Below are 115,343 nucleotides of genomic sequence, written 5' to 3'. Positions count from 1 at the left end.
ATCCGTGCCGAATGACACAGGCGTGACACCTGGGCGATGCTGGGTTGTCGCGGCAAGGAGCGAGCCGTCAGGACGCCCGGACGGTCAGCCGTTCGCCGCCGGCGCGCTCAGGGCAGCGCGGGCGACACGCACGGCCGCCGCCTGCGCAGGATCGTCGAGTTGTTCGTACATCTCGATCGCCAGTTGATAGAAGTGGTCCGCCTCCTGCATGCGTGACAGCAGCATCGCCTCCCGGGCCGCCTCGACGTAGAGGGGCGCAGCCTCCCGGAGCAACCCACTGTTGTGCCAGTGCGCGGCAATGCGCGCCTTTGGAGCGCCAGCCCGGGTCAGCGCGCGTGCGGCTCCCCGGTGCAACAGGCGCCGGACAGGATCCGAAATGCCCATCAGGATGGTCTCGTAGACCAGGTCGTGGGCAAAACTGTCGCCCATCACGAGCTGGGCCGCGTACAGTTCCTCCCAATGCCCGGCCACATCAAACAGCTGCGCCCCGAGGACGTCTGAGATCAGTTCGAGATTGAAATCACTTTGCAGCACACTTGCCGCCCGGGCGGTGATCAACGCCCCTCTGGACAGTCGTTCGAGCCGGCGGTCGATGATGCGCGAGACCTTGTCCGTCACGGGAAAGCGCTCTGGTGCATGTTCGGCCGCGGTCCCGTTTTCAATCATGTTGCGGACGGTTTCGAGCAGGTACAGGGGATTGCCGCCAGCGAATTGCGCCAGCCGACGCCGCGTCTCCTGCGTCAGCGGCACCTCGAGTTCATCCAGCAGGGCGAAAATGTCCGCTTCAGCCAACGGACAGAGCGCGATCTGTGTGGCCAGGCCGTTCAGCGTCATCTGCCGGAAGACGTCCTGGGTGCTGGCGTTCAGCTCGTCACTGCGGACGGTGCACAGCATCATCGGAACGCCGCTGCCCTGTCCCAACGGGAACGCGCTGGAAATCAGCACTAGACCCGCCTCGATGGAGGCCGGGTCGGCATACTGCATGTCTTCATAGACAATCGCCTGCACGTCCTGGGTGCCCATCTGGAAGATCTCCTGAATGACCGCACTCAACGGCGCGACGTTCGGGACGTCCAGGTCGCCGTCTTCCAGCAGGTCCGGCAGCAGGGGGGCCAGGGCACGTCGCTGCCACGGTTTCAACCGGAATTCGGGGTGGGCCGCCAGGATGGTGAGGAGATTCCGGGCGGTGGTGGAATACGGCACCAGCATGTCGCCCGGCTTGGCTTCGACGCGCAGCACCTTGCCCTTGGTCGCCACAAAGTCATGCATCAGACGGGATTTGCCGACCCCTGGCGCGCCGGACAGGATGATGAACTGGCCCTGATTCCAGCCCCGCTCCATCGCCAGCCACGGATCGGTCCGGCCAATCAGGGTCGGTGGACGCCGCACCGAGAGGGGCAGCTGGACTTTGACCGGCGCGGCGCGCACATCCACGGCCCCCCGCTCGATTTCCTCGGCGAGGAGGGTCGTCACGGGCATCGGCTCCACCCCGAGCTCCCGCATCAGGACTTGCTGACAGCGCTGAAAGGTGAGCAGGGCCGCCGAACGGTCATGGTGGAGGTACTGCAGGCGCATCAGCAGGCGGTAGTGGTCCTCGGAGAGTGGATTCAGTTGCAGCAGGGTCTGCGCGACCCTGATCGCCTCCGACCACTCTTCACGTTCTTCCAGGGCGGCGGCCATCTGGTTAAGCCAGGCGGTCTGGGCGGCACCGATGTGTTCACGTTGACTCAGCAGCCAGTCGGCCAGATCCGGCATGTCGTCAAAATCAACGCCTTCCAGCAGCTCGCCGGGCTGCGGCGTCACCTCGCCCTGCGGGGTGCCGGACCCGCGAAACCATTCGGGCAACATCACCTGGACCAGCGGGCTCAGTTCCAGCGTGTCGCCCGCGGTCACAAGGTCGTCTCCGTACGTCCGCTTCATGCGCCGGAGCAACTGGACCAGGTTGTTGCGGGCGGTGCTCTCGAGGGTGTCGGGCCACAGCAGGCCAGCGAGGCGGGACCGTGACGTGGACCCCTCGACCGCCAGATAGGTCAGCACCGCCAGCGGCTTCCGGTCGCATCGTCTGGGTTCACCTGCCGGCGAAATCAGGCGAGGTTGCCCAAGCAGATGCAGTTGCCACAGCGGCGGGGTTGGCATGGAGATCAGTCTACCCAGAGCGCGCCGGAACCCACGCGCACATCACGGCCACGCTGCTACCTGTGACGGGAGACTGTCACCGGGGTGTCATGACCCGCCGCCTACTGTCAGCAGGTTCGAACCAAACCTGCCAGGAGGCCGCCATGCGTTTATCCAAGCTCTCGAGCACTCAACTTCAGTCTCCCCGCGGCATCGTTCCGTTGCTCATGGTTGCCAGCGTCCTGTTCGTGGCCTGTTCTCCAGGCCCTCCCATGGGCGCAGAGCCAGGCCCCGTGTCTACCGGCCAGGTGCTGATCAGTACGGAGCAACGGTTGTACTCGGTGAGCCTGGGTCCGGTCAGTGACGATGGACCACTCCCGCATCCTTCACCGGTGCCCAGGACCAGCTTTGTTGACCTGGCGAGGGCCGGCGGGTCGGGGGCCGTCTATGGCATCACCAACTCCTCCCTTCACGCGCTGAATGTGTTCACGGGTCGTGAAACTTTGATTGGATTGTCGGGGGTTCATGATCTGACTGCTCTGGCGTTTGACCGAACTGGGCGTCTGTTCGCCGGGAGTGCCAGTGGACACTTGTACCGACTTGATGTGGTCACGGGGGCCGCGTCGCCCGTGTTCCTGCGTTCAACGTTGGGTCCCATCAGTGGCGATCTGGCAGCGACGGCTGACGGGACCCTCTACGCGACAATGACGTCCTTTGATTCAGATGTGCTGGTGGAGATCCATGTGGATTCCGGTGTCGTTCACATCGTCGGACCGACCGGTTATGCCCACGTCTACGGCCTGACGTTCCGCGGGGAAACTCTCTACGGCGTCACGGCCGAGGGGGAGCTGCTCACGCTCGACCGACGCACCGGAGCGGCGCGGTATGTCCGGCACACGGGCCTCACCGCCGTGACCGGGATGGAGTAGGCCAGGACCGGACCCGGCTGTGGGTCCGATGTTGGCTCTCAGGAACGGTCCACACCGTTCAAACCGCCAGCCCGCTTGCTGAGGAGTCTCAGGGAACGGGTCTGGCGGGAGCGCTCGGCGAAGGCGCCCGCATGCGGCGTCACGGTCCCCCGCTCCCGCGGCGGCAGAGAGAACTGGAGCGGCAGGGACCGCTCCTGCTGGTCTACTTCCGGGAGGTGCACGTCACTCAGGTGCGGGTCGGCACGGCAGCCGCCCGAGCACAAAGGGTGCGGAGGATCTCTGCAGCGCGGGTCCACAGCAGCGCGCCTCCCTCATGCTCGAGCAGATGCAGCGTCGCGTTCGGCAGCCTGGAGGCGAGCGTCCGCCCGAAGTCCGGAGCGTGCACGGTGCTGGTGTCCCGCGCCCCGTACCACAGGTCCACGCTGGTGGTAATCTGCTCCACCGCGAACGGCCAGGGACGCAGGGCATTCACCAGGTCCCGCGCGTACCCGGACGCGCCCTGCGAGAAACCTTCCTGCAGCGCGCGGCGGTACGCGTGGTCGAAGGCCGGCTGCCGATAGAACGCGCGGTCTTCCGGGCCGCTCATGCCGAGGATCAGGTCCCACAAGCCGTCGGCGGTCGCGAAGCCCGCGAAGTGCTGCTCGAACCGCTCGGCGTCCGCGTCGATCGCGTTCAGCATGCTGTTCACGTCCGGGTGGACGTGCGGCCGCACCCGCGGGTGCGCCAGTTCGTCCTGGCCCGACACCACCGCCGTTGCAAGCGTCACGCCAGTGGCCGCGAGGGCCAGCGCGAACGGCGCGCCCTGGGAGAAACCCACCCCCACCGCCGTCTGCTGACCCAGATGATCCAGCAGCTGCCGAACGTCCTGCGTCCACGACAGAAGCGTCTTGCCTGGGTGCGCGTCCGAGCGGCCGAGGCCCGGGCGGTCCGGGGCGATCAGGCGCACGCCCACGTCCATGAGCTGCAGCACGCCAAAGCCGAGCGTGCCGCTCATCGCCGCGCCGGTGCAGAACACAGCGGGCAGGCCATCCGGCGGTCCCCACTCGCACCAGGCGAACCGTCGGCCGTCCGAAAGCTGCAGGTGATGCGGTCGGCCGGGTGTGACAAACGAATCATGCGTCATGGGTGTTCCTCCTGTCCTCTCGGATGTGCACCTGCTCACGGCGCGCCGTGAGCAGGTGCACGCGCCCGGCACGGGTCGTCCAGCCGCCCAGGACCGACCGCATCACCTGCAAGTGTTCCCCGGCCCACGCTACACCTGGGGCGCCGTGCTGACGCCCCCGATGATCAGCAGCCCTTCTGACGCCTGGAACCACCAGGGGTACGGCGTGAGCTGCTGTGCGGCGGACCGTCGAGCTGGTCGTCTCTCCACTCGGCGCGGGAGGGGTGGGGACGGCGCTGGGTTCGCCAAGGTGGCTGCCAGTGTCTGTCGCGTGGCGGCACCCAACGCCAGGCCCGACGAGCAGGGTGAAGCCCATGCCAGGCCGGTGAGCGCCGCACGGGCACGACCGGTCAGTGCGCTCACCGGCCATGCCGGGTGGGCAACCTTCTCGTCACCTCCGTTCCTCATGAGCCTGGGGGTCCCCGGTGCAACGGCCGGTCCCCACGGACCCGGTGGCCGCTTGAACCCGGATGATTCAGGGCCTTGAGCACCCTGTTCAAGGTCCCTCCTTCCTGTGAGGGCCTCCTGACGGGCACCCTCTTCCAGGCTGCCGGTGTTGTCCTTCCACCTGAGCAGGGAGTCGGGGCCGGGCTTCAGCCCCTTGAGGCGAAACGGCGCGCATGTCCCTCTGGTGCTGACCCGCGTGGAATGGAGCTGTGCGGGATTGCAGTTATACCGGCAGGTGATGATCATGGTGCGCTGCACGTCTCAACAGCTTGGGGCGATGACGGTGCCGGCGATAGACATGCTGCTGGTGGGGGTGCGGGGCTCAAAGCGCGGGCGCGCGGCAGAGTGTTAGGCGTCACGGGTGTCAGTTGTCGAGTCCTGGTGTTCATGCGGGGCTCCTCCCACCCGGACGGTATGCAACGGGGGGTGACCGCGGAGTGACGCGCTCTGCGCGGTGAATGGGCCACATGTGTGGCCTTGCCCACCCTCATGCATTTTAAGATGAAGGCATGATGAAAGCCTGCTGGATTGTGCTGCTGGGCCTGGGCATGGCGTTCGCCACCACCCCCGCACCGACCGCCGACCTCCCCTTCGGCCTCGCCCTGCAGCAGGTGCAGGAGATCGTCGGCCCCAGCCACCTGAAGCGCGTGGGAGACGACCCGTATTTCCAGCGCTTCCTCCTGAGCGTCACGCCCACCGACACCCAGCCGTTCAGTGAATTCCAACTGGATGTTGTCGGACGCAACGCCGTGTCCTGCTCCGGGAGGGCCAGCACGCCGTACATCGCCCTCAGCAGCGACTCGAGGGAAATCACGTCCGTGTTCGAAGCCGCCAGAGTGTATTTCCTGCCCTACGGCGAAGCGGCTGTGACGAGTGAAATCGCCCGGGCGGCCGACCTAGACCGCGGCCGGCTCGAGAGCTTCGTGCCCGCCGACAGCCAGGGCACCATGATCCGCCCGCCCTTCGACTGGTCGCGCGGGGACACCCCCGGTGCCGGGCTGATGTTCTACCTCATCAGCTCGCAGGCGAGTTCGAAGCACACCTACCGCGTCAACGCGATGTATCAGAGCAGCGACCCCGCCTGCCCATAGTTCACAGTGAACAGGGATGTGACACGGTCCTGGCGGCGGCCCGGCGGCCCGGCGTCCCCAGGGACCAGCGCCTCCAGCTGCGTGATCCTGCTGTCGCGGCGCAACAGGGCCAGAGGTCGATCAGACCTCCGCCGCCCCGGCGAATGCGCTGGTCTGCGCGGCCGTTATCAACCCCAGAACGGTCCGGTTTCTTCGTGACATGTCGTTGCCTCCTGTGGTGGAGAGTGTGCGTCGCCGTGTTCCTGCCGCAATCCTGCCGTCTTCGAACTGGTCAAAGACCTTGGCCCTGGCGTTCGTCATGATCTGGCGCGATTGACAGCCCTGCAGCGTCTTGCTGGGCTACAGGGTCAGGACCGCTGGCCTGGATTTGATCAACGGCATAAAGCGTGCCCAGAAGCGTGCGGAGGGCACGGTGCGTTTCATGCCTGTACATCCGACTGGATCATGGCCGGAAGGTGGGCGGCACAGGCTGAGGAGGACATCAGCTTGAGGGTGACAAGACCGTGGCGCTGGATCTCCGGATAAGCCACCTTGAGGCTGGTCGCGCCGCCTGCGTAAGGCGCAACGGAAAGGGAGGGCGCATGTGAAATGAACGTTCATATAAGGCGGTCTTGTGACCGCTCACACCATTTTTTGGTTCATTTAAAGAGGTATCTAAACACTAGGTCCAGGTTAGTTGAGTGTCCTTGGCCGGCACTCTGCTGATGGGTGCGGATCGCCCGCCTTGCCGTCCAGAGTTCCCGTGCGGCGCCGCATTTGCCCTTGAACGTGTCCGTCAACAGGATGGTCATGACGCGTTCCCCTAGGTTCTCCTGCCCAGCACGTGGGTTCCCTGGACGCGCGAGGTGATACGTGAGGTGGCTCGAGACGGTTCTTGACGAGGGGGGAACAGCGGTTGGCGGTGTCTGTCAACGAATGAATCAGGTACCGTGACAGCCTTTTCGAGGCCCCTGAACGTTCGGTGCGAGCGGAAAAGTGGGACTATTGACATTCGACCGGGACTTTTATACGCTGTGACCGTTCACAAACCGAATGCCTGGGCACGAGCAGACCCATGCTCGCACCTCTGGTGTTGCCGCTCTGCTGGAACAATCGGGCCCGCCCTGGTCCCGTTGCTCACGGCATTGTCCTTGTGCCGCCCACTGTCCACGCTCCAGGAGGAACCCATGAAGACCCGTACTGTTGTTCTGACGACTGCCGCGCTTGCCGTCACCATCGCCGCTGCCCAGGCCGCCACCGGGCTGCCCAAACTGGCGGTGAAGCCCACCTACCGGGTGTGCTTCAACCAGTCGGAAATGGACAACCCCTGGCGCCTGGCGCAGACGGCCAGCATGCAGGACCAGGCCAAGAAGCTGGGCTGGACGCTGATCTTCACCAACGCGAACGGCTCAGCGGCCAAGCAGGCCTCGGACGTCCGCAGCTGCATCGCCCAGCGCGTCGACGCCATCTTCCTGACACCGCGGGAAGAGAAGCCGCTCACCCCGGTGGTCCTGGAAGCCAAGAAAGCCAACATCCCGGTGTTCATCATCGACCGCAACGTGGACGACACCGTCGTGAAGGCCGGAACCGACTACGTGACGTTCATCGGCTCGGACTTCTACGCCGAAGGGAAACGCGCCGCGGAATGGCTGGTCAAGACCACGAACGGCAAGGCCAAGGTCATTGAGCTGCTGGGCTCCACCGGCTCCTCGCCGGCCATCGACCGCGAGAAGGGCTTCCACGACTACATCGCCAAGTACCCCGGGATTCAGGTCATCGCGGCCCAGACCGGCAACTTCACCCGCGACGAAGGCCGCAAGGTGATGGAAGCGCTGATCCAGGCGCACCCGGACGCCACCGCCGTCTACGCGCACAACGACGAGATGGCGCTCGGGGCCATCACCGCGCTGGAGGCCGCCGGCCGCAAGCCCGGCAAGGACATCACCCTGGTCAGCATCGACGGCCAGAAGTCGGCGCTCCAGGCGATTATCGACGGCAAGCTGGGCGCCACCGTGGAATGCAACCCGCGCTTCGGCGTCAAGGCCTTCCAGACCCTCAAGGACTACGCCGCCGGCAAGCCCATCGCGGCGCGCCTGATCAACCAGGACCGCTTCTTCGACGCCAGCAACGCCAAGGCGATGCTGAACAGCGCCTTCTAAGGTCCGGAATCAGCAAGGCGCGGGCGACGGGGCCAACCGGCTCCGCCGCCCTCGACCGTTCCCCATTTCGCCCCACCGGCCACCGAGGTGTCATGAACCAGCCCACCGCTGACCCGCCCCCCCTGTTGCACATGAGCCACGTCAGTAAAGCCTTCGCGGGCGTGCACGCCCTCAAGGACACGGAACTGCGTGTCGGCCCTGGCGAAGTCCACGCGCTGATCGGCCAGAACGGCGCGGGCAAATCCACGCTGCTGAAGGTGCTGACCGGCGTGTACCGGCGCGACGCCGGGCAGATCCAGTTTGCGGGCGAGGACGTGAATTTCACCTCTCCTCCCCAGGCGCAGCGCGCCGGCATCGCGACCATCTATCAGGAGGTGAACCTGGTGCGGCTGCAGACGGTCGCTGAGAACGTCATGCTGGGCCATGAGCCCAGACGGTTCGGCTTCATTGACCGCTCCGGCATGGAGCGGCGCGCCCGGGAGGTGCTGGGCGGCATGGGCCTGGAGCTCGACGTCAGGCGCCCGCTGGCGGAGTTCAGTCTGGCGGTCCAGCAGATGGTCGCCATCGCGCGCGCGCTGGCGCTGGACGCCCGGCTGGTCGTCATGGATGAGCCGACCAGCAGCCTGGATGATCAGGAGGTCGAGCGGCTCTTCGGGGTGATCCGGCAGCTGCAGGCGCGCGGGGTGGCCGTGATCTTCGTGTCGCACCGCCTCGACGAGCTGTACGCCGTGTGCAGCCACATCACCGTGATGCGCGACGGGCGCACCGTGCACCAGGGACCGCTCTCCGAGCTGAGCAAATTGCGGCTGGTCTCGGTCATGCTTGGCCGCGCGGAACAGGAGCTGATGCAGCAGGGCCAGACCGGCTTTCAGCGGACCGACGCGGACGGGACCGCCGGGCAGCCGCTTCTGGAGATCCAGGACCTGCGCCGCCCCCCGCACCTGCAGGGGGTGAGCCTGAGCGTCCGGGAAGGCGAGGTGATGGGTCTGGCCGGGCTGCTGGGCAGCGGGCGCAGCGAAACCGCGCGGGCCATCTTCGGCGCGGAGCCGGGGAGCGGCGAGGTGCGGTTGAACGGTCAGGCGGTGAGCTGGAAGTCCCCGCAGGACGCGATCAGAGACGGGCTCGCCTTCTGCGGCGAGGACCGGAAACATGACGGCATCATTCCCGAGTGGTCCGTGCGCGAGAACCTCACGCTGGCGCTGCTGCCACACCTGACGAAAGCCGGCGTGGTCAACCGCGCCGAACAACGCCGGGTGGTCGACACCTTCATCCGCCGGCTCAACGTCCGCTGCGCCGGACCGGACCAGCCGATCCGGGAACTGTCGGGCGGCAATCAGCAGAAGGTGCTGCTGGCCCGCTGGCTGTGCACCTCCCCGGAGTTACTGATCCTCGACGAACCCACCCGCGGCATCGACGTGGGCGCCAAGGCGGAAATTCAGTCGCTGATCAGCGAACTGGCCGCGGACGGCCTGGGTGTGCTGATGATCAGCAGCGACCTCGAGGAGCTGCTGGAAGGCTGCCACCGCGTCACGGTGCTGCGGGACGGCGAGTCGGTCCGCACCCTGGCGCAGGGGGAGCTGAGTGAGGAAGCGCTGCTCGGCGCCATGGCGCACGGCAGCGACACCGCCGCGCACCTCCCGGGCGACACCACCTATGGGAGCGTCTCGTGATGACCAATATTGCTGCGCCGCTGCGTCCGCGGGCGCCCTTCCCGCTGCACCGCCACGCCGCCCTGCTGGCGCTCCTGGCGCTGATCGTCTTCAATGTCGTGACCACTCCGCGGTTCCTGACGCTGGCGACCCTGAACATCAACCTCACCCAGACGGCCACCATCGTGATCGTGGGCATCGGCATGACCTTCGTGATCGCCACCCGCGGCATCGACCTGTCGGTCGGCTCGCTGATGGCGATCAGCGGTGCGATCGCCCCGCTGCTGTTCCTCAACCCCGCCCTGGCGCCCAGCATCGGGACCCCGCTGGCGTTCGTGCTGCCGGTGCTGGCCACCGGGCTGCTGGGCGCCTTCAACGGGCTGCTCGTGACGCGCTTCGCCGTGCAGCCGATCATCGCCACGCTGGTGCTGTTCATCGCCGGACGCGGCATCGCGCAGGTGATCAGTGGCGGCCAGCTGATCAATTTCACCCAGGCGAGCTTCACGGCGCTCGGAAGCGCCCGCGTGCTGGGCATCAGCGTCCAGGTGCTGATCATGCTGGTGCTGCTGGCTGCCGCGGTGTTCGTCCTGACGCGCACCCTGTTCGGCCGGTACGTCATCGCGGTCGGCGGCAACCCCGAAGCCGCGCGGCTCTCCGGCGTTCCAGTGGACCGCATCCGCATGCTGGTGTACGTCATCTCCGGCCTGCTGGCTGGCCTGGCGGGATTGATCGTGATCGCCATCAACACCAGCTCCGACAGCAACCTGGTCGGCCAGAACATGGAACTGGACGCCATCGCGGCCGTCGCGGTCGGCGGCACGGCGCTGAACGGCGGCCGCGTGACGATGGTCGGCACGCTGATCGGCGCGCTGTTCATCCAGCTGCTGCGCTACACCCTGCTCGTCAAGGGCGTGCCCGACGCCGCGGCCATCGTGATCAAGGCCGCCGTGATCATTGTGGCCGTCGCCCTGCAATACCGGAGGCGCTGAGATGACTGCCCTACCCACCCCGTCCGTCCGCCCGAATCCTCTTCACCTGTTCCGCGGCCAGGGCGCGCTGATCGCCCTGATCGCGCTTGTCGTCTTCGCCGCCGTGCGCTACGACGGCTTTTTCAGCCTGTACAACGCGGGCAGCTTCTTTCGGTACAACTCGATGTTCCTGCTGATCGGCATCGGCATGACCTTCGTGATCGTCACCGGCGGCATCGACCTGTCCGTGGGCAGCACCGCGGCCATGGGCAGCGTGCTTGCGGCGCTCGCCAGTCCACACGGCGCGGTCGCCGGGCTGCTGGCGGGCCTGCTGGGGGGCCTGGCGGTGGGCCTGGTCAACGGCCTGCTGATCACGCGGCTCCGGATCGAACCGTTCATCATCACCCTCGGCACCTTCCTGGGTGCCCGCGGTGTGGCGCAACTCGCGTCCAATCAGGCGGCCGTGTCGGTGGACAGCACCGGCCAGTTCGCTCAGCTGGGTCAGGGTGATGTGTTCGGTCTGCCGGTGCCGCTCGTGGTGCTGCTGCTGGCCCTGCTGGTCTGCGTGCCGCTGCTGCGGGCGACCCGCTTTGGACGCACGGCCCTGTCGGTGGGTGACAACGAGGACGCCGCCCGCCTGATGGGCCTGCAGGTCGACCGCACCAAGCTGGGCGTGTACGCCCTGTCCGGGCTGCTCGCCGGCCTCGCGGGCGTGATCCTCGCCGCCCAGTTCGGCGCGGGACAGCCCACCGAGGGGGTGGGGTGGGAACTCACCGCGATCGCCGGCGTGGTGGTGGGCGGGACCCTGCTGAGCGGGGGGCGCGGCTCGCTGCTCGGCACCCTGGTCGGCGTGACCCTGTTGGGCCTGGTGTTCAACGTGCTGAACTTCGAGAACGGCAAGGGCGTGATCAGCATCGACGTCTTCTGGCAGAACGTGATCCGGGGGGTGTTCCTGCTGGTGGTGGTGCTGCTGCAATCCCGCTCCGCACGCCGCACCCGGTGAGCCTCCTGCCGCAGACCGCCGGCGGGCCGGAGTACCCCACCCCCGGACGCTGACGCGGTGCGGGATGCCGCGGCACCCCCCATGCCGGCGGCGTGCTCCGGCCCGCCGCCTGACCCCGCCGTCCGCCATGCACGTGTCCACTGGAGCGAGACGAAGGGTGAGCAACCTCAGGGCGATGAGGAGCGCCGGCTCAACCGGTCGAGCGGCGAACCGGCAGATCAACAGGCCATCACTGCACGGTGCAGCGGGCACACCGGCCTGAGAAGGGAAGAGCGAGTGACTCAGGACAGCACACAGGACGCGGCGCCCGGCAGGTCCGGGCGACCCCACAGGACGTCCAGTCGCCCGGCCGCACCTGTCGCTGGAAACGACGCGGGCGCTGAGGTGACGGCCCAGCCGCTGGCGGAGGCGCCCCGCACGCCAGCGCCCACCCCCAGCCTGGGCCTCCGGACCCAGAACATGCCCACCTCTCCGTCACGGCGGCTCGGCATGCTGGTCTACGGCATGCATCAGTACGGTCCGGCGAACATCGTGCAGGCCGTCCAGCAGCGGGCACGGGCCAGGGGATACGAGGTGATCGTCTCGACCCAGAGTGAACTCGCCGTCCCCGACATCGTTCAGTCGATCCGGCAGCTCGGTCAGCTCGAGATCTGTGGGCTGATCCTGGTGATCCCGTTTCACACGGCGGAGCTGGTGCAGCACCTCGACATGACCTTCCCGGTGGTCCTGGTCAACGCGACCACCGACGTCCCGGCCACCACCGTGAGCATTGACCATCAGGAAGGCAGCGCGGCCGCGACCCGGCACCTGATCGACCTGGGGCACCGGCGCATTCTGCATATCGGTGGTCCCTCGCTGTGGATCGACGCGGAGCTGCGGCATCAGGGGTACCTGCAGGCGCTGCAGCAGTGCGGGCTGGAGGCGCTGCCGCTGTACCGCGGCGACTGGACCTCGGCTGGGGGCTTCAATGCCGCTCAATGCGCCATGCAGGCGGGCGAACTGTTCACCGCGGTCCTGGCCGGCAACGATCAGATGGCGCTCGGGGTGCTGCAGGCCCTGCGGCAGCAGGGGCGACGGGTGCCGCAGGAGGTCTCGGTGGTGGGGTTCGACAGCACGCCCGAGTCCGCCTTTTACGAGCCAGCGCTGACCAGTGTGCTGCAGGATTTCGATCTGGTCGGCAAGAAGTGCCTGGATGAGTTGCTCAGGCACATTGCCCAGCGGGACCTGTCAAGAACACCCCGGCACTTTGTCCTTGAGCCCATCCTGATCGTGCGGTCCAGCAGCGGCAGAACCGCCCCGCAGCTGTTCCCGGGTGAAGCGTCCCGGTCAGACTGACCGGCTGGGACCGGCTGGGACCGGCCCACGGGCCCCTGGAGCGGGCGACGCTGCCGATGAACGCGGCATGACGATCGCCGAGCGGTCCCGCTCCGGTTCGCCTCATCGCGGCGGTCCGGTCCCTCCTCCGCGCGTGTCCAGTTGACGTTTGCAGGAGGGCAGCGGCACGCGGCGGCTCCAGCCCTCACGGCGCCACTGCACTTCGCCGCACCATACTGAAGTCATCCACTCGGTTTTTATGGATTGAGCGAGCATTCAGAGAGCGCTACGTCTGGGGCGAAAAGGTATCAAATGGAAGTGTTTTCACAACCAGGGTGTGGTGGACAAGCCACCAGACCTGAACCACGAAAGGGTGAGCACCGATGCCACAGACGTCCAGAAGAAGCTCCAACGTAGGCATTCTTGCCGGCAGCATGCTCGGCCTCGTCACCCTGGCGCTGGCGGTGCCGCCCCCGCAGGGGGGACAGAGCGGTACCAGTCAGGCGGGGAGCCCGTCCTACACCAGCGCCCAGAGCACGTCCGGGCAGCAGGTCTACACCGCGCACTGCCAGAGTTGTCACGGTGGAGCGCTGCAGGGTGGGGCCGGCCCTGCCCTGGCCGGCACCAGTTTCACCAACAAGTGGGCCACCGGCAGCCACACCCTGCAGGACCTCTATGACGTGATTGCCCACCAGATGCCGCTCACGGCGCCGGGCAGCCTCAGCCAGAAGCAGTACCAGGACGTGACGGCGTTCGTCCTGTCCAAGAACGGGTACACGGCCGGGAAAGCGCCGCTGACGCCGCAGACCCTCAAGGTCAAGCTCACCGCGCCCAAGGCCGCGGGACAGGCCAGTGGCAATGGCGCCGGCGCGTCGAGCCCGGCCGTGCCGGTTCCGGCGAATCTGCCGCAGGTGGTGAAGAGCGGCGGCACCGCGAGCGGCACCGCACCGACCGACCAGGAACTGCTGAACCCACAGGACGGGGACTGGCTGGCCTACAACCGCGATTTCCGCGGCCAGCGCTTCTCGCCGCTGAAGAGCATCACCGCAGACAATGCCGCGCAGCTGCAGGTGAAGTGCGTGTTCCAGCTGGGTGAGGTCGGCAGCTTCCAGACCGGGCCGGTGGTGTACCAGGGCCTGATGTACATCACCTCGGTGCACAACACCTACGCGCTGAAAGCCAACACCTGCACCAAGGTGTGGGAATCCGATTACACCCCCAAGGGGCCGGAGCCGCAGCCGGCCAACCGCGGCGTGGCCCTGTACAACGGCATGGTGTTCCGCGGCACCACCGACGGCCATCTGCTGGCGCTGGACGCCAAGACCGGCAAGGTGCTGTGGGACACCTGGGTGGCCGACAGCAACAAAGGCTACTTCCTGTCGGCCGCGCCCATCGCCGCGGACGGGAAGGTCTACATCGGTGAGGCGGGCGCCGACTGGGGCGCCAACGGCCACATCTACGCCTTCGACGCCAAGTCCGGCAAGAAGGTCTGGGAATTCGGCGTGATTCCCACCGGCAAGCAGCCGGGCGCCGAGACGTGGCAGAAGGGAGCCGAGCACGGCGGCGGCTCCATCTGGACCACCCTGACGCTCGACCCAGCCAACAAGCAGCTGTACGTGTCGGTCGGCAACCCCGCTCCCGACTTCAACGGCGGCCTGCGCCCGGGCGATAACCTCTACACCGACTCGGTGGTGGTGCTCGACACCAACAGCGGCAAGCTCAACTGGTACGCGCAGCAGGTGGCGCACGACACCCACGACTGGGACACGGCGGCGGCGCCGCTGGTGTATGACGTGAACGGCGGCAAGTACATGGCGGTGGCCAACAAGGGCGGCTGGCTGTACATCTACGACCGCGCGACGCACAAGCTGGTGAGCCGGCAGGAGACCACCACCCACCTGAACGCCGAGAAGCCGGTGAGCCTCACCGGGCGCCGCGACTGCCCCGGCATTCTGGGCGGTGTGGAGTGGAACGGTCCGGCCCTGGACACCATCAACAACGCGCTGTACGTGAACAGTGTGGACTGGTGCGCCACCTACAAGATCGGTGAGACGCGCTACGTGGACGGCAGCCTGTACTTCGGCGGTGACGCGTCGTTCGACCCGGTCAAGGACGCGCGTGGTTGGACCCGCGCCTACAACGCCGCCACCGGCGCGCCAATGTGGCAGGTCAAGCAGGCCACCCCGATGATCGCGGGGGTGACGCCCACCGCCGGCGGCGTGATCTTCACCGGCGACCAGAACGGCGACTTCATGGCGATGGACGCCAAGGATGGCCGCAAGCTCTACACCTTCCGCACCGGCGGAGCCATCGGCGGCGGCGTGGTGACCTACGCGGTGGACGGCCAGCAGTACGTGGCCACCACCTCCGGCAACGCCTCGCGGAGCATCTGGAGCACCACCGGCTCGGCCACCATCTTCGTGTTCACGGTGCCCGGCAACGGAGGGAAGTAACGTGAAGCGACGCTCCCTGGCCCGGTGCGCGGGTGCCGCGCTGCTCTTCAGCTCCGGCGCGCTGGCCCTGATTTCGGCGCCGACCGCGGCGCAGCTGAGCCAGGCCGCCACCGAAGGCACCCAGCTGGCCAGTCAGCGAGAGGCGGGGTACCCGCTGCGCGCCTACACCCTGTACGCGGTGCAGGACACCCTGAAGCTGGAAGCCAAGAACGGGGCGGTGGACGCGGTGACCATCACCACGCCCTACGAACGCACCCGCTACCAGGCGTTCATCAGCGTGCTGGGCGAAGATCCGATCACACCGGCAGTGGCGCGCCAGCGTGCGGGCCTGGAGAACGGGCAGATCGGCATCATGGTGTTCGCCCACGGCGCCACGCCGTCCGACCAGAAGTTTCTGGCGGGATTCACGCCCGCCAGCCTCAAGCTGGGCAGCCAGACACTTAAGCCGGTCCGGACCGAGCGGTCCGGCGTCTCGGTGTCCCAGTATCCGAAAACCGTAGGGGAGATCGGCGTCCGGTTCGTGGGCACCGTCACCTACGTCTTCCAGGTGCCGTCCGGCCTGACGGCCGGGCGCGGCACCGTGTCGTTGAGCGACGCCACCGGCAAGTCGTACGTGGTGCCGGTGGACCTCACCCACTACCGCTGAAGCCCGGCCCGTTGAAGGGAGGAGCTGCCAATCGGCGGCCCCTCCCTTCAACGTTCTCCGACCGGCGGCCTTGAGGGGCCGCCGGTCGCAACGCTGTCCGTTCCAGGTCATGCGACTTTCGCCCCGGAGGGTCCGCACGGACTGGCCCAGCGGCCTTGCTCGGCAAGTGATGAACAGACCCGCTGAAGCCGGTGGGCCCGAGGGGGACGGTGGATCGTCTGCATGGCTTCTTCGGAAGGTGAAGACGCGCTGGCTCTGCGCTCTCAGCCAGCGGCAGTCGATCAAGATCATCCGTTCAGCTCGGTCACTCCGCCGGTCAGCACGGGCGCACGTCCGGTGCGGGCCGCACACCGTTCATGGGATTCGGCGGACCACCACTGCGCTTGACCCTGAACCATCGTCCGGCAGAAGCGGATGCCTGGATCGTGCAAGTGTGTCTCCAGCCTGCCCCGAACACCCACCGTACGAGTGCTGGGCTCCGGTTGCCCCGTGGTTGGGTTCATGTCAGCGTCGTCGGCAACTTCCGTTTCTCCGACGCGGGTGCCGTTCCTTTATGACGTGATGGCTCCGGCAGGGAAACGGCTCCGGGCTCCGCCGCCCGGACCGGTTCGTCCTTCACTCACGGGTGATCACCGGCGCGCAGGTGGGTGGAGGCCCGGCGGTTGTTGTGTTCGAGCTTCTCCACGTACATCCGCTCATCCGCCAGGCCCATCAGTTTCCACAGGTCCTGACCTTCACTCGGATACAAGGCACACCCGAAGCTTCCCGTGAGGCCGCCGTCCCTGGTTTCGACGCTGGTCAGGGCCAGCCGCAACTGGTCGATCCAGCGCGTCGCCTCCGCCTCAGTCTCCACCGGCACCACCGCCAGGAATTCGTCCCCACCCAGCCGGAAGATCTGACTGCCGGCCGGAGCGCGGGAGCGCAGCGCCTGAGCCACCTGCCGGAGCGCCTCATCACCTGCCACGTGCCCGTGGCGGTCGTTGATGCCCTTGAGGTTGTCGAGGTCGATGAACACCAGGGCGCATGGACCCGCAGTCAGCAGCGGCTGCTGGAGGCTGGCGCGGTTCAGCAGCCCGGTGAGGCTATCATGGGTGGCATTCCATTCCAGCCGCTGCTGCTCCACGATGCGGTCGCTGCAGTCGTTCTGAACCGCCAGGAAGTACGCGAGCTGGCCCTGCACGAACAGGGGCGTGAGGTGCATCTCGAACCACAGTTTCTGACCGGACCGGCTGTAGTTCAGGATCAGCTGATGGACCGGCCGTCCGGCAGCGATCGCCTCCCGCAGGGCCCGCTTGTCCTCCAGGTCCGTCTCCGGCCCCTGGAGGAAGCGGGGAGTGCGCCCCAGCACCTCCGCCGGTTCGTAGCCGGTGACGCGGCTGAACGCCGGGTTGACATACACCAGCCGCTGCTCGGCGTCCGTGATCAGGACACTGACCTCCGCCTCGTGCAGCGCCCGCGCCCGGACGTGCTCCTCCAGGACGTGCGTCTGGCGCGCCTGTTCCTGCGGGCGCCGGGGCGGGTCACCCTCCGGCTGCGGGTGGGTCATCAGTTCAACGAACAGCCGGGTGAGGTCCGGGTCGAACTGCCGGCCGGCCTGCGCCGACAGTTCCGCCAGCGCGTCCTGAGCGGCCCAGGCCGGTTTGTACGGGCGCTCGCTGATCAGCGCGTCGTACACGTCAGCCAGCGCGAAGATCCGGGCCAGCAGCGGAATCTGATTGCCGACGAGACCCGCCGGGTACCCGCTGCCGTCCCACCGCTCATGGTGGCTGTGGATCACCTCCAGCACCTCCGCGGCCAGAAAGCCCAGGGCGGCCGAGAAGCGTGCGCCTGCAACCACGTGCTCCTGCATCTCCAGGCGTTCATCAGGGGTCAGGCGGCCAGGCTTCAGCAGAATGTGGTCCGGCACCGTGATCTTCCCGATGTCGTGCAGGTACGCGCCCAGGCGCAGGGTGTCGCAGTCGTCCCGCTGCAGACCCGTGGCCTGGGCGAGGCGCAGGGCGAGTGCGGTGACCCGGTCGGTGTGCCCTTTGGTTTCCTGATCCCGGGCTTCCAGGGCCAGACCCAGCGCCCGTACGGCCGCCTCCCGCGCTGCCAGGACCTCGTGTTCGGCCAGCTTCTGATCGTGGATGTCGGTGCACGCCCCCGTCCAGACCACGTCGTGGTCCGGCTGAGGCGCGCGGACGCCGTGCGTGAGGTGCCAGCGGTACAGGCCGTCGGAGCGCCTCAGGCGGTACTCGGCGCGGTAGGGCCGGCCGGTCTGGACCGCCTCGGTCCAGCGCGTCACCGTCGCCGCCACGTCGTCCGGATGCAGGGCAGACTCAAACCCGAATCCGGGCGTGTGGCCGTCAAGGCCGGTGTACGCCGACCAGCGTGGATTGACGTGGGTCCAGACCCCATCGGCCCGTGCGGTCCACAGCATGACCGGCAGGGTTTCCAGCAGGTCGAGCGCCTTCACCTCAGGGTCTGCCGTCGGTCAGCGAGAGGCGGCGGGAGCTCATACGCCACTGTAGGCTGGGGAAGACACACCATTTCGGATCCTCAACGCATCACCAACGTCCTGTGCTCCACGACCTCCGGGTGTGGTGACGCCCTGTGCGCCCGCTCCCCGTGTCCGGAAGCTCGCCGTGCCACCACCGCTCGGGGCCACACGCTGCGCCCGTGCGGTGGGCGGTGGCGACGCGCCTGTGCAGACCACCGGGCGGTGATACCCTCAGAAGATCCTGCATGCGCCGCTTCCTGATCTTCCTGATGGCCGTCCTGGTGGTGGGCAGTGCCGGCTGGCGCTTGAGCCACCGCTCCTCTGCGCCAGGGGTTCCTCCCTCTGTGCTTGCCGCTGCACAGGCGCGGTACCGTGCGGGGCAGTTCGCTCAAGCTGAGGCCCTCGCAAGCGCGCAGCTGGCGTCGAACACGGCGGCCAGGCAGCCGGGTGACCCGGATCTGCTGGTGCTGCGTGGCCTGGCGCGCGTTCAACTGGGCGACCTGAGCCACGCTGCTGCTGACCTGATTGAAGCCACGCGGCTCAGTCCGAACAATGCGGACGCCTGGTACGGCCTGGCGCTTGCCCGGCGCGCCCAGGGGCGGCTCCCGGAGGGGGCGGCCGCCGTCGCACAGGCCCTGAAGCTCGATCCCTCCCGGCAGGAGTTCCGGCAGCTGGCCGTCACCCTGCCGGAGCACTTCGGCGCCCGCACCCACAAGCCCCGGCCTGCCGGTCTGGTGATGCCGTTCATTGCCCAGCAGGGCCACCTGCGTTTCCAGAATGGCCGGCCCATCGATGTTCGGGGCGTGAACATGGGGGTGGCCCTGCCCGGAAAGTTCCCAGCGGAATTTCCCCGCGGGGCGATCTGGGACACCTGGATGACGCAACTCGGCGCCCTGCACGCCAACGTGCTGCGCGTGTACACCATCCTGCCCCCGGACTTCTACCAGGCCCTGCTGCGCTACAACCTGGCCCACCCGCGCTCACCGCTCTACGTCATCCACGGGGTGTGGACCGAACTGCCGGCAAACAACGACTTCCGGGGGCGGTTCCAGGATGACTTCCGCGCCGAGATGGGCCGCGTGCTGGGCGTGCTGCATGGCGACGTGGACCTGCCGGCCCGCCCGGGCCACGCGTCCGGCCGGTACGACGCAGATGTCAGCCGCTACCTGCTGGCCTTCATCATCGGGCGGGAATGGGAGCCGGACAGCGTCGACGCGTTCAACCGTCTGGCCCGGAACGACACGGCCGCTGCTGGACCGTACGTCCAGGCCCACGGAGCCAGCCCGATGGAGGCCTGGCTGGCCCGCTCGATGGACTGGCTCGTGAGCGAGCAGATGCGCCGCTACCATCAGCTCACCCCGGTGGCGTTCACGAATTGGCCCACCCTGGATCCGCTGCGGCATCCGAGTGAGGCCAGCCCTCAGGAAGAAGCCGCCCTGCGCGCGGCGCGGGGAGAACCGAAGGGCGACCCGGTGCGGAAAGCGTTCGGTGAGGACGTGGTGGCGCTCGATCCGGTCCATGTGGTGGCCACCGCGAAGAATCCGGCCGGCACCTTTGCGTCGTACCACGCCTACCCGTACTACCCGGACTTCATGAACCATGATGCTGCCTACCGGACGGCACCCGGGGGCAACTATGCCGGCTACCTGAGGGCGCTGCGCGCCCACCACGGGCCCATGCCGGTCCTGATCAGTGAGTACGGCGTCCCAAGTTCGCGCAGCATTGCCCATTACCAGATGCAGGGTCAGCATCACGGTGGCCACAGCGAGGACGAGCAGGCCCGCATGGATGTGGACCTCGACCGCACCATCCGCCGGAGTGGCCTCGCGGGCGGCATCGTGTTCGCGTGGCTGGACGAATGGTTCAAGCGCAACTGGATGTACCTGGACCTGGAGCGCCCGGCGGACAGCAAGCCGCGCTGGCTGAACAGCATGGACGCCGAGGAGCATTATGGCCTGCTCGCCACCGACCCGGCGGGCGAACCGACCCTGTGCAGCGCGGCCAGCGCCACCCTGCCGCTGGTGAACGGCACAGACGGCCTGCACGCCGAGGCGACGCCGGCCGCGTTGCATCTGGCCTGGAGGACGCAGGGCACACACAGTGAGGTGCGGCTCGACGTGCATCCGGCACCGGGAGACGAGTTCCACGTGGTGCTGGACGGTACCTCCGGGCAGGTGCTCGTCAACAGCGGCTACCGTCCGTTCAAGCCGCGGCCGGTGGGCCGGCAGACGTATTACCTCTACGACCCGCACGCCCAACCCGTGCCGGGCGCCCCCTTCGTTCCGTACATCACGCTGCCGAACATTCGCCGGATTGGCCGGGATGGCGCCGTGTATCCCGCGCAGACGGATGAGCCGGGCCGGCTGCGTGGCGGGGGAAGGGAAGATCCCCGCAGCCACAACCTGACGCAGGACTTCTGCACCGTTGGGGGCTGGACGCACCTGCGGCTTCCCTGGACGCTGCTGAACGTCACCGACCCCTCCGACCACCGGGTCCAGGATGGCCGCCCCGCCGCTGGCCCCCGGGATCAGACGGTGCGCATTTCCGGCATCGGCGTGCAGCTGCGCAGCGGTACGCTCAACACGCGCGGCACCGTCACCTGGAATGACTGGCAGTTGCCAGCCTACACGCTCCGCGAGAAGCCGCTGTACCGTGCCCTGCAACTGGCCTGGGCGAACAGCGGATCCTGACAGCTTGGGAGACTGCGCTCTGGCTGACCCTCGTGACATCGCCTCCTTCGGATGCGCCACTTCATCCAAACGAGAGAACGCTATCTGAGGTGAGGATGTCCAGGACTGCGAAGTTGTCCGACGTCGCACACCATGCTGGGGTTTCGGTTCCCACGGTGAGCCGGGTGCTCCGGGGCGTGCCGAACATCGCCCCCGAACTCAAGGCCAGAGTGCAGCACTCGGTCACCACCCTGGGGTACCGGCCCAACCGCCTTGCCAAGAGCCTCCGCGAACAACGCACCAACATCATCGGGTACCTGTCCGCCGGAACCGTCGCCACATTCCAGAACATTCTCGCCCAGGGCATCCAGGACGCTGCCCTCGAACAGGGCTACGCCGTCATCACCGGACGTGGCAGCTCCGTCGAGCGCGAAATCATGGACGCCCAGGTCTTCGAGGGCTCCCGGGTGGACGGGCTGATCGTCGTGCCCTCGTCCGACACCGATCCCGACCTGGAAAGTCTCTCAACGTCCCTCCCGGTCATCGAGGTGGACCGCACCATCGGCTCGTTCAGCCGTCACGCGGTGCTGCTCGACAACCGGGGGGCCATCGCCCAGGCCGTCGATCACCTCGTGCAGCTTGGACACCGCGACCTCGGCCTCAAGGACGGGTACGGTGGCGCTGGTCGTCCGTGCCGCCACCTGAACGCCCCGGCAGGGAGAGGAGGGCGCTGCCGGTCTGCGGCGCGGACGTGATCGGGAGGGACCGCTTCACGCGGCGTGCCGAGCCCAACGATGAGCGATCTTCAGGTCGCCTTCGCGGCCGTGCTCGCGGTTGACCTCGGGCCACGACGCTGCGCGGGGTTGACCGATCAGCCGCCGCAGCGCGCCGGTTGAACCGGACATGGACCTCCACTGAGCGTTCACGGGGGCGCTCGTGGAGTGGGGGCCGCCGCGCCTTCGCGGCGATTCGGGTGCCGCCCGGTGGAGGTGAGCCAGCCTGGATCGGTGCGGGGCGGGTTCACCCTGGCCGAGCGTGGGTGTGCCGGCCTGGACCCTGTCGCCCATGCCTCTGGGGCCGGGAGCGGTGCTGCAGCTGCACGGTTCCCGGTGGAGACCTCACCATTGAGGACGGCCCCCAATCCAGGCGTGGAGCACCGCAAGACCCCTCCCTGCTGCTCAGGCCACCGCGGTGCCTGAACGCCGGGGCACACGCTCCCCTTACCGGCCCAGCACCACCCGCCAGCCGCGTTTCGCCAGGAGCACGCGGGCGCGGCGGGTGGCTTCGTGGTAGGCGGCGCCCAGCCGCGCCGGGTCGCGCAGAAGGAGCTGGGCGCTCAGGACGGCGTCCGGGACGCCTTCCAGCCCCGTCGGTGTGGGGGGGTCGCTCCGCGCTTCGCCACTGAAGATCCGGGCCAGCCCCTCGGCCAGCCAGCGGGCGAGGCCGGCGGGCTGGGCGGTATGGAACGCCTCGTGGCGGACCGTCACGCTCAGCAGGCCCCGCGCACCCAGGGCCGACAGCCGCTGGGTGTGGATCACGCGGCCCCGCGTGCTGGCCGCGATGCCCGCCGGCTCCCCGGTGCGGGCGGCAAACGTGGCCGCGCTGCTGGCCGCCTCGATACGGACGGCGGCGGGCACGCTCAGTCCGATGGCCCGCAGATCCCGGACGGCTCCCTGCCACGCGAGAAACACGGCGCTGAGCTCGGCGCGGTCACGCGTGTCGGTGTACGCGACGCTCAGGTGGCCGCGCCGAACCTCAGCGGCCGTCCCCGCCGACGGGAACGCACCCGCCAGCAGCACGAGCAGCGCCCAGCGTCTCACCTCACTGGCCCCGGTCGCGCACCGTCAGGGTCGCCGCCGCGCCGTACCCCTGCACGTCGGGGTCGTACATCAGGAACGCGCGGGTGGGCAGCGCCGTGAAGGTGCCGGGCGTCTGCGCCCGCAGGACGTAGGTCATGGTCTGCAGGCCTTCCAGAACATCGGCATACAGGTCGACGCGGTCGTCGAGCAGATCGCGGCCCGCGTACCAGGACGTCCAGCTCTCCGCGTCGTACGTGTCGGGGTCCGGCAGGCCGGCAATCGCCAGGCTGCGCTCGTCCAGCGCCTTCATGCCCGCCGGCACCGGGTCCGACACCAGCAGGTAGCGGGCGCTGTGGTGGTCCGGCTGGACCGTCAGCGTGACCAGCACCAGGTCGCCGCTCGTGACGGCCTGCAGCTGCCCGGCGTGCAGCAGCGGGGTGCGGCGGTAGGTGTAGCGGGTCTGGGCCGCGTCCCAGACCGGATCGAGCCGCTCATAGCGGCGGGTCAGCCGCAGACCATGCGACGCATCGGAGCGCAGCTGGGCGGGTTCGCGGGCATAGTGGAGCTGCGCCGCGGCCGTCAGGCCCGCCGGCGCGCCGCTGAGCGTCAGGGTGTGCGGGCCCGCTGTCAGCAGGGCGGGGGGCACATCGAGCGCCGAAGCACGGGTGCCGGTGACCGTCACGCGGCCGATCGTCCGCCCGTCGAGCGACGCAGTGACGGGCCGGGACGCGGCCGAATTCTCGGGCTTCAGGGCGAGCGCGGCGATGATGACGCTGCTGGTGTCCTGCGTGCTCACCCATTGCGGGCCGCGCCGGGTGGACAGCAGCCACTGCGACACGCCGGGAATCAGCGGGCTGCGGGGATCGAGCGTGGCGATGGCCTCCAGGGCCGCCGCCGTGACCTGAATGTTGTTGTCGTCCCAGAAGTCGTCCCAGGCACCGGCGCCCTGAGCATCCGGCGTGTCCCAGTGGACGAGTGCGCCGCCCTGCGCCGAGGTGCGCCTGGCCTTCAGGCGGTCGAGCAGGTCGCGGGCCAGCTGCGCCTGTCCGGCGGCGTGCAGCGCCAGCGCCGTTTCCGCCAGCGCGTAGGGTTCCAGGTCGCGTCGCCGGGCGAAGGCCTGCAGGTGCGTCACGGTGACGCGCCCCGCCACGGCCAGGGCGCGGTAGGCGCGGGCGCGGTCCGCCGATCGCTCCCGGGGGTCTGCGGTTCGGGCCTTCAGGTAGGTCAGCGCCTGATCGAGCATGGCGTTGTCGACCTTCACGCCCAGCGCCTTCGCGCGCAGCAACCCTTGAGTCACGTACGCGCTCATCTCCAGCGTGCTGTCGTCCCACTGCCAGAAGTTCCAGCCGCCATCGTCGTGCTGGAACAGCGCGAGACGCGCGAGCCCCGCCTCGGTGATGGCGGGCAGGTCCTTCACCACACTGGCGGGAAGCTGCGCCGCGCCCAGGTTCTCCCGGGCCAGCAGCGCGGGCAGGAAGCGGCTCATGGTCTGCTCGGTGCAGCCGTACGGGTACCCGACCAGGTACTCCAGCGCGGGCGACACCGCCGACAGCAGCGAGGGCGTCAGGGTCAGCTGCAGGCGGAGGGTCTGGGGGGTGGCGTCGGCCGGCACCGTGACGGTCAGCGGCGCGCTGCCGCTGCCCACCGCTGACCGGGTCACGTCGTACCCGCGCGCCTTGACCGGGAGCGGCAGGGTCAGCGCGTCGTTGCCTGAACTGGTCCGGGCGGTGAACGTGACGGACGCTGTGCCGACGGTACTGGCCTGAACCTGGACGTCGCTGCGGGCCCGGCCGTTCGCCTGGAGGCTCAGGGCGGCGCCGGCCGACGTCAGCGCCGCGCCACTCCGGCCGCGGAGGCCGGTGAGCTGCATTTTCGCGGTGCCGCGCGCGGCGGTGTTCAGGGTGGTGTTGACCAGCCCCGAGAGCGTCACCGTGTCGCCGCGCACCAGGAAGGGCGGGAGGCTCAGGCGGGCGACCACGTTCCTGGTGCTCACGGTGCTGGCGCTGCCCTGACCGAAGCGGGCCGCCTGGGTCTGGGCGCGGGCCGTGGCCACCCAGGTCGTCAGGTTGTCGGGGAACTTCACCGTGACGTCGGCGTGCCCGTGGGCGTCGGTCAGCAGGTTGGGGATCCACAGCATGGTGTCCTTGAAGTCCTGGCGGGGCGTGACCGGCGCCTCCGGCGCGGCGGGGGCAGCGCGGTCCTCCGCCTTGCTCTGGGCGAACGCGGCCGACGACATCGGCGCGGCGGGCCGGGCCGCCAGCGTGCCGGGTGAGAAGTAGAAGTTCAGGCTGGAGTCGGTGCCCACCACGTTGTCGCGCTCGGCGTTGAAAACCTGAAGCATCGTCGGGGCGGTGTCGCGCTGCACCAGGTAGATTGCCTGATCGACGATCCCCAGCGCGACCTCGGCCGGCACCCCCTGCCCGGCGGCGTTGCGGACCGTCACGCGAAACCGGCCCTCCTCACCGGGGGCGACGCGGGGCTTCGGCGGCGTGACGCTCACGCTCAGCTCGGCGCCCGGCCGGGGCACCTTCACCCGGGACTCGTGGCTGTAGAACTGGCCGTTCCCGAGCGAAGCGGCGGCGACGGAGATGTTCGGCGCCATGTCGGCGGTCACGGGGAAGCTGTAGGTCAACACGGCGCCCGTGCCGCGCCGCACCACGCTGCGGCGCAGGCGGTCGCCTTCCAGCGTCACCAGCACGGCCGCCCCGGGGTTTGGGTTTCCGATCAGGACGGTGGCGGTGTCGCCCGGCGCGTACCGCTTCTTGTTGAGCTGCACCGTCAGGTCGGTGCTGTTCCAGCCCCAGTCCTCGCCGGGGTTCAGGACCCACACGAAACGCTCGGAGGTGCTGACGCGTCCCTTCGCGTCCTTGACCGTGGCCCGGATCAGGAAGCCGCCGCCCCTGGACGTGCGCACCGTGGTGTTCAGCACGCCGGTGGCGTTGGTCCTGACCTGCGCCCGGCTCAGGCGCGTTTCGCTCAGCTTCCAATCCTTGCCGGACGGCTCCCAGGTCTGGCGCACCAGGTCCAGCGTGACGGCCGCCGGGCGCGGGACGCCGTCCAGGTCGCGGGTCTGCAGCGCCACCCGGATGGGCGTGCCGGCGGTGTAGATGTACCGGTCGGTGCTGGCCTCGGCGTTCAGTGCGGCCGGGAAGGCGATCACGCGCGTCTGGGCGCTGACGGTGCGGCGCGACTCGTCCTCGACCTCCGCCTCGATGCGGTAGCTGACCGGACGGCCCGAGGCGTCGCGCTCCAGCGGCAGCATCAGGTCGAGTTCGCCGTGGGCATCCAGCCGCGTTTCCTCCTGAATCACCAGGTCCGAGCCGTAGTCCAGACCGCCCAGCTGCTGATCCGGCGGCAGCGACTCGGCGTCGAAGTCAGGCGGGTAGTACGGCGCGCGGGTCACGTTGTAATTGACCCGCGCGCCACCGACCGCGCCGCCGAACAGATAGCGGGCCGAGAGGTGCACGCGCACCCGCTCGCCCTGCACCGCCCGGGCCGCGCTGGGCACCAGCGTGACGGCGTATTCCGGCTTCTGGTACGCCTGCACCTCGAACGTTCCGCCGATGTCGCTCTGCCCCTCACCCTCGGCGCCGGCGGGTTGCACGCGGAAGCGGTACTCGCCCAGCTTGGCCCCCTGGGGCAGATCCAGCCCCGCTGAGAGTGACCCGGAGGCGGTGGTGGTCAGGGTGCGGCGAAACACCTCGTCGTCGAACGGTGACAGCACGGTCACGCGCACCGAGCGGCCCGCCAGCGGCGCGAGGCTGCCGGCCGTTCGCAGCACCGCCTTGAACTCGACATGCTGGCCAGCGCGGTAGACCGGACGATCGGTGTACACGTAGCCCTTCACCAGCGGCGCCGCGTAGCTGTTCCAGCTGGCGCCGGACACCGCCCAGTCGTTGCCGTAACGGGCCAGGTACACCTCGTCGCTGCCGGCCAGGCCCTTGAACGTGGCGAGGCCGTCCTGGTCGGCCACCGTGCTGCCGCCGCCCAGCGCCCACACCCGCGCCGCGCGCGTCTGCCCGGTGGTCTGGTCGGCCGTGTACGTCAGGGCCCGCTGCTGGTCGCGCTTGACCACCAGGCCCAGGCGCGTGACCAGCAGCACCGTGCTCGCGCCGCCACTCCGGAGCACGTACACGCCGCTGGGGAGCTTCCCCAGGTGCAGGGTGTGGCCCATGCCGCGGGTCAGGCGCAGCGTCTGGAGCGTGCGCGTCGGCGCGCCCCGGGGCACCTGTGGGCTGTGCGGGTCGGTGGTGGCGGTGAACATGCCGGCCGGGTCCTGCACCCGCGCCACGGTGAAGCGGGTGTTGAGCGGCGCTTCGACGTCCACGTCGATGGCCTGCCCGGTCCGGAACATGCCGCCGTACATCGAAATCCGGCTCTGGGCGGGCGCCAGACCGATGAACAGCAGGCCCGCCAGAAGAATGCTTCGTTCCCACAGTCGCCGCTTGGGGTGTTGACGCACAGGGTCTCCTTGGAGTGGTGTGCGTTCACTGTAAAGCCTGAAGGCCCGGGTACGCAGCGCGGTGGGGGGCGCGTCACTCCAGGATCTTCCACCGGTACACGCCCACGAAATTCGGATTGCTCAGCGCCGGGTGAAACGCCGCGTCCGGGTGCCGCATCAGCGTTGCGAGCGTCACCAGCCGCACTTCCCCCCCCTCGGCCACACTCGCCCCGGTGTGATACACCACCAGCCCGCCGCCCAGGTACACCATGCTGTGATACGACGCCAGCGCCGGCCGCAGGAAGATCAGCAGGTCGCCGCGCCGCGCCCGGGCCGGGTCGCGCGACACGAACACCATCGACTCCCGGATGAGGTACTGCACCGTCGTGCGGCCCACCAGCCGGCCCATCTTCACGTCGTCCGAGCGGTACTCGCCGGGGGCCACCCGGAACACCGAGTACCGCACCAGCGGCGCGGGAAGATGGTAGGCGCGCACCGGGGGCGTATGCGGGGGCGGCAGGTAGCGGAACTTCCGGTACCACGCGGCGTCGTGCACGGCCAGCGCATTGAAGTAGGCGTAGCGCAGCAGGCCCGAGCAGTCGCGCGTGTCCGGCTTCCAGTCGGCGCTCATGCCGTAATACTGGCTCTCGGCGACGCTGGCGAACCAGTCGGCGAAGCGGGCCCGGTCCGCGCCCACCAGTTCCAGCGCGTCGGGGTAGCCGTCGTGGTCACGGTCCATGGCCGACACGGGCGGGACCGGGACCGGAAGCGCCGCGCCCAGCGCCGGGAGCGCCAGCAGCACCGCAGTCCACAGCAGCCTGACCCGCACACGCGCAGCGTTCATGTGCTCCAGTATGCGGTCCTCGCGTCCAGGCGGAGCAAGCCCGCCCGGGAGGTGCGGCACGGGGCGCAGGAACATTCAGAAGATGGACACGTGGAGGGGCTGTTCCCTCCGGGTGCCTGGGGTGATCGTGCGCGGTGCGTGGCGGACGCGCGGGGTCAGGCGCGCCCCGACCTGTCTCCCGGAATGGATACGGTTGACCGCCCCTGCATACCGCGCTATACTTTCCGACATCAAAGGCGACCTTCTTGGTCGCCTTCTTCTGTTGAGGGCACCGAGATGACCGACTTGCGTCGGTCATGCAACCCGCTCGGTGAGCTGCCTGAGGTGGAGCGGCGCGCGGACATGTGCGGGGTGAGCGCCGTGCCTACCGAGATGCGCGGCCATCCAGATCCGGCGGCGCGACTGGAGCGGGTGAACGGGTCACGGTTCCCTCTGGTGCTCGAACGGGTCTGAAAGACGCTCAAGCGGACACGACAACACAGGTCGTGCACACGGTCCTGCCGTTGCTCTATCCCTGGCCCGTGCGGTCACTCCGAGTCGCGGCGCTCCCGGGCTTTCAGGGCTGCCTCGGTGCGGTTGCGGACCTGCAGTTTCGCGAGGATGTTGTTCACGTGGTTCTTCACGGTGCTCTCGGCAATCGCAAGGCTTGCGGCGATCCGTTTGTTGCTCGCTCCGGCTGCCAGCAGGTTCAGGACCTCCAGCTCCCGCGCGGTGAGCGGCTCCTGCGGTTCGGCGGGACGTTGGGTGAGCAGCCGCAGGTACTTGGCGGCCACGGCGGGCTGGATGAAGCTCTCCCCGCGGGCGATCAGCCGGATCACGCGCGCGAGCTCGTCGGCGTCCACGTCCTTGAGCAGGTACCCGGCCGCGCCGGCACGCAGCGCGTCCAGCACGTAGTCCTCCCGGTCGAAGGTGGTGAGGATCAGCACCCGGCCTGCCAGTCCCTCGGCCGCCAGCAGCCGCGTGGCGTCCACGCCCGACAGTTCCGGCATCTGCACGTCCATCAGGACGACGTCCGGCTGCGCGGCGCGCACCAGCTCCACCGCCTGCGCGCCGGTGCCGGCCTCGGCGACGACCGTGAAGTCGTCCTCGGTCTCCAGCACGGTGCGCAGGCCCCGCCGCATGAGCGGCTGATCCTCGGCGATCAGCAGTCGAATCACTTCACGGTCCTTTCCTGCGGCTGCGGCACGCGCAGCGGCACCTGGAGCGCCACGCGTGTCCCGCCCGGGCTGCTGCTCAGCTGCAGGGTGCCACCCAGCAGCGCCGCCCGCTCGCGCATGCCGCGCACGCCATAATGCCCGTCCGGCGGGTCGGCCGGATCAAAGCCCTGCCCGTGGTCCTCCACCACGAACTGCAGCTGCCCCTCAACCTCCTGCAGCGCCAGCCGCACCCGCGTCGCGTGCGCGTGACGCGCCACGTTCTCCAACGCCTCCGCGGCGATGCGCCGCACGTCCTCCGCCGTCTGCGGCGGCACGGACACCGGCTGCAGGTCGTGCTGCAGCGCCCAGCCGTGCTGACGCGCCAGCGCCCCTGCGCGTTCCGCCAGCCAGGTGTGCAGCGGCGCGTCCCCGGTCCGGAGGTCATCCAGGGTGCTGCGCAGGTCGCGCAGCGCCTGTCGCGCCAGCGCCTGCGCGTCCTCGATCTGCCCCGGCACCCGCTCCGGCGCCCGTGTGGCGAGCCGCTTGGCCGCCTCGAGTTGCACCGTCAGGGTGCTCAGCGCGTGCCCCATCGTGTCGTGCAGGTCCCGCGCCAGCCGCTCGCGTTCCCGCAGGCGCGACAGTTCCCCCTCCTGCTCCGCCCGGCGCTCGAGCTCCAGGTTCGCCTGCTGCAGCTGCAGCGACAGCGCGTGCTGCCGGTTGATGGTGAATCCCAGATACAGCAGCCCAAACAACCCCAGGGTGTTCGACAGCGTGGAGATCGGCTGCACGACCGTACCGCGGCTGAACAGCCACACCAGGTACGCGACCAGCGGCACGCTCTGCCACACCACCCAGCGTGCCGGCAGCCGCGCGCCCAGCGTCCCGAGCGCGAACAGCGTCGGGATGGTCTCCAGGCCCCGGTACGTGAAGCTCAGGCCCGTCAGCCCCGCCACCACCAGCAGCGCCAGCCCGCCGCGTTCCAGCAGGGGCCCCGGAAACGGCCGCGCCTGCAGGCCGTACAGCGCGGCCAGCACCACACCGATCCACACCAGCGCCAGCAGGCCGCGTGGGCTCACGATCACCCGGGGGTCCGGCGTGACGAGCGGCACCACCGTCGCCAGCGCCACCACCGCCACGACGACCGAAAACCGGATGGTGGGCCGCGGCGACAGGACAGACATCCCCCTCAGCATACCGGGACGGCGCCCCACACCCTCGACACGCCCGGCAGGAAGGACATGCCGGCATGCTCACCCGCAACTGGCCCCACCGCCAGGGCCTGCCGGTCCCCCTCGCGTGGGCACAAAGTACTGCTCCTGGGTGGGAGGTGTGGGCGATGTGCCGCCACCCCCACAGCCGGCACACTGGGCCCATCAACGAGGGCAGGCCGCACAGGCCGCCCACAAGGAGACCACGATGACGACAACCGAAGCACTCCTGTTCCTGGGCCTGATGGTGTTCATGATTGTCACGCAGGTGGGCCGCAAGCCGCTGAGCCTGGTGCGGTTGCTGCGCCCGCTGCTGATCTCGCTGGGCGTCACCGCCTTCACCGTCCACGGGGTTGACTTCTCCGGTGGCGCGGGCCTGCTGATCTCGCTCGGCGTCGCCCTGGGCGCGGTGTTCGGCGTGCTCGCCGCGTCCCAGATGCGCATCGAATGGCAGGGCGACACGCCGTACAGCACCGCCGGCTGGACGTATGCGCTGGTGTGGGTCGTGTCGATGGGCGGCCGGGTGCTGTTCGGCCTGCTGGTGTCGCACCCCGGCGCGGTGCAGGACGCGGTGGTGCGCTTCAGCATGCACCACCACATCCTGGGCGCCACCGCGTGGACCACCGCCTTCATCCTGATGACCGTCACTGAAATCGGCCTGCGCACCCTGCTGGTGCTGGCCCGCTCCCGCCGCAGGGTGCCCCACCCGGCCATCGCCTGAACAGCACCCAGAGCGGCACGGTGCCGCTCCTGCGCTGCCGGTCCAGGTGCTCACACGGGCACCTGGACCCCGGCACCACGGGGCAGGATCAGATCAGGGCGTGCCCAGCCGCCGGCCGGGCCACCCACTGACCCCCGGCGGCTCACCGGGCGGCTGCACGTGAGGGAAGGGAAAGGAGCGCGAGGATGGCTCGTCGCTCATGACGGGCAGCGCTCTGAGATGAAAGGGACCAGGCGCAGGAGCCAATGGACTTGACGTCCATCCATTCCGTCCGCCAGGGAAGCGTCGCGTTCGGTCACCTCAACAGACCAAGGTTGACAGCTGGTATGGACGTGTTGATCACGGGGCACAGTCGATCACGCTGTTCGATGACCAGACACGAGAACCCCCGATCCTGAAGCGTGCCCAACAAGAACCGTGAAAGGCGATCCCGCTGAGCGCCCACCACATCTTCGCGCAGGCACCAACCCGACCCGTGCGATGACGGTCGAACGACATGCCGGACCACCTTGCGCTCGCACCGAAAGGGTCTCCATGAAATCCCTGCTGTTGTTCGTCCGGCTGCTGTCCCTCGTGGCCTGAGCCAACCTTCCTGCCGCTCCGGAGGACCAGCGAGGGCTGCGGGACGTCGCCGCCCTGCTGCAGATCCATGGCCACACCACTGCGGAGAGTTCGCAGTGCACCTCCCACAGAGCGGTGAGGCCGCGCAGCCGGTGCGTCCTGGACGTCGCGCCACGCAGGGAAGGCCCGGTCATCCGGAGGGGGCCGAATGATCGCGCCCCCCGAAAGGTCGCCCCGAGCGCCGCCAGGATGCCCGGTCAAGCGCCTCCTGGTCGCCCCTCCTCAGGGGAGTTCGCCTCCTGGTAGTCTTCAATGCGCCACTCGTCGTGCCAGTCGAGGTAGGCCATCTCCCCGTCGAAGCGCACCGGCAGCCACACGTACCCGGCACGCGACGTATCCGGCATGGCGAACACCTCCGGATCTTCCTGCTCGTACCGCCGGAAGTGCTCGCTCGGGGTGTCGCTCGCGAAGGCGGTCTCGAACATCAATGCGGCCTTCCGGGCGTCCACCGGCCGGTCGCCCAGCCAGCGGTCCGCCAGCGCGATGTACAGGTCTTTCTTGTGTGGGTGCCGGAACACCGAGCAGATCTGCGAGCGGTACGACGTGCGGCTGTCGTCGTCCGGATGTGGATCGCCCAGCACCCGCCACGGCCCGTGGTACGTCGTCGCCACCGCCACTTCCGAGGGGTTGGGGAAGTACCCGGTGGTGCCGGACGTGAACAGGTAATGCAGGTGGCCCCGCCGGAAGTACGCGGGCGCTTCCCGCACGAACGGCGGGTGCGGGTGCGGAAAGTGCGTGCTGTAGTACCCGGTGACGTTCGTGGCGTCGTCCGTGAGGTCCGCGATGATCAGTTCGCTGTGCACCCGCTCGAAGATGAAGTACGCCTTGCCGTCGCTGGGGTCGACCACCAGGTCGAAGTCCCCGGCGCTCATCCCGAGCGGCTGCAGGTTCGTCCGGACGATGCGGTACGGCCCGAGGAGCTGCTCGGCGACCAGCACGGTGGACTTCTGCGTGTCGTCCGGTTGCATCACCTTCAGCCAGCAGACGTACTGGCCGGTCTTGGGGTTGAAGATGATGTGCGGGCGGTCCATCTTCTGGGCCGGGTGCAACGGCGAGTCGGGGTCGTCCAGCACCGGGGGGATGATCACGCCGCAATCCTCCCAGTTGTACAGGTCCGACGAGCGGTAGCAGCGCACGCCCCAGTGCCACACGTCCGTGCCGCCGGTGGTGTGCTCCTTGTTCTCGCCGTACCAGTAGAAGACCCCGTCCACATGCAGGATCGATCCGCCGTGCGCCTGGATCAGCTGACCATTGGTGTCCAGCCACGGCTGGCCCGGCGTGATGGACGTGCGAAGGGGCGTGGCCGTGGGGGCCGGGCTGGGCGTGCCGGTGGTGTTCATGGTTTCCTTTCAAGCAGCGGTCCGTCCGCCGGGGGTGAGGGGTCGAGCGCCAGACGTCTGAACGACGTCACGAGCAACGGGTGACGGCACGGCAGGTCCGCGGATGATGACCCGACATGCAGGGTGTAGCGGCCCGGCTGAATCTCCCAGCCGTGAAGGGCGTCATTCCAGATGGAGAGGGGCCGCTCCGTGGAGGCCGGGTCGAGCCGCACGTGAACGCGCCGCTCCTCTCCGGCGTCCAGGGCGACCCGGGCCCACCCGACCAGCTTCACCGCCGGTGAGTCCGGGCGCTGCAGGTACACCTGCGCGACCTCTGTCCCAGCGGTTCCACCGGCGTTCCGGAGCGTGAACGCCGCCGTCAGCGACGCAGCCGGCCGCTCAGCGCCGAGGGTCAAGGCCAGGCCGCTGTACTCGAAGGTGGTGTAACTCAACCCGAACCCGAACGGGTACCGTGCGGGAAGGTTCAGTGCCGCGTGCCCGCGGTACCCGACATGGACGCCTTCGCTGTAGTGCACCTGTCCGGCCTCGCCGGGGTACTGCGCGACCGTCTGCAGCGGAGTGGACGCCGCGTCGTGCGGGAAACTCAGCGGCAGGCGTCCGGAGGGATTGACCTCACCGAGCACCACGTCCGCGACGGCATCCCCCTGAGCCTGTCCCCCGAACCACGCTTCGAGGACGGCGGGTACGCCCGCTTCCCAGGATCCGGTCTCGACCGGCCCGCCGCTCATCAGCACCACCACCGTGCGGGGATTGGCAGCACAGATCGCGCGGATCAGCGCCTCCTGCCCGTTCGGGAGCGTCAGGTCCGGTCGGTCCATCGCCTCACTCTCGAACGTCCGGGCGACCAGCACCACGGCGTCCGCGTCCCGCGCGAGGTCCCGGGCCCGCTGCATGTCGGGCGTGAGGGTGCCGTCCGGCGGGTGCCAGCCGAAGCGGACCTGCGCGTTGTACAGGAAATTCTGCTCCGGCAGGTCCGCCGCGTACTCGATGAGCACGTCGTGCCGTTCGCCTTGTGTGCAGTACCGCTCCACCGTGAAGACCGGCGCGCCGGTACCGTCCCACGTCATGCCGTCTCCCCGACCCGTCAGGAGCCCGCCTTGAGGCGGCGCTCCGTGCACCTCCAGCAGCGTGGTTTCGCCGAACACCACCCGCCCGGATCCAGCGCAGGTCAGGCTGAAGCGGTACACCCCGCTGGCGGGAACGGTGAACGTTCCCCGCCAGCGGACCGACAGGTGCGGCCCCAGGTCCCCTGGGAGCGGCTCGGTGACCGCTGGCGTGAAGCCCGGGAAGTCGAAGAACCCGCGGTTCAGCTCGACCAGCGCGTCGGTGCGCGTCACGCAGGGCGGGCCGTCGAAGGTGGGGTTCGGCCAGTACTCGGCGCGCCACCCGCTCACGCCCGGCTCGCCCACCGGCGCCATGACGCTGGACGGGACGGGCGGCAGGCCGGGGAGCAGCGCGCCCGCCCCCACGTGATCCACCCCCCGGGCGAACTGGACCTCGGCCGTGGCCCCCAGGCGCTGCTGAAAGGCCTGCAGGACGCTGGTGCCGCTGTCCGGACGCACCAGCGCACTGCCGCCTCCGGCCGCAGAGACGTTCTGCGCGTCGGCACCAATCACTGCAAGGCGCCGGATGGTGGTCCGGTCCAAGGGGAGCATTGCCGACGTGTTCTTCAGCAGCACGATGCTCTGCTGGGCGACGCGCAGGGCCACGTCCGTGCTCGCCGGGTCATTCATGGCCCGCTCGCGGGCGAGTGGAGGCAGGCCCACGGTCGGGCGCAGGATGCGGCGGACCATCTCGTCCACCGCCGCCTCGCTGACCTCGCCGCGCTGCACCGCCTGCAGCAGCTGCTCGCCCCACTTCGGGGCGAAGCTGAGTTCCCAGTCCAGCCCGGCGTGCACGCTCTCCGCCGTGTGGTGGTTCGCGCCGAAGTCGCTCACCACCCACCCGCGAAAGCCCAGGTCGCCGCGCAACACGTCCGTGAGCAGCGCGCGGTTCGCGCAGAGGAACTGCCCGTCCGCGCGGTTGTACGACGCCATGATGGACGCCACGTGCCCGAGCCGCACGGCCGCCTCGAAGGGCGGCAGGTACACCTCGCGCAGCGCCCGCTGGGAGGCCTGAACGTCGACGCTGTTGCGGGCGTGCTCCTGGTTGTTCAGCACGTAGTGCTTGAGGCTCGCCTGTACGCCGCGTCGCTGGATGGCCTGCACTTCCGGCACCACCAGGCGCGCGTGCAGCAGCGGCTCCTCCCCGAACGACTCGAAGGTCCGCCCCGCCAGGGGCGCGCGGGCAATGTCCACGGCCGGGCCCAGCAGGACGGTGTGGCCCGCCGCGGCCGCCTCTGCGCCCAGCACGTCCCCGTACGCTGCGGCGAGGTCCTCACTCCACGTCGCGGCGAGGGCGATGGGCGCCGGCAGGGCGGTGGCCGTCCCGGGGTCGCCCCCGCTGGGGGACCGGCGAAGTCCGGCAGGGCCGTCCGCCAGGTGGAAGGGCGGCAACCCCACGGGGCCCACGTCCGTCCGCTCGCGGATGAACTGCCCGCTGACCAGCCGCACCTTGTCGTCCAGGCTCAGCTGGGCGAGCAGCGCGTCCACCCGCGCGTCCACGTCGGCGGAAGCGTCCCAGGTCAGGTGCCGGCCGGTCATGCCAGCTGTCCCGTGATCAGCCGCTCGAGTTTCTGCAGCAGGGCCTCGCGGTGCGGAATTCCCCACACCGCCCGCTGGAGGCTGGCCCCAGCGAGGCTGCTCTGCAGCGACGCCCGGAAGCTGTCCAGGTGGTCGGCCGAGTGCGCCTGCACCGTCTCCAGCACCTGGCGGTACAGTTCGGGGTGGCGGGTGAGCGTGTCGAAGTCACTGTCGAGCGTCACGGGCTCGCCCACGCCGGCCGTGCGGTGCGGCACCGTCCAGGCGTGCGTGCCGGACGCCACCTGGTGCACGTCGCCGTTCGGCAGCGTGACGCGGGCGGTGGTGTTGGGCGGCACCACCGCCCGCAGCGTGAATGTCCCGTCCTGCAGGTCCCAGGCGCTCTCGGTAAGGCCGTACGGCGTGAGGTGCCGGGCGCAGGCGGAGGTGAGGCCCCCGCCGGGCACCGGGTGGAACTCGAGCTGCCGGTACCCAGGCTCGGCCGGGGCGAGGCCCGCGACGGTGCGGTGCAGCCAGTCCGCGACGGCCCCAAGGGCGTAGTGATTGAAGCTCGTCATCTCGCCCGGGTTGATGCGGCCGTCCGGCAGCATGCTGTCCCAGCGTTCCCAGATGGTCGTGGCGCCCATCGTCACCGGGTACAGCCAGCTGGGGCATTCGGTCTGGGTGAGCAGCCGGTACGCCGCGTCGTGCTCGCCGACGCTGCACAGGGCGTCGCAGATCAGCGGGGTTCCGACGAATCCGGTGCTGATGTGGTAGCCACCCTCGCGCACTAGAGCGCGCAGCCGCTGCCCGGCAGACGCGCGCTGGTCTTCGCTCTCCAGCAGCGCGAACTGCAGCGCGAGCGCGTAGGCGGTGCTGGAGTCACTGATGATCCGGCCATTCGCGGTGACGTACTCCGCGGCGAACGCCGCGCGGATGTCCTGCGCGAGCTGCCGGTACTGGGTGGCGTCGTCCGTTCGGCCGAGGACCGCCGCGGCGTGGGCCACCAGCTCCGCGGACCGGGCGAAGTACGCGGTCGCGACGACGCCCGGCTGGGTCCGGCCCCCAGCGGGATTGGTGGGCGGCGCGGCCGGGTCCAGCCAGTCGCCGAACTGGAAGTCCTGAGTCCACAGCAGCGACGGGCCGGTGCGGCGGTGGATGTACTCCACCCACGCCTTCATGCTGGTGAACTGCTGCTCCAGGACAGTGGCGTCGCCGTACCGCTGATACAGCGCCCACGGGACGACGGTGGCGGCGTCCCCCCACGCGGCGGCGGGGAGCGGGGCGTCCAGCACGTTCGGGATGACCGCCGGGACGGCGCCGTCGTCCAGCTGGTCGGCCGCGAGGTCCTTCAACCAGCTGCTCAGAAACCCGCTGACGTCGTATAGGAAGCTGGCGGTGGGCGCGAACACCTGAATGTCGCCGGTCCAGCCGAGGCGCTCGTCGCGCTGCGGGCAATCGGTAGGCACGTCCAGAAAGTTCCCGCGCATGCCCCACACCACGTTCTGGTGCAGCTGGTTGATCAGCGGGTCACTGCACTCGAACCAGCCGGTGCGCTGCAGGTCCGAGTGCACAACGACCGCCTGGAGGTCCTCCAGCCGGAGTTCGCCGGGCCAGCCGTCCACCTGCACGTACCGGAAGCCGTGGAACGTGAAGCGCGGCTCCCAGGTTTCCACCCCCTCCCCCTTGAGGGTGTAGTGGTCGGTGGCGGCCGCGAAGCGCAGCGGCCGGGTGCCGAGTTCGCCGTGCTCGAGCACCTCCGCGTGGCGCAGGGTCACGGTGTGGCCGGCCTCGCCCTGCACCGTGATGCGCAGCCAGCCGACCACGTTCTGCCCGAAATCCACCAGCGTCCTGCCGCTGGGGGACGCGAATATCGCCTTCGGCTCAAGCCGTTCGGTTCGCCGCACGGGGGGGCCTTCGGGACCAGTGAGACGCGCGAAGTCCTCGCTAAGGATGCAGACGGGCCGCCAGGACCGGTCGTCGAAGTTCGGTTCGGTCCAGCCGGGCTGCTCCAGCCGGGCGTCATACGTCTCGCCGTCGTACAGGTCGGCAGCCAGGACGGGACCGGTGCTGGCCCGCCACTGCTCGTCACTGACGACGCGTTCGGTGCGCCCGTCCTCGTACTCGAGTTCCAGCTGCGCGAGCAGCGCGAGCCTCTGGCCGTAGAGGTTGCGTTTCCCGCCACCGAACCCCAGGCGGCCGCGGTACCAGCCGTCGCCGAGCAGCGCGCCGATGGCGTTCGGGCCGTCGTGAAGGAGCGCGGTCACGTCGTACGTCTGATAGCGCAGCCGGGTGCGGTAGCTGGTCCAGCCGGGCGTCAGCACGTCGGTCGTGACGGCCTGACCGTTCAGGTGAACGTCGTACACGCCCAGGGCGGTGATGTACAGCCGCGCGCGCCTCACCGCGCCCTGGAGCGTGAACTCGCGGCGCAGCAGCGGACCCGGCTGGGGCTTGGTGAGGTCTTCTTCCCACGCCGGCGTGATGAAGCGCGCGGACCAGTCCTGGGCCTGCAGGAGACCCGTTTCGATGACGAGCGGTTCACTAAAGCCACTCAGGGGACCAGCGTTGCCCCACACCTGCACCTGCACCCGGCAGTGCTCGCGGGACTGCAGGGGCTCGAACGGCCAGGGCCGCACGACCGATTCGCTGCTCTCGATTCGGCCGGTGTCGCCGACCAGCTCCCCCGCAGCATTGAACTGCTGGATCTGGTAGGCCCGCTGCTGCCACGCCGGGAGGCCCGTTTCGGTACGCCAGCTGAGCCGCGGGCAGGGAGTGGTGATGCCGAACGGGTGAGGGTGATGCTCGGCCTGCAGGCCGGTGACGTCGGAGGGTGGTGTCCGGAACAGGCGTGATCGTCATGAATGGGGCTCCGCGTTGGGGGAGAAGGTGGCGTGTGGCACAGCGTCAGCCTTTGACGGCGCCGGCCGCCATGCCCTTCATGACCATCTGGTTGAGCAGCAGGTACACCAGGACGGTGGGCGCGACGGCCAGCGCGATGCTGGCAAACGTCGGGCCCCACTCGCGCTGCCCGTACTGCCCGGTGAAGGCCAGCAGGCCCGACTGGATGGTGCGCATGTCCGGGTCCTGCGTGAACGTCAGGCTGACCAGCAGGTCGTTCCACATGAAGAAGAACTGCACCAGCGCCACCGTGACGAGCGCATTCATCACCATCGGCAACGCGATCCTGAAGAACACCTGGTAGATGTTCGCGCCGTCCACGATCGCCGCTTCGATGATCTCCCGCGCGAAGGTCTTGAAGTACCCGGCCAGGAAGAACACCACCAGCGGCAGCCCGAACGCGGTGTAGGTGAGGATCAGCGCGAGGCGCGTGTCGAGCAGGTGCACCTTGAAGTACACGGTGAAGAGCGGCAGGATCACGATCTGGATCGGGACCATGATGCCGATCAGGAATACCAGCGACGCCACGTTGCTGAGCCGCCAGCGCATGATTTCCAGGCCGAAGGCGGCCATCACGCCCAGGACGATCACCAGCGCCAGTGACGGGATCACCGCCAGGACGCTATTCAGGAAGTAGCGGCTCATGTGGCCTTCGGTCCAGGCGCGGGCGTAGTTGTCCCACGCCAGGGCCTGCGGCAGCGCCCACATCGGCGAGCTGCTGAATTCCACGCTGCTTTTCAGCGAGGACAGGAAAATCCAGACCACCGGGTACACCGCGACGAACACCACCAGCAGCACCAGCAGGGTGACGGGGAGGCGCTGCAGGACGTGCAGGGCGGGGACTCTGGTGGTGCGGGCGGGCGCGGGGGTGGCGGTGGTGTGCATCGTCTTCGTTCCTCCGTTCATGCGCCACTCCTCCGGGCACGCCAGAAGATCAGGAGCGTGACGATCAGGCACTGCACGGCCAGGGTGAGCGCGAGGGTGCTGCCGTAGCCGTACTCGCTGTACGTGAAGGACGTCTTGTAGAACAGCAGCGTGAGGGGCGTGGTGGCGTTGCCGGGCCCGCCGCCGGTCAGGGCCATGATCGAATCGAACACCTTGAGGGTGCCGTTCAGGCTGAAGATCAGCGACGCCACGGTGATGGGGGCGAGCAGCGGCAGCACCACGAAGCGGGCCAGCGACCAGCCCTGCGCGCCGTCGAGCCGGGCCGCTTCGATGGTCTCCTCAGGGATGTCGACCAGCCCGGTGTACAGCAGGATCGCGTAGAAGCCCATCGCCTTCCAGATGTCCATGGCGGCGATGATCCAGAAGGCGGTGCCGCCCTGCCCCAGCCACGCCTGCACCAGGCTGTCGAGGTGCAGGGCGTGCAGGGCGCTGTTCACCAGCCCGTACTGCGGGACGATGGCGAAGAGTTTCGAGACCATCTGCGCCACGGCGACGGTGGGGAGCACCACCGGCAGGAACACCAGGGTCCGGACCAGCGCGCTGGTCTTTTTGAGGTAGAAGGCGTACATCAGGGCGAGCAGCAGCCCGAAGATGACCTGCCCGGCGCTGACGAACACGGCGTAGCGGGTGCCGAACCACAGCGCTTTGAAGAACGTGGCGTCGTGCAGCAGCCGCACGAAGTTCGCCGCGCCGACCCGGTGGAAGCCGGTGATGGGGGAGCCTTCGTAGGTGGTCAGGCCGAGCGACCAGAGAATGGGGATCAGGACGATGCCGGTGTAGAGCAGCAGGGCCGGGCCGACGAAGACGAGAATGGCTCGCCAGTCACTGAGAACTCTGTTCATCGATGCTCCTGAAGGCGGGGTGGAGTGGCGCTGTCCCGCAGGCGACCGTGGGGCTGGAGATCAGGACCGCGCGGTGTGGGGAGGGCGGCTCGTGAGGTGGAGAAGGCCAGGATCCCGTTGTTGGGAGTCCTGGCCCCGTCACGTCCGGCCTTACTTGCCGTTCTGCAGCTGGCCGAGGAAGTCCTGGGGCGTCATGTCCCCCGTCACCAGCAGCTGGACGTTCTTCTGCGACAGGGAGGTGGCTTTGGGGCTGAAGTAACCTTCGAACCACAGGTAGCCCTTCTTGGCCGAGTCGAGTTTCCGCTGGGTCATGGTGGTGAGGGCCGGCACGTTCGCGGGCATCTTGTTGACCTTGAAGCCGGTCAGGGCGCCGAGCTCGCTCATGGAGCGGGTGCCGTAGTTGGAGAAGACGTATTTCATCCAGTCGCCCAGCGCCGCGTCGTTCTGCTTCTGGTTGACGGCCACGACCAGGCCGGTGTTGATCGACCAGTCGTTCATGGTGCCTTTCCCACCTTTGACCGCGGGGATGTTGAAGAAGCCGATGTTGCTCGCGCCGATCACGTTGCGTTTGGGGTCGTTGAAGTTGCGCAGTTCCCAGCTGCCCATATAGAACATGGCGGCTTTGCCCTGCAGGAAGGTGTCGACCGCCGTGTCGTAATCAACGGTGTTGACGCCCGGACCGAAGTAGCCTTTTTTGCCCATGTCCTGGACGGTCGTGGCGGCCTGCACGAAGCCCGGGTCGGTGAGCTTCAGGGTCCCGGCCTTCACGCGGTCCATCGCGTCTGAGCCGTAGTAGCGCTCGGCGTACCCGCCGATCAAGCGGGTGAGCGGCCAGCCCTGATCGCCGGACGCGGAGAACGGCTGGATGCCCTTCTGCTTGAACTTCTCGGCCGCGGCGAGCATCTCGTCCCAGGTTTTTGGTTCCTTGATGCCGTTGTCGGCGAAGAGCTTCTTGTTGTACCAGACGCCCTCAATGTTCAGTTCCAGCGGCAGGCCGAGCAGCTTGCCGCCCTCAAGCTTCTTGTTGATGTCCACGGCCACGGGGTTCAGCTGGTTGGCGATGCCGAGCCGCTTGAAGGTCTGCTCCAGATCCACCACTTCGCCCTTGGCGTACAGCTGCTGAAGCAGGCTCGGTTCGCCGATGGAGTAGAGGGTGGGGAGGTTGTTGCTGCCGGCCAGCAGCTGCAGCTTCTGGGTCATGTCAGTGGTGTTGTTCTGGTATTCGTAGCTGACGTTCGGGTGCTGCTTCTGGTACTCGCGGGCCAGTTCGCTGATGATGCGGGTATAGCCGACGTCTTCGTTCTGGCCAGACAGGAACACCACCTTTTTACTCTGGGCTCCGGCGAAGGTGGTGGCGACGAGCAGCGCGGTGAGGGTCGTGGTGCGGAGGGTGGGCATGGTCAGCTCCTTGAATGAGGCCAGAGGCGGGGGCCGGGATCAACGGGTGGGGTTGAGAAGGCACATGAATGTCCGCCCAGATGGGTGCTCTGGGTCAGCAGTTCTGGTCATTCGGCTCCTGGGTGTCCAGCGAAGATGGCGTGTTGGTTTTCTTGTCTTGTGAAGTAACGTGAGAGTAACATCACGATCTTGATCCGTCAAGCCTCACCTTGTAAAACAACCTCTTGGTCATCAATCGCCACCAGCCGGCCGTTTTCTCCTGACGAAACGGCGCGCGGTGACGTTCACCGCGCGCCGCTATTCATCAATCAAGGTCAGGACACGGACGGTCCAGCCAGCGTCTTCACGAGTGCACCCGCCTCAAAGGCGCTCTGGACGGCGAGACTCGCCGCGCCCCGCGCCCAGGGCGTAAAAGCATCATTCTGCCAGGGCACCACGAGAACCGGCAGGTCCGCCCCCAGGCCATCAAAGGCGGCCTCGCGCAAGGCGCGGCGCAGCGCATCGAAGAACCAGGGCCCCAGACGGCTCCCTTCACCGCCCGAAATCACGAGCTCGGGATTGAAGGCATTCACCAGGTACGACAGGTGCAGGCCCAGCACGGTGCCGGCGTCCTGCAGCAACGCGCGCGCGCCGTCGTGGCCGGCATCCGCGAGGGCCACAAGTCCGTCCACGTCGATTCCCCGCTGATCCGGAAACTGTTCAGCAAAGCGGGCCAGAATCGCGCCTTCGGACGTGTAGGCCTCCAGACAGCCGCGCCGGCCGCACCCGCACACCCGGCCGCCGGGCATGATCAGGTTGTGTCCGAATTCACCGGCGCCCCCATCCCGGCCCCGGATGATCTCACCGTTGGCAATAAATGACGCGCCGACACCCCGGCCGATGGCGATGGTGACGAAGTTCTGCGCGTGTTTGCCGTGCCCGAACAGCCGCTCGGCGGCGGCGAAGGCATTCAGGTCATTGTCGATCCAGGTGGGGAGTCCGGTCGCGCGCGTCACCAGGTCCGCGAGCGGGACCGCCTGCCAGCCGAGCAGATAGGCATTCACCGCCGTTCCGCTCCTGGCATCGATCACGCCGGACAGGCAGATGCCGATGCCGATGACGTCCTGAGTCTGAACTTTCGCCCGCCGGTACAGTTTCCTGCAGATGCTCTTGATCTGCGCCACCACCTGCTCTGGCGCCTGACCGAGCAGGTCTTCGGAGTGGTGGGCGAGCACCCGGGTGGACAGGTCAGTCAGCACCGCCTCGATGCGGTCCTCGCGCAACTTCAGCCCGACCGCATAGTGTACGCCCCAGTCGATGTCCAGGTAGATCGGGCGGCGCCCGCCCTGGGCGCCAGCCTCACCGATGCTCTTCTCTGTCAGCAGGCGGTCATCGATCAGTTCGCTGGTGATGCCGGTCACCGAAGCAGAGCTCAGCCCGGTCAGTTCGACCAGCTGCGTCCGGCTGATCGGTCCCTGCCGGCGGATGTGATTGAGAATGGTCCTGCGGTTGTGGGCTCGGAGGCTGCTGGAGTCGCCTTTGGACGAGGTCATCACTGCTCCCTTAATTGACTTACCTTATGAATCAACCTAACCTATCATTTCCCATAGGCACGGTCAAGTCAAAGCCCAGGAGCATCGTTCGAGGGCTTTCGACAGCTGAAGTGAGGGGAGAGCTGCGAAATCGCGAAGACGAACACCAGACCAGAGAATAGCCCCAGCGGCGCGACCTCGAACTTCTGGACCTGACTGGGTTGGCGTGCAGCGGAACTGTCCGTAGACAGGCCCAAGGAAAGCACAGTGCGTGGTTCGTCTGGCTCGGTGAAGGGGTGAGCCAGGAATCGGATGACTTCCGCCCTCATCACATCGCTCATCTGCAGGCACTGAAGCCGGATGTCCTGCCTTTACTCGGACTCGGTGGGGGATGGCGCTTCCGACTTGTCCCAGGGCACGTTGACATGTGGTACGACGAAGCGCTGCTCCACTGACGCCGCATGCCCTCATCTGCCCCGGCTCTGGAGGAAATGCAAAAGCGAAAGGTCCTGCATACTCCCCGAAGTACCGCGAGTGGGCCTTCCGGCAGGGCCAGCAACGCCTGGGTCGTCAGGTCAATGACCGGCAGGACATGCACCCCGTCGAGACGGCGGGTGTTAAGGACATGCACCCCCTCACGTTGCGCCAGCCGCCGACCCCTCCCAGCATTCAGCGGCTCAGCCGCTCACTGAAGAACAGGTGCGGCCGTTCATTCCCGTTTGGTCGGCTCACTGCTCTTTTTGGCGTCCATGAGCAGCCCCAGTGGGCCCAGCGTCACCAGATACAGCAGCGTGGCCCCAGTGGCCAACACATAGAGATGCAGGCCGCAGGTCATGCCCACGGCCGCGACCGCCAGCAGGCTCGCGGCCGTCGTCAGGCCCTTGGCGCCCTCCCCACGCTGGCTAGAAAAGATCGTCCCCGCGCCCAGGAAACTCACGCCGCTCACCACCGCGCCCAGAATTCCGATCATGTCAAACCGCACCTGATCATCCTGCTTCGCAAAATTCGTCACTAAATTATCGCCCAGCACGATAAACAAGGCTGCACTCACGCCGACCAGAATGTGCGTACGGAGCCCTGCGCTCAGATTCCGAGACTCCCGCTCCCAGCCGATGAGGCCGCTCAGTACAAAGGCCACCAAGAGGCCCTGCATCAGGGCTAGCTCGGCCAGGAGACGCTCCACAACGTTAGCCTACCCCCACCTCCCCAGTGGACGTGATGGGAGCGGCATCAACGGACTTCATACAACCTCGGCGTCTCAGGCCAGGCGGCGCAGGACATCCAGGCTCGATCAGAGTCCATGGTTCGTTCGGCACCAGTTGCTCCACCATTCCTGGACCCTATTGCTCTCCATGCTGTCCTCAGGCGAGGAGCAGCCATTCCGGATCACTCAGATCTGCGGCATCCCCGAGGCCCTTCATGCCTCACCTTAGGACCAGAAAAGTCATCTGACACGACTTTAGGGCGTCAACATACGCCCTTTGGAGGTGCTGCTCATGCCGCGACGGCCCCACCAGCAGACATGGGTGAGCCCGGTTCAGAGGAGGCGCCGCTCTGCCGCCGTCGAGTCCTGATCAGCCACTGGTCTCCATCTCACGTGCATGTCGTGCACTGGGCGATCAAAAAGGCCGGGGCCACGGCCCCCGAACAGCTGATCCCAATCTGCCGGATCCAGGGCTTTGCGCAGCCGCGTGGCGTAGTTCTGTACCAGGGCCGCTTGGTAGTGCTTCACGTCGTAGTCATGCCCTTCGGGACCGGTCATCACGGTGAGCCCCTGCCCGACGCGAACGTACAGGTCAAGCCGGTCCCCGACCTTGAAGGCCAGTCCAGCCTGCCAGGCGGCTTCGAGGTGCGCTTCCTTGCGCTTCCCCCGCGTCAGCGCGTATGCCTCACGCGTTTTCCCAATCCGAACGCGCGTGCCGACATCCGCATTGGTGTACGCCCGGGTGGCGAGCTGATGCATCACGTCCAGGAACACCGCTTGAACGCCCGGAACATCGCCGTGCAACACGGCCATCAGCGCCGTTCGCAGGAACGTCATGCCATAGCGCTCGGACCGGCTGGATTCGAAGGACGCCCCGCTGACGTCGAGCGTGCCGTCATACCGCAGCAGCGCGTAATTCTTGATCTGGTGGCTGAGCATCGCCTGGGCGCGGCCGTCGAACTCTAACGTGATGCCGTCCGGGAGCGTCGCGGAAACGGCGGCGATCAGCGCCCGTTCCGCCGGCTCGCCGATGGGCTCACGCGTGCTGAAGTACACGCCATCGGTGTCCGATTCGATGAGCTGCACGCCGCTGGCCTCCAGCGCCCCCGTGACCTGCTGCAGGAGCGCCCGCCCCCGGGCGGTCACCTGATCGGCCGCCCCGCGGTCCCCCAGGCGCGCCAACCGGCCGGCGCCCAGGTAGCCATACGCGGCGTTCACGATCAGCTTCATCGCATCCTGCATGGCGTGCGCCTCGCGGCGCTCCGCTTCCGGCAGCGCGGCGTTTCTGGCCTGGCGTTTGTGCTCCAGGCGCTGGGTGGTCAGGTCACTGACAATCCGGTTGAAGCTGCCCAGGTCATCCTGCCGTGGGCCGATGCCGTCGGCGCGGATGATGCTGGGGTACATGCTCGCCACGTCGGCCTTGACGACGTGGTTCAGGACGCCTTCGGCATGCAACTGCACATGCCCACCCCGGTGTGGGTCCTGAGGGCCTTGCTCGGACGCAGGGAACGGCCGGCCCGCCTCGTAGTACGCACGGATCAGCATCGGTTCGAGCACCCCCTTGGCTGGGCCCGCACGGGTCAGCCGGGAATAGGGCCGGGGGGTCAGTCGGGCGAGCGCGAAGCTCGGGGCGAGGACGATCCGTGCCAGGGCGTCGACCTCCTGCACGTCCTGCAGCGCGTACCGCCGAACCGCTCCTGGGTTGTCGCGGTAGGTCTGGACGATCTCGGCGCCTTCGAGGTACACCCGGTCGTCCGGGGCAAGGCCGTAATGCCGCGCCACGGCCTTCAGGCCCGCAGAGGGCAGGGGCAGGCGGCGCACCGCGTCCAGCGTGTCCAGAATTTCCCGGCCCGGGCAGGCCCACAAGGGCGTGCGACTCCCGTCATCGATCGTCCAGGGCACGCCGTCACCCGCTCGGCCAAGCCGGACGGGAATGCCGAGCGTGCGCGCCCGGGCGGTGAGGAACGGGAGATCAAAGCCGTGAATGAAGTGATTCTCGATCACGTCCGGGTTTCGCGCCTGGACGAGCTCGAGGAACGCTTCGATCATCGCCCCTTCCTGGGCGGCCTGCCGGGCTTCCAGAAGCGTCTCCAGGCCACGGTTATCGCGCACCGCGATCAGGAAGATGCGGCCTTCGTCCGGGCTCAGTGCGGTGGTTTCCAGGTCGAACTGCAGGCGGACCGGCTGATCGAACGTCAGGCCCTGATGGTAGGTCTGGCGCGTGGCAATCAGGTACTGCTCCGTCAGGCCGAGCCGCACATACCCAGGGAGGTCACCGAGCGACGGTCGGGCACTCAGGCCGCGCGAGATCATGGCGCCGCGTTGCAGCTCGTGTTCGAGCTGCCGGGGCGTGGGGCCACTCAGGAGGTAGCGGTAGGCGCGTTCATCGAGGCGTCCTTCCGGCGCAAGGTCCTGCGCGTGGTACGTCCCGCCCGGGGCCGCGGGCGCGGGCGTGATGCTGAGCTGGTCCCCCAGGTGCCCGAGGTCCCGCAGATGCCGCGCGTAAATCCACCCGCGCTGGCGGGTTTGATCGGTGTGAAGGAGGCCCGTCTCCGGATCCCGTCGCCAGATCATGACGCGGCCGTCCGCGGTGGCGTGGACGGAGACGATGCCGGCCGTGGAGGGGTGGGGTGAGGTCATCGTGGATGGCGTACTCCAGCGCGGGAACGTCACGGCCGGGGGCGAACGGTGAAGCTGCACTCGTGGGACCGAGGCGTGGTGGCCCAGGGCCTCGATGAGGGCGGCCCCTCGGCACCTGCCGAACGCCACACGCATCGAGGCGCGTTCAGCACCCTGAAGTGAGGGCGGCGTGGTGAGGTGTCCTGACGTTGTATGGGCATCGGGCATCACCTCCCGAAGCACCGCGTTTGAGTCCCACTCCAGACCTGAGGCGTCAGGATGGCCCTGATCCCCTGTCCTGCAGGACGTCCCGGGACGTCCAGGACCACGTAATTCTAGCATGGATTACGATTCAGGCAGAGCGCGACAGCACAGGTCCACCACCGGGTTCTGCCGTCTGCCCGTCACCCGCCCGTGACGGTCGCCGACGTGGGCGCGACCGCAGCCTCGCCCCGGAAGAGCACACGGAGGTGGAATCGAAGCGCGTTCTCAGCGTGGAGACGCGGGCAAGGGCGGTGGGGGAGACTGGACCGTTCCTGCAGCGTACGGCGTCCACCGGCTGAACTGGCACGAAGAACGAAGCGTGCTCTCCGGGCGACCGGCAGACGGGGCGCCGTCGGGCCTCGGTCATCCGGTCGGGAGCACTGCACGGGCCCGAGGAAACGCTCTGTGCCAGCGCGGGCCATGAGCGTCAATCGCTTCGCCTCCACCTTCGACGGGCTGTTCCCGAGCCCCGGAATTTATGGCGATGACGGACCGGGAGGATGGGCTGCACCGCGCCATGCCGGGCCAGCCCGACTTCACCACCGCCTTCTTCCACGACCCAGACGAGCGACAGCCGTGCCAACCACGCTCGTCCCGCCCAGCGCCGGGACACCGCTGCACCGTCAGCCGCTTGAGGAGGAAGCGGCCCCCATCTGGAGGGCGAGCTCGCCCTCCAGGTGGGGGACCGCCAGGTGCTCCTCACTCCGGGCCGGTCCATCGTCGTCCCCCAGGTCACGCCACAGGTGTTCATGAACGACAGCAACCGCCCGGCACGGATGCTGATTCTGGGCTCGCCTCGCAGCCTGCGTAAGCGCTTCGTTGAAGAGATCGGCCGACAGGAGGCGGAGGCCAGGCCGACTGCCGTGGATGTTCAGCGGGTGTTGGAGAGCGCGGCCCAGCATCCCATGGAGATTTCCTCCTGCCTGACGGTCCTCCCGCACGCTTCCCCACACGCCGTGTCGGCCTCATCTGCCCTGAGCGCTGCATGTCCCGCTGTGGCCTGATTCATGCGTCCCGCCGGGACATTTGGAGCGTGGCCGGGCGTCAGCATCAACGGGTGACCGCCTCCGTTCCGCTCAGCACACCCTTGCAGGACTTTCTGCAGCAGTACCACCGCGAGACGGGCCGCCCTGGACTGGCGGAGCGGCTGACCGCGCTGCGCCACGGCGCTGTGACGCTCAGCAGCGAGGAGCTGAGTTACGGTGCCCGGCTGGCGTGGCGCCACAGCACCCGCTGCGTCGGCCGGGCCGCCTGGAACGGGTTGCGCGTGCGTGACCTCCGGCATGTGACGGCGCCGGATGAGGTATGGGCTGGGCTGCTGGACCACCTGCAGCTGGCCTGGAATGGCGGGCGCGTGCAGGCGCTGTTGAGCGTGTTCGGGCCAGGCGTGCGGGTGCTCAATCCGCAATTGATCCGGTATGCCGCATACCGACAGCCGGACGGCCGGGTCGTGGGGGACCCGCAGAATCTGGAGCTGACCCATCGGCTGCAGCAGCTCGGTTGGCCCGGCGGTCCCGGCACGTCGTTCGACGTGCTGCCAGTGGCGATCCAGGCGCAGGGCAGGGTGCAGCTGTACACCCTGCCGCCCGCTGCGGTGCAGGAGGTGCGCATCGGGCATCCGAAGTACCCGCAGCTGGCAGAGCTGGGTCTGAAGTGGCACGCGCTGCCGGTGATCTCGGACCTGGCGCTGGAGGTGGCGGGGCAACACTTCAGCTGCGCGCCATTCTCCGGCTGGTACCTGCAGACCGAAATCGCGGCGCGCAACCTGGCCGACCGGGACCGCTACGACGTGCTGCCGCAGGTGGCGCGGCTGCTGCAGCTGGACACCTCGCGCGAGCGCACCCTGTGGCGTGACCGCGCGCTGCTGGAACTAAACGTGGCGGTGCTGCACAGCTTCGACGCGGCAGGGGTGCGCCTGGCGGACCACCACGGCGTCACCCGTCAGTTTGTGCGCTTCGAGCAGCAGGAAGAGCGGGCCGGAAGGGCGGTGTACGGACGCTGGTCGTGGCTGGTGCCGCCGCTGTCACCGGCCCTCACGCCCGTATGGCACCGACAGTACCAGGACCGCCAGCTGAGCCCGGCCTTCCTGGCTCAGCAGAGTGCCTGGCCAGGGCCCGCCGTCGATGAGGGCGGGCGCCGGTGCCCAGTCGGTCACTAGAGTGCGTTTTGGAGATTGCGCAGGGCGGGGCACGGTCGGGTCAGGCGGTGAAGCAAGAGGCGACTCCGGGCCAGGTCACACCACGTCTCGGCGGCCTCTCCACGGTCTTCAAAGTCGTTGGAGAGCCGTCTGTTGCGTCCCTGCCAGGCAAAGGTCCGCTCGACACCCCATCGCCTGGGCAGCACATGAACCGCGGTGTCATCGAACCCCTGGGCCTTGAGCACCTCTGGCGCGGAACGTTCGAGCCGCCGCCACGGATCCATCACCTCCAGATCCAGCTGGAGTTCCGCACTGGCCCAGGTGCTGAAAGCCCCGCCCGGCAGCGCCCTGATCCGCCCAGATCGTGTTTCGCGTGGGGAAGTTGGCTTTGACCGCTTCCACCAGCCGGCCGAGCGGATCGACCAGGCTGTGCCGGTTCCTGCCCTTGATCTTCGTGTTGCCGTCAACTCCTCGCGCTCCACCACCGTTGGTGGTGTTGGCCGATTGACGGTCAATGATTGCCGCCTGCGGCTCGGCCGTGCGTCCGATGCGCACCCGGTACTGGCCTCGAAGAGCGGCGTTGATCCGCTCCCAGACGTCGCTCAGTCGCATCAGCCGGACGTGGGAGAGCACCGCCCTCCACGGTGGAACCTCCTTCGGCAGGGCGCGCCAGGCGATGGCGCCGCGCAGGACCTCCAGGATCGCGTCGATGACAAGGCGCCGAGGCCATCTGGGGCGGTTCCCCCGCAGTGACCGAGCTGGCCAGACGACCTGGAGCGTCGCCCATGCCGCATCGGTCAGGTCCGAGTCGTATGTCGTCATCGGCCTCCCCGCACGATGCGAGCTGTTCCTTTGAGCTACGTGATCTCTAAAACGCGCTCCAGCCCAGCGAAGGTGAGTGGAAGAAGCGTGAGTACCGACGAGATCCCTCCACTTGGGCCATGAGCGAACCCCCGCAGCCCGGTACCGTGTACCGGATCGGGCGGGGGTCGGAACTCTGCTCTGAAAAGCGGCGCGTGGTGCAGGAGCACCCGGAGGACCGGGACGTGGAGCTGCAAGGCATGTATCCGGGTCGGTGTCCGACGTCACGGTGACCACCACGGCCACTCTCAGATGCCCCCCGGACCCGGCCCGTTGCACGAAGTGGCGGGACGTGAAGGGCCGTGCCCCAGGCCGCCAAACAGAAACAGATCCATGGATGCTCCCGTGGCAGAGTGCCTTCGAACTTGCGGCCGGCAGCAGACGTCTCTTGCCACCGAGATGCTCAGGGCTTGGGCACCAGGCTGACGCTGAAGTCGGCGAAATTGCGGTGCTCGACCGCTTCACGGAACAAAATGGTGGTGGAGGGCGAGTACTCTTCACCGCTCTGCGCCAGCAGCATCGGCTGTGCCAGCCCATCGGTGGGCAGATACCGCGCCGTCACCACATACTGGCCCACGGGCACGTCATGCAGGGCATCGCTGCCGTCGAACGCCTTGATCGTCTGGCCTGTGCTGCCGTCCAGCAGTGGGCCGTCCGGGGTGAGGGTGTACTCCACCCGGTCCGGGTCGTAGCTGCCGCCGTGCTCGCTGTAGTAGGTGTACACGTAACCGCCGTAGTGCCCGCCGCCGGGCGTCTCCCCGGCCAGGCGCAGGGTGAAGTTCCGGATGGCGCCGTCGGCAGTGGCGAACGCTGCCTCCTTGTCGGGTTCCAGGGGGAGGTCGTACCACTTGCCGTGGTACTGCGTCTTAAAGCGCCCGCCGGCCCGCCACGTGCCGAGCTGGTCTTTGGGGAGGGCAATGCTGTAGCGGCCCTGCGCGTCGGTGCGGCCCAGCGCGTTCATGTTGTAGTACAGCGTGTTGTCGGCCCACACTTCCACGCCCGGCAACGGCTGTCCGGCGGCATTCCGGACGGTGCCCTTCATGGTGTAGGGCGTGGCCTGACTGGCATCGGTGGGGGCGGGGGTGCCGGGTGGGGTGCCGGGGCTGCCGGTCTGGCTGGCGCCGCACGCGGCGAGCAGGGTGGTGAGCAGCAGCGCGGTCATGGTCCTGGTGACGTTCATGGGGGGCCTCCTGTGAGTGCTGAAGACACCGTACGCACCGGGGCATGGCTGGCCGATGGCACGCGAACGCCGCTGAGCCCGGCACTCGGCCAGCTGGCAGCCACGACGGGTCTGGCGGTGAACTTGCCTTGTCTGGGAAGGGCGGCCTGTTGCTGGACAACCGGGCTATGGCGCGTCCTCCTCTGGACAAGCAGGCTGGGCCCTCAGGCGGCCATCACCTCGCGGCCGGTGCCTGCAGATGAGCGCAGCGGGACCACCGCGCCGCCTGGTGGCATGGCTCCTGGATGGCAGCCAGCGGGCGCCACAGTCACCGGTCTGCTGCCTCCTGTTTCCCGCCGAATCGACCTCGCCTCCACAGCGTCTGTCACCCCTGCTTCAGCTCCGTCCGGCCTGCTCCCTCAGCCAGACCAGGGCACGCCCTGGTCCACACCACACGCGTGACCAGGACAGGCCACAGGGTGCTCAGGCGGTGACGTCCGGGGCGTGCCACCGACCCGCTCACCGAAGGGCGGCCCCCGAGCCTATGATGGGGGTGGCGGATGAACACGACCCCGGCCATGCTGAGCCAGCGGCTGCACGCCCTCTCCATGCGGCGGGCCGGGCTGGTCGCCTGGCTGTGGGGAGAGCCGGGGATCGGCAAGACCCACACGACCCGGGCGCTCCTGCGTGAAACCCCGTGCCGGAGCCTAACCGTGGCGGCGACGCTGCCGCTCCCCGACCTGGTGCGCGCCCTGCCGCGCCCCGCTCGCCTGCGGGCCTGGACGCGGGCGGCGCTGGAGGCGGTGGAGGCGGGCCGGCCGGTGGCCGCGCCGCCCGCTCAGCTCCTGGCCGCCCTGCTGGGGCAGCTCGCGCCCTTCGTGCTGCACGTCGAGGACCTGCACGAGGCCGACGCGGCGCGGCTCGAGCTCACCGCAGACCTTGCGGCCGCCGTGGCCGCGACGCGGGGAGTGGGCCTGCTCGTCACGAGTCGTGTGCCCGCACCCGGAACCTGGCCGGAGCGCGGCCTGATGCTTCCCCTGGCGCGGCTTTCGCCCGAGGCTGCCGCCGCGCTGCTGGACGCCGAGGCGGGGGCGGCGGTGCCGCCCGAGGCCGCCGCGTGGGTGTTCGGGCGGGCGTGCGGCAATCCTCTGTTCACGCGGGAATACTTCCGGTTGCTGGCGCGGCAGGGCCACCTCTGGAACGGTGGGGACCGTTGGCGCTGGCGGGCCCCGGAGGGCCATCCGTTGCCGGTGACGGTGGAAGCGATGATCGGACGCACCCTTCAGGACGCCGCGGGGGAACCGCTGGAGACGGTCCTGGAGGCCCTCACCCTGGTGCCGGGTGCCGACGAGGCGCTGCTGTCCGCGGCAGCGGGGCTGACGACCGCGGAGACGAGCGCGGCGCTGCATCAGCTGGAGCAGCTGGGCATCGTGGCGGGGCGTCACTTCGTCCACCCGCTGTACCGCGACGTCTTTCGACACAGCCGTGCCGCGCCGCGCCGCCAGGCCGCGGCGCGGCGGGCCGTGCGCGCGCTGGACGGGGCGCCGGGTTGGGCCGCCGCGTTCGTCGAGGAGGCGCAGTTGCCGGCCGAACAGGCGCTGGAGCTGTACCGGCGGGCGGTCGACACGGCCGCGGGGCCGAACGAGGCCGCCCGCTTTCAGGCGCTGGCTGCCCACCACGCGGTCGGTGAGCACCGTGCCCGGCTGGCCCTGAGCGCGGCCACCACCGTTCAGAATTTTGACCTGGAGGAGGCCGCCCGGTTGTGTGACCTGGCGCTCTCGGCGGCCCCGGATGACCCGGCGGTGCGGGTGCAGGCCGCGGAACTCTCCGCCCAGCGTGGCCTGCTGGACGGCGCCCTGGCCCTGCTCGACCGGTTCGAGGGCCAGCCGGGCGCGTGGCAGCATCAGCTGTCGGTGCGTCTGTTGGGCGGCGACATCGCGTCGGCGCTGGCCCTGTGGCGCGAGCATGCATCGGCCCAGGCGGACTGCGGGGCCCGGGTGATCAGCCGGGTGGCGGGCGCCCTCATCCAGGCCGGGCAGCTCGCCGAGGCCCAGGCGCTGGCCGAAGCCACCCTGGGTGGTGCATTGACGCCGGAGGACCGCGCCGCCCTGCTGAGCTCGCTGGCCAACGCTCACTTTTACCAGGGGCAGCTGACGCGCGCGCACGAAGCCTGGACCGAGCTGATCGACCTGTGTCAGCAGCACGGCCTGCGGAGGCAACGCGCGGCGGCGCTGGTCAACCGCTCTCAGGCGCGCCTGCGGGCCGGCGAGGCCGACGTGGCCCGGCCGGACATCGAGGAGGCGGTGGGGGAGCTGCTGGCGGTGGGGGACCTGCGCGCGTACGCGCACTCGCTGGTGATGCTGGGCGATCTCCTGACCCGCCAGACCCGGTTCGAGCAGGCCGAGGAACGGCTTCAGGAGGCGGCTTCGGTGCTGAACGGGCAGCTGTCCCCCACGCTGGTCAACGCCGAGCTGGCGCTGGGCAGCCTGTACGCCGAGTGGCCCACGCCGCACGCCCCCTTCCTGAACCTGCGTCACGCCCGCACCGCGGCGGCCCTGGCCGAGCGGCTGGGCCACCCGATTCTGCGAAGCACCAGTCTGGCCCTGCGCGCGCAGGCGGAGGTGCTGAACGGACAGGCGGACGTGGGCCTGCGCACCGCCGATGAGGCGTTGACGTTGGCCGACGGCGCGCCTCACCCGTACCTGCGGATCGGCGCCCTGAATGCGCGCGGCCACGCCCTTCGCGCCCTCGGGCGATCCGCGGACGCCGTGCGCGCGTTCCAGGCGGCCCTGGAGCGCGCCGAAGCGGCGGAGTTGACCGAGGCCGCCTGGCAATGCCGGCTGGAACTGGCCCGTGAACGCCAGGATCCCAGCGCCGCGCGGGCCTGCCTGGCATGGTTCACGGGCCAGCAGCTGCCGCTGAACATCGCCGCCGTCCTGCGGGCCTTCCCCGAGCTTCAAGCGGAAGCGGCCCGGACCTCCAGCACGGCCCCGACGAAGGTGCCATCTGGGGGCGTTCGCCTCGACGTGCTCGGGGAGATGCGCTACGGCGCGCCGGGCGCGGGCGACGCGGTCCGGGGCCGCCAGCGCCGGGCCCTGCTGACCTGCCTGCTGGACGGTCGCCTGCGCGGTCGCCCGGAGGTCGCGCGGCTGACGCTGACCGACGCGCTGTACCCGCACGCCACGGAGGAACAGGGGGCGGCGGCCCTCCGGGACCTGGTGCACCAGACCCGCGTGGCGCTGGGCGCGGGCGTGATCCAGACGACCGGGGACGGGTACGCCCTGGGTGAGGTCAGCACCGACGCCGAGCTGTTCTTGCAGACCGGCGACACCCGGCTGTGGCGCGGCCCCTACCTGGCGGGCGAGACCGCGGACCTGGGCCGACCCATCACCGAGACGCTGTACGGGGCGCTGGCCGCCCGCGCCCAGGCCCTGTGCGCCGAGCAGCCCGCCGAGGCCGCCCGTGTGGGCCGCTTGCTGTGCGACGCCGATCCCTATGACCTGGACGCCCTGGCGCTGACGGTGCGGGCGCTGCGCGCCGCCGGCAACCACCGCAGCCTGGCCCGCTTCTACGCCGCGGCGCGCCGCGACCTGCTGGAGGTAGGGGAGACGCTGCCGGAGACCTGGACGGCGTTTGTGGAGCGCCACTCCCCAGCCTGACGTCCGGAGCGGGTGGAGGGCCCCCAGCGCCGCCGAACCCGTTGGAACCACCGTACCTGACCCCGCACGTCGGTCAGGACTTCACCGACCATGTCTCATTGCGAGCCATCCAGAACCACGTCCCGGTCCGCTGCACTCAGTCCCTCAAGGGCCGGCTGACCCGGGTTCCGTCCGCCGCTTCGTACCTCAACGTAAGTCCAGTCCCCTCCATCTGAACGATTTGGACGACTCCGCGTTCCGGGCGGGCATGCCGGCCTGCACCACGCTGGACCGCCTGGACCTGTGTGACAGGCGCTCCACGGAGAACGTGACGGCCGCGCTGGACATTCGTCGTCACAGTGCAGGCGTTCACCTCCCCGGAATCACCGGTCGGCGTGCGGTGGGTCAACACCCACCCCAGGGTCGGTCCCCGAACCGACCCAGGACGATCCAGCTGCACTTGACCCTCTCGTAACGTCACCGTTTAAGGTGAGCGGCGGAGGTGCCCGTGGACATCAAAATCGGCGAACTGGCCCGGCGAACGGGTCTGACCATCCGCACCCTGCGCCACTACGACGCCCTGGGCCTGCTCAAGCCCAGCGGACGCACCCGGGCGGCGTACCGCCTGTACTCCCCCGCCGACCTGACGCGCCTGCTGCACATCCAGAGCCTGAAAACGCTGGGCTTGACCCTGCCAGAGATCGCTCGGGCGCTGGACGATCCGGCCTACGATGCACAGGAGGCGCTCCGGCGGCACATCGAGGTGCTGGAGGCGCGCATCACGCAGGAGCGCCAGCTGGTCCGCCAGCTGCGAGCCCTGCAGGGCGCCGCTGAGGTCGGCTGGACCGAGGTGGCGCACACCATCGCGCTGACCCAGCGTGTCGCCCGGCAGGTGGGGCGCTTTCTGCAGGTGGCACAGGACATTGCGGGCGAGCTGTCCCTGAGTGACGGGCAGCTCCAGAGCCTCCAGCACCAGACCCAGGAAGCAAGCGACGATTGGGAGACCCTCCTGACCGATGTCTTCACGGCGCTGGAAGCCGGTCTGCCCCCGACTTCCGCCGAAGGGCAGACCCTGGGGGCGCGCTGGCAGCAGCTCGTCAGGCACACCACAGCGGACCGCCCCGAGATCGCCCAGGCCATCGGCCGGGCGTATGAGCACCGCCTCCCTGCGGACTTGCAAGCCGCCTGGACCTTCGTTTCGGAGGCCCTGCCCGCCCAGGCGGATGGAGCACCCATGACCACGCACACCACGGTGACCGACCTCCTCCACCCGGATAAGAACGTCCGCATCCGGGCGGCCCTGGACCTGGGGGCCGCCCAGCACCTGGCCGCGCTGCCGGACCTGATCGGGCGTCTGGGTCACGAGCCGGACTTCTTCGTGCGCGAGAACCTGACCTGGGCCGTCGTGCGGATGGGGCCGGACGCCATGCCCTTCCTCCTCAGGCTGCTGGAGGGGCCCGACGCCACGACCCGCTTGCAGGTCGTGCACACCCTCAGCAAGATCGCCGATCCCGCGAGTGCGTCCGCGTTGACGCGGGCCATCAACGACCCGGACGACGAGGTGGCCCGCAAAGCCATCTTCGCCCTGGGACAGATGGACCATCCGGAAGCGCTCACCACGTTGATGGGCGGCGTCGGCCACCCGGACGCCGAGCGACGCAATACGCTGAGCACGGCCCTGGTGGAGTTCGGGCACGCGGCGCTGCCTCCGCTGCTGGCGGCGCTTCGGCACCCGGATGCGCAACGGCGTGCCCATGCCGCAGACATCCTGGGACTGCTCGGCAATGCGGGTGCGGCGCCCGCCTTGACCGACGCCCTGCAGGACAACGTGTGGGACGTGCAGTTCGCAGCACTCAGTGCCCTGGGTCATCTGCCCGGCGAGGACGCGGAGCGGGGCATCGCGCAGGCCACCCGGGTGGCCGACCCCAGGCTGCGCGCGGTGGCTCAGCGCCTGCTCGCCGATCGCCCTCACCACTTCGCTTCCCTTCGGGAGCGGCTCAAGCACCGCCACGCGCAGGGTGGGCGCCGTCAGGGCTGAGCTGGGCGGTGCGACCTGAGGAGACCCGCGCCGGGCCTTCCATACGGCCTGTCGAACGACCGGGTGAACACCGTTCGGGGGCGGAGGAGGCCCTCATCGGCGGATCAGGGTGCGGGGGTGACCTTGACGCTCACTGCGCTCGTCGGGTGAGAGGATTGGGCCTTGCCACCGATGAACATTCCGGTTGACAGGCGCCCATACACGCGCACGAGACCCGTCGCGGTCCGGCCGGCACCACGGTCGAGCGTGAAGGTGAACGGCTGCCGCATGACATGGGCGTCACCAGGCACGGGGCCGACAGGCTTCAGGGCGAACGCACCGAAGGGGTCATGGCACGACAGGTCAATCACCGGGGCATTCAACGGCGATTCGACCGTGGTGACGGCGATACAGGAGAGGTCGACCTGGCCCTCGTACACGCTCCCGCTGGAGGCAGGGGTGCGCCGCGTGGGGCTCGCACATCGCGGGGGCCCGGGGTGCCGCGCAGCTGGCCGAGGAACACCGGAAACTGACGCTCGCCAACGAGGCACTTGAGGCGTTCACGTCCAGCGTCTCGCATGACCTGCGCACGCCGGTGCGGCACATCCTGGGGTTCCGGGACCTGCTGCAGAACTCGGTGCGTGGCCGGCTCACCGACAGGAGGACCGGGACCTGCAAGAGCATGGTGGGCTGCTTCCAGCTGCAGGTGATGCTGGACGACAGCGTGCTGCATACGGACCTGTTCCAGCTGCGCTGACCAACAAGCGAACGGCGAAGCCGGGTCTGCTGGACCCGGCTTCGCCGTTGGTGCCCGCGTGTTGCCTGCCCGCGTCCGCGCCGGCCGGAGCGTTGATCATGGAGCGGGGCGCGATGTCGTGGGGGGCTGTGGTCATCCAGGACCTGCTGTACGGAGGGAGTCGGTCGGGGCGAAGCGCAGGCGCTCCGGGGTGTTCTGGTCGGCGGGCCCGTCCTTCCAGGCCCCCGCGAAGGCGCGCGGCTGCGGCAGCACCAAGTCATCCCCAGCTCGACGTCCCGTGCGGTTGCGGCCACGCGACGTGCGCCTTTATCTTCGGCGCGCCCCTCATGGGCGTGTCACCCGCCGGCGCATGGCGCGAACGGCCGGGGCGCGCTCAAAGGGGACACCGTTTCCCCGCACGTAACGGTCAACAAAGGCCCGAAGGACGCCGTTCAACGTGCGCAGGTCCGTGCGGGGGTCGGCGCCGTGCGGCACGAGCAGCGGCGAGATGAAGGGCGCCACCGTCAGGGACAGGTGCGTGCTGTGCGGCACGGTCAGCCAGAAGGCGGGACCGCGCGCCTGCGTGACGATGCGCGCCCACGCGCCCGTCGCGGTGGGGTTGTCGTCGCTGCCTTCGGAACTCAGGATCAGCAGCGGGCGGTGGGCGGGCGGCGGCATGACTCCCGGCTGGTACCCGCCGTCCAGGTTCACCGCCGCGCGGCAGCGGACGTCCACCCGGCACACCGCGAGCGACACTACCCCGCCGAACGAGTGACCGAGGGACGCCATGCGCGCCGTGTCGAGCCGACCGGCCAGCAGCGGGTCGTCGCGTTGCCAGCGCGCCACCGCGTCGTACACCAGGCGCTGATCGGCCACCCAGACGGGCAGCAGCACCTCGTTCACGCGGCCGGCGTCCTGCGGGCGCAGCCCGAAGCGCCGCAGGTCGAAGGGGCGCACCTCGCCGTCTGGGAAGACCGTGACCGCCGCGGCGTCCGTGTGGTCGATCGCCACCACCACGTACCCCCAGCTCGCCAGGTCCTGGAATGAACCGCTGTTCTGCGAGCGCAGGCCGACCATGCCGTGCGACGAGATCAGCACGGGGAAGGCCCCGCGACCCGTCAGGGCGGGCGCGCCCGCCGTGGCCGCGATGGTCGAGTACCGCAGGTGCCGCAGGGCGGGCGCCGCGAGCGGCACACCGAACGCCGAGGCGAGACCGGTCGTGACGGCGTCCGGCGTCGAGAACAGGGGCGCGCGTGGACCGCGGCGTGCCGCCGGGTACCAGACCGTCACCATGAGGCGCCGGTGCCGGGCGGGATCGGTGAGGACGCGGTCCACCACCCCCACGGGGTGCGGTCCGCTGGGGTCCGGAAGGGTGAGGACCGGGAGCAGCCAGCCGGGCACGAGGCCGGCGAGGACGTACACCACGGCGAAGCCGGCCAGCGCCCACCACCGGTGCGGCCGCGGTGGACGCACCCGCAGGAGCGCGAGGCCGGCCAGGACGTCGAGGGGGAGCACCTCCAGGCGCGCGCCCTCCAGGACGAGTTGTGCAACCGCGGCGACGAGTGGCAGCAGGGCCGCGAGGGCGCCACGCCGGCCCCACCGCCCAGCGGTGAGCCCCCACATCGGCAGGAACGACAGGAACAGCGCCCACTCGAAGGGCCGCATCACGCCACGATCCTTCCAGGGTGCAGGCGCACGGGGGGGGTGAGGCGTGGGACGTGCACGGCGGGCAGGGAGAGCAGCGGCATGCAGTCAGCCTGCCGCCGCGGCGGCGCGCGGCGCGTCTGCCGGAGGCGTACGCCAGGGGGTACGCCTAATGGCCGCCGGGCAGCAGCCCGGCGCGCCGCGCGACCCGCACGGCCTCCGCGCGGTCCGTCACCCCGAGCTTCGCGAGGAGGTTGGAGACGTGCACCTTCACCGTTCCCGCCGACACGCCGAGCGTCACGGCGACGCGTTTGTTCGGGAGGCCCTGCGCGAGGAGCGTCAGGACCTCCACTTCCCGCGGCGTGAGGGCCCCCAACGCCCCCAGCTCGGCGTCCCGGCGCGCGAGCGCCTCAGCGAGGACGTCCGCCACGCGCGGCTGCACCACCCGCTCGCCGCGCGCCACGCGCCGAATGGCGTCCGTCAGGGCCTCGACGGAGGTGTCCTTGAGCAGGTAGCCGTGCGCGCCTGCCCGCAAGCCCGCCACCATCTCCGCGGTCTCCTCGAAGGTGGTCAGCAGCACCACGGGCGGCCCGCCACGGGCCACCACCCGGCGGGCCGCCTCGATGCCGCCCAGGCCGGGCATGCGCACGTCCATCAGCACCACGTCGCAGCGCCCCTCCACCAGCCAGGTCAACGCCGCCTCGCCGCTGTCCGCCTCACCCGCCACCTGCACGTCCAGTTGCACGTTCAGCAGCTCGCGCAGCCCCACCCGCACCCACGGCTGATCGTCGACGACCAGCACGCGCACCGTCACGGGGCGGCCACCGTGAGCGGCACGGCGAGCCGCAGCGTGAAGACGCCGCCCGCCGTGCTCACCGACACCCCGCCGTTCAGCGCGTGCGCGCGCGCCTCCAGGCCGCGCAGCCCCCCCCCCAGGGTGACGCGGTGAGGGGCCTGGGCGTTCTCGGCCTCAAGGCGCACTTCCCCGGGCAGAAACGTCAGGGTGACCCGCGGCACTGCACCTGGCGCATGCCGTCCGGCATTCGTGAGGGCCTCCTGCGCCGCGCGGTACACCACCAGGCGGGTGTCGTCCGTCAGACGGGGCTCCTCACCCTGGACGGTCAGGTGCACCGGCGTTGGCCAGCCGCGCGCGAGGGCGTGGAGGGCCCCCGTGAGGCCGCCCTCCAGCGGTTCAGGCGGCTGGGCGCGCACGGCGCGCCGGACCTCCGCCAGCGCATCTGCATTGCGGGCCGTCGCGCGCTCCAGCGGCGGCTGCGCCTCCGACGCGCCCCCGAGGGCCGCGAGCAACTGCAGGTCGAAGCGCTGCGCGGTCAGGTGGTGCCCCAGCGTGTCGTGCAGTTCCCGCGCCACACGCGCACGTTCCGCGAGTTCTGCGTGCCGCACCGTGAGGGCCTGCAGGGCGCGCAGCCCCTCACGGGCGCGCGCCTCCCGCAAGGCGAACTCGAAACTCAACAGGGTGTAGCCATTCAGGGCGACGGTGACCGCGAGCGCCAGGAGCGCCATGATCAGCGGTCGGTGACCGGCCACCGCCGGGAGCCAGAGGGGCACCGACGCCAGGAACGCCACGAGCGTCACGGCCAGCGTGGCGCGCAGACTCAGCCAATACCGCGCCGCGACGGGCAGCACCGCGAGCGGCAGGAACGGGAAGTACACGCGCGACGCGAAGGCGGTGGCGGCGATCCCCACGGCGACCAGCGCGGCCAGCTCAAGGCGCGTGCGCCGGCCGGGGCGGACCGCCCATACCACCACCGCGTACCCGGCGAGGACCAGCGCGACCCGGATCGCGGCGCGTTCCGGCACCAGCAGGGGGGGCGTGGCGGGGCGTTCATAGCGGGCAGGAACGGCGAGCATGAACGCGAGGGCCATCGCGAAGTTCAGCGCGCCGAACAGCGCCACCGCGCGGGCGGTGGGACGGTCCCGAAAGGAGGTGACAAGCGCACGCATGGTCGGAAACGGGTCGGCGCCAGGCGACAACACGAGGCGCGACCCGGCGAGTATACCGTGACGTGCCGCGTGCGCTGATCGTTTCCGGCCTTGGCCCGTTCCACCGCGTGCTGATGTGGAGGCGGACCGCAGCAGGGCCGAGAACGGCAGGGCAACCGGCCATGGCCGGGTGGCCCACGTTCCGCTGGTCCGGACGCCGCCACCGGTTCGCTGGTGTGCCCCTGTCTCCACCCACGCCTGACCGGCACGCGGGATGGGGGGAGGATGGGGCCCCGTGTCGATGGTGGCCGTGGCACCGTGCAGGGTGGATCTCCGGTGGTCAGCGGACCGCTGCGTCCGGCGTCAGCTGCCAGTCGATGGGGGAGCGCCCGGCCTCAAGGAGGGCCGCGTTCGCGCGTGAGAACGGCCGGGTGCCCAGAAACTGCGCCGCACTCAGCGGACTCGGGTGGGCGCTCTCGATAATGTGGTGATGCGGCGCCGTCACCAGCCGCGCTTTCTTGCGGGCGTAGGCGCCCCACAGCACGAACACCACCCGTTCCGGTTTGGCGTTCACGGCCCGGATCACCGCGTCGGTGAACGCTTCCCAGCCGAGGCCCGCGTGGCTGTTCGGCTGGCCCTGGCGGACCGTCAGCACAGCGTTCAGCAGCAGCACGCCCTGCGCGGCCCAGCGGCGCAGGTCCCCGTGCCGGGGCGGGGAAACGTCCGGGAGGTCCTGGTGAAGTTCGCGGTAGATGTTCTGCAGGCTTGGGGGCACGCGGACGCCGGGCGGCACGCTGAAGCTCAGCCCGTGGGCCTGCCCGGCGCCGTGGTACGGGTCCTGCCCGAGGATCAGCACCTTGACGTCCTCCAGCGGGGTGAGGCGCAGTGCGGCGAAGACCTCGGGTGCCGGCGGGAAGATGGTGTGCGCGGCGCGTTCGGCGGTCAGGACGTTTTTGAGCTGATGAAAGGACGGCGCTGCGAACGCGTCCGTCAGGGCGGTCTGCCAGGACCCGGGCAGGCGGGCCGGCCGGATCGCGGGCAGGGGCGCCGCGACGGTGGCGTCAAAGAGGCCCGGCTGCCGGTCCAGGTCCGGGACGTGGCGGGCCCGGGTGCCGCCGCGCGGCGGCTTCGCCGGCAGGCCGCGGGCCACACGTTCCGCCCGCAGCTCCGCCTTCTTGCGGCTGCCATGCAGCTCGTAGATGCGCCGCGCTTCCGCCGCGAAGCGCGGCGTGTCCCGCGCCGCCATGAGCTGCGCTTTGGCGGCGCGCATCGCCTGCTCGGCGTCCACGATCGGCGCGGGGTACGTCAGGCGGGACGCGCCGCTCCACACCCAGGGCGCGTGGATGAAGTCGGTGGGGACGTCCCTCAACTCCGGGACCCAGCGGCGGATAAACGCGCCGGTGGGGTCCTGGGCGCGGGCCTGGCGGGTGGGGTTGTAGATGCGCAGGCGATTGATGCCCACCGTCCCGCTCTGCATCTGCACCTGCGCCCAGTGGATGCCCGGCTCGTTGTCCAGCCACTGGTGCGCGAGGTACTGGCCGGGGCGCTGCCAGGGGAGCCACAGCAGGTGGCTGGCGAAGGAGATGGTCATGGCCCGCATGCGGAAGTTGAGCCACCCGGTGGCGGCCAGCATCCGCATGCACGCGTCCTGCAGCGGGTAGCCGGTCTGTCCCGCCGCCCAGCGGTCGTAGCGGAGTTGATCCCAGCCGGGCCGGAGGTCATCGAAGGCGCGGTTGAGCGGCTCGAATTCCATCCTGGGTTCGGATTCCAGCCGCTGCATGAAGTGACAGTGCCAGTGCAGGCGGCTCTCGAAGGCGCGCAAGGACCGCACCCAGCGCGGGTCAGCGTCCCGGTCGCCGTGGACCGCGGCGAGGCGCTGCCGGGTGGCATGCACCACTTCCCGCAGGCTGAGGGTCCCGAAGGCCAGCGGGGCGCTGAGGCGCGAGCAGCTGGCTTCGGCGGTGAGGGGACTGCTCATCTCCGCCGGGTACCCCACCCCCCGGACCGTGAGGAAGCTGGCCAGGGTCGCTTCGGCCACCCGGCGCCCCCCCGGCGGGATCGTCTTCGTGTTCGGCGCGACGTTCGCGTCCTGGTGCCTGAGCAGCGGGGTCCCACGGACCGGCACGGGCGTGAGGTGTGAGGGCGGGGGACCGGGCGGCGCCCCGAGGCGCTCCTCCCAGGTGGCGGCCCAGCCATCCCGGTGGATCAGTCGCCGCACCACGCCGTTCTGGGGCAGCTCAGTGAACGGCACCCCGCGCGCGCGGCACCACGCGCGAACCCGGCGGTCCCGCTGATCACTGACGCCGTTGCCCGTCTCCTCGTGGGCCCACAACGCGAACGGGCCGACGTCCTGGTGCAGCGCCTCGAGGACCTGGACGGCCTCACCGTGCCGGCAGATCAGCGGTGCACCGAGGGTCCCGAGCGCCTCATCGAGCTCCGCGAGGCACTGCTGGAGGTACTGGAAGTGATGACCGCCGAATTCCGGGTGGTGCAGCTGCTCCGGCTCGAAGACATACAGCGGCAGCACCGGTCCTCTGGCAGCCGCCTCAAGGAGCGGGGAGTGATCGTGAACGCGCAGGTCCTTCTTGAACCACACCACCTGCACCGCGGATGGACGAGCACGCGCGGCGACGCTGCTCAACGTCACGGACGATCCACCCCCCGCCACCCGGAGGAAGGCCGAGACAGACAAGCGACGGCGGACCCGGGTGAACACTTGACCGGCCGGAGCGTGCTGACCCACGTCCACAACACTTCCCCGTGCCATGCCTGGTTGGGGCAACCTTCACGACGGCAGCGCCATGCCGGCGAGGGGGCCTGGGCCGGGTCGCTGGACCACAGGAGGGACGGAAGGTGGAGTTCAGGTGACACCGGGGCGTGTCGGACGGCGCTATCCACACCCGTGCGCTCATCGCCCGCTCGACGGCATGGGCACTCGACGGTCATCCAGAGGGGCGTCGCGCCTCGCTGACCGTCCCCTTCGTGCGTCATGCTGCAGGCACGTGAAGGTGGTCCAGCAGCACTCATCTGCTTTCAGCATACAAGCGTGTCATCATTTCGCTTGTAGCCGTACATACGGGGTGAAGGGTGGGCGAGCGGTGCTGACATGAAGCCGGGCGGACCGCACCTCAACGTGGCCGGGCCCGGCCACGTACCCCCTGGGTTCAGCAGATCGACGGTCGGCTTGCCGCCGCTCGCCAGCAAAGGGGCGGCGCGCTCCCAGTGGACGCACCGCACGACCGGGTCACCCGCACACCGTCCGGCGCTCTTGGCGGCGCGTTCCGTGTAGGCCCAGGGTTGTCCGCCCTGGGAGGGCTCAGGTCCAGTGTGGGGAGCGAGACGTTCAGGTCGCGCCCCGGTCCACCTGGCCGCCAAGCGCCACGTGGGCGAGCCGCGCGACGTCCAAGACCTTCCGAACGTCCCCGTCACGACCGTCCTGCAACCCCCATGTGGCGGACAGCCCGCCGTAGGCGAGAATCCACCGAAGGAGACGCACTGGGTCGAGGTTCGCCGCCTGCGAGACAACGCCCACCTGCCGTTCAAGACGTCCGGGATGTCGTGCGAGGTCGAGATCAGGGTTGTAGAAGATGTTGGCAAAATCAAACCCGCGTTCACCCCACAGCCCCTTGGGGTCGATGGCGAGCCAGCCGCGGGCCTCCCCGTCCAGAACGTTCTGGTGGTGCAGGTCGCCATGCAGGACAGTGACCTCACGCGGCGTGTCCAGCAGGGCCCGCGCGGTCTGGAACGCCTCGTGCAGGACGCCACCACCGGAAGGGCACGCCCCGGTCAGCGCCTGAAACCAGACATCCAGGTCCACGAGGGGCGGAAACGAGGTGCGGCGTGGAGTGTGGAGGCGGGCGGCCACCGCACACAGGATCTGGGTGGCCTGGTCGTCCCGGCCGTCGTAGACCAGCGCGGTCAGGTCACCCTGGCCATGCACGCGTTCCAGCAGCAGGGCGCCCGTGGCCGGATCGCGCTGGTAGACGTGGGCGGCACCTTCACCGTCCCACCAGGCCATGAGGGCTCCGCCATGACGTTCCTCGTCCGCGCGGGCCACTTTCAGCATGGCGGGCTGCCCCCGGTACCGGACCGGCAACAGGTCGCTGCTGAAGGTGTGGATCGCCAGCCCATCAGGCGAGAGCTGCCAGCGGGTGAGATATGGCGTGAACATGAAAATCAGCGTACGCCAGCATTGAGGCGACGAGGCTCGGGCGGGGATGGCGGTTGGGTCACCTGGCGTGGCGTGGTGGTGTGGTTCAACACGCGTTGACGACGGACTGGTACGTTCAGCTGCACCGCCCTGAGGTGCCGGATGGGGAGCTGTTCAGGTTCAGCCCGGCCAGCCGAGGATGAAGGCGGTGGTCCGACGCCGTGTGCCGCTCACGCCGTCATCAGGCCCTGTTCCGCTTCGAAATCGGAGGGGCGACAGGCGTGAACGGGGTGGTGGCGCTCGCTCCCGAACTCCGCTGAACCTCCCCACCTGGACGGCCCGGACCTGAGCGTGACGGAACCGCGGCTGGCCCAGGCGCTCCGCGTCGCCGTGACGGCCGTGCCGCAGGACAGTGGGGTGAGCAGCGTCACCGCGTACGTCGTGACCGACAGTGACGTTGGCCAGGGCCTTCCGGACGCGCCCGTCGACTGAGACGCGCGGGTCGCCTGGCGGACTGGTGCGTGCTGCAGGCGTGGCCGCGTCACGGCTGCAGGCGTGGCCGCGTCACGGCCCGGTCGCTGGTGAACCACAATGCGGGAGCGCGTGAATGGGCGGCTGCACCGGCAGTGAATCGACCGGCCCAGCCGCTGAATGCGTGGTCCGGCGGGCCGAAGGCTGCGTGGCGCGACCAGGGCGGTTGGCTGCTCCTCGCCCGCCCCAGCGTGCCGGGAAGGACGGCTGGTCACACCTGCCCGGGCGCCTGGGGGCCGCAGCGCCCTTCCCTGGAGCCGGGGTGGCGCTGGCACGGTCGTGCGCTCACGGCGGTCAGGCCCAGGGGGATGCTCGCCCGGCGGCCCGGCCTGGTTCAGGGTCGATCGGCTGACACGCGCGAGGACTGGATGTCGCTACCATGCACCCGTGAACTCCGTCGCCCAGAACCTGTGCCGGCTCACCTGGATCCGGGTGCCCTGCCGGCGTTGACCCGCCGGACCAGCCAGCCGTTCTCGAAGGGGCTTGGGCGGGGTCGGCAGTGTTGACAATTGATTTGGCAAGGGGAGGCTTGGACCGATGAGTGGATGGCACGGACTTCTGGAGGGCGAATACGCGGCGAGGCGGCAGATTCTGGACGGTCTGACGCTCGAGCAGGTCACGCAAGTGCTGTCGCCCCAGACGCACTCGATTTATGCCGAGCTGTATCACCTCGAACTCTGGCAGCGCATTCTGGTGACCCGAGACGAAGACCTGTACGAACGCACCTGGCAGCAGGACATCCGCTATCCCACGCAGGTGCCGACTGACCTGCAGGAATGGACAGACCTCGTCGAGGCCTTCTTCGTTGGGCTGCGGCAGGCGTACGAGTGGACCGCCTCACAGGAGCGCCTCGATCATGAGACGGACCCGGGCAGCTCCATGGCGGATGTGCTGCGGGGGCTGGCCGTCCACAATGCCTATCACTTCGGAAAAATCGTCGCGCTGCGGCAGGTCATGGGCCTCTGGCCGGCGAGTGGGTAGGGTTGGACGGCTGGGCATCTGGAGCCGCACCACAGCAAGCGCCTGGTGCGGCTCGGGGGGTGGAGCTGCGGCGGGTTCCAGCGCGGGGCGTGGCGATTTCGCGGGGCAGGGGATCAGGACCTGTCGTTTCGGACTGCCCGCCCGGCCTTGATGGCGGTCTCCTGGTCGTCCAGCAGCACCTCGTCGGTGCGGTTCAGGTGCGGTCCTTCACCTGCGCCCGATGCGGTCCACCACTGTCACGCCCGTGCCGAGGAAGCGGTCCATGTCCGCCAGGGCATCCGGGGCGTCCTCCAGGCGTATTCGCCGCCCGATCAGCCGCTGCGGCTGGAGCGCCCCCCGTTCAATCATGCCCAGCATCTCCGGGTAGGCGTGGGCCGCCATCCCGTAGCTGCCGTAGAGTTCCAGTTCCCGGGCAATGACCCGGTCCATCGGGATCGCCGGGTGACGCTGTCCGGCCAGCAGCCCGACCTGCACATGCCGCCCGCGCGTCCTGAGGCTCTGAACGGAGTTGAAGCACGTTTCAGGGTGCCCCAGCGCATCCAGCGAGACGTGGACCCCGCCGGAGGTGAGGTCGCGGATGGCCTCCGCCACATCCGCGGTCGTGCGGCTGTTCACGGTGAGGTCCGCCCCCAGGTCCCGGGCCAGGCCCAGCTTGTCGTCGTCGATGTCCACCCCGATGACGCCCGCGCCAAGCGCCCGCGCAATCATGATCGCCGAGAGCCCCACGCCCCCACAGCCGTGGACCGCCACCCACTCCCCGGCCCGCACCCGCCCCTGCTGAACCATCGCCCGGAACGAGGTGGCGAAGCGGCACCCGAGACTGGCCGCCGTCACGAAGTCCAGGCTGTCCGGGAGCCGCACCAGGTTTCCCTCGGCGTGACGGAGGGCGACGTACTCGGCAAAGGAGCCCCAGTGGGTAAAGCCGGGCAGAAACTGCCGCTCGCACACCTGCTGATGGCCGGACCGACACTCAGCGCAGCGCCCGCAGCCCGAGACGAAGGGGACGGTCACGCGGTCCCCGACGTGCCAGCCCCGGATGTCCGGGCCGACCGCCACGATCGTCCCGGCAAGTTCGTGGCCGGGAACGTGGGGCAGGGGGATGCTCGGATCGTGGCCCATCCAGGCGTGCCAGTCACTGCGGCACACCCCCGTCGCACCCACCTGCACGACCACGCCGTCCGCCGGGGGAACGGGGTCAGGAACGACCAGCACTTCAGGGCGGGTCTGAAACTGTCGGTAGACGACGGCCTGCATGGGTAAATGGTAACACTTGACCGATTTCAGGTCGGCGCTGTGCGGGTCGAGCAATTCCATCACTCGGGCGAGGTCCGGACGTTCGAATCCATGGCGCTCAACTTCAGGAAGGGTCTGATTCCCTTGAACAACGAGATGATCTTCCCCAGCGGGTCTCGTCGTCGGCTCTCTCTTGGCCCTGGTCAGATGCCTTACGGGTGTTTTGCTTGTGGGAAGCCCGGTCACGATCGACGGTCCGCAACGTCGATGCTCCACAGGACCAGGATTCCTATCCCACCGTTCTTCTGACTCAGCCCACGCGCGGTCCTTTCGGGGGAGAGTCTGGAGCTGTGAAACGGGGCCAGTCCACTCCATCCTCATGCAGGGATCTCCGCGCCAGGCGCACCACCCCGGACCTCTGGCCTGTCCGGAGTGGCGCACGGCGAGGGCGTCGTGCGGGCCCGCGCCGGCGCAACGCCACCGTGCGGCTCTTCGCCCTTCCGGTTCCCCGGGAACCGCGTGGCCAGACGGAAGCTGGGCGCGCTCCCTGGAGCACACGAACCGGCCTGTCCCGATCCGGTGCGGCTAGGAGCTATGAAAGGAAAGGCGCCTCTGAACCCAGAAGACGCCGAATGGCCTCGAACCGCCACGCCGTGTGGCGGCCAACGTCGAATTCGGCCCCCCGGCCGACCAGGCCCGCTCCCCACAAGCACTGCGCGGCGTGACGGGCGGCCATCAGGACCTGCAGGACGGCCTTGTCGAGTGCGCCGTCCGGCAACGCCCGAATCGAAGCGTACCCGGAGAACACCGCCTGCTTCCACGCCGCGAAGTCCGGCTGGTCGGCCAGATTGCCGAGCAACGGGCACAGGTCATAGACGAACCAGCCGAGCCCGCAGTCATCAAAGTCGAGGACCGTCACCTCGTCATCGGCAAACAATAGATTCCCGAGGATGAAGTCGGCGTGGATCACCCCAAACGTGTCCGGACGACGCGGTAAGGTCCGCAGGACTTCGCGGGTCCGCTGTTCCACGAAGTTCAGCACTGCCCGCTGCTCAGGCAGGAACACCCGTGACAGGTCGCCCGGTTCATACGGCGAGGCCGCCGTGAACAGGGTGTCGGCGTTCCACACCGGCCACCGCGGCTCGGCTGGGTAGGTCTCGCTGAACTGGTGAATGCGCGCGAGGGCCGCTCCGGCTCGACGCGCGTCGTCCAGCGTCAGGCCGGACCCGGGCCGGCGCACCTCGCCTGGACACCACGAAGAAAGGTCAGCATGGACCGGGCCAGTTCCCTGAACGATCGTCTTGACTGTGTACCCGCCGTGCGCCTGCATCATCGGCGTGGGCATGCGCACCGCAGCCCTTCGGCTCAGGGCGGCCTGGAATCGTAATTCGGCTTCGGTGACCTCCCTCGGCCGCACTCCCGGGCGGTGAAGGCGCAGCACCAGCGGCCCGTTCGGCGCGCCCACTCGAAACACGACATTGTTGCCCTGTCCAAGCAGGTGGAGGTCCGTGGTGTCCTGATCCAGGTCACGCAACAGTCGGAACGCGGCAGCACGCCAGAGGGCAAGGTCCTTCACGCGGTCAGTGTGATGGATGGCCTGCCGCTCCGCATCGGCCAACTGGCGAAGCGCGCGGCCGGTTGCACCGTGGGCCACAGTCACCAGGCGGGAGTATGCCGGCCAGGACGTCCCGGAGGGGCGGAATTGAGGATCGTGGACGCACCGTGATTCCTGGTGCGACCGCCGCGCTTCAGGCGATCGTCGCGGCAGCAGGCGTCCCTCCACAGGAGCGCACGACATCGGGGTTCACTCTGGGGCCTGTTTCCTGAATGCTTCAGTTCCTGTGGAGGCGGCGTTCGTGATCTGCCTTAGCGTGTTCAGGGTGAGCTTTGAATGGCCAGTGGTGGATCCATGCAACGCTCCCGCGTGAAGGGCCATTCCAGAGGCTCCCCAATCGGTATTCACACTAACAGTGATTAGCAAGAATCTAGGGTGGGTGGCCATCCTACCAGAGGGCTCCTGTCAAACCTGACGTACACTGTCAACACCATGGCTCATCAACAGTTTTCCATCACCGTCAAAGAACACGGCCGGTTAAATCTGCCCAAAGATTTGCGGCAAGCGCTAGGGATCGAAGAAGGAGAACGCTTGATTTTCCGCATCAACGATGATGGAAGTGCGGAAGTCGTCACGCCTCACGCGTTGGCGCGCCGTGGACGCGGGCTGTTCGCTCATCTCAAGCAGGTGAACAACGAAACCGACAGCTTTATCGACGACCGCCGACAGGAAGCTGACCAGTGACCGTCCTGGACGCCTCCGCGCTTCTCGCCTACGTGTACGGCGAAGCCGGTGCGGAACAGGTCGAAGAGGCCCTGTCGACTGCGCCTACCATCCACGCGGTAAACCTGGCAGAAGTGCTGTCCCGCCTCGCAGAACGTGGCAGCGCCCCAGAAGACTCGATGCGCGCCCTGACGGACGCCGGGGTGATGAAACTGCTGCAGGTGGACCCCGGGACCGTGGACGACGCCCTGAATGCCGCCCGCTTCCACCCTGTCACCAGACATGCAGGTCTTTCGCTCGGTGACCGGTACTGCCTCGCGCTCGCCGCGCGCCTGGACGTCCCCGTCCTGACGGCTGACCGTGCGTGGGCTGACCTGAATGTCGGCGTCACGGTCGAACTGATCCGCTGATTCGTTGGAGATTCCGGTGGCTGGTTGACAGGACCACCAGGCACCGGTCCGGCACGCCTTGTCCGTGCCATTCACACTACGGCTCGTGACCGCGAACAGCGGATGTCAGGATGGGGGGCGATCAGGGGCTGAGATCATTGAATTTCACGTTGTAGCCGAGGTTGTTGAGGGTTACCGTCAAGCGCAACCTCAGGTAGGTGTTCACCTGCCCCCATCTGAGCCCAGCACTCGGTCCAACGCTATGGTGTTCCAGCCGAAGCGTGGTCAACGCGCGAGTCATACATGAGCTCCAGTCGATTGCCGTCGGGGTCGAGGAACGCCGTGATCACGCCGTACGGCATCTCGCGGCATCGCTCCTGGATGACGACGCCGTGTGCCTCCAGGTGTTTGGTCATGGTTGCGAGGGCCGCGGGCGAGGCCGCAGCAAACTGGAGCAGCAACGGATTCTCGGCGCGCGTCTTCTCCCGGGCCACGCGGGTGCCGCCCGGCTCCAACCCCAGGCTGACGCCCGCGGTGCTGAGCTTACAGAACTCAGGGTCGCGCCGCTCGATCGGCAGGCCCAGCACGCCGTGATAGAACGCAATCGAGTGCTCCAGGTTCGAACAGAACAGGCAGATGTACGCGATGCGCGAAACGTTGATCATCATGAAGCACACTCCTTATCGCGTGATGCGCTACGCATTGCGGGCACCCCATAAGGTGCGAAAAAACAGGAACAAACTATTGATTGATCACAATTAAGTGTACGAGCTGCGGGTTGTGTGCACCGTCGTTCGTGCGCCTGGAAGCATGTTCACGCCCCGTTACTTCGAGGCGGCTCGGCGGCTCAGTTGCTCCCGAGTTGGGTGCGCAGCGTGTGCAGGGAGGAGATGACGTGCGGAGTGAGGTCACCGCTGCCCCAGGCAGTGGCAGTGAAGCCAGATCAGGACAGCACATGTGCACCGTCCCAATCGCGTGTTCTGCCCTCCAAGTTAACCCTGTTCGCGTTTAGTGGTCTGCTTCACATGCTCCTCGACTATTTTCCTTAAAGCAGCATAGCTATTTTGGTGTTTCCGACTGGCTTTTGATCAACACGATCAGAATCTATATCTAAGGGTGCATCTGATTCGGCCCACGAGGGTCTGTGCGGCTGAACTCGTGAGGCAGCTATAGGCTCGAGGGTTGTGGTGCCGCACAGACCTCACAGACGCGCAGTGACACGCCCTCCAGCCTCACCTCCCCAGCAACCCGAAGCGTGGCCATCCCTCTGCGGATCACCGTCGCGTTTTTAACGGCATCCTCTGGCGGATCAAGCTTGGGGCGCCCTGGCGTGACCTCCCAGAACGTTCTGGCCCCTGGCGCACCTGCCATGACCGCCTCGCCCGCTGGGAACGCAATGGGACGGCACCGTTCCTTAGAGTGGGAGCCATGGCGGGCACGGCCACCACCTCCAGCATTCATGCCCAGGTCCGGCGCGCGGTGCAGGCCATGCCCGCAGGAGTTCCCTTCTGCTTCGCTGATTTGGAAGTAGCGCTGCCAACCGCCCACCGCAAGGTCCTGCAGCAGGCCCTGTCTCGCCTGGTCAAAGCCGGCGAGGTGTCGCGCATCATGCGCGGCATCTACATGGTGCCCAAACCGACCCTGTTCGGCCCGTCGGTTCCCCCGGTCTGGCGTGTAGTGGAAGCGTACGCCCGGCAGCACCGCCTGCCGGTCGGGGTGCATGGCGCGATCGTGGTGAACGAACTGGGGCTCTCCACGCAGGTGCCGTCCATCTACCTGTACAACGCCCCGATTCACGCGCGCCGTCCCCTGAACCTGCCGGTCAGCCGAGTGGTCCTGACCCCCGCGCCGCGGTACGTGATCCAGGCCATTGGCACATCCGCCGAGCAACTCCTGGCGGGCCTCGAGTTCCTGGGACCGGGGCAGCCCGAGCTGTGCGCGCGGCTCATCGAGCGCTGCGGCGAGGCGGCCCGCGAAACCGCCTGTCGCCTGGGGGCGCTGCCCCGCTGGATGGAACAGGCACTCACCAGAAAGCGGGGAGCGCCGTAGTCGCGCCGGCTCGGCTGTGCTGGCCTCTCTGACACCAGCAATGAACGCACCATGGGTCCGATGGGCTCATGCCTACACGGTCGCAGGGGACCAGGACAACCACATCCGCCTGGTGACGAGGCAGGTCATCAACCAGACGTCGAAGCTGGCCACCATCTTGGCTGTGTTGCTTGCTTGCCCCGAGCACGGTCGCGGCACTCTATCGCCGACCTCGCGGCTTCTCATCGCTAAAGATGTGCAGGCCCAGGATGTTCTCTGACCCAGTATGGTGAACAGGGTTGGACAGGAGATCAACACGATGATGCATGCAACCGGAACGTTCGAAGTGACGCTTACCCCACAGCCCACCACGGAGATCGAGCAGGAGAAGGTCGGCAGGCTCCTGCTGGAGAAGACGTTTCATGGCGATCTGGACGGCAGCAGCGTCGGCTACATGCTCTCCATCGGCACCGAGACCCCAGGTTCAGCAGGGTACGTCGCGATGGAATCCGTCCAAGGGACGTTGCAGGGCCGGACAGGAAGCTTCGCGCTCCAACACACGGGGACGATGAACAGAGGAACGCCTCAGCTGAGCGTGACGGTTGTTCCGGATTCCGGCACGGACCAACTCGTCGGGTTGGTTGGGACACTGACCATTGATCGGAGCGAAGGCAAGCATACGTACGTGTTCTCCTACGACTTAACTCCGAACACAGCCGACTAGGGTCTGTAGGCCAAGTGTGAAAGGCCGCGTTGGGGCGGTATCATTCCCTGCTGTGGCACGAAGAAATCAGCGATGAGCAGTGGACACGTCTGTTGCCCCTCTTGCTGCTTCTGATGGGTCGAGAACGGCCCTATCTCGCACATTGGCCCATCACATCATCAGTGGCATCATCTGGATGCTCCGCACGGGCGCACCCAGGCACGACGTTCCAGAACGATTTGGCAACTGGACGACGCTCACCAGTCGCCTCCGTCACTGGACCGCAAGAGGGATGAGGCTTGAATGATCAACATCATAGATGAGCAGGAATTTCAGTATTGGTTATTTCGAATGGATGATGTTCTCGATGATTTTGCAGATTTTATAAAAAAGTGCTCCAATATTATTTTGGACTACAGCGCTGATTCCGTTAGTGAATTGGAAAGCTGGCTGATGAAAAGGTACTCTTCACACAACGAAGCCATTAAATTTGATCAGAGGATTATCATCGACGCGGCCAGCCGCTACTTGGGAGAATATGCTCGTAAGAAAACGACTCTCAAGTGGAGTGTTGATTTTGCTAATCCTGACGCGGCTCATTTCGCAGTTCCATTATTGAATTCAGCTCATCCTTACGTGCCTCAGTTTTATGTTTCTGCGGCGTGCGATAGAAGAACAGGCCACTTTTTACTGACGACTCTAAACAATTTGATAAAGAATTATAGTGTATAAATAGTTTTATTTCGCCTATCGGCCTTCGTTATAATTCGCAAACCATCCCCCTCTAACTAAAATCTACAAGGAGAACTTTCAGCTTTACGGCCGGAGGTTTTCCGTCACCCTTTCTCCGCAGGATAACAACAGCGGTAGAAGCTCGGCCGTGTTGGCCAAGAAAACCTTACTCCTGAACCTCTTGGAACGGTGAAGTCCGTTGCTGCTCTGTATTTTCAGCGAGATGAAGGAGTTGTGTCACCTTGCCGTAAGCAACGACCCTGGCGCCCTCGACCAGAACAAACGTCGTCCCTACGTCCAACCGCCCGACCTGAAGGAGAGGGTATTGGAAGGAGAGGTACACCGTATGCGTTTCTCCTGGCCAAACCCATGCCGTGTCTTTGAAATGCTGCCATACATGCCAAGTTTCGTTCTGGTAATGGAGGTGTGACCATGCTCCACTCTGGATCCCTGACTTGCGGCCACGGTCAGGGGAAAGGTATGAAATTTCCGCCGCCACATCAGGCTGTTCCTTGCCCCTGTTCTCCTGCATTGGCCCATCGTAAGGCCTTGGCCTACACGCCCTAGCACGGCTGTTCTCTCTTCAGGCGATTTCGCAGTCTCCACCCTGCAACAGCCCCAGGCAGCAGTCCTGGGGCTGTTGCGATGGAACAGGTGCCATGGTCAGGTTGCCACTCAATCGGAGGTGAGGCCCTGCATCACGGACTCGGCTGTGGAGACGCGGTACCCGGCCTCCTGAAGCTCCAGCTTCAGAATCCGAAGGATGTCCGGATCATCTTTAATCAGCAGCACGCGGGCAGCGGTCATCGTGGCTTCCCTTCTCCCATGCGACGGAGGCGATGCTCAAACGCTGGTCAACAACCGGCTCTGCGCCTACTGTGGTGGGCGCATCACCGTGATGATTTTGACCACATCCTCGTTCTGATGCGTTCAGGCCGTTCAGGCGTTGGTGGACGGACGGTACATGGGCATCACCGGCGGGTGACCCGCTACGCTCCTCAAACAGCCGAGTGGAAACCAGGCGCAGCGGCTCCAGGGGGCTCAGTTCGTGCTTCGTGCGGGTCCGGAGTGACGGTATAGGCCGCAGAGCCGCGCATCCGGTGGCGCAGACGCTACTGTCGGCTGCGTTCCAAGAAAATCACCTGCACCAGGGCCAGGGCCAGCAATTCATCACTCAGCTCGGGGGGGCTGGCTTCCAGGCGTTCAAGCGTAAAGTGCCGCGCCACAAACGAGCGCTGTTTCAGGATCATGGCGAAGACCCGGCCCTTCGCGTCCTGCACGGTGTAACGCGGATTGATGAACATCGCAACCAGCGGGCCGACCAGCGGCACTTCATCCAGCAGGGCGTCAATCACCTTGGTCCAGGGATTTTGTTCCTGGACGTGCGCGAGGATGGTCCCTGCGGCGTCCGTGACGTCATAGCGTGCCCGCCAGATCGAGCGCAGTCCCGCGGCCCGGATTGATCCCAGCGCCTGCCCGTCGGCGAGGCGGGTGACCGCGTGCACAGCCCGAAATCCCGTGATGCGGTCGGCCTTCATGCGGTAGAGCGGCCGGGTCTTCTCGGCGTCCGCGAACACCGTGGTGTCCTCTTTCAAAGTCAGCAGTTTCTGCTTGACCTGGAGCAGCACCTGATCGTGCGTGTCCCGCACCTGCACTTCAGGGCTGAGGGTCACGATGCGGAAGGTTGCCTTCAGCGGAAAGGAAAATGCCATCCGTTCAGTGTGGCAGAGCACCGGAGAACGGGAGACGATGTTGTTGCCTCCCGGTGAGGACAGGGCGCACGGGTGTGCTGTTGACCCTCGCCTGTGGGTGCTCTCACCAGCCGGGTCCATCGTGGAGGTTCACACCAGGGTGGACGCTTCAGCGTCCGTTCGGGGGCGGAAGAGGACCGTCCAGCGAGGCTCTTCCTGCGGCACGCTGAACCGAGGCCGATATCCCAGGGCCGCCGCCAGGCGCAGCGACGGCGCGTTCTGCGGGTCAATGATGCAGAAACTCTCGGCTGCACGCTGCTCCTGATCATGCCAGTTCAGAACGGCGGTCATGGCCTCGCGGGCATAGCCAAGGCCATGCGCCCAGGGCATCAGGACCCACCCCGCTTCGGGGAGCGGATCCAGATCCGGATGCCCTTCGAGGAGCGTGCGCTTGAATCGGGCCAGCCCCACCTCCCCGACGAAGCGTCCACTCGCCTGTTCAAAGGCGAGCCAGTATCCGTAGCCGAGGAGGTCCCAGTGCCCGACGTGGCGCAGCAGCCGGCTCCAGATGTCCTGACGGGCGAGTGGTTGGCCGGTCGTGTACTGGATCACCGCTGGGTTTTGCCATAACTCGACACACGCATCGAGATCCTCGGGCAGGTGGCCCCGCAACATCAAGCGGTCCGTCATCAGGCGTGGGGCAGACATGGTGTGATGGTGCCACACCGATGAGACGACAAGACAGCGGGCGGCCTTGGGTTCTGGTGGGCTGGACCTGTGGCGGCGGTTTCGCGGAGGCCGGTCCTGCCTTCGAGAAGCAACGGCACCTGCAGGGCCTGCGCCTCGACAGCGGACGCTGGTCGCTTCCAGGCTGCGCTGGGCGTCTGCTGGCGGGTCAGGCGAAGCGGCGTGGCTGTCACCACGCCGCTTCGCTGTCGTGTGGTCAGGCCTGTGGGGCGGTGAGGTACTCGGCGAGGCGGTCCCAGGTTTCGCTGATGCCCTGCAGCATGCCCATTTCCAGCACGGTGTTCAGCGCGGCCTCGCTGGCGTAGCTCGCCCGGGTGACGACCCGCGTCCCGCCCGCCACGTCCTCGAAGGTGAGGGTGGAGCGGGTGGCGGGCATCTCCGCGTTGATGTTCTGGTCCGCGTCGGAGAAGTAGTCGGTGTACACGATGCTGTTCGGGGCGTCGATCGTCTCGTAGACCGCCAGCCCCCACGACTCCATGCCGAAGAAGCTGCCCTGGTCGGGGTCAATGCACCGCATGCAGTAATGCCAGCGTCCGCCCTCGCGGAAATCGACGTCACACACCGGCAGCGTCCACCCGCGGGGCCCCCACCACTGGCGGAGGTGCTCAGCGCGGGTGAACGCCTCGAACACCAGGGCGCGGGGGGCGTGGAAGACCCGCTCGAGGATCAGGTCGGTGCCGGCTTCGACGCGGGAGGTGATGCTGGAGGTGCTGGTGGTCATGGTGAACTCCTTAGGGGTCTTCCGGTTCTGCGGGTGGGGTGTGGCCGGTCTGCTGGAGCTGTTGCAGGTAGGTGTCGAGGCGGTCGAAGCGGTCCTCCCAGAGGCGGCGGTACGGGGTGAGCCAGCTGTCGAGCTGCTGGAACGGTTCGGGACGCAGGTGGCACAGGCGGCGGTTGGCGATGGCTTCGACCCGGATGATGCCGGCGTCGCTGAGGACCCGGAGGTGTCGGCTGGCCTGGGGTTGCAGGAGCCCGAGCCGGGACGCGATCTCACCGACGGTGAGCGGTTGCTGGATGAGCAGCTCGACGATGTGCATGCGGTGCGGTTCAGCCAGCGCACTGAGGGTGTCGGGGTTCACGCAGCGCAGACCTCCTTTCTCGAAGCGGATTTGGTACATCGAATATACACCTTTGCGAATATTCCTGTCAATGCATATAGGGAGGGTCACGTCATAGCGATGTCTCGCTCTCGGGGTCTTCGCCTCTCGTTCGTGACCATTTCTTTCCGGCTCCGGTACGCCGCCAAATTGGAGGAGCTGGACCCGCTGCGGCTGGGAGGCCCTGCCATGCCACCGGAGGGAGCATGACGAGGAAAGTGAGATGTTCGTCTCAAGCGTGCGCGAGCGGCGGACGTCCGCACGGAAGTCACGCCCTCTGCTTCGCCTGAACACACAGGACCGGCCCTACTTGTTCAGGCCGGTCAGGTATGGCGCGCAGTCGTGGTCAGCGGCCCATCATCACATGCACGCCGGGCCAATGAACTTCATACGTGCGGGACGCCCGGCGTGCTCTGCCCCTCGCGCAGGCCCTGACCGAACCCGCGCAGCACCCCCAGGAAGGCGCCCAGGGCGAGCCCCACGTCCGGGTCGCGCGCCAGGGACAGCAGTTCGCCCAGCCCGGCCCGTTCGCCGGCCTCGACGCGGCGGGCACCTTCTCGCACGCCGCGGGCCAGCGCGCCCGTCACGACGCTCAGTGCCTCCGGCTCGATGCCGCCCAGGGCGCGAACCAGTTCCAGCAGGTTCCGGAGGGCGCGCACGCTGGCCGGTTCGTTCAGGATGTCGAGCGCGTGGGCGGCGAGGCCTTCGCCGCCCTGCACGACGCGCACCAGCGTGTGGAGGACGCGGTGCTCGTGCAGGACCCGCAGCAGCTCAAGTGCCTCGAGCAGTGCGTCGGCACTGTCGGCCGTGCCGGCCGAGACGCGCTCGCTCGGGGTGGGCAGCAGGGTCCGCGGGTCGAATTCGATTGGTCTGGCCATCAGTCGTCTCCTCCAGTGGTCTCGGGCGAGACCTCATGCGCGATGCGCGCCCGGTCCGGCAGGGTCCCGGGGAAGCGGTAGTCCGCGCGCTTCCACTTCCGTTCGACCTCGACGCCCGGCTGAGGGGTGGGGTGACCGTAGCGGTGGTTGGTGCGCGGCAGCGGGTGCTCACCCAGCTCCGGGAGGACCTCCATCCGCACGGCGGTGTCCTTGTACGCGGGCGTGTGCGTGCTGTGGTCGGTGTGGCTGCCGGTGAGCCGGTTCACCGCCTGCTGCGCGTCCTGGGTGTTCATGGGCATGTACAGCTGCTTGCCCTGCACGCGGCTGGTTACCAGCACCTTGAGCTTCACCGCGCCGTGCCGCGAGACCAGGCGCACGTACCGGCCGTCCTCGAGCCCCCGCTCCCGCGCCAGGTCCGGCGACACCTCGACGAAGGTGCCGGGCACCTTGCTGGTCACGCCGGGCGACCGGAAGGTCATGTTCCCCTCGTGGAAGTGTTCGAGCATGCGGCCGTTGTTGAAGTGCAGGTCGAACTCCGCCTCCGGAACTTCCACCGGCGGAATGAACTGCGCCGGGTACAGGCGCGCCTTGCGGTCCGGGAACGGGAAGCCGTCCGTGAACAGCAGCGGGGTGTCGCTGCCGTCCGGCAGCACCGGCCACTGCAGCGACCGGAAGCCCTCCAGCCGCTCGTAGGTCACCCCCGAGTACAGCGGCACCAGCGAGGCGATTTCCCGCATGATCTCCCCCGGGTGCGTGTACTGCCAGTTCGCGCCCAGCCGGTTGGCGATCAGCTGAATGATCTCCCAGTCGGGTTTGCTCTGCCCGAGCGGCTCCAGGGCGCGGTGGAGGCGTTGGATGCGGCGTTCGGTGTTGGTGAAGGTGCCGTCCTTCTCGAGGCTGGGGCTGGCGGGCAGCACCACGTCCGCGAACTGCGCGGTGCGGGAGAAGAAGATGTCCTGCACCACGAAGAAGTCGAGCTTCTCGAACGCCTCCTCGACGTAGTTCACGTTCGAGTCGACGATGCCCATCTCCTCGCCTTTGAGGTACATCACGCGCAGCGTGCCGTCGTGGATGGCGTGCACCATCTCGTGGTTGTCCAGGCCCTTGCTGGCCGGCAGGTCCGTGCCCCACGCGGCGGCGAACCGGGCGCGCACCTCGGGGTCGTCCACCTTCTGGTACCCGGCGACGAAGTTCGGCATGGCGCCCATGTCGCTGGCGCCCTGAACGTTGTTGTGCCCGCGCAGCGGGTAGGACCCGGCGCCGGGCCGCATGTAGTTGCCGGTGACGAGCAGCAGGTTGCTGATGGCCGTGCTGGTTTCGCTGCCGCCGCACTGCTGCGTGACGCCCATCGCCCACATCACGCACACCCCGTCCGCGCGGACGATCTCCTGCGCCACCTGCTGCAGGGTGTCCTGGGCAATGCCGGTCAGCTCCTCCGCGCGCGCCAGGGTGTACTCGGCGATGCTGGCGCGGTACTCGTCGAGGCCGTTTACCCACTGGTCCAGGAACGCCTGGTCCTGCAGGTTGTGGTCAAGGATGTACTTGGTGACGGCGCTGAGCCACACGAAGTCGGTGCCGGGGTGCGGGCGGATGAACAGGTCGGCCCGCTGCGCCATCTCGTGCTCGCGCAGGTCCGCGACGATCAGGCGCTGGCCGCGCAGCTTGTGGGCGCGCTTCACGCGGGTGGCGAGTACCGGGTGGGACTCGGCGGTGTTGGTGCCGATGCCGATCACCAGCCCCGCCTGCTCCAGGTCGTGGATGCTGCCGCTGTCCCCGCCGTACCCCACCGTCCGCCACAGGCCCATCGTGGCGGGCGACTGACAGTAGCGGGAGCAGTTGTCCATGTTGTTGGTGCCGATCACCGCCCGCGCGAGTTTCTGCATCAGGAACGCTTCCTCGTTGGTGCACTTCGAGGACGCGATGAACGCCAGGGCGTCCGGGCCGTGCTCGGCGCGGACTTCCGTGAACTTGCGGGCGATCAGGCTGAGGGCCTCCTCCCAGCTCGCCTCCCGGAAGCCGTTCCCGTCCCGGATCAGCGGGGTGGTGAGGCGCTCCTGGCTGTTGATGTGATCCCAGGAGAACTTCCCTTTGATGCAGGTGGACACGCCGTTGGCCGGGCCGTGCGTCGGCTCGATCTTGAGGATGTGGCGCTCCTTGGTCCACACCTCGAAGCTGCACCCCACCCCGCAGTACGTGCAGACCGTCTTGGTGCGCTGGATGCTCTGCGCCCGCATCGCCGCTTCCGTGTCGGACAGCTGGAGGATCGGGCCGTAGCCGATGCTGGGCTCGGCCGCCTTGACCAGGTCCACCGCCGAGTGAAACACCGGCAGCGGCAGGGCCGTCATCAGGCCCGCCTCGCCCAGCATGCTCTTCTCCATCAGCGCGTTGCACGGGCAGACCGAGACGCAGTGCCCGCAGCTCACGCAGCTGCTCTCGTTGATCGGCTGGCCCCCGTCCCACAGCACCCGCGGGTGCGGGTCCTCCCAGTTGATGCTGAGCGTCTCGTTGACCTGCAGGTTCTGGCAGGCCTCCACACAGCGGCCGCACAGGATGCACTGGTCCGGGTCGTAGCGGTAGAACGGGTTCGACTCGTCCTTCGCGTAGGGTTTTGGGTGGTACGGCGTTGCCTGATGCTCCACTTTCAGCAGCGCCGTGGTGTTGTGCACCACGCAGTTGCCGTTGTTGTTGTCGCACACCGTGCAGTACAGCAGGTGGTTGCCCAGGATCTTGTCGAACGCCGCGGCGCGCGACTCCCGTCCAGCCTGGGTGTCGGTGCTGACGGTCATGCCGGTCATGACGGGTGTGCCGCAGGCCCGCACGAGGGCCCCGTCCACCTCCACGAGGCAGGTGTCACACGTCTGAATCGGGCCGAGCTGCGGGTGATAGCACACCTGTGGAAGCTCCACGCCAGCGCGGTTGATCACATTGATGAGCGGTTCGCCGCTCGTGGCCGGCTGCAGGACGCCGTTCACGCGGACCTCGATGTCTGTGGTCATTCAGGGTGCCTCCCGGGGATTCACCTCATCCTGGCCGCCCTGCGCCCCAGGCGAAAGCCCGGGCGGTTTCCCGAACGCACAGCGTCCCTTCATGGAGGGCTGAATCAGCAGGCCGGCTGACAGTGCCGAGCCGCCCGCGCCGCCACCGTGAAGCTCAGATCCAAGGAGGGACGGCATGACCCACGATGCGAACGACCCGGCGAACACCGCAGCTCAGGGCGGCCCACTCAAGCAGCCGGAACCGCCGTCCCAGGAGGCGCTGACCCAGCACGCCAACGAGGGGGACGGCCCGTTCGGCGCCGACATGCAGCACCTGCTGGGCGGGACCCGCCACGACGCCGACACGGCCCACGACGGCTCGCCCTACAGCACCGGCACCCAGGCGACGTCCGGTGAGAGCGTCACGCCCCAGGACCCGCGCAGTACCATTAACGGCCATGCGGGACAAGAGCAGGCGAGCAGCGACCAGGACCCGTCGCCCTAAACGCTGGAGCTCTGAATTGACAAAGGCAGACATGCAAGGACGACCGTATGTTCTGAGGCGTGCAGAAGGTTGTCATGGCTGTCTGGCACCTTAGGAATCAGGGGCAGGATCCACCTTGGTTGTCTGCACAGCTGTTTCGGCTGGACCAGTGTCAGCAAGCGTTGCGCCTCGTGGTATGATTCAAAGTCTCCTTTGCCATTAGGCTACTAAGCCGGTCTGTGAAGCGGGTGCCTCACCAGTCCAAGAGCGTCGATCACCAGGACTCCGTTCATTCCTCTGTATGTGAGTGGTGTTCTTTCTCGGTGGGTTCAGTGTCCAGGCGCAGGAGGGTGAGCAGGTCAAGGCTGAGCCGCCCGTGCCCGGGCACCCACACCTGCTGGTGCGTGACCGCTCCCACTCTCCACGCCCAGCCCTACAGTTCACCCTCTGCCCGGATGGCCGCAATCAATTGCTCTGCTTGTCCCGCCTTCGCGGTTCCCTTCATCTGGCGCGCTTCGGCCAGCGTCTTTTTCCGAGCGATCTTCGATTCAGGTGAACGAGCGCTCGTATTCAGCAGCGTCTTGAGTGTCTCAGCAGTTACGGTGAGTTTCATCGTTCCTCCAATTGGCCGGAGCGTCGAGGGTGCAGCGAGTGTCCACGAGCCCTCTGCAGGAACCCAGCACTCTCCTTGCTCTGTCCCCTACCGACTGGCGCAGAATGAAGTGGCCCCCTATCCGCTTCAGCGGCCAACTCCTGCGCTCAGGTCGTTCGATCCTCATCAGGGAGCAGCCGGCGCAGGCGTACAGCGTTGGCCCTGATGCCAGAAAGGTTCAGGTTGCTCACGGCGCTGCGTACCAGGCGCTCAAAGGTCAGGACCTGGCGGGAGGGTGGTGACGCGCATGCTTCAATTCAGGATGACGATTCATTTCCAGGGTCCTCCCGGTCCTCATCAGACGCGGGTGCGCCTGACGGGGACTCCGGAGGCTGATTGATGACCTGCTTGGCGTCCGCGCCCGCCTTCGTGATGGTCGAGAAGTCGAACCGCCAGGTGGTCAACCCGTGACCCACCTCAGGGTGACTCCCGAGGGACGCCAACCACTCGATGTAGTGCGCCCGCCGGGATGTTTTCAGCACCAGCGTGCTTGACCTTTTCACCCGGCTGGCTTCGAGCAGCGTCGCCACCAGCGCGTCTTCCACGAGGTGGTCCGGACGGGTGGGCATCTGCAGCCAGTACGGCTGAGTGGACAGCATCACCTCCCGCCCCGCCTCGCCCTTGATCAGGGCGTTGAGGGCCACCGGCACCTCGTGATCCAGCGCGACCAGCACGCTCTTGTGGTCCAACAGGGCGCCGACCTCGCTTTCCAGAGCCACCCTCACTTCGGCAGGACGCTGGGTGGCCGGCCAGCTGGACAGTGGCCGGATGGTGATGCCCTGTGCGGCGGCGTTGAGCCGGGCGTCGGTGAGGCCCTGAGGATCGGGCCTTGCCATGCCGGGGTTGAGCACGAGGTCGCATTGATGACCGATTCGAAGCCAACGTTCGCGCGCGTACAGGGTGTTGTACAGCTCCTGGTGTGGCGAGTCCGGGACTACGGCCAGCACCAGGTCGATGCTGGGCCGTCTGTTTGCGGGAAGGATGTGTCGGAAGGTGAAGATCGTGTCGGTCAGGGCGTTGTGCATCGCCGGCAGCACCCGGGTGGCCCACGCCGGGTCGCACAGCAGCAGGGCCCGCCAGGTGGTGCCGGTGCTGTGTTGCAGGACCCCGAGGCCGACCAGCTGGCCGTCGGCGAGGGCGAGCCAGGCCTCGGAAGTCATGATGCCCAGGGACTGAGCAACGGGGTGGAAGCGGGTCCAGAGGGTGTGGATGGCCTCAGGGAATTCCGGCAGGTGCGTCTGGAAGAAGGCTTCGACGCGGAGCCGGTCTTTGGCCTTGACGATCGGGAAGGTCAGCCGCTGGCGCTTCATACGCTTGAGCTCGTGGCGCGGCGTGCCGCGTGGTGCGGGCAGGTGGCCGGGCTGCCGAACGTATTTTGAAGTCTGCCGTTCGTGCGGCTGCCGAAAAGCAGGCCGCATAGGGTACAGCCAGAGGCGGGAAGCTGGTGGGAATTAGCCATTGCAACATGCCAGCTGCGGATGAGGTCTTCGTCGGAAGCGTGACGGCAGATGGGCGGCCAAGCCAAGTAACACTGGTAGGCTCGCATAGCGAGATGATACACTACTGATGGTGGCACTACTGGTAGTGTAGACCCAGAGATGAACCCACCGGATAGTGGGGGCGGTGAACGCGCCCACTGACAACATTCGTGTTCGCCTCGGCCAGAAGGTCCGGCAACTGAGAGAGGCGCGGGGTTGGTCCCAAGAGGACCTCGCTGCTCGTGCCTTTCTGCACCGGAATCAGATCGGCTACATCGAGCAGGGCCAGCGCAACATCAGCATCGAGACTATCGCCAGGTTAGCGGCCGCCTTCGACGTTCCTCCTGGCGAATTGTTCAGGTGATGCACCGGCACGAAGCAGAGGGGTTGCAAACACTCTGACAGGCCGCCTAGTAGCTTGTCCCAGCAGAAAGTGTGACCCCAGCGCCCAGCGCAGGATCAGGGCGAATGGAGCCATCGGCGCACAGGAGGCGTTGCGCGCGTGCTCCCCCTCTCGGGTTCTGCCTCGCCGAGTTCAAGTCTTCCTGACCCCCCAAGATCGCCTGGGCCTGACCGACCTCACCACCAAGGGCACTGCTCAAGCGCGCTCGATGACTCGAGCTCAAATCCTGCTGCTCGCCGACCACTCGCACGGTGAAGGTCAGACCCACCAAGCCATCGCCGATGTCCTCGGATGCAGCGCCAATCGGGTGAGCAACGTCATGCGCCGCTCCGCCGACGAAGGCCTGCAGGGGCGCTCTACGAGCGATCTCGACCTGGAGCCCCGAACGTTGCGGCCCAGGACGACCCAAACACCGACCGAAGCAACTGGTGGGCGATCGCGGCTACAGTAACGGGATCGCCCGGAAGGAACTGCGTCGCCGGGGCATTCGTGCCGTGATTCCACCAAAGCGAGATCAGCGGCGCCCAGGGCGGTACGACTCTCTGCTGTACCGCGAGCGCAATCACGTCGAGCGGACCATCGCCTGGATCAAGCGCTACCGCCGGGTGTCGACACGATACGGCAAGCGACAGGTGCATTACCTGGCTTGGCTGACCATCGCATCGGTCCTGGCATGGCTTTCAACCTGAGCTGTAGAGAGAGCCGCCGCGCGCCAACAAGCACAATGTGGGCATGAAGCCCTCGCTCTCCCCAACTCCCGATGTTCGCCTGCAAGTGCGAAACGACAAGCTCCAAAACGTGAAGTTGGTGCTGGAGCCGTGGGGTGAGGAGGTCGTGCTCGTGGCCGGTGTGACCGTGACGGTGATCGTTCACGGCGAGAGCGCAAGAGAAGCAGAGCTTGTCTGGGAAGAGTGCAACGTCACGTTGTTTGCGGCACCAGGGTCGACGCTTGACGTTGAGGACGAGCGGGGATCGCGGGTGCTCAGGATCGACATTTCCGTTCCGGGGTTACCAGAAGGAATGTCGACGCGGGCATTTGTGCGTCAGGTACTTGAGGGCGAGGACGAGTTGTGACCTTGTCCCGTGGGAACACACCCTAGTGATCGACCACACCTGCCTCACCAAGTTCGGCACCACGTCCGTCGGTATATCGCGCCAATTCTCCGGACAGGTCGGCAAGGTCACCCACTGCCGCTGCTTGGTGTCGCTGACCTTAACGGAGCACGACCTCCCCGTCCCTGCAGGTAAGTGCCAAGGAACAGCCGGGCTGCCGGGCCGCGCGGCGCTGGACCGGGGACGTGCAGGGCCATCAGGGTCATGGCTCCCAGCAGCCAGCAGCCGGCCCATAAGAGGCGCGTTACATTGCCTCCCCGAGTGGACAAGATCACTCTCTACGAGTTGTTCCTTGTCGACCGTTGAAGCGTTCAGTCCTGCGGCTCGCTGTCACTCCCCTCGATCTCGTCGAGCGCAGGAACTTCCTCCCGCCGCTGCAGTGACGTGTGCGCCGGTTCTAAGGCTGGAACCGGGACAGCACGGGCCGTGTCTGCCCGGCGCTGCGCCTCGCCCGCTGGTGCAGCTGATGAGGCCTGAGTTACGGAGAGTGCCGGTTCCTCCGGCGCTGCCAGCGCGGACTCGCTCCCCCGAATCGGCGACACCTGGCGCCAGACCTCTTTGACCGTCTGACCGACGGCCACCAGGGACATGCCGGCAGCGTCAATCCTGGCGTCCCGGTCACCCCAGGCGATCCGGGAAATCTGCTCGGCGGCACGGCTTTTGGTGTGCTCCCGCACCTGTGAAGCCAGGTCGGCAGCGTTGCTCGCCGTCAGGTCGTGGCGCACCCCGCGCGTGGTCAGGACATAGTGTCTGCTGAGAATCGTTTTGTTGGTCGCCATGACTGGGCCTCTATTCTGGAAAGAAGGAAACGTGAAAGAACCGCGGGTCGAGCGTCTGGAGGAACGCCGGTCAGAGCCGCTCCCCCAGATGGTGCGCCTGGACCGTTTGTTCCGCGTTGCGGGCCAGTGTGCGGCGCGTCTGGGTGATGGCATCCAGGTACGCCCCCAGCGTCATCGGCGGGCTGGCGTACAACTTCGGAAATCCGGTGATGAAGGGAATGTCACTCACCCGCAACGGGTCGAGCTTCGTACCGTCCTTGATCGCTTTCTGCTCGGCCCGTGCCATCGGCGTGTGGATGTTCTTCCGCAGCAGCCGCGTGTCGGTCAGTACCCGCTTCAACTGGACCCTGTACGGGGCCACCAGCGGCAGCGCCAGGTAAGCGCGGCGCAGACGTTCGAGCTCGCGCGGCGTGCCAGCGTGCTCAGCGAATTTCGAGCGCATCCGGTTGACCGACTGGGCGCTGAGCTGCCAGGTATACACCGTGCGCGTCCTGTTGGCTCCCGGCCGCCCATGCGACTGCTTCCCCTTGCCCTGCTGGGACCGTGCCTGCTTGACCTTTACCACTTCCACGCTCGGCATCAAATGGAAAACGGCGTTGGTGTTGGCGTACAGATTCACGGGCACAGGCCGCCGCGCACCGTCATACATGATTTCGCCATCGAGATGCTCGGTGCTGAGCAGCAGATACCCGAAGCGCGTGGTGTACCCCGCAGGATCATGGCGAAGTGGCCAGACGAACAGCACGGTGCTGGCCTCGCCACCCACCTTGTTCCGGTGGCGCGTCACGCTGTCCGCATCGGTGCCGTATTTGACGGACATCCGTGCCACGAATCCAACAACCTGGTCCGTGGTCACGTCTCCGGTCACCCACCATCTATAGCCGGCGCGCACACGGCGATGCACGTCAGACAACAGCCCCTGACCCGTGTCATGCAGTTTCCGTTGCCGTGCCCCTTCTTGTTTGGACGGCGGGATGACCAGCGGCAGTGCGGCTTCAGTCATGCTGCCCTGCTTCGCGACGCCAGCAGCCATCTCTGCCGGTTACGGATGAAATCTGCGCTTGCTTACCTGAGGCCTGAGGCGATTGGGGTTTGGTCACACCCCACGTCTCGCACCCCCGACCGCGGCCCGTCAAGCCCCCCTATTGAGGCCCTGCTGAGGTTCTATTGAAGCCCTATTGAGGCGCTGCTGAGGCCCTACGTTTTCACAGAATTCCGTGTTTGCCGTCTGGCACAGCAAGAATGGTGAAACGACGTGCGATTTCAGCGTACGATTTCTAGAGCTGCGCTGCGCTTTTACGGGATCGTACGTAATGAAATGCTGCACGGTGCTCGGATCTTGACCCCTTGACCACCACATCGCACTGTGCGAGAAACACCGTGTGCATACGTCCTACAACTCTGAAGTATCCAGCCTTGCAGGGCTGACCAACACACTGCTCAAGTCGTTTGCGCGTAGTGGCGCTGATACGACTAGGATGGACGCGAGGGAATAACGGCCTGAATCGATCCAATGCATAAGACATGTGGGCGTTCGCGCCCGGGAGTCATGAACGTTGGATGACCCAGAAAAAATTCCTGCGCGTGGGGAGGGGCGAGCGGTGCCCTGAAACCGCCTGGATTGTTCACACCGAAGCGAGGTGAAACTCCTCGCCGTCGGCATGCTCGACAGGAAAAGACCTGAAGTGTATGACGATTGCCGCGACGTAGAGACGGATAGGGGAAACCGGGGGTTGCTGGATGGCCCGACACCGGGGGAGCCTTAAGCGCAGGCGAGAGATCGGCCTGGGCGGCACTGCCAGGGCAACCTGAGCAGGTCATCGAAATTTAAACGTTGAAAGTAGGTTGCGGCCCGAAAGGGGGCAGTCGCGAGCGGGAACGCAGATGCCAGTGGTGGCCCAGTAGCGGCGCACTACGACCGGAGCTCGAAGCGTGTCAGGGGTAATCGAGGCGTTCGCAGCATTTGCCCGATGAAAGCCGTCAACCGACGGGGAACAGATCGAACCTGTGAAATGGGTCGGTGCTGGCTGGAAGGACATACGTGAGGCGCTGGCTATGCAACTGGTAGGTGCGGGCTAATGGGGGAAGCAGGGGGAACCCCACGCAACTGCAAGCGCGTGGATCAGGGGCACCCTGTGGGAGAGCTGGTGAAATGGCAAGAGCAACTCTGAGCTTCGACCCGGTCGGAAGGGGCACAGAGAGATGCAGGGGAACCTGAGGAAGCCGAAAGCTGGCGGCAGTGGAATGCACGCGGTTGGGAGCCGCACAGCGCTGTAGGACGCGCAGTCGTGCACGAGCGAACGGCCATCAGGCCACTTGATCAAGCGCAGTGCCGGGTGAAACCGGAGGCAGGACCGCTTCACGGCGCATGGATACGCCGATAGCACTGAACCGTCAACCGACATCTCATCTTCGAATCGACCGCTGCACGGCAGCACGCGTGCTCAGCACGCATGGCTTTATGGAGCCACCAGTCTGGCGTCCGCCAGGAACAAATTCCTTTTCTGCCCGCCCCGGTGTGCGCCTTCGGCGTACCTGGGGGCGGGTTTGTTATGCCACACCAACCTAATTGCGCGTATGTGCGCCACCCACCTTCTCCACGTGTGGTGTGATGATCATTGGCCCCAAGACACGCGCATCTCTCACCCCTCCCCTTCATTCTTAAGGACCCGGACCATGACGATCCTCGCCCACGGGCAACGGTTACCCCTGACTGCCCTCAATCTCAGCGACCACCTGATCCTCACCGTCACCCACCGCGCCGGACTTCAGGCCGACCTCAGCCTCTTCGGACTCAATTCCAGGCAGAAACTGCGCGATGACCGCTACTTGGTGTTCTACAACCAGTCCAGCACGCCGCACGGCGAACTCACCTTGTTGCCGGGCGTTGGCACCGAAGCCCAGCGGTTCACCCTTCACCTCGACCGTCTCCCGAAACACGTGGCCCGCCTCGTCCTGGTGCTGACGGCCGAAGAACCCCTGGAACCATCGGACACCCTCACACTCACGCTCCTGACCCCGGCAGATGTCCCGCAGGCGAGCTTTACGCTCAGCCAGGAGCACCTGGCCGGCCACCGGACGGTGTTCGCCTGTGAATTGTGGCAGGGCAGCACCGGCTGGCGGTTTGGCGCGATCAGCCGCACCTTTGATGGTGGGCTCAAAGAAGTGCTTGAGCATTTCGGCGGCACGGTGGCCGAGGACGAGGATCTCCCGGAAGCCGACCCGGCGTTGCCGGCCCCGCTGCCCGCGGAGGTCCCACTGCCGCCCCGGGTGGAGACGCGTATTGCTCTTCCGCTAACCTCCATTGGCGAGCCGGAGGCGGAGCAGGCGTCCCGGCTGCTGGACCTGGCCAACCGGCTGTCTAAGCTCTTGCCGCAACTGCACACCGAGGAGGCCAGCAAACACGCGCTGGTCATGCCATTCCTGCAGATCCTCGGTTACGACGTCTTCGATCCGACCGAGGTGGTGCCGGAGTTCATCGCGGACGTCGGCATCAAGAGGGGCGAAAAAGTGGATTACGCCGTGTTGCAGAACGGCCGACCCATTCTGTTGTTCGAGTGCAAGCACCACGCCGCGCCCCTCAGCCTGGAGCACGCGTCTCAACTGTACCGGTACTTCGCCGTCACGGAAGCCCGGTTTGCCGTGCTGACCAACGGGGTGGTGTACCGGTTCTACACCGACTTGGAACGGCCGAACACCATGGACGCCCAGCCGTTTCTGGAAGTCAACCTGCTCAACCTCAAGGAACACGAGCTGACGGAACTGCTGCGCTTCAGCAAGGCAGCGTTTAACCAAGACATCATTCTCAGCTCGGCCAGCGAGATGAAGTACGTGATGGCCATCAAGCAGCACCTGGTCGAGGAGTTTCGCGAGCCGTCTGACGACTTTATCCGGGTGCTCACCGCTCAGGTGTACCAGGGACGGCTCACCACCAACACGCGCAACCGATTCGCGGTGTACACCAAGAAGGCGCTGAATGAGTTTGTCGCGCAGCTCATCAGTGAGCGCCTGCGGTCCGCCTTTGAGGCGGCGACCCCGGCCGCGCCGCAACTCGGCGAAGCCGAGGATCAGGACAGCGATGAGGCTGGCCTGACGGTCAGCGCCGAGGAATGGCAGGGGTATTACATCATCAAGTCGATCCTGCGCGAGACCGTGGAGTATGCCCGGGTTCACCTGAGGAAGCACCAGTCGTATTGTGCGGTGCTGCTCGACAACAACCGCCGCAAGACGGTGGCTCGGTTGTACTTCACCGAGCGTCGGTTGGTGGTCGGTCTGTTCGACGCGGCGGACCGCCACGAGGTGAGAGAGACGCTCAGCAGTCTGGATGATCTGTTCCGCCTGGCGCCGCGGCTCCGCAAGACCGTACAGGCCATTGAAGCGAGAGGAAGCTGACGTCACATTCTGGTTGACCTGGCCTCTTTCCAAATTGCTGTGGGGCGCACAGGTCAAGGCCTCGTTGGTAAGAGTGACCACAAGACCTTGTTCCACCGCCTTCTGGGTCGCACATCTCCAGCCCGCCTTTGTCAGCCAATTTATACCCATCGGACTGCGCCGATAGAAGAATGTCGCTTCATGGTGTTGTGGACACCGCGCCTACTCGCACGTAAAGGCCGGCTCATGCTGTCCGCTAACGCTTGTGGCTTTCGTATGTTGGCTTATATGCCATAGCGCGCTGCTACGTCCTCGTGTAGCGTCGAGTTGATTTTACCCGGAAGGTATTGACATGCTATTTATACCTGGGTAATATTTAAAGCACGGGGCGTGAAGGCACTGCCTTACGCCATCGTGCCCGTAGCGCTACGTAGACCCATCACGGTTTCGCCCCTCCACCCATGGATGTGCACGGGGCTGGAATCGCCCATGCTGCACCCCCCTTCCGCGTTTGCGATTAAACGCGGCGGCTCACCCTTGTCGCAGCTCAGGAGTTGCTATGTCCACCCCCCGCTCGCCCGGCCTGCCGTTTATCTTCGTCACGCTCGCGCTCGACATGATCGGCCTGGGCCTCGTCATCCCCGTTGCGCCCATGCTGGTTGCCCACCTCGCACGTGATCCCCTCGCCGCGCCCCAGTTCCTGGGCCTGCTTGTCGCGCTGTTCTCGACCGCGCAATTGCTCGCCGCCCCGATCTTCGGGATGCTGTCCGACCGCTTCGGTCGCCGTCCCGTCCTGCTGATCTCGACCCTCGTCACCGCTCTGGCGTACATGCTCGCCGCGCTCGCGCCGTCGCTGATGTGGCTCCTCCTGGCTCGCACACTGGGCGGCGTCGGCGCGGCCACCGTCGGCGTCGCCAACGCCTACATCGCGGACGTCAGCACCCCCGAAAACCGCGCCCGGAACTTCGGCATCGCCGGCGCCGCCTTCGGCTTGGGCCTGATCATCGGCCCCGCCCTCGGGGGGCTCCTGAGCGGCCTTGATCTGCGCCTTCCCTTCCTCGTGTCCGCCACGCTCGCTGCCCTGAACTTCCTGTACGGCCTCCTGGTCCTGCCCGAATCCCGCCGGGCCGCCCCCGCGCCCTTCGACCCCCGGACGCTCGTGCCTCTGCGCGCCCTCGGCACCCTCAGCCACTTCTCTGGCCTCCCGGTCCTGGCGGCCGTCGTCCTGCTCGGCAGTCTCGCCACTCAGTTCCTGACCAGCACCTGGGTCCTGCACGGCGCCATGCGGTACGGCTGGACCCCAGCGACCAACGGCCTCACCCTCGCCATTGCCGGCCTGCTGTCCGCCATCGTCCAGGTCGCGGTGCTGCCGCGTGTCCTTCGCCGGGTGGGCCCCGAGCAGACCGTGGCGCTCGGCCTCCTCATCGGTGTCGCCTCGAACGTCCTGTACGGCCTCGCGGCTGCGCCCTGGATGCTGTGGGCCTCCCTGCCCATCGGCGCCCTGTCGGGCCTGGCCACGCCTGCCCTACAGGCCATCACCACCAACAAGGCCGCGCCCCACGCCCAGGGCGCCGTGCAGGGAGCCCTGGCGGGCCTGACGTCCATCAGCGCGATTGTCGGGCCGCTCGCGGCCACCGCCCTCTTCTCGCGCTTCGCCTCCCCACACGCCACGCCCTTCGTGCCGGGTGCCGCCTATTTCGCCGCCGCGCTCCTGCTGTTCGCCAGCTTCGCGGTCTTCGCGTCCACCCGCTCCGTGCTTCAGGGAGAACCCGCATGACCAAGACCCGCCGCGCTCACACCTTTACGCCCCGTGCCGGTGTGTACCGCATCACCCACCTGCCGTCCGGACGCACCCTGCTCGGGGCAAGCATGCACGCTCAGGGCATGCTCAACCGGATCCAGTTTCAATTGACGACGCGGCTCGAAACGCCGTCCACCATCAACGGTCATCACCTCAAGGCTCTGCAGCGCGACTGGACGACCGACGGCGAAGCCGCCTTCCGCTTTGAAGTGCTCGACGAGCTTGAGCCGGACGCGTCGGGAGGCGTTGCTCCCGACGACCTCGCCGACCTGCTCAACCTGTGGCGTGCTCAGCTGGCCCTGCCGCCCGAGTCGCTGTACTGACAAGCATGCTCAAGTTCCTTTCCACCGCGTTCCTGGCGTGCGAACGACAGTGGCCACACACCTGGTTTCGGCTGGGCGTGTGGCCCTGAGTCCATCTGCACCGAGCCGTGCCCCGGTCATCTCCTGAAGCGTCCGCCCCTTCGCCGCTGTCGAAGCCTCACCTCTGCCTCGGCCGGCGCAGCTCCGCCATGCTCCGGCCAAAGCGACCCGGTGGATCCTGCGCCGCCGTGTGCACAGCCCAGCTCAACGGGAAATGACGTTTTCCTTCAACCGGAGACCCAGTGAACGCCAGAGAGGCGGAGAACGCCGGCCTGCGGCCCTCCGCCACTCCGCGCCAGGGCACCACCGTGCGGTTCTCAGACACTCCGGTGGTTTTTGCCACCTTCCGCTTCAGGGCGGCCCGGCAGGCAACGAAGCTCCGGCATTTAAGGATCCCTGCCACGACGGTCACGTGATGTCGATCTTCGACCCACCACCTGAACACTCGCTCAAGCGTTGGGCGGATCCGGCGTGAATGCCGGTGAAGCGAGGTGCAGGGCGTGGGCGCGCACGTCCTCGGGCCAGCCTTGCGTGTGGTGCGCGAACGCAGAGGCGTCGCGCGCATACAGGGCGCGCGACGCCTCCTGATACCCCTCCAGATCGCCAGCGAGCACGGCCATGAAGCGGTCGGCAGCGCCCTGGGCAACACGAACGCGTTCAGGGCCGGGGTCCTGCTTCCGCGCCTCGTCCACCAGGCGGCGCAGGGCGGCAGAGGCGCCGCCCTGCTGCGCTTCAAGCCATTCCCAGTGCCGCGGCAGCAGCGTCACTTCGCGCGACACCACGCCAAGTTTCGGCCGCCCCCGCCCGGCCGGTTTCGCTTCCGGCTGAGCCCGTGCGAGCACCTCCTGAAGATCACCGCGCAAATCGAAGTCGACGTTTTGCCCTGTGCGGTCTTCGAAGATCAGCAGTTCGGCTGTGGGGCCAGGCGACGTGGCCTTCACGCGGGCAAGGACGTCGGCAAGGGCGCCCGTGACCAGCCGGCGCGACCCGAGGAAAGCAGTGTATGACCCGTTCACACTCCATTTTATCCCGGTAATAACTCTGGTCAACGCAGCTGAAGCGTGGGAAGTCCTGTGAATGGATGGAAGCGGCCCCGAAGGACAAGCGAGGACGGAACAGCTCCGTTCCTTGCCAGGCATGTCTCATCCCTGTTGGACGTCGGCGTGGATGGTGATCGATGTGGGGATGAGGGGAAGGACCCCGCACGGTTCAGGGAACTGACCAGCGGTTCAGAGCAAGGATTCAACGGCCCTCCCTCCTCTCCTCCCTCGGTCGACGTGGAGGGGATGCTAGGCTGCAGGCCACAACCCACCCTGGGCGAGAGGCACCTTGACCCGCCTGCCCACACGCGCGACACCAAGTGCCACGGTGAAACCTCGCGGTCGTGTGGGACGCTCCCGAGGTGCCCTGATGATCCGCTCCTGGCTGACCCGCCTGTCCCCCCTGCACTCCGCGTTCTTTTCCTCTCAGCGGCGCCTGACACCCGCGGAACTCGAGCACCTCCGGCGGGGCTCGCAGCGCCTCACGTTCCGCGGCCCGGTCAACCTGCCCTTGGTGGGTGGCCCGCTGCTGCCACTGGTCGAGGTTCACCTGAACGGCCGCGGGCCGTACCGGTTCCTCCTGGATGCTGGGGCAAACGTCGTCTCTGTCCACCAGCGGATTGCCGATGAACTGAACCTCCGGGTCGTCAAGCGGCTCCGCACGCGCAGGGTGTGTCAGGTGGAGATCCTGGACCTGGGGCCGGCGTGCTTTCAGTCGGCCCTGGTGGTGTCGGAGATGCGCCTCGACGTGGACGGCATTTTGGGGTTCAATCTGTTTCGTGAGGGCCTCCTGACCCTCGACTACCCGCGTCAGCGATTCCGCTGGGGCCCTGGTGCGCTGCCGATCACGGACGACGCGACACTCCTGACCTACGAGCTGCGGGAGCGCATGCCGTACGTGCCGGTGCAGGTGGATGGGCGGACCGTGTGGTGCAACCTGGACACCGGCGCGCGGCCCGGGCTGATCGTACCGCTGGGCAGCCGGCACGCCTGGCCCGTCGTGGCGGCGCCCGACTCCGGCCCCACCCTGTGGAACCAGCACGAGGGCCACATCCCGACCCAGCGGGCTCAGCTCTCGGTGCCGCTCAGGATCGGCCCGGTGGAGATCCATCATCCGGAAGTCCTGTTCAGTCCGGCTCTGGAGGACGAGTGCCTCCTGGGCAGCGGCCTGCTCCAGGCGTTCACATTGACCTTCGATCTCGCGGCGCAGCGGGTGCGCATTCAAGCGGAGCCGGCCGGGTGACCTGTGGTTCAGTCTTGTGGGTAAGTCGCCAAGTGCACAGAACGCCTCGCCGGAAGGGAGGTGGCCTGCATGTCCAGTGCTCCGACCTCAGCACGGCCGAGCTCGGTTGACGTGCCGGCCTGGATCACGAACATCAGCCGGGTGCAGACACGACCTCCCACCCAGCTTAGCCGCCCAGGCGCGGATCTCTAGGACGGGGGTCGCCGGGTCCGCCGGAGGGACGCGTCCGTGAAGCCCAGCGGCCGAAGGCCTGCTGCGCTTCAGGCGCCCTGATGTGATCGGTGGCCGTGCTGTGCGCACTGAGATTCACCTCAAGCCGCAGAAAGGCTGTGGAGGACCCCAAGCCGCCGACCTCCCAGCGTGCGGACCGTAGACCAGGGCGTCGCGTCTTCGCAGGGAAATTGGGACAAACAAACTTGACCATTCCAGTTGGTTTAATCTAGGATGGTCCACCATGAAGCAGACGCTGATTCTCCTCGCCGCCCTCGCTCAAGGCGTGGCCTCCGCCCAGACCCCACCGACCGTCACGGTCAAGCACGATGAAGGCACGGCCATTGTCCGCAAGGACCCCCAGCGGGTGGTGGTGATGGACGAGGAGGCGCTCGGCTGGATGGCGGCACTGGGCGTCGCGGACCGCGTGGTGGGCATCGGCAGCACCTACTTCTCGCCCAGCGACCTGACGGGCGGCCGCATCAAGCCGGAGGTGCTGAACAGCGGCTTCTACGGCCGCGTCGGCCTGAAGAACCCCGCCTACATCGGCGACTGGCAGAGCCCCAACCTGGAAACGCTCCTGTCGCTCAAGCCGGACCTGATCGTGCGCCTCACCTGGCAGGGCAACCAGAACTACGACAAGCTCAGCCGCATCGCCCCCACCGTGGGCTACCAGGAGGACGCCACCGGCTTCTGGCAGAAGGGCCTGCGCGACCTGGCGCGGGTGTTCGGCCGCCAGGAGCAGGCCGAGCAGGTGATCCGGCAGGTGGCCGACGTCAACCGCGCCAACGGGCGCCGGCTGCTGGCCGCCGGGGTGTTCCGAAAGTACCCGAAGGTGGTGGTGCTCGCCCCGTTCGCGGGCGGCAGCACCTGGCTGTACACCAGCGTCCGGCTGATCCCCGACCTGCGCAGCCTGGGCTTCAAGGACGGCCTGAAGGCGAAGGAGACCACCCTGGGGGTGGGCTCGGCCATCAGCGACGAGGCGCTGCTGGGCCTCACCCCGGACACGCTGGTGGTGCTGTTCCCGCCCGGCGGGAAGTACAACGGGGCCGACGCCTTCCTGAAGACCCCGGTGGGGCAGCGGCTGAAGGCCCAGAGCGTCCTGTACGTGCCGGAAGCGTTCAGCCCGTACAGCGGGCCGTTGACCAGCATCCGCAACAGCAACGAACTCACCCGGTTGATCCTGGAGAAGATGAAGTGAAGCGGCGCGTGTGTCCGGCGCTGGCCGGCCGGCCATGACCGGCACGGCCGAGCGGCTGCCGCTGTGTGCCGACGTGTCGCGGTCGCTGCAGGAGGATCCGATCGGCACCGCCCCGCACTGGGCCGAGGTGACGGTGCTGGAGCTGGACGTGCGGCGCTGGGCGCAGCTGCGGGACTTCGAGCGATGGACTCCCGAGCAGCGGGGGGTGTTCGAGCGGCTGCGCGAGCGGGTCGAGGCGGACGGGGCCGGCTTCGGGATGCTGATGAGCGCGCCACAGCAGCCGGACGCGCCGCTGCGGGTGCGGCATTACACCCGTGGCGCGGGCGGGTACGTGCGCCGGGATTACGCGTCCGGGCTCCCGCAGGACGACTGGGCCCAGGGCCTGATCGCCACCCTGCTGGACCCGCAGCGCCTGCAGGCGTGGGCACCGTGCCCGGTCCCCCCCGGCCCGGACCTGCACGTGTGCACTCACGGCACGGTGGACGCCGCCTGCGGCCGCTACGGCGTGCCGGTGTACCAGGGCCTCGCCGCGGCCGGCGTGCGGGCGTGGCGCACCGGCCATTTCGGCGGCCACCGCTTCGCGGCGACGGCGGTGGAGCTGCCCAGCGGGCTGCTGTGGGCCCACCTGACCCCAGAGCTGGCGGTGCAGGTCGCCCGGCGTGAGCTGGCCCCCGCCGAGGCGGCACGTCACCTGCGCGGCTTCGCCGGCCTGCCCCCCCTGGCGCAGGTGCTGGACCGCGAGTTGCTGATCCAGCACGGCTGGGCCTGGCTGGACGCGGACCGTCACGCCACGGTGAACGGCGACGAGGTGACGCTGACGTACCGCTGGCGCGGCCAGGCGGGCCAGCGGCGCGCCCGGGTGGACGTGGCCCGGCAGCTTGAGGTGCCGGGCTCCAGCCACAAACCCGGCCACAACAGCGTGCCGCAGTACCGGGTGACCTGGCTGGACGGCACCGCATCTTGAGCCGCGCCCGTCCGCTGCTGCTGCTGCTCGGCGTGGCGCTGGTGCTGGCCGCGCTGCTGGCGTCGCTGGCCACCGGCGTCACCGCCCTGGCGCCGGGCCGGGTGTGGAGTGTCCTGCTGCACCCCGACAGCTCCACCGACAGCCTGGTGGTGCAGACCCTGCGGCTGCCGCGCACCCTGGTGGCGGTGCTGGCCGGGGCGGGGCTGGGCGTCTCGGGCCTGCTGCTGCAGGGCGTGACCCGCAACCCGCTCGCCGACCCGGGCATCCTGGGCGTGGAGGCGGGCGGCGCCCTGGCCATCCTGGTGATGGTGGTGTTCTTCCCGGCCGCGCCCGCCGCCGCGTTCGTGCCGGCCGCCTTTCTGGGCGGCGCCCTGGCGGCATTCCTGGCGTACGGGGTGGCCCGGCAGGCGGGCCTCACCCCGCTGCGGCTGGCGCTGGCCGGGGTGGCTGTCGCGAGCCTGGCGGGCGCGGCCAGCCGCAGCCTGCAGCTGCTGTGGGAGGAGCGGGCGCAGGCCGCCCTCTTCGCCCTGTCGGGCAGCGTCGCCGGCCGCGGCTGGCCGCAGCTGGCGCAGGTCGCGCCGTGGCTGCTGGGTGGCCTGCTCGCCGCGCTGCTGCTCGCCCCGCGCCTCAACGTGCTGGCCCTCGGCGACGCGGTGGCCCGGGGGCTGGGCGCCCGCACCGAGCGCGACTCGGCGCTGGTGACCGGGGTGGGGGTGCTGCTCGCCGCCGGCTCGGTGAGCGTCGCCGGGCCGATCGGCTTCGTGGGCCTGATCGTGCCGCACGCCGCCCGTGCCCTGATGGGCCCCGACCACCGCCTGAGCGTGCCGATGGGCGCGCTGCTCGGCGGCGCCTTTCTCACCACCGCCGACATCGCCGCCCGCCTGGTGGACCGGCCCGCCGAAACGCCGGTCGGCATCCTGGTGGCCGCCGTCGGCGCTCCGTTCTTCGTGCTGCTGGCCCGCCGGCTGGGCCGGCACTGACCCGCGTCTCTCCCCTGAGGTTCCCCATGCGACGACTCCTGCTGCTGACTTCCCTGCTGCTGCCCACCGCGGCGGCCATCGCTGTGCCGCACGAACGCGGCACCCTGACCCTCCCGGCGCCGGCCCGGCGGGTGGTGGCGCTCGAATACTCGTTCCTCGACACCCTGCTGGCACTGGGCGTGCGGCCGGTGGGGGCCGCGCTCGGCACCCAGGGCGGGGACCGGGGGGCGCCCCCCTACCTGAAGGCCCGGCTCAGCGGCATCACCTCCACCGGCAGCCGCGCCCAGCCGAGCCTGGAAGCCATCGCCGCCACGCGCCCGGACCTGATCCTGGCCGACGCGTTCGTGCACCAGGACAGCGTGGCACCGCTGAACCGCCTGGCCCCCACCGGGGTCTTCCAGAGCCGCCGCGGCAGCCTCGACGACCTGAACGCCCAGACGCTCGCCATCGGGCAGCTGGTGGGCCGCGAGGCGGCCGCGCGCCGCATTCTTGAAGAGCAGCAGGCGCTGCTGCGCAAGGCGCGCGCCTTCACCCGCAAGGGCGCGCCGCCGTTCGTGGCGGCCGTGGCCACGCCCACCAGCCTGACGCTGCACACCACCGGCAGCTTCGTGGGCAGTTACCTGGAAGCGGTGGGCCGCAAGAACCAGCTGCCGGTCAAGGCCGGGCAGACGCAGTACGAGGTGTCGCTGGAAGGGCTGGTGGCCCTCAACCCGCAGACGCTGGTGCTGTTCACCGCCCCCGACGAGCGGCCCATCACCGACACCTGGCGGCAGAGTCCGCTGTGGCAGCGGCTCGCGGCGGTGCAGCGCGGGCGGGTGTACGTGTTCAACCGCGACAACTGGACGCGCGGGCGCGGCCCACTGGCCCTGCGCCTGATGGCCGCCGAGACCATCCAGAGCCGCTTCCTGCAGGACCAGGCGCCCAGCGGCGACTTCCGGTACCCATGACCTCCCTGCCGGCGGCGGCGCGGTCCGGCACCTCGCGGGCGCTGCTGGTGGGCGGCGTACTGGCGGCAGTCGTGGCCGCGCTGGGCGTGCTGGCGCTGGGGCTGGGCGCGGTCCGCACGCCGCCCGCCGACGTGCTGCAGGTGCTGCTGGGGCGCGGCGACGCCCTGACCCGCCAGCTGGTGCTGGAGCTGCGCGCGCCGCGGATCGTGGTGGCGCTGCTGGCCGGGGCGATGTTCGCCGCGTCCGGCACCATGCTGCAGGGCGTGATCCGCAACCCGCTGGCGTCGCCGGACATCATCGGCGTGGGCGCCGGGGCGGGGCTGGCCGCCACCGTGTTCCTGCTGGCCTGGCCGGGCGCGCCGGCGGGCGGGTTGCCGTGGGCCGCGCTGGCCGGCGCCTGGCTGGGCTTCGGGCTGGTGCTGCTGCTGTCCCGCGCCGGGGGCGGGCGGGCGGCCGACGGCCTGCACCCGGTGCGGCTGGCGCTGGTGGGCGTGGCGGTGGCCTCGGCGCTGGGCGCGGTGCAGCAGCTGGTGCTCGTGCGGGCCCCGGACGGCCTGGGCGCGGCGCTGGGGTTCCTGAGCGGCACCGTGTACGGCGCCGACGCCGACCGGCTGCAGCGGCTGCTGCCGTGGGCCCTGATCCTGCTGCCGGCCGCCCTGCTGTGCAGCCGGGTGCTGGACGTGCTGAACCTCGGCCCGGAGCTGGCCACGTCCCTGGGGCTGCGGGTCCAGCCGAGCCGCCTGCTGTGCCTGGGCATCGCCGTGGCGCTGGCCGCCGCCGGCGTGACCGGCGCCGGCATCCTCGGCTTTGTGGGCCTGCTGGCCCCGCACCTGGCCCGCCGGCTGGTGGGCGGGCAGCACGCCCGGCTGCTGCCGGTGGCGGCGCTGCTCGGCGCGGCCCTGGTGCTGGCCGCCGACACCCTGGGCCGCACCCTGCTGCCCCCCATCGAAGTGCCGGCCGGCATCTTCACCACGCTGGTGGGCGCGCCGTACTTCCTGTACCTGCTGCGCCGGGCGCCATGAGTTCCCGCGCCCACCCTGAGGCTTCTGCCATGACTGACGTTCCCCTCTCCACCGACCAGCTGCGGCTGAGCTATGGCCGCAGCATCATCATTCCCGGACTGGACCTGCAGGTGCCGGGCGGGCGCATCACCTCGGTCATCGGACCGAACGGCTGCGGCAAAAGCACCCTGCTGCGGGCCTTGGCGCGCCTGCTCCCCGTCGAAAGCGGCCAGATCCAGCTGTACGGGCAGGCGCTGCACGCGCTGCCGAGCCGCGAGGTGGCGCGCCGCCTGGCGATCCTGCCGCAGGGCCCCACCGCGCCCGAGGGCCTCACCGTCGAGGAACTGGTGTGGTTCGGACGCCACCCGCACCAGGGACCCTTCTCGGTGCGCCGCCCGGAGGACCGCGAGGCAGTGCAGTGGGCGCTGGACCAGACCGGGATGCGGGTGTTCGCCGCCCGGCCGCTGGAAGCGCTGTCCGGCGGGCAGCGGCAGCGCGCCTGGATCGCCATGAGCCTGGCCCAGCAGACCGACATCCTGCTGCTGGACGAACCCACCACCTACCTGGACCTGTCGCATCAGCTGGAGGTGCTGCACCTGGCCCAGCGCCTGAACCGCGAGCAGGGCAAGACGGTCGTGATGGTGCTGCACGACCTGAACCAGGCGGTGCGCTACAGCGACGAGATCATCGCCATGAAAAGCGGAGAGGTGTACGCCCAGGGCGAAGCGGGCGAGGTGCTCACCCAGGCGCTGCTGCGCGACGTCTTCGGGCTGAAGGCCCACCTGCTGCAGGACCCGGACACCGGCAGGCCGCATGTCATTCCGTACGCCCTGACCCGCTAGCAGGCCGTGGAGCGGCGGGCGTCACCGCCCGCCTCACCACGGCCGCGATGGGCGGCTCGGACTGCAGCGCGGGCGACGTCTGGCCACGGGCCCGGGCGCCGTGTTGACGCTTCCCGGGTGAGGCGGCGTGATACGCCACCTGAACTCAACGTGGGGTGAACGGCGAACCGGCCTGAACGCAGCTGAGTTCAGGCCGGTTCGCGTGGGTCGACCCTGCTCGCCTGCGGGTCAATGCCCCGACGGCGACGATCCGCTCATCGTCGCCCGTGCCCTGGGGTGCGGGGGCGCGGCGCATGAACGCCGCCAGGAGCAGCAGCATGAGTGCGATGCCGGTCGCCAGGCCAAAGGCCGCGCGGCCGCCCTCCGCGTGTGCGAGGGGCAGGGTCAGGCCTGCAGCGGCCGCGCGGGTGGTCCGCCCGGTCATCACCGTGATCAGCAGCGCCGTGCCGGCGGCGCCGGCCACCTGCTGGAAGGAGTTCATGATGGCGCTGCCGTGCGCGTACAGCCGGGCAGGCAGCGGGCTCGTGGCAGCCGTGAACAGCGGGGTGAAGGTCAGGGCCAGACCGACACTCATCACGAGGTGCATCGCCAGCAGGACCGGCACGCCTGTTGCGGCGTCCACCCGGCTGAACCTCCAGAGTGAGAGCGCCAGGAGGGCCGCGCCCGGCGTCGCGAGCCAGGCCGGGCCGATGCGGTCATACAGCCGGCCGATGCTGGGCGCCAGCAGCCCCATCATCACGCCGCCGGGCAGGACCAGCAGTCCGGTCTGCAAGGTGCTGAGGCCGCGGATGTCCTGGAGGTAGAGCGGCAGCAGGATCGCCCCGCCGAAGAACGCCACCGACAGCAGCATGATCAGCACCACGCCCAGCGTGAAGATTGGGGAGCGCAGAGCGCGGAAATCCAGCAGTGGTGTGCCCTGACGTTGCAACGCGCGTTGCCGCCAGACGAACCCGGCGAGGCTGAGCACACTGAGGAGCAGCGGCACGCTCACCCGCGGGTCGGTGAGCCCCGCGGGCGACTCGCCCAGGCGGCTGAGCGCGTACACCAGGCCACCGAAGCCCACCGCGGAGAGCGGCAGCGACGCGACATCGAGCGAGAGGCGCCGCGGTTCGCTGAAGTTCACCAGCGTCCGCAGGCCGTACGCCAGGGCGGCCAGCGCGAAGGGCAGCACGAAGAGAAACATGAAGCGCCAGGACAGTGACTGCAGGATCAGGCCGCTGATGGTCGGGCCCAGCGCGGGGGCGACCGCGATCACGATGCTGACGAAGCCCATCGTCGCGCCGCGCCGCTCGGCCGGAATCAGGGTCATGACGGTGGTGAAGAGCAGCGGGATCATGATGGCCGTCCCGACCGCCTGCACCACCCGGGCCAGCAGCAACAGCGCGAAGGTGGGCGCGGCGGCGGCCAGCAGGGTGCCGACACTGAAGGTGCCCATCGCGAGCAGGAACACCGCGCGGGAGGTCAGGCGCTGCAGCAGAAAGCCGGTGGTGGGGATCACCACGGCCATGGTCAGCATGAAGCCGGTGGCCAGCCACTGCGCGACGCTGGCAGTGACGTGGAAGTCGAGGATCAGGGTGGGCAGCGCGACGTTCATGATCGTCTCGTTCAGGACCACCACGAAGGTGGCGAGCAGGAGGACCATGATGACGGCGCGGCTGCGTGCGTCCTGGTGTGGAAGGGCCACGGACGAGCGGGGATGGGTGGTCATGGGTGAGCCTCGGGGGTGTCGGCAGGGTGGGTTCAGGAGCGCAGAAAACGGATACTGCCTCCGCTTGATCTCCCAACAATATGGAGGTAGTCTCCGTATTGTCAAGTCCACACCATGCAGTCCACCAGGAGGCACCATGACCCCAGCATCCGCTGCCCAGCGCAAACCTCGCACGGACGTGATCCGCAACCGGGCCAGCATTCTGGAAACAGCCCAACACCACTTCCAGCAGCACGGGGTCGGCACCTCGCTCGAAGCGGTCGCCAGAGACGCCGGAGTCGGACCCGGGACGCTCTACCGCCACTTCCCCACCCGGGAAGCGCTCCTGACCGCCGTGCTGCAGGCACGCTCGGCAACGTTGATCAGCCGCCGCGAAACCCTCCGGCAGCTCGCCGCTCCGGATGAAGCGCTGCGGCAATGGCTCGGTGCCCTGGAGGACTACCTCAACGCGTACAACGGCCTCCCCGAGCCCCTGATGGCCGCCACCCGGGCGAGTGAGCCGGACAACCCGTTGACCTACCCCTGCGATCAGCTCATCTCCATGACGGACGAATTCCTCCAGGCGGCCCAGCGCCAGGGATCCGTCCGCCCGGAGGTGAGCGCCCGGGACCTGTTTCAGGCCACGGCAGCGGTGGCCTGGATTCGGGGACCCGGCCCCGCCGATCAACCCTCGCTCGCCGGACTGCGCGATCTGCTGGCGCATGGCTACTACTGCCGTCCTCCAGCAGCACTCCAGTAATCCACTGAGGTCCTCTCGAGAGGCGTCTGCACTCTAAAAAGACTGGAATCGAGGCGTGAGCTCGCGCATCAGCTGAGGCCACCGCCTTGAACCAAGACGAGGACGTCCAGGAGGCGCGCAACTGACCGCCCAGACCCAACAGACGACGGTCGGCCCCTGACGCCCCCCGCGTCGAGACCGCGCGAAGCCCGGCATTGTGTTACGAGACGTCGCCGTCCGTCAGGAAGAAAGGCCGGCAGTCCGCGATACCAGAAACCACGACCAAGGGATGATCAACACCCAGCCATTGCGCACGGGTAAGACGGAGGCGGTCAGACACTACCGGTTGGCCGTCAAGCACAGCTCTGGAGATCCCATCGAACTGATACCCAAGTTTTCGGGAGACGCCCTGGGACGCCAGGTTGTCCTGAAACACCTCGCTGAGGGCAGCTTCAGCGCCGAGCTGTTCGAACGCGAAGTGCAGCAGGGCGCCTCGGGCTTCCGTGCCGTAGCCCCGACCCTGAAACTCCAGGCCCAGCCACGCGGACGTCTTCACTTCGCGCAGGATTGGAAACTGCTGGCTTCTAAGGGTCACCATCCCGACGGGTTGCCCCTCCCGAAACACGGCGAGCTCCAGCGCCCAGTTGTGGATGTTCCAGGTGGCCTTGCTGCTCCAATGACTTTGCATCACGGCCAGCCCACGCTGAGCCGGGATGAACTCCGTCCAGGGGGTGAGGAACGTCCGTTGCCCAGGTGGACTGATCCCCTTTGCCGCGACGTCGGCCAGGAGGACCAGTTCACCGTCGTTCGGCTGACGAAGCTCGAGTTGGGGTGTCGTCATCCGCAACGCGGCGAAAGGCCAGTAGGTGTGCATCACCCACCGAGCTTAAAACGGGCTGACCGGAGATCTCTATTGCTGATGTCTGAGGAGCCTCGGGTATTCATTGTGCCTGCGAAGGTGGTGGATGAGGCTCCAGGTCCACCACCTTCGCAGGCACAATGCTACGTGGATTGAAGAATCTTATCTGGGAATGAGTACCCATTGTTCCGGGCCATGACTATGTTTCTACGTGCGAAATGTCCGCCCTCTTGATGATCTCGCCTCTGTCTCTTCCGCTGAAGACCACGAGGTTGTGCAGAGGCAGCTCAGGTTCGCCTGGTCACTGTTGACGCGCTCCGGTGGACGTGCGTAGCTCCCACGGCCTCCCCTGCATCTCGGCACGCCGGTGAACACATTGCCTAAGCCACGATGCTCTGGCACAAGCAGAAGCAAGAAAGGAGGGCCTTCGCCATTGACAGACCGGTTGGTCACCTCCCCCTCTGGATCGGCCATAAGAATTCGACAAAGATTATTCAATCATAAGATATGAGGCAGGACGGACTAACCCCAATGCTCCGGACAGCTCTAACAATGTAGGACGCCGGATTGAACGTCACAAGGCGACGCCAACGCCCGACCGTGCAGGCACACCTCGACAAAGTGGCGCATCCGCCTTTGCTAGAGTTGGCCCATGCATCATGCCCCGGACCTGCTGCTGATTGAAGATGATGCGGCTGCGGCCCGAATGGTGGAAGAAGCTGTCCGAGAGGTGAAGCCCGTGCCGTCTATGGTGCATGTGGCCAGCGCGGAAGCGGCGCTCGCGTACCTCGAGCGGTTCCCCGACCATCCCCCAAGGCTGATCCTGCTGGATCTGCAGCTGCCCAGCATGTCGGGGATGGAGCTGCTGGAGCGCCTGAAGGCCCATTCACATCACCGGTTGATTCCAGTGGTGATCCTGAGCCTCTCGGACCTCAGCGGGGACATCCTCTCCAGCTACGACCACCAGGCCTCCGGCTACCTGCACAAACCAGCGACCTTTCCAAAGCTGATCCTGATGCTGCAGGCCCTGTCGGACTTCTGGTTTCAGACGGTGCGGCTGGTGAACGACCGCTCGATGTGAACCGGCACGGCGGCGGATCTGCACATGGCACGGCTGGGCCAGCCAATCAGCTCTGCAAGCGCCAGCGGGATCACGTGCACGTCCTTTACCGCTGACCAGGGACAGCGGGCCTCGAGCTCCCATCTGTCGCCGCTGTCTCTGGGTGCCCCACGTCCTGTCCTCCCGGAGGCTGAGGCGCTGAGCAGCCGGACGAGCACTCACCCACCATCACGCATTGCATGGATGACCTGGTCGGCAACCACCAGGTCCTCAACCGGCTTGGGTCCGGTGGTCCTCCTCAGCGGGGTTTCAAGACCATCAACCCAACCAGCAGCACCGCCAGCCCATTCGCCACCCAGGTGAGCCGGTGGGCGGATGCCAGCCAGGAGGTGGCGTCCGTCGTCAACCGGCTGCTGCTGGTGCTGGCCGACCAGGCGCTCAGCCGTTTCGTCAGCGGGCCGAGCAGCGCGATGACCACCACCTGGACCGTGATGTAGAGCACGAGCGAGCCAAGTAGCCACAGTTGCGTAAACGGTCCGTAGGAGCCTGTGAACGTCAGCAGCAGGCCGCTGAGCACTGCCAGCGTGCCACCGATTTTTGGGAAGTATTCCAGCGCGTGAATGAGCTTTAGCGACGCGACGAGGTCCGCTGCTGATTGATCACGCCGGTACAGCACCAGCATGAAGAAGGTCGGGCCAATGCCAATGATGGACGCGAGGACGTGCAGGAGAACGAGGGCGTGCATGGGCCTCCTGAAGCTTCTTAGATGAAGAGATACCTATTTTCAGCTCATATCATACCCACAATCTAGAGGTGGTGGAGTCGCAGAGCGAGATGATGTTCGACGACGTCGTGACCCGCTTCGGACCGAGGTGGTGTCACGTCCGGCAGAACGCAAGTGAGTGGACCGCCCGACACACCATGGTCGCGCGTCGGCCTGCCCCGCAGCGCGGCTCACGGAGCCCGGTCCCAATGCCTGCCTCGCGACATGTTTGCGGTGAGCATCGGACGCCGTCTGATACGATGAAGGAGTCATGAACAGTCGGCCCATCTGGCAGCTGGAGGTGCTGGGAAAACCGCGGCTGGTGGGTCCAGGCGGGCAGGTGGTGCGGCTGGAGGGCGGCACGCTGGCGGTGCTGACCTACGTGGCGCTGGAAGGGCCGACGCCCCGGTCGCGCCTCGCGGGCCTGCTGTGGCCGGACACGCTGGAAGGCGCGGCGCGCAACAACCTCGTGCACCTGATCCGGCGCCTCAACCGGGCGTGCGGCGAGGTCATCCTGCGCGCGGACGACGCGGTGGGCCTGTCCGAGCACCTGTGGGTCGACGCGCCCGCGCTGCTGGCCGGTGAGGCGCCGGGAACGTGGACCGGCGGCCCCCTGCTGGACGGGGTGGAGTTCGACGATCGCCCGGACCTCGCCGACTGGCTGCTGATGTGGCGCGAGCGGCTCGACGCGGTCCGGGCCGGGCGGCTGGCCGCGGCGGCCTCGCAGCAGGAGGACGCGGGCGACCTGGCGGGCGCGCTCGCCACAGCCACCCGGCTGCTGGACCTGAACGGGGTCTCGGAGGAGGCCCACCGCCGCGTGATGCGGCTGCACTACCTCGCGGGGGACCGGGGCGCCGCGCTGGCCGCGTTCGAGCGCTGCCGGAGCGTGCTGCAGCGCGAGTTCGGCACCGAGCCGCTGCCCGAGACGCTGGCGCTGGCGCGCGAGATCGAGCGCGGCGTGCCGCCCGCGCCGGCCGCCCCGGTCCGGCCCCGCATTCCCCTGAGCGTCCTGCGCCCGCCCAGCCTCATTGGACGCGAGGCCGAGTGGGCGCGGATGGAGGACGCCTGGGCCGCCGGGCAGTTCATCGTGCTCGCGGGCGAGGGCGGCCTGGGCAAGTCGCGCCTCGCCCGGGACTTCGCGGCCAGCAAGGGCGACGTGGTGGAGCTGGAAGGCCGCCCGGGCGACGCCCTGGTGCCGTACTCCACGACCACCCGCAGCCTGCGCCGCCTCCTGGCGCGCGCGCCCCAGCTCACGCTGGACCCGTGGATGCGGACCAGCCTGTCGCGCCTGCTGCCCGAGCTGCTGGACGGCACGGCCGGGCCGCCGGAGGACCCGGACCAGCACCTGCACGCCGCCATTCACCAGGTGTTCCAGGCGGGCCTCACGGAAGTGAGTGCGGTGGTGTACGACGACCTGCACCTGGCCGATCCTGCGTCCATCGAGGCGATGTTCGTGCTGCTCTCCAGCGCCTTTCCGCTCGGCCAGCCGGGCAGGGTGCCGCGCCTGATCGCCACGGCGCGCCCGGGCGAACTGCCCGCCGCCACCGCGGAGGTCTTCGCTCAGCTCGCCCGGGCGGGGATGGGCGTGCGGCTGGACCTGACGCCGCTCGGTGCGGCGGCGGTCACGCAGCTGCTGCAGGACCTGGAGGTGTCGGCCGTGCGGGCGCTGGGGCCACAACTCGCGCGCTTTACCGGCGGCAACCCGCTGTTCGTGCTGGAGACGGTCAAGCACCTGATCGAGAACCCCCGCGCGGACGGTGGCCTGCCGGTGGCGGCGCGGGTGTCGCAGCTGATCGAGGGGCGCCTCGCGCGGCTGTCCCCGGCGGCGCTGGGCACGGCGCGCGGCGCGGCCGTCCTGCAGAGCGACGTGCGGATCGAGCTGGTGGCCGCGGTGCTGGGCGCGCCGCTGCTCGACACCGCGGCGGCCTGGGAGGAACTGGAGGCGGCGCAGGTCATGGACGGCGAGCGCTTCAGCCACGACCTGGTGCAGGAGACGGTGCTGGCGGGCCTTCCCCACGCGGTGCGCCGCCTGCTCAACCGCAGCGCGGCGCGGGTGCTGGAGCGCGAGGGGGCGAGCGCGGCCCGGGTGGCGCGGCACTGGCTGGAGGGAGGCGACGACGAGAAAGCCGCGCCGCACCTGCTGGCGGCCGCCGAGCAGGCGCAACGCCAGGGGCGGCTTCGGGAGGCCGCCGCGTTCTGCGAGCAGGCCGCCGACCTGTTCGAACGGTTCGGCCGGGCGGACGAGGCCTTCGAGGCGATCTACGCCGCCATGCGGCTGAGCGTGGAGGTCTCGTACCAGGCCGAGCTGCAGCGTCTGGGCGAGCGGCTGAGTGCCCTGGCACGCACCGCCACCCAGCATGCCCGTGCGTACGAGGCCCGGATGCACCGGCTGTACGAGCAGCGCGACTGGCCGGGCCTGGAGGCGCTGTCCGGCGCCACCCTGAACCGCGCCGAGGAGGTCAACGACCGCCCGCTGCAGGCGGTGTGCCACGAAGCGCTCGCCGCGGTCACCCTGTTCAGCGGCCGGCTGGACGAAGCGCGGCATCACCTGAGCCGCCTGGGACAGCTCGGCGCCGAGCTGGACGACCTGCGCCTGCGCGCCCTCACCCACCTGGGCCTGGGCCGGGTCGAGGGCCTCGGCCAGCGCCGCGCCGCTCTGGCGCACTTTGAGCAGGCGTTGGCGCTGTATGCGGACGTGGCCGGGGATCCGACCGGGCGGGTGGCGGCGCTGGTCAAACTGGCGGTGACGTGGCACGAACTCGGGCTGGCCCTGCCGGCCCTGGACGCCGCCCGCCGCGCAGAGGAGGTCCTCGGGACGCTCGACGCCGACAGCTACTATCAGCTGGCCGGGGCGCACAGCACGTTCCTGGCCGAGCACGCGCTCGGCAACAGCAGCGCGGCGCTGGCCACGGTGCGCCGCGCGCTGGCGCTGCACGGGCAGCACCAGGAGTGGTGGCGCAGCGTGCTGCACCTGGACCTGGCACAGGTGTACCTGACCGTGGGGGCGGTGGAGCTGGCCCGGGCGGAGGTGCGCGCCGTGGCGGAGCGCGCGGACCTCCAGCCGCCCGACGAGCCCCGGCGACTGCTGCTGGAAGCCCAGACGCTCACGCGCCGCGGTGAGCGGGCCGACGCCGTCTTCGCCGCGGCGCTGGCCCACCCCATCACGCGCCTGAATCCGTACGAACACGCGCGGCTGCTCATCGCGCGCGGGCCGACACTGCCGGCCAGACAAGCGCTCCTGGACGCACAGGCCGCCCTGCAGCTCGCCCAGGCCGCGGAGCTGGGCGGCGTGCAGGTCGCGGCCCTGACCCGGCGTGCCCAGGCGCACCTCGCGCTGGGTGACCTCCACCAGGCGGTGCAGGACAGCGCCTCGGCCCGGCAGCTGTGTGACACCTTCACCCCGGAGCTGCCGCTGGGCGAGGTCATGCGAACGCACGCCGCGGCGCTGGACGCGCTGGGCGACCCGCAGGCGGCTCAGGCGCACGAGGCGGCCCAGGCCTGGCTCCAGCACGCCGCGCAGCAGGTTCCGGAGGAGTTTCGAACGGGGTTCCTGGCGGCGCACGGGCAGGCTGGGGTGCCCGGTCCACCGTCCCCTGACGCCGCGCCTTCCGGCGCGCCGCAGGAGGACGCGGGCGCATACCGCGGTTGAAACAGCACCTGGGGCACCTGCTGATCGAGGGCATTCTTCTGCGGGTGGGTGCGGCGCACAACAGCAATGGCGGCGCTGTGCCCGGACGCGCGCCGCGTGCTGATGGCCGCCGATTCACACGTGCGGCGGGTCCGGCTCCATCGGCAGCGGCTGGGGCGCAACTGGGTTAAACGCTCGAGGGTCAGGACTCCTTCCGGCTGCTGGCCCCACTGGAGAGGGCGCCCGAGCGGCATTCGGGAGGCCAGGGCGCCGGTCTGAACTGGACCGAGAGATCGGTTCGTTCAAGTCGTGGACGCGCCATCGCTCGACGCGCGGGTCCTCGAGGGCGGTGGCCTGCCAGCCCGAGGGGCGCAGTCAAGCGAGCGCCGGACGCGGGGGCCTTCCTTGAATGCGTCAACTGAACGGGAAGCGCGTCCACCCTCGCGCCGCAGTCGATGAAGACGGCTGGTCACCCACCATGCTCGGTTCAACGCAGCGTCAGGGTCGGGGGGTGTGGCGCAAGGTGAGGTGCGAGGACCCGCGCAGGGTCTGGCGGATGGCGTCGTCCTCATCTTCCGGGTCGGCCAGCAGGGAACTCCCGTCGTAGGCGTGATTCCAGGTGTACTCCGCCACGCCGTCCCTGAAGACCATGCCCCTGGCCTGCCACGGCTCCCTCAGTTCGTCTCGTAGCTTCAAGGCCCTGCGGGTGATGACGCCCCAGTCCGCATGCGCCTCGACGCCGTTCACGTTCGCCGCGGGCTCCCCGTCGCACGCCACGCGCATGAGGTGCAGGACGGTCCCGGGAACGAAGGCCAGGTCCACGCCCACGGCCGGGCGGCCGGTCGTCAGGTCGGTCAGCAGCGAATCGAGGTCGAGCGCGCTGACGAATTCCCCAGCGGTCCCCACGATGAACGGCGAAGGCGTGTTCGTCACCGGACCTGCACTCACCGTGCAGTCGGGCGGGCTGTCCGGGGAGGTCCAGGCATAGTATCCCTTGGCGGTGAACCCCCGGGACTCGATCGGCCCCTGGCCTTCCAGGGTGCCGCGCGCCACCGAGTACTTCACGGTCACCTTGGCGCTCATCTCAAAGTGGCTGGTCAGGTCCGTGGGATTCGGGCCGTCATCCTGCGCGAGTTCGAGCGTGTGCTCATCCAGGACGGAGTCGAAGGTCAGCTCGAACGTCGCGCAGTGCTCCGCGTTCGTCTCGAACGCGGCGAGCTTGCCGGTGAAGTACGGTGCGAGGCGGGGGTTGCGCTTCACCCACGAGATCCACCCCAGCAGGTCGGTGAGGCGCGACAGGTCGTGGTCCTGAACACACGACGCGGAGGCTCGGCTCACCGCGTGCTCGATGCCCCGGGCGATCAGCGTCCACCCGTCGAAAATCTGCGCTTTCATCTGCTCATCCAGGCCACCCGACTGGACGGCGTTGCGCCAGGTCAGAAACAGCCGGATGGCGCCCTTCAGCTGAGCGTCGTCGGTCGATGCGGCGCGAAGGGCAGGCTGCACCTTGTCGGTGTAGACGCCGTTCATGAATGTGGCGTCGGTGCTGTGGCGCGCCGTCGTCCGTTTCCAGACGGTCTCGCGGATCGGTCGGCACCAGTGGAGCGAGCAGGGCCTCGTCCGCGCTGGTGGTGAGGGCCACGCCGGGGTTCGAGAAGTGGTTCAGCAGCAGGTGAACGGAGCCGTTCACCGTGCGCATCGGCTGGAGGTAGAACTCCTGGCCGAGCGCGTGCGAGTTGAAGGCACGAAGGTGCGTGACGTCGAGATGCCTGGGGGGCGTGATGGTGAGCGTGAGTGGTTCGAGGAACTCCAGCCCTTTAGGTTCGAGGTGCACCGCCCCGAGGAGACCGCCGCTCAGGGGCAGGGCGTCCACGCGCGTCACGGGCGTCATCCGAATCGTTTCGCGGCTCAGCAGGGCCCCTGTGGGCACCGTCAGCACGTAGGTGGTGCCGTCCGCCCCGTGCGCGGTGAGTTGACCGCCCGCGGACGTCACCGTCCTGCTCACCGTCCTCGTGGCGTCGGGCACGACCTGCACCGTCATCGGGTGCCCTGCTGCTCGCGCAAGGGGGAGGGTCACGGCGGCAAGCGCCAGGGAGAGGGACATCAACGGACGACACCACATACCAACCTCCTGGTGGAGTCAGAAGACCTGTTCCGACCACCGGAAGGCAGCGTAGAAAGACGCGGATGTCAACGGGATGGCACGCCCCGGCGTGCTCGGAACCAGGGCATGGCCAGGCAGCCTGGAGATGGTCATCACAGGCTGAGGGCGCCCGACCCGCCCATCGAGGCCCCGCTCCCGGGGCACCCAACCGGGTCAGCACCCGGCCCGGCCTGTGGGTGCGTGCCAGGATGCACCGTGCGGTTCAGCTGGGTGCGCCCTCTGTGCACGGTTCGTGACGTTGCCCCCCACCGGCTAATCCCCGGTCTGCCGGTGCGGGGCTTCCACCGCCTTCGACTGGGAGGACCCCACCTGCCGCAGAAAAATGGTCAGGATCACCAGACTGCCGATGGCCAGAAACTCACTCTGCCAGTTCTGGAACGACTGAAACCAGAAGTCCGGCTTCCCGAGAAACGCCAGAAAGCTCACCGGGTCGTCGCCGTGCATCAGCTGCTCCTTGTTGAAGACGTGGTGGCTGGCCACGGCATGCAGCAGCATCGCGCCCAGGAACAACGTGAGGAACGTCACGCTCAGGGAGTTGCGGTACAGCGCCAGCACCCGACCGCCACGTTTCACCGGGCCCGGCGCCTGGGCTGGATCGTAGGACTGCTCGTCGTTCCCCTCGTCCGGATAGGGGTTGGAATCGGCCGAGCCCCGCTGCTTGAGGTAGATGGTGAGCACCACGTACACGCCCATCTGAAGGAACTCACTCTCCCAGTTCTCAGCGGTGGCCGACCAGAATTCGCTGCTCTGCAGGTACGAGACGAACCGAATGGTGGCCTGATGATGGGCCTGCTGGTCCTCGTTGAAGGTGGACCAGCCGGACAGGGCCTGCGCGAGCCAGAACACCACGAAAAGACTCGACACGACGATCGAAAGGGCGTTCTCGGCCCAGAAGCGTCGAAGGCCACGCGGAGGGAGGCGTGCATCCAGCGGTGCAGCAGGGACGTTGGAGGACATGGTGAACAGAGTGTAGTCGGCTGGCCCGCCTGCTGTGGCGGCTGCCCCTCCGGCGTCCCCGGCAGGACACGACCGAACGCGTGCCCTGACCGCCGCATCCGAACTCAACCGGGGGTGCGGCGGTCAGGGCATGAACTTGCGCCGTTGCCTCACTTGGCCCGCACCTCGAGCCGAGTGGGCATCTGCAGCGCCTTGATCCCAGTGGACATCCGCCGTTACCGCAGGGTCCGGCGGCTGGGCCGCTGGAGCCGCTCCTGGCCCTGCACCGACGTCCAGAACAGCCGCTCCTCAGGGGCACGGTCGACGTGGCCGATGCGGGCGGAGAGGCGCTGACTGGCGTCCTCGAGCGCCCGCTGCAGCGCCATCCGGCGCTCGACCGTCCGCGTGGCCGGCACGTGGACGCTCAGGGCGGCGATCACCTCCCCGTTGTGGTTGCGCACCGGCGCAGCCACGGACCACATCTGCGCGTCCAGCGACGAGGCCAGGCCGTCCTGCACGACCCGCTCGAGGTCCAGCAGGGCCGCGTCCAGCTCGGCGGGCGTTCGCTCGGCGCCGTCCCCCTGCAGGGCGCGCCGCACGACGCTCCAGGGCCGGTGGGCGAGCAGCAGCGCGGCACTGGCCGACGGATACGGCGGCAGCACCGCCCCCACCTGTGGCAGCGGCGGGCTGTCCGGGTGGCGACCCTCGATGGTGGCCACCGTCACCAGCTGACCGCCATCGAACGCCGCGAGCAGGAGCGCTTCGCCGCACCCCTGACCCAGCGTCGTCATTTCGTCCCGGGCGACGTCGCGCCAGGGGGTGTTGGAGAGCAGCACCTGGCTGAGCGCCAGCAATTTGAAGCCCAGCCGGTACCGCCCGGCCACCGTGCGGTGCAGCAGGCCCATCTGGGTCAGGGAGGTCATCAGGACGTGCGCGCTGGACGGCGGGAAGCCAAGCTGCCGGGCCACCTCGGTCACGCCCCACTCGGGATGCGCGGTGGTGTACAGGTCCAGCACCGCGCGGGCCTTTTCGAACACCCCCAGCATCACCCGCGCTCCATTACCGGTCCAGCCGTTCCAGGAACGCTGCGCCGGTCGTGGCGCGCACCTCGTCGAGCGTCACGCCCGGCATCAGGCCGGTGAGGGTCAACGTCCCGTCCGGAAAGGTGAACACGGCCTTGTCGGTGATGACCAGGTCCACCGCCGCGGAGGCGGTGACGGGCAGCGTACAGTCGTCCACCACCTTGGGCGCGCCGCGTTCGTCCTGGTGGGTCATGGTCACGATCAGGCGCCGGGCGCCGCTGGCCAGGTCCATCGCGCCGCCCACCCCCAGCAGCGGTTTGCCCGGCACCGCCCAGTTGGCGAGGTTGGCGTGCGCGTCCACCTGCAGGCCGCCCATCACGGCCACGTCCACGTGTCGGCCGCGGATCATGCCGAAACTCTCGGCGCTGTCGAAGTAACTCGCGCCGGGCAGCGCCGTCACGGGAATCTTCCCGGCGTTGACCGGGTAGTGCATCGCGCCGCCGTCCTGCGGTGCCGGGCCGACGCCCAGCATGCCGTTCTCGGTGTGCAGGATGACGCCCATCTCCGGCGTGATCAGGTCGGCGACCAAGGTG

94 protein-coding genes and 2 pseudogenes (1 of these 96 running past the window's edge) are annotated in these 115,343 nt (G+C 68.2%); 47 read left to right on the top strand and 49 right to left on the bottom strand.

Annotation, left to right across the window (positions count from 1 at the left end; translation table 11 throughout):
* Positions 1-84 precede the first annotated feature (84 nt).
* Positions 85-2,136, bottom strand: coding sequence for a BTAD domain-containing putative transcriptional regulator (locus tag ABOD76_RS02245; RefSeq protein WP_350241716.1), 2,052 nt, complete (start codon positions 2,134-2,136; stop codon positions 85-87).
* Positions 2,137-2,279: 143 nt separating this feature from the next.
* Between ABOD76_RS02245 and ABOD76_RS02240 the strand changes: the two genes are divergently transcribed.
* Positions 2,280-3,044: a hypothetical protein gene (locus ABOD76_RS02240; protein WP_350241714.1), complete on the top strand. Its 765-nt coding sequence runs from the start codon at positions 2,280-2,282 to the stop codon at positions 3,042-3,044.
* Between the two features lie 226 nt (positions 3,045-3,270).
* Here ABOD76_RS02240 and ABOD76_RS02235 read toward each other — a convergent pair whose 3' ends face one another.
* Positions 3,271-4,167, bottom strand: coding sequence for an alpha/beta fold hydrolase (locus ABOD76_RS02235; protein ID WP_350241712.1), 897 nt, complete (start codon positions 4,165-4,167; stop codon positions 3,271-3,273).
* A gap of 995 nt (positions 4,168-5,162) precedes the next feature.
* On the opposite strand from ABOD76_RS02235, the gene ABOD76_RS02230 reads away from it, so the two are divergent.
* From ABOD76_RS02230 to ABOD76_RS02195, 8 genes are all read left to right on the top strand, one after another.
* Positions 5,163-5,744 carry a hypothetical protein gene (locus ABOD76_RS02230; protein WP_350241710.1) on the top strand — a complete coding sequence of 194 codons (582 nt, stop codon included), beginning with the start codon at positions 5,163-5,165 and terminating at the stop codon, positions 5,742-5,744.
* Between the two features lie 1,166 nt (positions 5,745-6,910).
* Entirely contained in the window at positions 6,911-7,882 is a 972-nt protein-coding gene (locus ABOD76_RS02225) for an ABC transporter substrate-binding protein (protein WP_350241708.1), read from the top strand.
* 92 nt (positions 7,883-7,974) lie between these two features.
* Complete coding sequence (locus ABOD76_RS02220) at positions 7,975-9,552, top strand: sugar ABC transporter ATP-binding protein (protein ID WP_350241706.1); 1,578 nt, start codon at positions 7,975-7,977, stop codon at positions 9,550-9,552.
* Complete coding sequence (locus ABOD76_RS02215) at positions 9,552-10,520, top strand: ABC transporter permease (protein ID WP_350241704.1); 969 nt, start codon at positions 9,552-9,554, stop codon at positions 10,518-10,520. Before ABOD76_RS02220 ends, ABOD76_RS02215 begins: the two co-directional genes overlap by 1 nt.
* A 1-nt stretch (position 10,521) precedes the next feature.
* Positions 10,522-11,502: an ABC transporter permease gene (locus ABOD76_RS02210; RefSeq protein WP_350241702.1), complete on the top strand. Its 981-nt coding sequence runs from the start codon at positions 10,522-10,524 to the stop codon at positions 11,500-11,502.
* 384 nt (positions 11,503-11,886) lie between these two features.
* Complete coding sequence (locus tag ABOD76_RS02205) at positions 11,887-12,837, top strand: substrate-binding domain-containing protein (RefSeq protein WP_350241700.1); 951 nt, start codon at positions 11,887-11,889, stop codon at positions 12,835-12,837.
* A gap of 413 nt (positions 12,838-13,250) precedes the next feature.
* Positions 13,251-15,269 carry a PQQ-binding-like beta-propeller repeat protein gene (locus ABOD76_RS02200; protein WP_350241698.1) on the top strand — a complete coding sequence of 673 codons (2,019 nt, stop codon included), beginning with the start codon at positions 13,251-13,253 and terminating at the stop codon, positions 15,267-15,269.
* Position 15,270: 1 nt separating this feature from the next.
* Positions 15,271-15,915 carry a hypothetical protein gene (locus tag ABOD76_RS02195; RefSeq protein ID WP_350241696.1) on the top strand — a complete coding sequence of 215 codons (645 nt, stop codon included), beginning with the start codon at positions 15,271-15,273 and terminating at the stop codon, positions 15,913-15,915.
* A gap of 619 nt (positions 15,916-16,534) precedes the next feature.
* Here ABOD76_RS02195 and ABOD76_RS02190 read toward each other — a convergent pair.
* A complete protein-coding gene (locus tag ABOD76_RS02190; protein WP_350241694.1) occupies positions 16,535-18,370 on the bottom strand; it encodes an HD domain-containing phosphohydrolase in 1,836 nt (611 codons plus the stop codon).
* Positions 18,371-18,639: 269 nt separating this feature from the next.
* Between ABOD76_RS02190 and ABOD76_RS02185 the strand changes: the two genes are divergently transcribed.
* Together ABOD76_RS02185 and ABOD76_RS02180 are read left to right on the top strand one after the other, a co-directional pair.
* Positions 18,640-21,084: a tetratricopeptide repeat protein gene (locus ABOD76_RS02185; protein ID WP_350241692.1), complete on the top strand. Its 2,445-nt coding sequence runs from the start codon at positions 18,640-18,642 to the stop codon at positions 21,082-21,084.
* 95 nt (positions 21,085-21,179) lie between these two features.
* Positions 21,180-21,818 carry a LacI family DNA-binding transcriptional regulator gene (locus ABOD76_RS02180; RefSeq protein ID WP_350241690.1) on the top strand — a complete coding sequence of 213 codons (639 nt, stop codon included), beginning with the start codon at positions 21,180-21,182 and terminating at the stop codon, positions 21,816-21,818.
* A 15-nt stretch (positions 21,819-21,833) separates the two neighbouring features.
* On the opposite strand, the gene ABOD76_RS02175 is transcribed toward ABOD76_RS02180, so the two are convergent.
* The 4 genes from ABOD76_RS02175 to ABOD76_RS02160 all read right to left on the bottom strand — a co-directional run bounded on the left by ABOD76_RS02175 (position 21,834) and on the right by ABOD76_RS02160 (position 28,147).
* Positions 21,834-21,968, bottom strand: coding sequence for a hypothetical protein (locus tag ABOD76_RS02175; RefSeq protein WP_350241688.1), 135 nt, complete (start codon positions 21,966-21,968; stop codon positions 21,834-21,836).
* Positions 21,969-22,283: 315 nt separating this feature from the next.
* A complete protein-coding gene (locus ABOD76_RS02170) occupies positions 22,284-22,883 on the bottom strand; it encodes a hypothetical protein (RefSeq protein WP_350241686.1) in 600 nt (199 codons plus the stop codon).
* A 1-nt stretch (position 22,884) separates the two neighbouring features.
* A complete protein-coding gene (locus ABOD76_RS02165) occupies positions 22,885-27,324 on the bottom strand; it encodes an alpha-2-macroglobulin family protein (RefSeq protein ID WP_350241684.1) in 4,440 nt (1,479 codons plus the stop codon).
* Between the two features lie 73 nt (positions 27,325-27,397).
* Positions 27,398-28,147, bottom strand: a complete 750-nt coding sequence (locus ABOD76_RS02160) for a DUF1175 family protein (protein WP_350241682.1) — start codon at positions 28,145-28,147, stop codon at positions 27,398-27,400.
* Between the two features lie 276 nt (positions 28,148-28,423).
* Between ABOD76_RS02160 and ABOD76_RS02155 the strand changes: the two genes are divergently transcribed.
* Positions 28,424-28,600: a hypothetical protein gene (locus tag ABOD76_RS02155; protein WP_350241680.1), complete on the top strand. Its 177-nt coding sequence runs from the start codon at positions 28,424-28,426 to the stop codon at positions 28,598-28,600.
* 74 nt (positions 28,601-28,674) lie between these two features.
* On the opposite strand, the gene ABOD76_RS02150 is transcribed toward ABOD76_RS02155, so the two are convergent.
* Positions 28,675-29,304: a response regulator transcription factor gene (locus ABOD76_RS02150; RefSeq protein WP_350241678.1), complete on the bottom strand. Its 630-nt coding sequence runs from the start codon at positions 29,302-29,304 to the stop codon at positions 28,675-28,677.
* The gene (locus ABOD76_RS02145; protein ID WP_350241676.1) at positions 29,301-30,464 is read right to left on the bottom strand and encodes a sensor histidine kinase; all 1,164 of its coding nucleotides are present in this window, start codon (positions 30,462-30,464) and stop codon (positions 29,301-29,303) included. The genes ABOD76_RS02150 and ABOD76_RS02145 overlap by 4 nt, the downstream gene beginning before the upstream one ends.
* A gap of 235 nt (positions 30,465-30,699) precedes the next feature.
* On the opposite strand from ABOD76_RS02145, the gene ABOD76_RS02140 reads away from it, so the two are divergent.
* Entirely contained in the window at positions 30,700-31,212 is a 513-nt protein-coding gene (locus ABOD76_RS02140) for a hypothetical protein (protein WP_350241674.1), read from the top strand.
* An 818-nt stretch (positions 31,213-32,030) separates the two neighbouring features.
* Here ABOD76_RS02140 and ABOD76_RS02135 read toward each other — a convergent pair.
* The 7 genes from ABOD76_RS02135 to ABOD76_RS02105 all read right to left on the bottom strand — a co-directional run bounded on the left by ABOD76_RS02135 (position 32,031) and on the right by ABOD76_RS02105 (position 43,406).
* Positions 32,031-33,173: a family 43 glycosylhydrolase gene (locus ABOD76_RS02135; RefSeq protein WP_350241672.1), complete on the bottom strand. Its 1,143-nt coding sequence runs from the start codon at positions 33,171-33,173 to the stop codon at positions 32,031-32,033.
* Positions 33,170-35,815: a beta-glucosidase gene (locus tag ABOD76_RS02130; RefSeq protein WP_350241670.1), complete on the bottom strand. Its 2,646-nt coding sequence runs from the start codon at positions 35,813-35,815 to the stop codon at positions 33,170-33,172. The genes ABOD76_RS02135 and ABOD76_RS02130 overlap by 4 nt, the downstream gene beginning before the upstream one ends.
* On the bottom strand, positions 35,812-38,637 hold the full coding sequence (locus tag ABOD76_RS02125) for a family 78 glycoside hydrolase catalytic domain (RefSeq protein ID WP_433961773.1): 2,826 nt from the start codon (positions 38,635-38,637) through the stop codon (positions 35,812-35,814). The genes ABOD76_RS02130 and ABOD76_RS02125 overlap by 4 nt, the downstream gene beginning before the upstream one ends.
* Positions 38,638-38,695: 58 nt before the next feature.
* Positions 38,696-39,595, bottom strand: coding sequence for a carbohydrate ABC transporter permease (locus ABOD76_RS02120; RefSeq protein ID WP_350241668.1), 900 nt, complete (start codon positions 39,593-39,595; stop codon positions 38,696-38,698).
* Complete coding sequence (locus ABOD76_RS02115; protein ID WP_350241666.1) at positions 39,592-40,476, bottom strand: carbohydrate ABC transporter permease; 885 nt, start codon at positions 40,474-40,476, stop codon at positions 39,592-39,594. Before ABOD76_RS02115 ends, ABOD76_RS02120 begins: the two co-directional genes overlap by 4 nt.
* Before the next feature lie 150 nt (positions 40,477-40,626).
* Entirely contained in the window at positions 40,627-41,874 is a 1,248-nt protein-coding gene (locus ABOD76_RS02110) for an ABC transporter substrate-binding protein (protein ID WP_350241665.1), read from the bottom strand.
* 314 nt (positions 41,875-42,188) lie between these two features.
* Entirely contained in the window at positions 42,189-43,406 is a 1,218-nt protein-coding gene (locus tag ABOD76_RS02105) for an ROK family transcriptional regulator (protein WP_350241750.1), read from the bottom strand.
* 200 nt (positions 43,407-43,606) lie between these two features.
* Here ABOD76_RS02105 and ABOD76_RS22400 point away from each other — a divergent pair, with 200 nt between their 5' ends.
* Positions 43,607-43,840, top strand: a complete 234-nt coding sequence (locus tag ABOD76_RS22400) for an immunity protein Imm33 domain-containing protein (protein ID WP_433961772.1) — start codon at positions 43,607-43,609, stop codon at positions 43,838-43,840.
* Positions 43,841-44,094: 254 nt separating this feature from the next.
* On the opposite strand, the gene ABOD76_RS02100 is transcribed toward ABOD76_RS22400, so the two are convergent.
* Together ABOD76_RS02100 and ABOD76_RS02095 are read right to left on the bottom strand one after the other, a co-directional pair.
* On the bottom strand, positions 44,095-44,568 hold the full coding sequence (locus ABOD76_RS02100) for an MgtC/SapB family protein (protein ID WP_350241664.1): 474 nt from the start codon (positions 44,566-44,568) through the stop codon (positions 44,095-44,097).
* 354 nt (positions 44,569-44,922) lie between these two features.
* Positions 44,923-47,229, bottom strand: coding sequence for a ribonuclease H-like domain-containing protein (locus ABOD76_RS02095; protein ID WP_350241662.1), 2,307 nt, complete (start codon positions 47,227-47,229; stop codon positions 44,923-44,925).
* 896 nt (positions 47,230-48,125) lie between these two features.
* Here ABOD76_RS02095 and ABOD76_RS02090 point away from each other — a divergent pair.
* Both ABOD76_RS02090 and ABOD76_RS02085 read left to right on the top strand, forming a co-directional pair.
* Positions 48,126-48,476, top strand: coding sequence for a cupin domain-containing protein (locus tag ABOD76_RS02090; protein WP_350241748.1), 351 nt, complete (start codon positions 48,126-48,128; stop codon positions 48,474-48,476).
* Positions 48,477-48,529: 53 nt separating this feature from the next.
* Positions 48,530-49,630: a nitric oxide synthase oxygenase gene (locus ABOD76_RS02085; RefSeq protein WP_350241661.1), complete on the top strand. Its 1,101-nt coding sequence runs from the start codon at positions 48,530-48,532 to the stop codon at positions 49,628-49,630.
* A gap of 198 nt (positions 49,631-49,828) precedes the next feature.
* Here the strand turns inward: ABOD76_RS02085 and ABOD76_RS02075 are convergent, their stop codons facing one another.
* Both ABOD76_RS02075 and ABOD76_RS02070 read right to left on the bottom strand, forming a co-directional pair.
* The gene (locus ABOD76_RS02075; protein WP_350241660.1) at positions 49,829-50,431 is read right to left on the bottom strand and encodes a transposase; all 603 of its coding nucleotides are present in this window, start codon (positions 50,429-50,431) and stop codon (positions 49,829-49,831) included.
* Positions 50,432-50,873: 442 nt separating this feature from the next.
* Positions 50,874-51,650, bottom strand: coding sequence for a carboxypeptidase regulatory-like domain-containing protein (locus ABOD76_RS02070; protein WP_350241659.1), 777 nt, complete (start codon positions 51,648-51,650; stop codon positions 50,874-50,876).
* 539 nt (positions 51,651-52,189) lie between these two features.
* Here ABOD76_RS02070 and ABOD76_RS02065 point away from each other — a divergent pair.
* Complete coding sequence (locus ABOD76_RS02065) at positions 52,190-55,288, top strand: AAA family ATPase (protein WP_350241657.1); 3,099 nt, start codon at positions 52,190-52,192, stop codon at positions 55,286-55,288.
* Between the two features lie 487 nt (positions 55,289-55,775).
* Entirely contained in the window at positions 55,776-57,305 is a 1,530-nt protein-coding gene (locus tag ABOD76_RS02060; protein WP_350241655.1) for a HEAT repeat domain-containing protein, read from the top strand.
* A gap of 104 nt (positions 57,306-57,409) precedes the next feature.
* Here the strand turns inward: ABOD76_RS02060 and ABOD76_RS02055 are convergent, their stop codons facing one another.
* Positions 57,410-57,724 carry a hypothetical protein gene (locus ABOD76_RS02055; protein ID WP_350241653.1) on the bottom strand — a complete coding sequence of 105 codons (315 nt, stop codon included), beginning with the start codon at positions 57,722-57,724 and terminating at the stop codon, positions 57,410-57,412.
* Between the two features lie 41 nt (positions 57,725-57,765).
* Between ABOD76_RS02055 and ABOD76_RS02050 the strand changes: the two genes are divergently transcribed.
* Positions 57,766-58,041 carry a histidine kinase dimerization/phospho-acceptor domain-containing protein gene (locus tag ABOD76_RS02050; RefSeq protein ID WP_350241747.1) on the top strand — a complete coding sequence of 92 codons (276 nt, stop codon included), beginning with the start codon at positions 57,766-57,768 and terminating at the stop codon, positions 58,039-58,041.
* Between the two features lie 324 nt (positions 58,042-58,365).
* Here the strand turns inward: ABOD76_RS02050 and ABOD76_RS02045 are convergent, their stop codons facing one another.
* From ABOD76_RS02045 to ABOD76_RS02025, 5 genes are all read right to left on the bottom strand, one after another.
* Positions 58,366-59,685 (bottom strand): alpha/beta hydrolase family protein, encoded by a 1,320-nt coding sequence (locus ABOD76_RS02045; RefSeq protein ID WP_350241745.1) that lies wholly within the window; start codon positions 59,683-59,685, stop codon positions 58,366-58,368.
* A 148-nt stretch (positions 59,686-59,833) separates the two neighbouring features.
* The gene (locus ABOD76_RS02040; protein WP_350241651.1) at positions 59,834-60,478 is read right to left on the bottom strand and encodes a response regulator transcription factor; all 645 of its coding nucleotides are present in this window, start codon (positions 60,476-60,478) and stop codon (positions 59,834-59,836) included.
* Complete coding sequence (locus ABOD76_RS02035; RefSeq protein WP_350241648.1) at positions 60,475-61,629, bottom strand: sensor histidine kinase; 1,155 nt, start codon at positions 61,627-61,629, stop codon at positions 60,475-60,477. The genes ABOD76_RS02040 and ABOD76_RS02035 overlap by 4 nt, the downstream gene beginning before the upstream one ends.
* Positions 61,630-61,948: 319 nt before the next feature.
* Complete coding sequence (gene ung / locus ABOD76_RS02030; protein WP_350241646.1) at positions 61,949-64,255, bottom strand: uracil-DNA glycosylase; 2,307 nt, start codon at positions 64,253-64,255, stop codon at positions 61,949-61,951.
* 696 nt (positions 64,256-64,951) lie between these two features.
* Entirely contained in the window at positions 64,952-65,779 is an 828-nt protein-coding gene (locus tag ABOD76_RS02025) for an aminoglycoside phosphotransferase family protein (protein WP_350241643.1), read from the bottom strand.
* A gap of 330 nt (positions 65,780-66,109) precedes the next feature.
* On the opposite strand from ABOD76_RS02025, the gene ABOD76_RS02020 reads away from it, so the two are divergent.
* Positions 66,110-66,250, top strand: coding sequence for a hypothetical protein (locus tag ABOD76_RS02020; protein WP_350241641.1), 141 nt, complete (start codon positions 66,110-66,112; stop codon positions 66,248-66,250).
* A gap of 576 nt (positions 66,251-66,826) precedes the next feature.
* Positions 66,827-67,270, top strand: coding sequence for a hypothetical protein (locus tag ABOD76_RS02015; protein WP_350241639.1), 444 nt, complete (start codon positions 66,827-66,829; stop codon positions 67,268-67,270).
* A gap of 207 nt (positions 67,271-67,477) precedes the next feature.
* On the opposite strand, the gene ABOD76_RS02010 is transcribed toward ABOD76_RS02015, so the two are convergent.
* Entirely contained in the window at positions 67,478-68,524 is a 1,047-nt protein-coding gene (locus ABOD76_RS02010; protein ID WP_350241637.1) for a zinc-dependent alcohol dehydrogenase family protein, read from the bottom strand.
* Between the two features lie 571 nt (positions 68,525-69,095).
* Positions 69,096-70,163, bottom strand: a complete 1,068-nt coding sequence (locus ABOD76_RS02005) for a phosphotransferase enzyme family protein (RefSeq protein ID WP_350241635.1) — start codon at positions 70,161-70,163, stop codon at positions 69,096-69,098.
* A gap of 387 nt (positions 70,164-70,550) precedes the next feature.
* On the opposite strand from ABOD76_RS02005, the gene ABOD76_RS02000 reads away from it, so the two are divergent.
* Positions 70,551-70,802 carry an AbrB/MazE/SpoVT family DNA-binding domain-containing protein gene (locus tag ABOD76_RS02000; RefSeq protein WP_350241633.1) on the top strand — a complete coding sequence of 84 codons (252 nt, stop codon included), beginning with the start codon at positions 70,551-70,553 and terminating at the stop codon, positions 70,800-70,802.
* Positions 70,799-71,191: a type II toxin-antitoxin system VapC family toxin gene (locus tag ABOD76_RS01995; protein WP_350241631.1), complete on the top strand. Its 393-nt coding sequence runs from the start codon at positions 70,799-70,801 to the stop codon at positions 71,189-71,191. The genes ABOD76_RS02000 and ABOD76_RS01995 overlap by 4 nt, the downstream gene beginning before the upstream one ends.
* A gap of 239 nt (positions 71,192-71,430) precedes the next feature.
* Here the strand turns inward: ABOD76_RS01995 and ABOD76_RS01990 are convergent, their stop codons facing one another.
* Positions 71,431-71,838 (bottom strand): VOC family protein, encoded by a 408-nt coding sequence (locus ABOD76_RS01990; protein ID WP_350241629.1) that lies wholly within the window; start codon positions 71,836-71,838, stop codon positions 71,431-71,433.
* Between the two features lie 514 nt (positions 71,839-72,352).
* Between ABOD76_RS01990 and ABOD76_RS01985 the strand changes: the two are divergent.
* The 5 genes and pseudogenes from ABOD76_RS01985 to ABOD76_RS01965 all read left to right on the top strand — a co-directional run.
* A pseudogene (locus tag ABOD76_RS01985) lies at positions 72,353-72,571 on the top strand (transposase); the annotation flags it as partial.
* Positions 72,572-72,598: 27 nt separating this feature from the next.
* On the top strand, positions 72,599-73,219 hold the full coding sequence (locus tag ABOD76_RS01980) for a DUF6088 family protein (protein WP_350241744.1): 621 nt from the start codon (positions 72,599-72,601) through the stop codon (positions 73,217-73,219).
* 265 nt (positions 73,220-73,484) lie between these two features.
* Positions 73,485-73,922 (top strand): DUF3224 domain-containing protein, encoded by a 438-nt coding sequence (locus ABOD76_RS01975; protein ID WP_350241626.1) that lies wholly within the window; start codon positions 73,485-73,487, stop codon positions 73,920-73,922.
* Positions 73,923-74,097: 175 nt separating this feature from the next.
* A complete protein-coding gene (locus ABOD76_RS01970) occupies positions 74,098-74,208 on the top strand; it encodes a hypothetical protein (RefSeq protein ID WP_350241742.1) in 111 nt (36 codons plus the stop codon).
* Positions 74,205-74,633 (top strand): hypothetical protein, encoded by a 429-nt coding sequence (locus ABOD76_RS01965; RefSeq protein WP_350241624.1) that lies wholly within the window; start codon positions 74,205-74,207, stop codon positions 74,631-74,633. Before ABOD76_RS01970 ends, ABOD76_RS01965 begins: the two co-directional genes overlap by 4 nt.
* Positions 74,634-74,799: 166 nt before the next feature.
* Here ABOD76_RS01965 and ABOD76_RS01960 read toward each other — a convergent pair whose 3' ends face one another.
* The 8 genes from ABOD76_RS01960 to fdhF all read right to left on the bottom strand — a co-directional run bounded on the left by ABOD76_RS01960 (position 74,800) and on the right by fdhF (position 82,042).
* The gene (locus ABOD76_RS01960) at positions 74,800-75,165 is read right to left on the bottom strand and encodes a hypothetical protein (protein WP_350241622.1); all 366 of its coding nucleotides are present in this window, start codon (positions 75,163-75,165) and stop codon (positions 74,800-74,802) included.
* A 143-nt stretch (positions 75,166-75,308) separates the two neighbouring features.
* Positions 75,309-75,440 carry a hypothetical protein gene (locus tag ABOD76_RS01955; RefSeq protein ID WP_350241620.1) on the bottom strand — a complete coding sequence of 44 codons (132 nt, stop codon included), beginning with the start codon at positions 75,438-75,440 and terminating at the stop codon, positions 75,309-75,311.
* Positions 75,441-75,745: 305 nt separating this feature from the next.
* A complete protein-coding gene (locus tag ABOD76_RS01950; protein ID WP_350241618.1) occupies positions 75,746-76,345 on the bottom strand; it encodes a hypothetical protein in 600 nt (199 codons plus the stop codon).
* Positions 76,346-76,474: 129 nt separating this feature from the next.
* Entirely contained in the window at positions 76,475-77,032 is a 558-nt protein-coding gene (locus tag ABOD76_RS01945; protein WP_350241616.1) for a GNAT family N-acetyltransferase, read from the bottom strand.
* A gap of 235 nt (positions 77,033-77,267) precedes the next feature.
* Entirely contained in the window at positions 77,268-77,792 is a 525-nt protein-coding gene (locus tag ABOD76_RS01940; protein WP_350241614.1) for an SRPBCC domain-containing protein, read from the bottom strand.
* A 10-nt stretch (positions 77,793-77,802) separates the two neighbouring features.
* Positions 77,803-78,150, bottom strand: coding sequence for an ArsR/SmtB family transcription factor (locus tag ABOD76_RS01935; RefSeq protein WP_350241612.1), 348 nt, complete (start codon positions 78,148-78,150; stop codon positions 77,803-77,805).
* Positions 78,151-78,554: 404 nt separating this feature from the next.
* Positions 78,555-79,046 carry a DUF1641 domain-containing protein gene (locus tag ABOD76_RS01930; RefSeq protein WP_350241611.1) on the bottom strand — a complete coding sequence of 164 codons (492 nt, stop codon included), beginning with the start codon at positions 79,044-79,046 and terminating at the stop codon, positions 78,555-78,557.
* Positions 79,046-82,042, bottom strand: coding sequence for a formate dehydrogenase subunit alpha (gene fdhF / locus ABOD76_RS01925; protein WP_350241609.1), 2,997 nt, complete (start codon positions 82,040-82,042; stop codon positions 79,046-79,048). Before fdhF ends, ABOD76_RS01930 begins: the two co-directional genes overlap by 1 nt.
* Before the next feature lie 175 nt (positions 82,043-82,217).
* Between fdhF and ABOD76_RS01920 the strand changes: the two genes are divergently transcribed.
* Positions 82,218-82,526, top strand: coding sequence for a hypothetical protein (locus tag ABOD76_RS01920; protein ID WP_350241608.1), 309 nt, complete (start codon positions 82,218-82,220; stop codon positions 82,524-82,526).
* A gap of 412 nt (positions 82,527-82,938) precedes the next feature.
* Here the strand turns inward: ABOD76_RS01920 and ABOD76_RS01915 are convergent, their stop codons facing one another.
* Positions 82,939-83,118, bottom strand: a complete 180-nt coding sequence (locus tag ABOD76_RS01915; RefSeq protein WP_350241606.1) for a hypothetical protein — start codon at positions 83,116-83,118, stop codon at positions 82,939-82,941.
* Positions 83,119-83,414: 296 nt separating this feature from the next.
* Positions 83,415-84,467 (bottom strand): hypothetical protein, encoded by a 1,053-nt coding sequence (locus ABOD76_RS01910; protein ID WP_350241604.1) that lies wholly within the window; start codon positions 84,465-84,467, stop codon positions 83,415-83,417.
* A 313-nt stretch (positions 84,468-84,780) separates the two neighbouring features.
* Between ABOD76_RS01910 and ABOD76_RS01905 the strand changes: the two genes are divergently transcribed.
* From ABOD76_RS01905 to ABOD76_RS01885, 5 genes and pseudogenes are all read left to right on the top strand, one after another.
* A complete protein-coding gene (locus ABOD76_RS01905) occupies positions 84,781-84,999 on the top strand; it encodes a helix-turn-helix domain-containing protein (RefSeq protein WP_350241602.1) in 219 nt (72 codons plus the stop codon).
* A 247-nt stretch (positions 85,000-85,246) separates the two neighbouring features.
* Entirely contained in the window at positions 85,247-85,489 is a 243-nt protein-coding gene (locus ABOD76_RS01900) for a helix-turn-helix domain-containing protein (RefSeq protein ID WP_380130117.1), read from the top strand.
* On the top strand, positions 85,404-85,727 hold the full coding sequence (locus tag ABOD76_RS01895) for a transposase (RefSeq protein WP_350241741.1): 324 nt from the start codon (positions 85,404-85,406) through the stop codon (positions 85,725-85,727). The genes ABOD76_RS01900 and ABOD76_RS01895 overlap by 86 nt, the downstream gene beginning before the upstream one ends.
* Positions 85,728-85,770: 43 nt before the next feature.
* On the top strand, positions 85,771-86,112 hold the full coding sequence (locus ABOD76_RS01890; protein ID WP_350241600.1) for a hypothetical protein: 342 nt from the start codon (positions 85,771-85,773) through the stop codon (positions 86,110-86,112).
* A pseudogene (locus ABOD76_RS01885) lies at positions 86,075-86,278 on the top strand (transposase); the annotation flags it as partial. The gene ABOD76_RS01890 and the pseudogene ABOD76_RS01885, both read left to right, overlap by 38 nt.
* Before the next feature lie 184 nt (positions 86,279-86,462).
* On the opposite strand, the gene ABOD76_RS01880 reads toward ABOD76_RS01885, so the two are convergent.
* Both ABOD76_RS01880 and ABOD76_RS01875 read right to left on the bottom strand, forming a co-directional pair.
* Positions 86,463-86,930 carry a hypothetical protein gene (locus tag ABOD76_RS01880; RefSeq protein ID WP_350241766.1) on the bottom strand — a complete coding sequence of 156 codons (468 nt, stop codon included), beginning with the start codon at positions 86,928-86,930 and terminating at the stop codon, positions 86,463-86,465.
* Between the two features lie 70 nt (positions 86,931-87,000).
* Positions 87,001-87,933 (bottom strand): hypothetical protein, encoded by a 933-nt coding sequence (locus tag ABOD76_RS01875; RefSeq protein WP_350241598.1) that lies wholly within the window; start codon positions 87,931-87,933, stop codon positions 87,001-87,003.
* A 1,673-nt stretch (positions 87,934-89,606) separates the two neighbouring features.
* Here ABOD76_RS01875 and ABOD76_RS01870 point away from each other — a divergent pair.
* The 3 genes from ABOD76_RS01870 to ABOD76_RS01860 all read left to right on the top strand — a co-directional run bounded on the left by ABOD76_RS01870 (position 89,607) and on the right by ABOD76_RS01860 (position 93,425).
* Positions 89,607-91,322, top strand: coding sequence for a TerD family protein (locus ABOD76_RS01870; protein WP_350241596.1), 1,716 nt, complete (start codon positions 89,607-89,609; stop codon positions 91,320-91,322).
* A gap of 538 nt (positions 91,323-91,860) precedes the next feature.
* Positions 91,861-93,078: an MFS transporter gene (locus ABOD76_RS01865; protein ID WP_350241594.1), complete on the top strand. Its 1,218-nt coding sequence runs from the start codon at positions 91,861-91,863 to the stop codon at positions 93,076-93,078.
* Positions 93,075-93,425 carry a GIY-YIG nuclease family protein gene (locus ABOD76_RS01860; RefSeq protein WP_350241592.1) on the top strand — a complete coding sequence of 117 codons (351 nt, stop codon included), beginning with the start codon at positions 93,075-93,077 and terminating at the stop codon, positions 93,423-93,425. Before ABOD76_RS01865 ends, ABOD76_RS01860 begins: the two co-directional genes overlap by 4 nt.
* Positions 93,426-93,913: 488 nt before the next feature.
* Here ABOD76_RS01860 and ABOD76_RS01855 read toward each other — a convergent pair whose 3' ends face one another.
* Entirely contained in the window at positions 93,914-94,480 is a 567-nt protein-coding gene (locus ABOD76_RS01855) for a DUF2239 family protein (RefSeq protein ID WP_350241590.1), read from the bottom strand.
* A 313-nt stretch (positions 94,481-94,793) separates the two neighbouring features.
* Between ABOD76_RS01855 and ABOD76_RS01850 the strand changes: the two genes are divergently transcribed.
* The 7 genes from ABOD76_RS01850 (at position 94,794) to ABOD76_RS01820 (ending at position 101,892) form a co-directional block, all read left to right on the top strand.
* Positions 94,794-95,747: a hypothetical protein gene (locus ABOD76_RS01850; protein ID WP_350241588.1), complete on the top strand. Its 954-nt coding sequence runs from the start codon at positions 94,794-94,796 to the stop codon at positions 95,745-95,747.
* A gap of 454 nt (positions 95,748-96,201) precedes the next feature.
* Entirely contained in the window at positions 96,202-97,158 is a 957-nt protein-coding gene (locus tag ABOD76_RS01845; RefSeq protein WP_350241586.1) for an iron-siderophore ABC transporter substrate-binding protein, read from the top strand.
* 10 nt (positions 97,159-97,168) lie between these two features.
* Positions 97,169-98,122, top strand: coding sequence for a sucrase ferredoxin (locus ABOD76_RS01840; protein WP_350241584.1), 954 nt, complete (start codon positions 97,169-97,171; stop codon positions 98,120-98,122).
* Positions 98,119-99,102: a FecCD family ABC transporter permease gene (locus ABOD76_RS01835; RefSeq protein ID WP_350241582.1), complete on the top strand. Its 984-nt coding sequence runs from the start codon at positions 98,119-98,121 to the stop codon at positions 99,100-99,102. The genes ABOD76_RS01840 and ABOD76_RS01835 overlap by 4 nt, the downstream gene beginning before the upstream one ends.
* Positions 99,103-99,128: 26 nt before the next feature.
* Positions 99,129-100,049, top strand: coding sequence for an ABC transporter substrate-binding protein (locus tag ABOD76_RS01830; protein ID WP_350241580.1), 921 nt, complete (start codon positions 99,129-99,131; stop codon positions 100,047-100,049).
* Entirely contained in the window at positions 100,046-101,071 is a 1,026-nt protein-coding gene (locus tag ABOD76_RS01825; RefSeq protein WP_350241578.1) for a FecCD family ABC transporter permease, read from the top strand. Before ABOD76_RS01830 ends, ABOD76_RS01825 begins: the two co-directional genes overlap by 4 nt.
* 29 nt (positions 101,072-101,100) lie before the next feature.
* On the top strand, positions 101,101-101,892 hold the full coding sequence (locus ABOD76_RS01820) for an ABC transporter ATP-binding protein (RefSeq protein WP_350241576.1): 792 nt from the start codon (positions 101,101-101,103) through the stop codon (positions 101,890-101,892).
* 145 nt (positions 101,893-102,037) lie between these two features.
* Here ABOD76_RS01820 and ABOD76_RS01815 read toward each other — a convergent pair whose 3' ends face one another.
* Positions 102,038-103,600: an MDR family MFS transporter gene (locus ABOD76_RS01815; protein WP_350241574.1), complete on the bottom strand. Its 1,563-nt coding sequence runs from the start codon at positions 103,598-103,600 to the stop codon at positions 102,038-102,040.
* A gap of 136 nt (positions 103,601-103,736) precedes the next feature.
* On the opposite strand from ABOD76_RS01815, the gene ABOD76_RS01810 reads away from it, so the two are divergent.
* Positions 103,737-104,339: a TetR/AcrR family transcriptional regulator gene (locus ABOD76_RS01810; protein ID WP_350241571.1), complete on the top strand. Its 603-nt coding sequence runs from the start codon at positions 103,737-103,739 to the stop codon at positions 104,337-104,339.
* A 199-nt stretch (positions 104,340-104,538) separates the two neighbouring features.
* Here ABOD76_RS01810 and ABOD76_RS01805 read toward each other — a convergent pair whose 3' ends face one another.
* Positions 104,539-105,192, bottom strand: a complete 654-nt coding sequence (locus tag ABOD76_RS01805) for a GNAT family N-acetyltransferase (protein WP_350241740.1) — start codon at positions 105,190-105,192, stop codon at positions 104,539-104,541.
* 637 nt (positions 105,193-105,829) lie between these two features.
* Here ABOD76_RS01805 and ABOD76_RS01800 point away from each other — a divergent pair.
* Positions 105,830-106,258, top strand: coding sequence for a response regulator (locus ABOD76_RS01800; RefSeq protein WP_350241570.1), 429 nt, complete (start codon positions 105,830-105,832; stop codon positions 106,256-106,258).
* A gap of 277 nt (positions 106,259-106,535) precedes the next feature.
* Here ABOD76_RS01800 and ABOD76_RS01795 read toward each other — a convergent pair whose 3' ends face one another.
* A complete protein-coding gene (locus ABOD76_RS01795; protein WP_350241569.1) occupies positions 106,536-106,982 on the bottom strand; it encodes a DUF2269 family protein in 447 nt (148 codons plus the stop codon).
* 289 nt (positions 106,983-107,271) lie between these two features.
* On the opposite strand from ABOD76_RS01795, the gene ABOD76_RS01790 reads away from it, so the two are divergent.
* Positions 107,272-110,649: an ATP-binding protein gene (locus ABOD76_RS01790; RefSeq protein WP_350241567.1), complete on the top strand. Its 3,378-nt coding sequence runs from the start codon at positions 107,272-107,274 to the stop codon at positions 110,647-110,649.
* Positions 110,650-111,126: 477 nt separating this feature from the next.
* Here the strand turns inward: ABOD76_RS01790 and ABOD76_RS01785 are convergent, their stop codons facing one another.
* The 4 genes from ABOD76_RS01785 to ABOD76_RS01770 all read right to left on the bottom strand — a co-directional run.
* Positions 111,127-112,158, bottom strand: a complete 1,032-nt coding sequence (locus tag ABOD76_RS01785; protein WP_350241565.1) for a hypothetical protein — start codon at positions 112,156-112,158, stop codon at positions 111,127-111,129.
* 886 nt (positions 112,159-113,044) lie between these two features.
* A complete protein-coding gene (locus tag ABOD76_RS01780) occupies positions 113,045-113,749 on the bottom strand; it encodes a DUF6766 family protein (RefSeq protein WP_350241564.1) in 705 nt (234 codons plus the stop codon).
* Positions 113,750-113,964: 215 nt separating this feature from the next.
* Positions 113,965-114,774 (bottom strand): IclR family transcriptional regulator, encoded by an 810-nt coding sequence (locus ABOD76_RS01775; protein ID WP_350241563.1) that lies wholly within the window; start codon positions 114,772-114,774, stop codon positions 113,965-113,967.
* Positions 114,775-114,787: 13 nt separating this feature from the next.
* Positions 114,788-115,343 carry the final stretch of a 3-oxoacid CoA-transferase gene (locus ABOD76_RS01770; protein ID WP_350241562.1) on the bottom strand. 794 nt of this gene lie beyond the right edge of the window, so the window shows 556 of its 1,350 coding nt (coding positions 795-1,350); the start codon falls outside the window, past its right edge; it ends in the stop codon at positions 114,788-114,790.

Origin of the sequence: Deinococcus sonorensis KR-87 (genome assembly GCF_040256395.1) — a bacterium.
GTDB classification, from domain to species: domain Bacteria; phylum Deinococcota; class Deinococci; order Deinococcales; family Deinococcaceae; genus Deinococcus; species Deinococcus sonorensis.
Note: the sequence above shows the minus strand (reverse complement) of the source record. Positions and strands in the feature narration are given on the sequence as shown.

Coding starts and splice junctions, on each gene's coding strand:
- ABOD76_RS02245 (WP_350241716.1), bottom strand. CDS start 2,136: ATGCCAACCCCGCCGCTGTGGCAACTGCATCTGCTTGGGCAACCTCGC.
- ABOD76_RS02240 (WP_350241714.1), top strand. CDS start 2,280: ATGCGTTTATCCAAGCTCTCGAGCACTCAACTTCAGTCTCCCCGCGGC.
- ABOD76_RS02235 (WP_350241712.1), bottom strand. CDS start 4,167: ATGACGCATGATTCGTTTGTCACACCCGGCCGACCGCATCACCTGCAG.
- ABOD76_RS02230 (WP_350241710.1), top strand. CDS start 5,163: ATGATGAAAGCCTGCTGGATTGTGCTGCTGGGCCTGGGCATGGCGTTC.
- ABOD76_RS02225 (WP_350241708.1), top strand. CDS start 6,911: ATGAAGACCCGTACTGTTGTTCTGACGACTGCCGCGCTTGCCGTCACC.
- ABOD76_RS02220 (WP_350241706.1), top strand. CDS start 7,975: ATGAACCAGCCCACCGCTGACCCGCCCCCCCTGTTGCACATGAGCCAC.
- ABOD76_RS02215 (WP_350241704.1), top strand. CDS start 9,552: ATGACCAATATTGCTGCGCCGCTGCGTCCGCGGGCGCCCTTCCCGCTG.
- ABOD76_RS02210 (WP_350241702.1), top strand. CDS start 10,522: ATGACTGCCCTACCCACCCCGTCCGTCCGCCCGAATCCTCTTCACCTG.
- ABOD76_RS02200 (WP_350241698.1), top strand. CDS start 13,251: ATGCTCGGCCTCGTCACCCTGGCGCTGGCGGTGCCGCCCCCGCAGGGG.
- ABOD76_RS02185 (WP_350241692.1), top strand. CDS start 18,640: ATGCGCCGCTTCCTGATCTTCCTGATGGCCGTCCTGGTGGTGGGCAGT.
- ABOD76_RS02180 (WP_350241690.1), top strand. CDS start 21,180: ATGTCCAGGACTGCGAAGTTGTCCGACGTCGCACACCATGCTGGGGTT.
- ABOD76_RS02175 (WP_350241688.1), bottom strand. CDS start 21,968: ATGTCCGGTTCAACCGGCGCGCTGCGGCGGCTGATCGGTCAACCCCGC.
- ABOD76_RS02160 (WP_350241682.1), bottom strand. CDS start 28,147: ATGAACGCTGCGCGTGTGCGGGTCAGGCTGCTGTGGACTGCGGTGCTG.
- ABOD76_RS02155 (WP_350241680.1), top strand. CDS start 28,424: ATGACCGACTTGCGTCGGTCATGCAACCCGCTCGGTGAGCTGCCTGAG.
- ABOD76_RS02145 (WP_350241676.1), bottom strand. CDS start 30,464: ATGTCTGTCCTGTCGCCGCGGCCCACCATCCGGTTTTCGGTCGTCGTG.
- ABOD76_RS02140 (WP_350241674.1), top strand. CDS start 30,700: ATGACGACAACCGAAGCACTCCTGTTCCTGGGCCTGATGGTGTTCATG.
- ABOD76_RS02135 (WP_350241672.1), bottom strand. CDS start 33,173: ATGAACACCACCGGCACGCCCAGCCCGGCCCCCACGGCCACGCCCCTT.
- ABOD76_RS02130 (WP_350241670.1), bottom strand. CDS start 35,815: ATGACCGGCCGGCACCTGACCTGGGACGCTTCCGCCGACGTGGACGCG.
- ABOD76_RS02120 (WP_350241668.1), bottom strand. CDS start 39,595: ATGAACGGAGGAACGAAGACGATGCACACCACCGCCACCCCCGCGCCC.
- ABOD76_RS02115 (WP_350241666.1), bottom strand. CDS start 40,476: ATGAACAGAGTTCTCAGTGACTGGCGAGCCATTCTCGTCTTCGTCGGC.
- ABOD76_RS02110 (WP_350241665.1), bottom strand. CDS start 41,874: ATGCCCACCCTCCGCACCACGACCCTCACCGCGCTGCTCGTCGCCACC.
- ABOD76_RS02105 (WP_350241750.1), bottom strand. CDS start 43,406: ATGACCTCGTCCAAAGGCGACTCCAGCAGCCTCCGAGCCCACAACCGC.
- ABOD76_RS02095 (WP_350241662.1), bottom strand. CDS start 47,229: ATGACCTCACCCCACCCCTCCACGGCCGGCATCGTCTCCGTCCACGCC.
- ABOD76_RS02075 (WP_350241660.1), bottom strand. CDS start 50,431: ATGACGACATACGACTCGGACCTGACCGATGCGGCATGGGCGACGCTC.
- ABOD76_RS02070 (WP_350241659.1), bottom strand. CDS start 51,650: ATGAACGTCACCAGGACCATGACCGCGCTGCTGCTCACCACCCTGCTC.
- ABOD76_RS02065 (WP_350241657.1), top strand. CDS start 52,190: ATGAACACGACCCCGGCCATGCTGAGCCAGCGGCTGCACGCCCTCTCC.
- ABOD76_RS02045 (WP_350241745.1), bottom strand. CDS start 59,685: ATGCGGCCCTTCGAGTGGGCGCTGTTCCTGTCGTTCCTGCCGATGTGG.
- ABOD76_RS02035 (WP_350241648.1), bottom strand. CDS start 61,629: ATGCGTGCGCTTGTCACCTCCTTTCGGGACCGTCCCACCGCCCGCGCG.
- ABOD76_RS02025 (WP_350241643.1), bottom strand. CDS start 65,779: ATGTTCACGCCATATCTCACCCGCTGGCAGCTCTCGCCTGATGGGCTG.
- ABOD76_RS02015 (WP_350241639.1), top strand. CDS start 66,827: ATGAGTGGATGGCACGGACTTCTGGAGGGCGAATACGCGGCGAGGCGG.
- ABOD76_RS02010 (WP_350241637.1), bottom strand. CDS start 68,524: ATGCAGGCCGTCGTCTACCGACAGTTTCAGACCCGCCCTGAAGTGCTG.
- ABOD76_RS02000 (WP_350241633.1), top strand. CDS start 70,551: ATGGCTCATCAACAGTTTTCCATCACCGTCAAAGAACACGGCCGGTTA.
- ABOD76_RS01990 (WP_350241629.1), bottom strand. CDS start 71,838: ATGATGATCAACGTTTCGCGCATCGCGTACATCTGCCTGTTCTGTTCG.
- ABOD76_RS01980 (WP_350241744.1), top strand. CDS start 72,599: ATGGCGGGCACGGCCACCACCTCCAGCATTCATGCCCAGGTCCGGCGC.
- ABOD76_RS01975 (WP_350241626.1), top strand. CDS start 73,485: ATGGTGAACAGGGTTGGACAGGAGATCAACACGATGATGCATGCAACC.
- ABOD76_RS01970 (WP_350241742.1), top strand. CDS start 74,098: ATGCTCCGCACGGGCGCACCCAGGCACGACGTTCCAGAACGATTTGGC.
- ABOD76_RS01965 (WP_350241624.1), top strand. CDS start 74,205: ATGATCAACATCATAGATGAGCAGGAATTTCAGTATTGGTTATTTCGA.
- ABOD76_RS01960 (WP_350241622.1), bottom strand. CDS start 75,165: ATGCAGGAGAACAGGGGCAAGGAACAGCCTGATGTGGCGGCGGAAATT.
- ABOD76_RS01955 (WP_350241620.1), bottom strand. CDS start 75,440: ATGACCGCTGCCCGCGTGCTGCTGATTAAAGATGATCCGGACATCCTT.
- ABOD76_RS01950 (WP_350241618.1), bottom strand. CDS start 76,345: ATGGCATTTTCCTTTCCGCTGAAGGCAACCTTCCGCATCGTGACCCTC.
- ABOD76_RS01945 (WP_350241616.1), bottom strand. CDS start 77,032: ATGTCTGCCCCACGCCTGATGACGGACCGCTTGATGTTGCGGGGCCAC.
- ABOD76_RS01940 (WP_350241614.1), bottom strand. CDS start 77,792: ATGACCACCAGCACCTCCAGCATCACCTCCCGCGTCGAAGCCGGCACC.
- ABOD76_RS01930 (WP_350241611.1), bottom strand. CDS start 79,046: ATGGCCAGACCAATCGAATTCGACCCGCGGACCCTGCTGCCCACCCCG.
- fdhF (WP_350241609.1), bottom strand. CDS start 82,042: ATGACCACAGACATCGAGGTCCGCGTGAACGGCGTCCTGCAGCCGGCC.
- ABOD76_RS01920 (WP_350241608.1), top strand. CDS start 82,218: ATGACCCACGATGCGAACGACCCGGCGAACACCGCAGCTCAGGGCGGC.
- ABOD76_RS01915 (WP_350241606.1), bottom strand. CDS start 83,118: ATGAAACTCACCGTAACTGCTGAGACACTCAAGACGCTGCTGAATACG.
- ABOD76_RS01910 (WP_350241604.1), bottom strand. CDS start 84,467: ATGAAGCGCCAGCGGCTGACCTTCCCGATCGTCAAGGCCAAAGACCGG.
- ABOD76_RS01900 (WP_380130117.1), top strand. CDS start 85,247: ATGACTCGAGCTCAAATCCTGCTGCTCGCCGACCACTCGCACGGTGAA.
- ABOD76_RS01890 (WP_350241600.1), top strand. CDS start 85,771: ATGAAGCCCTCGCTCTCCCCAACTCCCGATGTTCGCCTGCAAGTGCGA.
- ABOD76_RS01880 (WP_350241766.1), bottom strand. CDS start 86,930: ATGGCGACCAACAAAACGATTCTCAGCAGACACTATGTCCTGACCACG.
- ABOD76_RS01875 (WP_350241598.1), bottom strand. CDS start 87,933: ATGACTGAAGCCGCACTGCCGCTGGTCATCCCGCCGTCCAAACAAGAA.
- ABOD76_RS01870 (WP_350241596.1), top strand. CDS start 89,607: ATGACGATCCTCGCCCACGGGCAACGGTTACCCCTGACTGCCCTCAAT.
- ABOD76_RS01865 (WP_350241594.1), top strand. CDS start 91,861: ATGTCCACCCCCCGCTCGCCCGGCCTGCCGTTTATCTTCGTCACGCTC.
- ABOD76_RS01860 (WP_350241592.1), top strand. CDS start 93,075: ATGACCAAGACCCGCCGCGCTCACACCTTTACGCCCCGTGCCGGTGTG.
- ABOD76_RS01845 (WP_350241586.1), top strand. CDS start 96,202: ATGAAGCAGACGCTGATTCTCCTCGCCGCCCTCGCTCAAGGCGTGGCC.
- ABOD76_RS01830 (WP_350241580.1), top strand. CDS start 99,129: ATGCGACGACTCCTGCTGCTGACTTCCCTGCTGCTGCCCACCGCGGCG.
- ABOD76_RS01825 (WP_350241578.1), top strand. CDS start 100,046: ATGACCTCCCTGCCGGCGGCGGCGCGGTCCGGCACCTCGCGGGCGCTG.
- ABOD76_RS01820 (WP_350241576.1), top strand. CDS start 101,101: ATGACTGACGTTCCCCTCTCCACCGACCAGCTGCGGCTGAGCTATGGC.
- ABOD76_RS01815 (WP_350241574.1), bottom strand. CDS start 103,600: ATGACCACCCATCCCCGCTCGTCCGTGGCCCTTCCACACCAGGACGCA.
- ABOD76_RS01810 (WP_350241571.1), top strand. CDS start 103,737: ATGACCCCAGCATCCGCTGCCCAGCGCAAACCTCGCACGGACGTGATC.
- ABOD76_RS01805 (WP_350241740.1), bottom strand. CDS start 105,192: ATGCACACCTACTGGCCTTTCGCCGCGTTGCGGATGACGACACCCCAA.
- ABOD76_RS01800 (WP_350241570.1), top strand. CDS start 105,830: ATGCATCATGCCCCGGACCTGCTGCTGATTGAAGATGATGCGGCTGCG.
- ABOD76_RS01795 (WP_350241569.1), bottom strand. CDS start 106,982: ATGCACGCCCTCGTTCTCCTGCACGTCCTCGCGTCCATCATTGGCATT.
- ABOD76_RS01790 (WP_350241567.1), top strand. CDS start 107,272: ATGAACAGTCGGCCCATCTGGCAGCTGGAGGTGCTGGGAAAACCGCGG.
- ABOD76_RS01785 (WP_350241565.1), bottom strand. CDS start 112,158: ATGAACGGCGTCTACACCGACAAGGTGCAGCCTGCCCTTCGCGCCGCA.
- ABOD76_RS01780 (WP_350241564.1), bottom strand. CDS start 113,749: ATGTCCTCCAACGTCCCTGCTGCACCGCTGGATGCACGCCTCCCTCCG.
- ABOD76_RS01775 (WP_350241563.1), bottom strand. CDS start 114,774: ATGCTGGGGGTGTTCGAAAAGGCCCGCGCGGTGCTGGACCTGTACACC.